Origin of the sequence: Pantoea phytostimulans (assembly GCF_046118715.1) — a bacterium.
Lineage (GTDB): Bacteria > Pseudomonadota > Gammaproteobacteria > Enterobacterales > Enterobacteriaceae > Pantoea > Pantoea phytostimulans.
Genome location: NZ_CP173700.1, coordinates 115344 through 230686, shown reverse-complemented (window position 1 = coordinate 230686; position 115343 = coordinate 115344). Strand labels below are relative to the sequence as shown.

Annotated in this window: 106 protein-coding genes and 4 pseudogenes (2 of these 110 cut by a window edge); 61 read left to right on the top strand and 49 right to left on the bottom strand. The window is 49.9% G+C overall.

The window, feature by feature from the left end; genetic code table 11:
- From ACF2G4_RS21670 to ACF2G4_RS21660, 3 genes are all read left to right on the top strand, one after another.
- A protein-coding gene (locus ACF2G4_RS21670) for an SDR family oxidoreductase (RefSeq protein WP_409076240.1) crosses the window boundary here: on the top strand, positions 1–354 show its 3' end. Its footprint begins 432 nt before the window's first position; only the last 354 of its 786 coding nucleotides appear in the window; the start codon falls outside the window, past its left edge; it ends in the stop codon at positions 352–354.
- A 615-nt stretch (positions 355–969) separates the two neighbouring features.
- Entirely contained in the window at positions 970–1185 is a 216-nt protein-coding gene (locus ACF2G4_RS21665; RefSeq protein ID WP_215844773.1) for a YdgH/BhsA/McbA-like domain containing protein, read from the top strand.
- A gap of 865 nt (positions 1186–2050) precedes the next feature.
- A complete protein-coding gene (locus ACF2G4_RS21660; protein ID WP_409076239.1) occupies positions 2051–4117 on the top strand; it encodes an FUSC family protein in 2067 nt (688 codons plus the stop codon).
- 154 nt (positions 4118–4271) lie between these two features.
- Here ACF2G4_RS21660 and ACF2G4_RS21655 read toward each other — a convergent pair whose 3' ends face one another.
- The 3 genes from ACF2G4_RS21655 to ACF2G4_RS21645 all read right to left on the bottom strand — a co-directional run bounded on the left by ACF2G4_RS21655 (position 4272) and on the right by ACF2G4_RS21645 (position 10541).
- Positions 4272–5492, bottom strand: coding sequence for a YncE family protein (locus ACF2G4_RS21655; protein WP_409076238.1), 1221 nt, complete (start codon positions 5490–5492; stop codon positions 4272–4274).
- 22 nt (positions 5493–5514) lie between these two features.
- Positions 5515–8355, bottom strand: a complete 2841-nt coding sequence (locus tag ACF2G4_RS21650) for a condensation domain-containing protein (protein WP_409076237.1) — start codon at positions 8353–8355, stop codon at positions 5515–5517.
- A 71-nt stretch (positions 8356–8426) separates the two neighbouring features.
- Complete coding sequence (locus ACF2G4_RS21645; protein ID WP_409076236.1) at positions 8427–10541, bottom strand: TonB-dependent receptor; 2115 nt, start codon at positions 10539–10541, stop codon at positions 8427–8429.
- A 449-nt stretch (positions 10542–10990) separates the two neighbouring features.
- Between ACF2G4_RS21645 and ACF2G4_RS21640 the strand changes: the two genes are divergently transcribed.
- Complete coding sequence (locus ACF2G4_RS21640) at positions 10991–12589, top strand: condensation domain-containing protein (RefSeq protein ID WP_409076235.1); 1599 nt, start codon at positions 10991–10993, stop codon at positions 12587–12589.
- Between the two features lie 36 nt (positions 12590–12625).
- Positions 12626–15721 (top strand): amino acid adenylation domain-containing protein, encoded by a 3096-nt coding sequence (locus ACF2G4_RS21635; RefSeq protein WP_409076234.1) that lies wholly within the window; start codon positions 12626–12628, stop codon positions 15719–15721.
- 39 nt (positions 15722–15760) lie between these two features.
- On the opposite strand, the gene ACF2G4_RS21630 is transcribed toward ACF2G4_RS21635, so the two are convergent.
- The 4 genes from ACF2G4_RS21630 to ACF2G4_RS21615 form a co-directional block, all read right to left on the bottom strand.
- Complete coding sequence (locus ACF2G4_RS21630) at positions 15761–17095, bottom strand: condensation domain-containing protein (protein WP_409076233.1); 1335 nt, start codon at positions 17093–17095, stop codon at positions 15761–15763.
- Positions 17096–17699: 604 nt separating this feature from the next.
- Positions 17700–18713, bottom strand: coding sequence for a DUF481 domain-containing protein (locus ACF2G4_RS21625; protein ID WP_409076456.1), 1014 nt, complete (start codon positions 18711–18713; stop codon positions 17700–17702).
- Between the two features lie 441 nt (positions 18714–19154).
- Positions 19155–20552: a YfcC family protein gene (locus ACF2G4_RS21620; protein WP_409076232.1), complete on the bottom strand. Its 1398-nt coding sequence runs from the start codon at positions 20550–20552 to the stop codon at positions 19155–19157.
- On the bottom strand, positions 20540–21697 hold the full coding sequence (locus tag ACF2G4_RS21615) for a M20 family metallopeptidase (RefSeq protein ID WP_243079494.1): 1158 nt from the start codon (positions 21695–21697) through the stop codon (positions 20540–20542). The genes ACF2G4_RS21620 and ACF2G4_RS21615 overlap by 13 nt, the downstream gene beginning before the upstream one ends.
- A gap of 114 nt (positions 21698–21811) precedes the next feature.
- Here ACF2G4_RS21615 and ACF2G4_RS21610 point away from each other — a divergent pair, with 114 nt between their 5' ends.
- A complete protein-coding gene (locus ACF2G4_RS21610) occupies positions 21812–22729 on the top strand; it encodes a LysR family transcriptional regulator (protein WP_409076231.1) in 918 nt (305 codons plus the stop codon).
- A 75-nt stretch (positions 22730–22804) separates the two neighbouring features.
- Here ACF2G4_RS21610 and ACF2G4_RS21605 read toward each other — a convergent pair whose 3' ends face one another.
- The 3 genes from ACF2G4_RS21605 to ACF2G4_RS21595 form a co-directional block, all read right to left on the bottom strand.
- The gene (locus tag ACF2G4_RS21605; protein ID WP_215844769.1) at positions 22805–23560 is read right to left on the bottom strand and encodes an alpha/beta hydrolase; all 756 of its coding nucleotides are present in this window, start codon (positions 23558–23560) and stop codon (positions 22805–22807) included.
- Between the two features lie 191 nt (positions 23561–23751).
- Positions 23752–24432 carry a type 1 glutamine amidotransferase domain-containing protein gene (locus ACF2G4_RS21600; protein WP_409076230.1) on the bottom strand — a complete coding sequence of 227 codons (681 nt, stop codon included), beginning with the start codon at positions 24430–24432 and terminating at the stop codon, positions 23752–23754.
- Between the two features lie 203 nt (positions 24433–24635).
- Positions 24636–24809 carry a hypothetical protein gene (locus ACF2G4_RS21595; protein WP_409076229.1) on the bottom strand — a complete coding sequence of 58 codons (174 nt, stop codon included), beginning with the start codon at positions 24807–24809 and terminating at the stop codon, positions 24636–24638.
- A 314-nt stretch (positions 24810–25123) separates the two neighbouring features.
- Here ACF2G4_RS21595 and ACF2G4_RS21590 point away from each other — a divergent pair, with 314 nt between their 5' ends.
- Genes ACF2G4_RS21590 through ACF2G4_RS21580 form a run of 3 tightly spaced genes read left to right on the top strand, consistent with a single transcriptional unit; the run spans position 25124 to position 27659 of the window.
- Complete coding sequence (locus tag ACF2G4_RS21590; RefSeq protein WP_409076455.1) at positions 25124–26095, top strand: ABC transporter substrate-binding protein; 972 nt, start codon at positions 25124–25126, stop codon at positions 26093–26095.
- Positions 26096–26106: 11 nt separating this feature from the next.
- Entirely contained in the window at positions 26107–26871 is a 765-nt protein-coding gene (locus ACF2G4_RS21585) for an ABC transporter permease (protein ID WP_243079497.1), read from the top strand.
- Positions 26868–27659: an ABC transporter ATP-binding protein gene (locus ACF2G4_RS21580; protein ID WP_409076228.1), complete on the top strand. Its 792-nt coding sequence runs from the start codon at positions 26868–26870 to the stop codon at positions 27657–27659. The genes ACF2G4_RS21585 and ACF2G4_RS21580 overlap by 4 nt, the downstream gene beginning before the upstream one ends.
- A 308-nt stretch (positions 27660–27967) precedes the next feature.
- Here the strand turns inward: ACF2G4_RS21580 and ACF2G4_RS21575 are convergent, their stop codons facing one another.
- Complete coding sequence (locus ACF2G4_RS21575; protein ID WP_215844767.1) at positions 27968–28912, bottom strand: LacI family DNA-binding transcriptional regulator; 945 nt, start codon at positions 28910–28912, stop codon at positions 27968–27970.
- 292 nt (positions 28913–29204) lie between these two features.
- Here ACF2G4_RS21575 and ACF2G4_RS21570 point away from each other — a divergent pair, with 292 nt between their 5' ends.
- From ACF2G4_RS21570 to ACF2G4_RS21545, 6 genes and pseudogenes are all read left to right on the top strand, one after another.
- A complete protein-coding gene (locus ACF2G4_RS21570; protein WP_332626079.1) occupies positions 29205–29519 on the top strand; it encodes a PTS sugar transporter subunit IIB in 315 nt (104 codons plus the stop codon).
- A 12-nt stretch (positions 29520–29531) separates the two neighbouring features.
- The gene (locus ACF2G4_RS21565; protein ID WP_215844765.1) at positions 29532–30860 is read left to right on the top strand and encodes a PTS sugar transporter subunit IIC; all 1329 of its coding nucleotides are present in this window, start codon (positions 29532–29534) and stop codon (positions 30858–30860) included.
- Positions 30861–30880: 20 nt separating this feature from the next.
- Positions 30881–32272, top strand: coding sequence for a glycoside hydrolase family 1 protein (locus ACF2G4_RS21560; RefSeq protein ID WP_409076227.1), 1392 nt, complete (start codon positions 30881–30883; stop codon positions 32270–32272).
- Between the two features lie 5 nt (positions 32273–32277).
- Positions 32278–32580 carry a PTS lactose/cellobiose transporter subunit IIA gene (locus tag ACF2G4_RS21555; RefSeq protein WP_215844764.1) on the top strand — a complete coding sequence of 101 codons (303 nt, stop codon included), beginning with the start codon at positions 32278–32280 and terminating at the stop codon, positions 32578–32580.
- A 162-nt stretch (positions 32581–32742) separates the two neighbouring features.
- A complete protein-coding gene (locus ACF2G4_RS21550; protein WP_409076226.1) occupies positions 32743–34125 on the top strand; it encodes a carbohydrate porin in 1383 nt (460 codons plus the stop codon).
- 78 nt (positions 34126–34203) lie between these two features.
- Positions 34204–34314, top strand: a pseudogene (locus ACF2G4_RS21545) (arsenical resistance protein ArsH); the annotation flags it as partial.
- A gap of 179 nt (positions 34315–34493) precedes the next feature.
- On the opposite strand, the gene ACF2G4_RS21540 reads toward ACF2G4_RS21545, so the two are convergent.
- From ACF2G4_RS21540 to ACF2G4_RS21525, 4 genes are all read right to left on the bottom strand, one after another.
- Positions 34494–34793, bottom strand: coding sequence for an XRE family transcriptional regulator (locus tag ACF2G4_RS21540; protein WP_071668522.1), 300 nt, complete (start codon positions 34791–34793; stop codon positions 34494–34496).
- Entirely contained in the window at positions 34790–35149 is a 360-nt protein-coding gene (locus ACF2G4_RS21535; RefSeq protein ID WP_332626306.1) for a type II toxin-antitoxin system RelE/ParE family toxin, read from the bottom strand. The genes ACF2G4_RS21540 and ACF2G4_RS21535 overlap by 4 nt, the downstream gene beginning before the upstream one ends.
- Before the next feature lie 417 nt (positions 35150–35566).
- Entirely contained in the window at positions 35567–35953 is a 387-nt protein-coding gene (locus tag ACF2G4_RS21530) for a DUF3916 domain-containing protein (RefSeq protein WP_409076454.1), read from the bottom strand.
- Between the two features lie 678 nt (positions 35954–36631).
- The gene (locus ACF2G4_RS21525) at positions 36632–37204 is read right to left on the bottom strand and encodes a TetR/AcrR family transcriptional regulator (RefSeq protein WP_332626406.1); all 573 of its coding nucleotides are present in this window, start codon (positions 37202–37204) and stop codon (positions 36632–36634) included.
- A gap of 119 nt (positions 37205–37323) precedes the next feature.
- Here ACF2G4_RS21525 and ACF2G4_RS21520 point away from each other — a divergent pair, with 119 nt between their 5' ends.
- Positions 37324–38733 (top strand): amidase, encoded by a 1410-nt coding sequence (locus ACF2G4_RS21520; RefSeq protein WP_409076435.1) that lies wholly within the window; start codon positions 37324–37326, stop codon positions 38731–38733.
- Between the two features lie 88 nt (positions 38734–38821).
- On the opposite strand, the pseudogene ACF2G4_RS21515 reads toward ACF2G4_RS21520, so the two are convergent.
- Positions 38822–38944 (bottom strand): annotated as a pseudogene (locus ACF2G4_RS21515) (MFS transporter); the annotation flags it as partial.
- 141 nt (positions 38945–39085) lie between these two features.
- On the opposite strand from ACF2G4_RS21515, the gene ACF2G4_RS21510 reads away from it, so the two are divergent.
- From ACF2G4_RS21510 to ACF2G4_RS21495, 4 genes are all read left to right on the top strand, one after another.
- Positions 39086–39670 carry a DUF308 domain-containing protein gene (locus tag ACF2G4_RS21510; RefSeq protein ID WP_243079543.1) on the top strand — a complete coding sequence of 195 codons (585 nt, stop codon included), beginning with the start codon at positions 39086–39088 and terminating at the stop codon, positions 39668–39670.
- 78 nt (positions 39671–39748) lie between these two features.
- The gene (locus ACF2G4_RS21505; RefSeq protein WP_409076434.1) at positions 39749–40804 is read left to right on the top strand and encodes a catalase family peroxidase; all 1056 of its coding nucleotides are present in this window, start codon (positions 39749–39751) and stop codon (positions 40802–40804) included.
- Positions 40801–41340, top strand: coding sequence for a cytochrome b (locus ACF2G4_RS21500; protein WP_409076433.1), 540 nt, complete (start codon positions 40801–40803; stop codon positions 41338–41340). The genes ACF2G4_RS21505 and ACF2G4_RS21500 overlap by 4 nt, the downstream gene beginning before the upstream one ends.
- Before the next feature lie 74 nt (positions 41341–41414).
- Entirely contained in the window at positions 41415–41690 is a 276-nt protein-coding gene (locus tag ACF2G4_RS21495) for a hypothetical protein (protein WP_409076432.1), read from the top strand.
- A 158-nt stretch (positions 41691–41848) separates the two neighbouring features.
- Here the strand turns inward: ACF2G4_RS21495 and ACF2G4_RS21490 are convergent, their stop codons facing one another.
- Both ACF2G4_RS21490 and ACF2G4_RS21485 read right to left on the bottom strand, forming a co-directional pair.
- Positions 41849–42541, bottom strand: coding sequence for an aspartate/glutamate racemase family protein (locus ACF2G4_RS21490; protein ID WP_409076453.1), 693 nt, complete (start codon positions 42539–42541; stop codon positions 41849–41851).
- 74 nt (positions 42542–42615) lie between these two features.
- Positions 42616–43224: a TetR/AcrR family transcriptional regulator gene (locus tag ACF2G4_RS21485; protein WP_409076431.1), complete on the bottom strand. Its 609-nt coding sequence runs from the start codon at positions 43222–43224 to the stop codon at positions 42616–42618.
- Positions 43225–43433: 209 nt separating this feature from the next.
- On the opposite strand from ACF2G4_RS21485, the gene ACF2G4_RS21480 reads away from it, so the two are divergent.
- The 4 genes from ACF2G4_RS21480 (at position 43434) to ACF2G4_RS21465 (ending at position 46221) form a co-directional block, all read left to right on the top strand.
- Positions 43434–43724: a chorismate mutase gene (locus ACF2G4_RS21480; RefSeq protein ID WP_409076430.1), complete on the top strand. Its 291-nt coding sequence runs from the start codon at positions 43434–43436 to the stop codon at positions 43722–43724.
- 375 nt (positions 43725–44099) lie between these two features.
- Positions 44100–44666, top strand: a complete 567-nt coding sequence (locus ACF2G4_RS21475; protein ID WP_409076429.1) for a nuclear transport factor 2 family protein — start codon at positions 44100–44102, stop codon at positions 44664–44666.
- 238 nt (positions 44667–44904) lie between these two features.
- A complete protein-coding gene (locus tag ACF2G4_RS21470) occupies positions 44905–45123 on the top strand; it encodes a hypothetical protein (RefSeq protein WP_409076452.1) in 219 nt (72 codons plus the stop codon).
- Between the two features lie 489 nt (positions 45124–45612).
- Positions 45613–46221, top strand: a complete 609-nt coding sequence (locus ACF2G4_RS21465) for a GNAT family N-acetyltransferase (protein ID WP_409076428.1) — start codon at positions 45613–45615, stop codon at positions 46219–46221.
- Positions 46222–46577: 356 nt separating this feature from the next.
- On the opposite strand, the gene ACF2G4_RS21460 is transcribed toward ACF2G4_RS21465, so the two are convergent.
- The 6 genes from ACF2G4_RS21460 to ACF2G4_RS21435 form a co-directional block, all read right to left on the bottom strand.
- Positions 46578–47180 (bottom strand): LysE family translocator, encoded by a 603-nt coding sequence (locus ACF2G4_RS21460; RefSeq protein WP_409076427.1) that lies wholly within the window; start codon positions 47178–47180, stop codon positions 46578–46580.
- A gap of 390 nt (positions 47181–47570) precedes the next feature.
- Positions 47571–47852, bottom strand: coding sequence for a hypothetical protein (locus ACF2G4_RS21455; RefSeq protein WP_409076426.1), 282 nt, complete (start codon positions 47850–47852; stop codon positions 47571–47573).
- 98 nt (positions 47853–47950) lie between these two features.
- On the bottom strand, positions 47951–48454 hold the full coding sequence (locus ACF2G4_RS21450) for a DUF1543 domain-containing protein (RefSeq protein WP_215844743.1): 504 nt from the start codon (positions 48452–48454) through the stop codon (positions 47951–47953).
- Between the two features lie 761 nt (positions 48455–49215).
- A complete protein-coding gene (locus ACF2G4_RS21445; protein WP_409076451.1) occupies positions 49216–49653 on the bottom strand; it encodes a hypothetical protein in 438 nt (145 codons plus the stop codon).
- Between the two features lie 144 nt (positions 49654–49797).
- Positions 49798–51678 (bottom strand): hypothetical protein, encoded by a 1881-nt coding sequence (locus tag ACF2G4_RS21440; RefSeq protein WP_409076425.1) that lies wholly within the window; start codon positions 51676–51678, stop codon positions 49798–49800.
- 707 nt (positions 51679–52385) lie between these two features.
- Positions 52386–53288, bottom strand: coding sequence for a pyridoxal-phosphate dependent enzyme (locus ACF2G4_RS21435; protein WP_332626095.1), 903 nt, complete (start codon positions 53286–53288; stop codon positions 52386–52388).
- 425 nt (positions 53289–53713) lie between these two features.
- Between ACF2G4_RS21435 and ACF2G4_RS21430 the strand changes: the two genes are divergently transcribed.
- The 8 genes and pseudogenes from ACF2G4_RS21430 (at position 53714) to ACF2G4_RS21395 (ending at position 58738) form a co-directional block, all read left to right on the top strand.
- Positions 53714–54445, top strand: a complete 732-nt coding sequence (locus ACF2G4_RS21430; protein WP_409076450.1) for an aspartate/glutamate racemase family protein — start codon at positions 53714–53716, stop codon at positions 54443–54445.
- A gap of 284 nt (positions 54446–54729) precedes the next feature.
- The gene (locus ACF2G4_RS21425) at positions 54730–55053 is read left to right on the top strand and encodes an antibiotic biosynthesis monooxygenase (RefSeq protein WP_243079525.1); all 324 of its coding nucleotides are present in this window, start codon (positions 54730–54732) and stop codon (positions 55051–55053) included.
- Entirely contained in the window at positions 55046–55438 is a 393-nt protein-coding gene (locus ACF2G4_RS21420) for an amino acid-binding protein (protein ID WP_215844758.1), read from the top strand. Before ACF2G4_RS21425 ends, ACF2G4_RS21420 begins: the two co-directional genes overlap by 8 nt.
- Positions 55435–56139 (top strand): ArsR/SmtB family transcription factor, encoded by a 705-nt coding sequence (locus tag ACF2G4_RS21415; RefSeq protein WP_409076424.1) that lies wholly within the window; start codon positions 55435–55437, stop codon positions 56137–56139. Before ACF2G4_RS21420 ends, ACF2G4_RS21415 begins: the two co-directional genes overlap by 4 nt.
- 220 nt (positions 56140–56359) lie before the next feature.
- A complete protein-coding gene (locus ACF2G4_RS21410; protein ID WP_409076423.1) occupies positions 56360–56779 on the top strand; it encodes a bleomycin resistance protein in 420 nt (139 codons plus the stop codon).
- Positions 56780–57386: 607 nt separating this feature from the next.
- On the top strand, positions 57387–57764 hold the full coding sequence (locus ACF2G4_RS21405) for a hypothetical protein (protein WP_409076422.1): 378 nt from the start codon (positions 57387–57389) through the stop codon (positions 57762–57764).
- 349 nt (positions 57765–58113) lie between these two features.
- Positions 58114–58248, top strand: a pseudogene (locus ACF2G4_RS21400) (molecular chaperone DnaJ); the annotation flags it as partial.
- 199 nt (positions 58249–58447) lie between these two features.
- Positions 58448–58738, top strand: a complete 291-nt coding sequence (locus tag ACF2G4_RS21395; RefSeq protein ID WP_009089453.1) for a Bor family protein — start codon at positions 58448–58450, stop codon at positions 58736–58738.
- 269 nt (positions 58739–59007) lie between these two features.
- On the opposite strand, the gene fos is transcribed toward ACF2G4_RS21395, so the two are convergent.
- Entirely contained in the window at positions 59008–59433 is a 426-nt protein-coding gene (gene fos / locus ACF2G4_RS21390; RefSeq protein ID WP_215844754.1) for a fosfomycin resistance glutathione transferase, read from the bottom strand.
- Positions 59434–59538: 105 nt separating this feature from the next.
- A complete protein-coding gene (locus tag ACF2G4_RS21385) occupies positions 59539–60699 on the bottom strand; it encodes an IS30 family transposase (RefSeq protein WP_409076269.1) in 1161 nt (386 codons plus the stop codon).
- Positions 60700–60967: 268 nt separating this feature from the next.
- Between ACF2G4_RS21385 and ACF2G4_RS21380 the strand changes: the two genes are divergently transcribed.
- Positions 60968–61264, top strand: a complete 297-nt coding sequence (locus ACF2G4_RS21380; protein ID WP_409076449.1) for a chorismate mutase — start codon at positions 60968–60970, stop codon at positions 61262–61264.
- 57 nt (positions 61265–61321) lie between these two features.
- On the opposite strand, the gene ACF2G4_RS21375 is transcribed toward ACF2G4_RS21380, so the two are convergent.
- Together ACF2G4_RS21375 and ACF2G4_RS21370 are read right to left on the bottom strand one after the other, a co-directional pair.
- The gene (locus tag ACF2G4_RS21375) at positions 61322–62482 is read right to left on the bottom strand and encodes an IS30 family transposase (protein WP_409076269.1); all 1161 of its coding nucleotides are present in this window, start codon (positions 62480–62482) and stop codon (positions 61322–61324) included.
- Positions 62483–62707: 225 nt separating this feature from the next.
- The gene (locus tag ACF2G4_RS21370; RefSeq protein ID WP_332626109.1) at positions 62708–63475 is read right to left on the bottom strand and encodes a helix-turn-helix transcriptional regulator; all 768 of its coding nucleotides are present in this window, start codon (positions 63473–63475) and stop codon (positions 62708–62710) included.
- A gap of 108 nt (positions 63476–63583) precedes the next feature.
- Here ACF2G4_RS21370 and ACF2G4_RS21365 point away from each other — a divergent pair, with 108 nt between their 5' ends.
- Positions 63584–64372 carry a sulfite exporter TauE/SafE family protein gene (locus ACF2G4_RS21365; RefSeq protein WP_332626111.1) on the top strand — a complete coding sequence of 263 codons (789 nt, stop codon included), beginning with the start codon at positions 63584–63586 and terminating at the stop codon, positions 64370–64372.
- A 136-nt stretch (positions 64373–64508) separates the two neighbouring features.
- Here the strand turns inward: ACF2G4_RS21365 and ACF2G4_RS21360 are convergent, their stop codons facing one another.
- Positions 64509–65573 carry a mechanosensitive ion channel family protein gene (locus tag ACF2G4_RS21360; protein WP_215844751.1) on the bottom strand — a complete coding sequence of 355 codons (1065 nt, stop codon included), beginning with the start codon at positions 65571–65573 and terminating at the stop codon, positions 64509–64511.
- Between the two features lie 386 nt (positions 65574–65959).
- Between ACF2G4_RS21360 and ACF2G4_RS21355 the strand changes: the two genes are divergently transcribed.
- Together ACF2G4_RS21355 and ACF2G4_RS21350 are read left to right on the top strand one after the other, a co-directional pair.
- Positions 65960–66124, top strand: coding sequence for a hypothetical protein (locus ACF2G4_RS21355; RefSeq protein ID WP_215844750.1), 165 nt, complete (start codon positions 65960–65962; stop codon positions 66122–66124).
- A 26-nt stretch (positions 66125–66150) separates the two neighbouring features.
- A complete protein-coding gene (locus tag ACF2G4_RS21350; protein ID WP_215844749.1) occupies positions 66151–66633 on the top strand; it encodes a glutathione peroxidase in 483 nt (160 codons plus the stop codon).
- 92 nt (positions 66634–66725) lie between these two features.
- Here the strand turns inward: ACF2G4_RS21350 and ACF2G4_RS21345 are convergent, their stop codons facing one another.
- From ACF2G4_RS21345 to ACF2G4_RS21325, 5 genes are all read right to left on the bottom strand, one after another.
- Positions 66726–67886 carry an IS30 family transposase gene (locus tag ACF2G4_RS21345; protein WP_409076269.1) on the bottom strand — a complete coding sequence of 387 codons (1161 nt, stop codon included), beginning with the start codon at positions 67884–67886 and terminating at the stop codon, positions 66726–66728.
- Between the two features lie 114 nt (positions 67887–68000).
- Positions 68001–68456, bottom strand: coding sequence for a GNAT family N-acetyltransferase (locus ACF2G4_RS21340; protein ID WP_409076448.1), 456 nt, complete (start codon positions 68454–68456; stop codon positions 68001–68003).
- Positions 68457–68638: 182 nt separating this feature from the next.
- Complete coding sequence (locus ACF2G4_RS21335; RefSeq protein ID WP_409076447.1) at positions 68639–69376, bottom strand: metallophosphoesterase family protein; 738 nt, start codon at positions 69374–69376, stop codon at positions 68639–68641.
- Between the two features lie 235 nt (positions 69377–69611).
- Positions 69612–70262 (bottom strand): LysE family translocator, encoded by a 651-nt coding sequence (locus tag ACF2G4_RS21330; protein WP_409076446.1) that lies wholly within the window; start codon positions 70260–70262, stop codon positions 69612–69614.
- 80 nt (positions 70263–70342) lie between these two features.
- Positions 70343–71221 carry an AraC family transcriptional regulator gene (locus ACF2G4_RS21325; RefSeq protein ID WP_409076421.1) on the bottom strand — a complete coding sequence of 293 codons (879 nt, stop codon included), beginning with the start codon at positions 71219–71221 and terminating at the stop codon, positions 70343–70345.
- A gap of 211 nt (positions 71222–71432) precedes the next feature.
- Here ACF2G4_RS21325 and ACF2G4_RS21320 point away from each other — a divergent pair, with 211 nt between their 5' ends.
- Positions 71433–71726, top strand: a complete 294-nt coding sequence (locus ACF2G4_RS21320) for a YciI family protein (protein WP_409076420.1) — start codon at positions 71433–71435, stop codon at positions 71724–71726.
- A 302-nt stretch (positions 71727–72028) separates the two neighbouring features.
- Here the strand turns inward: ACF2G4_RS21320 and ACF2G4_RS21315 are convergent, their stop codons facing one another.
- The 3 genes from ACF2G4_RS21315 to ACF2G4_RS21305 form a co-directional block, all read right to left on the bottom strand.
- Positions 72029–72907 (bottom strand): permease, encoded by an 879-nt coding sequence (locus tag ACF2G4_RS21315; RefSeq protein WP_409076419.1) that lies wholly within the window; start codon positions 72905–72907, stop codon positions 72029–72031.
- Positions 72904–74352: an FAD/NAD(P)-binding protein gene (locus ACF2G4_RS21310; protein WP_409076418.1), complete on the bottom strand. Its 1449-nt coding sequence runs from the start codon at positions 74350–74352 to the stop codon at positions 72904–72906. The genes ACF2G4_RS21315 and ACF2G4_RS21310 overlap by 4 nt, the downstream gene beginning before the upstream one ends.
- A gap of 1030 nt (positions 74353–75382) precedes the next feature.
- Entirely contained in the window at positions 75383–76129 is a 747-nt protein-coding gene (locus ACF2G4_RS21305) for an SDR family NAD(P)-dependent oxidoreductase (protein WP_409076417.1), read from the bottom strand.
- A gap of 138 nt (positions 76130–76267) precedes the next feature.
- Between ACF2G4_RS21305 and ACF2G4_RS21300 the strand changes: the two genes are divergently transcribed.
- Positions 76268–76867 (top strand): TetR/AcrR family transcriptional regulator, encoded by a 600-nt coding sequence (locus tag ACF2G4_RS21300; protein WP_409076416.1) that lies wholly within the window; start codon positions 76268–76270, stop codon positions 76865–76867.
- 16 nt (positions 76868–76883) lie between these two features.
- On the top strand, positions 76884–77276 hold the full coding sequence (locus ACF2G4_RS21295) for a VOC family protein (protein ID WP_409076415.1): 393 nt from the start codon (positions 76884–76886) through the stop codon (positions 77274–77276).
- Positions 77277–77398: 122 nt separating this feature from the next.
- On the opposite strand, the gene ACF2G4_RS21290 is transcribed toward ACF2G4_RS21295, so the two are convergent.
- Positions 77399–78286 (bottom strand): AraC family transcriptional regulator N-terminal domain-containing protein, encoded by an 888-nt coding sequence (locus tag ACF2G4_RS21290; RefSeq protein WP_409076445.1) that lies wholly within the window; start codon positions 78284–78286, stop codon positions 77399–77401.
- A gap of 136 nt (positions 78287–78422) precedes the next feature.
- On the opposite strand from ACF2G4_RS21290, the gene ACF2G4_RS21285 reads away from it, so the two are divergent.
- From ACF2G4_RS21285 to rarD, 4 genes are all read left to right on the top strand, one after another.
- Positions 78423–78587 (top strand): SDR family NAD(P)-dependent oxidoreductase, encoded by a 165-nt coding sequence (locus ACF2G4_RS21285; protein WP_409076414.1) that lies wholly within the window; start codon positions 78423–78425, stop codon positions 78585–78587.
- 17 nt (positions 78588–78604) lie between these two features.
- Entirely contained in the window at positions 78605–79006 is a 402-nt protein-coding gene (locus ACF2G4_RS21280; RefSeq protein WP_409076413.1) for a VOC family protein, read from the top strand.
- The gene (locus tag ACF2G4_RS21275) at positions 79006–79989 is read left to right on the top strand and encodes a saccharopine dehydrogenase family protein (protein ID WP_409076444.1); all 984 of its coding nucleotides are present in this window, start codon (positions 79006–79008) and stop codon (positions 79987–79989) included. Before ACF2G4_RS21280 ends, ACF2G4_RS21275 begins: the two co-directional genes overlap by 1 nt.
- 103 nt (positions 79990–80092) lie before the next feature.
- Positions 80093–80998, top strand: a complete 906-nt coding sequence (gene rarD, locus ACF2G4_RS21270; RefSeq protein WP_409076412.1) for an EamA family transporter RarD — start codon at positions 80093–80095, stop codon at positions 80996–80998.
- A gap of 334 nt (positions 80999–81332) precedes the next feature.
- On the opposite strand, the gene ACF2G4_RS21265 is transcribed toward rarD, so the two are convergent.
- The 4 genes from ACF2G4_RS21265 to ACF2G4_RS21250 all read right to left on the bottom strand — a co-directional run bounded on the left by ACF2G4_RS21265 (position 81333) and on the right by ACF2G4_RS21250 (position 84095).
- Positions 81333–81965 carry a nuclear transport factor 2 family protein gene (locus tag ACF2G4_RS21265; RefSeq protein ID WP_409076411.1) on the bottom strand — a complete coding sequence of 211 codons (633 nt, stop codon included), beginning with the start codon at positions 81963–81965 and terminating at the stop codon, positions 81333–81335.
- Positions 81966–82061: 96 nt separating this feature from the next.
- Complete coding sequence (locus ACF2G4_RS21260; RefSeq protein ID WP_409076410.1) at positions 82062–82808, bottom strand: SDR family NAD(P)-dependent oxidoreductase; 747 nt, start codon at positions 82806–82808, stop codon at positions 82062–82064.
- A gap of 763 nt (positions 82809–83571) precedes the next feature.
- Positions 83572–83790: a hypothetical protein gene (locus ACF2G4_RS21255; protein ID WP_409076409.1), complete on the bottom strand. Its 219-nt coding sequence runs from the start codon at positions 83788–83790 to the stop codon at positions 83572–83574.
- A gap of 140 nt (positions 83791–83930) precedes the next feature.
- The gene (locus ACF2G4_RS21250) at positions 83931–84095 is read right to left on the bottom strand and encodes a hypothetical protein (RefSeq protein ID WP_409076408.1); all 165 of its coding nucleotides are present in this window, start codon (positions 84093–84095) and stop codon (positions 83931–83933) included.
- A gap of 411 nt (positions 84096–84506) precedes the next feature.
- Between ACF2G4_RS21250 and ACF2G4_RS21245 the strand changes: the two are divergent.
- Positions 84507–85505, top strand: a pseudogene (locus ACF2G4_RS21245) (YsnF/AvaK domain-containing protein); the annotation flags it as partial.
- 299 nt (positions 85506–85804) lie between these two features.
- On the opposite strand, the gene ACF2G4_RS21240 reads toward ACF2G4_RS21245, so the two are convergent.
- Positions 85805–86770, bottom strand: coding sequence for a magnesium and cobalt transport protein CorA (locus ACF2G4_RS21240; RefSeq protein WP_409076407.1), 966 nt, complete (start codon positions 86768–86770; stop codon positions 85805–85807).
- A 387-nt stretch (positions 86771–87157) separates the two neighbouring features.
- Positions 87158–88078, bottom strand: a complete 921-nt coding sequence (locus tag ACF2G4_RS21235; protein ID WP_215844969.1) for an AraC family transcriptional regulator — start codon at positions 88076–88078, stop codon at positions 87158–87160.
- 104 nt (positions 88079–88182) lie between these two features.
- Between ACF2G4_RS21235 and ACF2G4_RS21230 the strand changes: the two genes are divergently transcribed.
- Positions 88183–89016, top strand: a complete 834-nt coding sequence (locus tag ACF2G4_RS21230; protein WP_409076406.1) for an oxidoreductase — start codon at positions 88183–88185, stop codon at positions 89014–89016.
- 93 nt (positions 89017–89109) lie between these two features.
- Here ACF2G4_RS21230 and ACF2G4_RS21225 read toward each other — a convergent pair whose 3' ends face one another.
- Together ACF2G4_RS21225 and ACF2G4_RS21220 are read right to left on the bottom strand one after the other, a co-directional pair.
- A complete protein-coding gene (locus ACF2G4_RS21225; protein WP_409076405.1) occupies positions 89110–90567 on the bottom strand; it encodes an MFS transporter in 1458 nt (485 codons plus the stop codon).
- Positions 90568–90666: 99 nt separating this feature from the next.
- The gene (locus ACF2G4_RS21220; RefSeq protein WP_332626137.1) at positions 90667–91413 is read right to left on the bottom strand and encodes a glucose 1-dehydrogenase; all 747 of its coding nucleotides are present in this window, start codon (positions 91411–91413) and stop codon (positions 90667–90669) included.
- A 129-nt stretch (positions 91414–91542) separates the two neighbouring features.
- Here ACF2G4_RS21220 and ACF2G4_RS21215 point away from each other — a divergent pair, with 129 nt between their 5' ends.
- Positions 91543–92412 carry a LysR family transcriptional regulator gene (locus tag ACF2G4_RS21215; RefSeq protein ID WP_409076404.1) on the top strand — a complete coding sequence of 290 codons (870 nt, stop codon included), beginning with the start codon at positions 91543–91545 and terminating at the stop codon, positions 92410–92412.
- 897 nt (positions 92413–93309) lie between these two features.
- Positions 93310–93873 carry a hypothetical protein gene (locus ACF2G4_RS21210; RefSeq protein ID WP_409076403.1) on the top strand — a complete coding sequence of 188 codons (564 nt, stop codon included), beginning with the start codon at positions 93310–93312 and terminating at the stop codon, positions 93871–93873.
- Positions 93874–94317: 444 nt separating this feature from the next.
- On the opposite strand, the gene ACF2G4_RS21205 is transcribed toward ACF2G4_RS21210, so the two are convergent.
- Together ACF2G4_RS21205 and ACF2G4_RS21200 are read right to left on the bottom strand one after the other, a co-directional pair.
- Positions 94318–94767: a bleomycin resistance protein gene (locus ACF2G4_RS21205; protein ID WP_409076402.1), complete on the bottom strand. Its 450-nt coding sequence runs from the start codon at positions 94765–94767 to the stop codon at positions 94318–94320.
- Between the two features lie 334 nt (positions 94768–95101).
- Positions 95102–96007, bottom strand: coding sequence for a LysR family transcriptional regulator (locus ACF2G4_RS21200; protein WP_332626165.1), 906 nt, complete (start codon positions 96005–96007; stop codon positions 95102–95104).
- Positions 96008–96105: 98 nt separating this feature from the next.
- Here ACF2G4_RS21200 and ACF2G4_RS21195 point away from each other — a divergent pair, with 98 nt between their 5' ends.
- Entirely contained in the window at positions 96106–96633 is a 528-nt protein-coding gene (locus tag ACF2G4_RS21195) for a GNAT family N-acetyltransferase (RefSeq protein ID WP_409076401.1), read from the top strand.
- Complete coding sequence (locus tag ACF2G4_RS21190; protein WP_409076400.1) at positions 96630–97862, top strand: MFS transporter; 1233 nt, start codon at positions 96630–96632, stop codon at positions 97860–97862. Before ACF2G4_RS21195 ends, ACF2G4_RS21190 begins: the two co-directional genes overlap by 4 nt.
- A gap of 149 nt (positions 97863–98011) precedes the next feature.
- On the opposite strand, the gene ACF2G4_RS21185 is transcribed toward ACF2G4_RS21190, so the two are convergent.
- Positions 98012–98254, bottom strand: a complete 243-nt coding sequence (locus tag ACF2G4_RS21185; protein WP_243079559.1) for a hypothetical protein — start codon at positions 98252–98254, stop codon at positions 98012–98014.
- 156 nt (positions 98255–98410) lie between these two features.
- On the opposite strand from ACF2G4_RS21185, the gene ACF2G4_RS21180 reads away from it, so the two are divergent.
- The 12 genes from ACF2G4_RS21180 to ACF2G4_RS21125 all read left to right on the top strand — a co-directional run.
- On the top strand, positions 98411–98917 hold the full coding sequence (locus tag ACF2G4_RS21180; protein ID WP_409076399.1) for a GNAT family N-acetyltransferase: 507 nt from the start codon (positions 98411–98413) through the stop codon (positions 98915–98917).
- Positions 98918–99955: 1038 nt separating this feature from the next.
- Complete coding sequence (locus ACF2G4_RS21175; RefSeq protein WP_409076398.1) at positions 99956–100696, top strand: hypothetical protein; 741 nt, start codon at positions 99956–99958, stop codon at positions 100694–100696.
- Between the two features lie 87 nt (positions 100697–100783).
- The gene (locus ACF2G4_RS21170) at positions 100784–101266 is read left to right on the top strand and encodes a hypothetical protein (RefSeq protein ID WP_409076397.1); all 483 of its coding nucleotides are present in this window, start codon (positions 100784–100786) and stop codon (positions 101264–101266) included.
- Positions 101267–101351: 85 nt separating this feature from the next.
- The gene (locus tag ACF2G4_RS21165; protein ID WP_409076396.1) at positions 101352–102482 is read left to right on the top strand and encodes a tellurite resistance domain protein; all 1131 of its coding nucleotides are present in this window, start codon (positions 101352–101354) and stop codon (positions 102480–102482) included.
- 49 nt (positions 102483–102531) lie between these two features.
- Positions 102532–104022 carry an SrfA family protein gene (locus tag ACF2G4_RS21160; protein WP_243079564.1) on the top strand — a complete coding sequence of 497 codons (1491 nt, stop codon included), beginning with the start codon at positions 102532–102534 and terminating at the stop codon, positions 104020–104022.
- Positions 104023–104039: 17 nt separating this feature from the next.
- The gene (locus ACF2G4_RS21155) at positions 104040–107114 is read left to right on the top strand and encodes a virulence factor SrfB (protein ID WP_409076395.1); all 3075 of its coding nucleotides are present in this window, start codon (positions 104040–104042) and stop codon (positions 107112–107114) included.
- Complete coding sequence (locus ACF2G4_RS21150; protein WP_409076394.1) at positions 107114–109807, top strand: putative virulence factor; 2694 nt, start codon at positions 107114–107116, stop codon at positions 109805–109807. The genes ACF2G4_RS21155 and ACF2G4_RS21150 overlap by 1 nt, the downstream gene beginning before the upstream one ends.
- Positions 109801–110793 carry a hypothetical protein gene (locus ACF2G4_RS21145; RefSeq protein WP_409076393.1) on the top strand — a complete coding sequence of 331 codons (993 nt, stop codon included), beginning with the start codon at positions 109801–109803 and terminating at the stop codon, positions 110791–110793. The genes ACF2G4_RS21150 and ACF2G4_RS21145 overlap by 7 nt, the downstream gene beginning before the upstream one ends.
- Positions 110793–112751, top strand: a complete 1959-nt coding sequence (locus ACF2G4_RS21140; protein ID WP_409076392.1) for a vWA domain-containing protein — start codon at positions 110793–110795, stop codon at positions 112749–112751. Before ACF2G4_RS21145 ends, ACF2G4_RS21140 begins: the two co-directional genes overlap by 1 nt.
- Entirely contained in the window at positions 112751–113479 is a 729-nt protein-coding gene (locus ACF2G4_RS21135) for an ABC transporter ATP-binding protein (protein WP_332626177.1), read from the top strand. Before ACF2G4_RS21140 ends, ACF2G4_RS21135 begins: the two co-directional genes overlap by 1 nt.
- Positions 113469–114683, top strand: coding sequence for an ABC transporter permease (locus tag ACF2G4_RS21130; RefSeq protein WP_409076391.1), 1215 nt, complete (start codon positions 113469–113471; stop codon positions 114681–114683). Before ACF2G4_RS21135 ends, ACF2G4_RS21130 begins: the two co-directional genes overlap by 11 nt.
- 48 nt (positions 114684–114731) lie before the next feature.
- On the top strand, positions 114732–115343 hold the start of the coding sequence (locus ACF2G4_RS21125) for an SUMF1/EgtB/PvdO family nonheme iron enzyme (protein ID WP_409076390.1). 972 nt of this gene lie beyond the right edge of the window; the window shows 612 of its 1584 coding nt (coding positions 1–612); the start codon lies at positions 114732–114734; its stop codon lies off the right edge, out of view.

The following is a 115343-nucleotide window of genomic DNA, read 5'->3' as shown; positions in this document are numbered from 1 at the left end:
GTCAGACCAGGCTGGTTTGATTACAACCATGACGATGAACGTAGGATAATTATGCTCCAGGGCGATCGACGCCATACAGGAACACCAGAAGATGGCGTGGTATCCCGAACTCAAATCGCTCACGTGTTGGTCAGTGCCCTGACCAACGATGCAGCAAAAAATAAAACGTTCGAACTGGTTGCTGAGCGAGGGAAAGTACAAGAGGACCTCACGCCACTGTTTGCAGATTTGCTGGCTGATAATCCTCAAAAAAATGATGGTGTATTAGATATGGACAATATGTCTCTCGGTGAGGAACCAGACTGCCTTATTCGTGAGTTAAAACAATTTTCAGAACATGTTAAATCGATATAAGTAACTGATAATTATTACATAAACCCCTCATGATTATGAAGGTCAGTGCAAGGAAGCTTACCTTTGATACTGTCGTGTTGGCATGTTTTACTTAATGGCTATAGGGAGCCTTTATTCCACCTTATTCAGGATAATTCTTTCTTGCAGCATTAATCATGCCTAAGGTCTTTTTGAAAGCGATCCAACCGTAGCCCTGTCATTTCTCTATTAATGCCCAACGCTGATTGGCACATCGTGAAGTCTTCTGTTTCTGCTTCTTACACATAGCAGACTCGGCAGAGAGGTTTTCTTAATGCACAGGTGATTGTGCGCTGGGGCAAATTAGATCAGCGTTGAGCGGGCAAAACGGCCAAGCAGTTATAGTCCCCAAACAACCTATTCACTCAAAATGCTCCTGATATCCGGCATCGGAGCATTAATACCGGAAAGCTTGACTCAAGGTATGTCCATGGTGAAACCCCTTTCCTTTAAATCGATGCTGCCTCCTATCAGTGCAATAGTTAGCACGATCACAATACCAGCTCTTATTGTTAAGACACTAATAATAACTTTGGTTATTATTATTCCCATCGGAGGCAAACAACCTCCACACCATACAAATGAAGGAATATGACCATGAAAACCATTAAAGCAATGTCTATCGCCGCTGTAGCCGCTCTTTCCCTGATGTCAGCAGCAAGCTTCGCGCAGAGTGTTTCCGTCACTTCAAGCACGCTGGACGGAGCCGAAGCTAAAATCGCCGCACAAGCTCAGCAGCAGGGTGCGCAATACAAAATTACCGAAGCCAACACCAATAACCGCGTGCACATGACCGCAGAACTGTACAAATAACGTATGGTCACAAAAGAAAGTGCCGGAAGAGGCCGCCCACCGGGCGGCCTTTTTTGTATCCGCCCCCTTCCGGCGGCGCTCTGCACAGCGAGTAGATAAGCCGTAAAGCAACCTTTTAAGCCCCTTAAAAAAAGCGTTATTCAACGCGGCTCAGGAAATTTTTTTGTGAGATGCGTGATGATCATTAAAAAACCTGGGCCACAATCGCGTAATCATTTGTGATAGTGCCGGTTAAGAGATTCGCTCAGCATGGCAACGAGAGAGATTAAAAACCGAGGTTGTTGCCACAAGCCATTTTTATCTTTTTTGGGTTTAGTCGCTGAATTGAGCATCAATGCTGGCGGATGCCACCTGAAGCTGTACGAAAATTTTTATGGTATCGCCATGCTCAGCAAAGCAATGATAGCTTTACCACAATCCGTCATGTTTACAGAGTTTATGCAATTCCTTATCCAGCTTTTGTCTCATAGTACTCAGGGAAATGCGTTAACGTAGTGAACGCGTGTTTTGTAGAGAGGTTTATTGAGTGCGAATAGACCTTTTCCAGTAGATTACTGTTTAGATAATGCAGTGCGCATATCCGAAAATAATAAAAATCTCATTTATTACTTAGACATAGCTCAACGATTTGTGAACCTAACTGGTCACGATGATGTAGATATTCATCTTGCAGACGCGTAAACCTGTTTGCAGTTACCGCTATAAAAAGTATTCAGAAAGCGTGGATAATTACCGATGGGTTCAATCACTGTGCGGGAATAACTATTTTAATTATGAAACATTCTGAATTATTAATCCTCAGGCGCATTGCAACCGTTCTGGCACCATAGGTGTAACTCAGTTTGTTACCGGTATCATTTTTAAAATGCAGTGGTTTTCTAAAAACGCAGTGCTTTTTTCCGTTAAAACTTGCCTGGCCGCTTTCATCGCACTTTACATTGCCCTTGAACTTAATTTAGACAAACCAGCCTGGGCACTGACTACTGTCTATGTATCCTCACAACTCTATGCTGCTTCAACCCTATCTAAATCAGTATTTCGCCTGCTGGGGACATTGCTTGGCGGTATATTTATCTTTTTGATCTACCCGCTTACGGTGCAAACGCCACTGCTTTTCAGCCTGTGTGTCTCACTTTGGGTGAGCTTTTGCCTCTATTTATCTTTACATGATCGTACACCAAAAAGTTATGTGTTCATGTTGGCAGGCTACAGCGCAGCTATTATGGGATTTCCAGGCGTTACTCATCCCTTAACAATCAGCGAAACGGTCATTTCTCGTATTGAAGAAATTACTTTAGGGATCGTGTGCAGTAGTTTGGTCCACCGTCTGATCTTTCCGGTTTCAATGAAGAGCCTACTGACACAAAGTGTCAGTGGCTGGTATCAGAGTGGTTGTCAGCTGTGCAGAGATCTCCTGACAGAGATGCATGGCAACCGATCAACCGAGCGGGAAGAGATACTTATCCGCATGGCAGCGCTTCCCCAGCAGGTAGAAACGCTAATCACTCACTGCGTTTATGAGGGCGAGGCAGCACGCAAAGTCATACGCTTGATCAATGCGCAGTATCAGCATCTCTCTTACCTCATTCCAACGCTAACGGCCATTGAAGTGCGACTGCAGCGGTTATCGCTTCTGAATGCCGCTGTTCCTGAACCCGCTGCGCGGGCATTAGAACAATTTTTACTCTGGCTAAATGACAGTAATAATGCCCATTCTGTTGCCGTCGTCGAAGACACATTTGCTATCGCCCAAACACAACTTAAAGACAACTGGCGAAGGGGTGCATTCTCTACCGAGGAGTGCCTACTCTTGACGGGGCTTCTGGAACGTCTGGCCGATTTTGTGCGTATTGCCGGGGCTTACCACAGCGTCAGCGCGCGAGTAAGTAATCTTTCCGAAAGCGTTCCCGCAGGCCGCACTGCACAGACTCACCGCCATATTGATCAAGGCATGTTAATGCTGTCGGCAACCACCGCTTTTCTTGCCACATTTGGAGCCTGTCTGTTTTGGATGGCTACCGGCTGGGCCAGCGGTTCAACAGCCCCGATGATGGCGGCGATCCTTTCATCTTTTTTTGCAACTGCAGATACGCCCGTTAATTCCATGAAACAGTTTGTTCGGGGTGTGCTTATCGCCTTAGCGATCAGCATTTTATATATTGCGCTTCTTATTCCCCAGACCGTGACCTTAGAGGCGCTGTATCTTTGCCTGACGCCTGGCCTTTTCGCGCTTGGACTGGCGATCGCCCGGCCCTCGTCAAATATGATGGGGCTCAGTGCAGCCACTCAAATTCCAGGTTTCATTGGAATGAGTCATCATTTTGCCCCGGATGTCGTTGCTGTTATTAACACAGCGATCTCTTCCATGGTCGGCCTGTTGTTTGCAGTTGTCATCACGGCACTTATCCGTAACAAACGCCCCTCATGGAGTGCGCTACGTGCATTGCACACAGGCCTGCGTGAGCTGCTGAGATTTGTTAAAGAAACAGAACGAAATGGATCTTCACTTCTCGCACGTCACCATTTTATTGCCGGCACCTTGGACAAAGTGAATTTCATTCTTCCGCGTTTACGCCTCGATCCCCATCCTAAATTGGTATCGTCAGGTAATCTGATTAAGGAAGTGTGGTTAGGCGTTAGCTGCTACGACTATTACGCCCGACATCGAGAGATATTGCTTCAGTATCAGTTAGACAGTGCTCAAATGTTTCATGAGATGAGTTTGTACCTGACCCGGAAAATGAAGGTATTGCAGACCACGCCACATCAGGATCTACTGGATGAGTTGGACTATCTCCTCATCCATCTGGAATTCCACGCTGAGAACGACGAAGCCGTCTTTATGCCGCTGTTTTATCTGTTCAGTATTCGGCTTCAGTTATTTCCCGGGAAATTATGGCCCGATAATTCGCGATTACTGGAATCCATCTGAGGCAAGAAATGGGGTGTTTAATCAGAACAACAATGCAACTTTAGACTGTCACTCCGGGTCGGCAATTCTAAGGAGATATTCAGTCGCTGGAGCCCTTCTCCAACAAAGAGCTTCAGCGACAGCCTGTGTTCAAAGACGCTGTTGAAAAAACACGCTATTGTGAAATACGCACTACGCTTTCTGGCTTATTCGCCTTTGTCGATTCACCATCATTTTTAACCGTCACATACAAGGTGTTCGTTTTACTGTCCAGCGCAAAACTATTGGGATGCGGCGGCAGGCTCAGGGTTTGCAGCCGTTTCAGGGTTTTCGCATCAAACACCGTGATAGTGCCTTCGCCTTTATCTACACGTACGCCGTTGCGATTGGCAACGACTATGCGTTGCTGCTGTTGGTTGAGCAACAGACCAATCGGCACCTGATCCGTAGCCTCACTCGCCAGCACTTTGCCGCTTTCCGCATCCAGCGCAAACAGGCGATGACCTTCGCTGCGACGGGCGTAGCTGGCTTGCAGATAATTATTTCGTGGCTTATCCCGATCAATGCCCTGATCGACACCGATGACGCGATCGGTACGCGGGTCATACACCAGATTCAACAGTTGGTCGGCCTGAATCTCTTGGGTACGGATCAGCTCAAGCGTATCGGGGTTCAGCGTCATCAGCTGTCCCTGCATGTTGGAGACAAACACGCGGCGTCCTTTTTCATCCAGCGCGATGCCCACCGCGTAGAAGCCGAAACCCGGCACGACTTTTTCCAGCTTTTGCGTACGCGTGTTGACCACAAACAGCACGCTCTCTACGCCATATCCCAAACCGGGCAGGAACAATCGGCCCGTTTGTGCATCAAATTTGGCCTCACGCAGCTTATAAAGATAGTCGTCGCTGATTTTAAAACGCTTGAGTTCGGCCAGCAGATAATCCAGACGCGCGCCTTCAATGCCTACTTTGCGATACGCCGCTTCCAGATTGACCTTCTCCTGCACTTTTATTGCTGGCAATGAACGATTGCTGGCGATATCCACTACGCCAACGCCGCCATCCATGCCTTGGGTTAAATAAAGGCGATGGTTTGGGTCATCCAGCGCCACGCCAAAGCCTTTCACCCGCTGCGGAATTCTGGCCTCAACCTGCAAAGTCGTAGGATTAAGACGAAGTACGCTGGATTTCGTCGGATCTTTCCAGTCGGGAGCGCTAACAAAAAGCGCCTGTTGCGTCGGGCTGAAAGCCAGCTCAACCAGCGTGGATGCCAGCGCCTGACGTTGCATAGTTTCCATGTTGAGCACGCTCTCTTCCGCTTTTACTGCATTGCCGGTCATCAGTGTGGCCGCCACCAGCCACGAGGCCAGTGAGCGCAAAGGGATTAACATTTCCATATTGAATTTTCCATATAAGGGATTAGGCAGTGAGATCGTTAAGCATTTTTTTACCCGCGCTGTCGGCAGCAAAGTGGGTAAACACCTGCTGAATGTGATCGGCAATCTGCTGCGCTTGATCGGCGCGGTAGTGATCGGTACGCCAGGTCATCATGACGCGCAGCTGCTCCACCCCCTCTATGCACTCTTCCATCACCTCAAACTGCAACCCCAGTAGCGAACCGGTTTTCTCCGGCTCAACCTGACGGTAAGCCAGCTGACGTCCATCATGTAAGGCGATTTCACCGTTGAGTTTGACGCGGCTGTGGATCTGAATGAAGGTTTCAAACATGTGATTTTTACGATCGGCATCAGCACCGAACAGGCCCTCTTCCACCAGATCGATGGGAATATCGGTGTAAGGCAGTGAACCGTTGATGGTATTGCGCACCTGCATAAGAAGAGCCGAAACCGTGAGTTGCGCATCAAAACGAACCCGATGAACCACCACCGTAGTGAAGTAGCCGAGGGTATCGAAATAAGAAGCGTCATTGCGACCCGAGGTTGAAGTGCCGATCAACATATCTGCCGGGCCACCGGTTAAATGCAGCGCAGCCGCAATGCCGGCATACACCGCATTAAACAATGAGGCGTTATTACGGCGCGCCAGCGTAAACAAACCGGCGGCAACCTGGGGTTCGACGGCAAACTCCAGCCAGCCCGCGTCAACATCAGCATGTGCTGCAACGGAAAGGTCATTAACGCTCTGCTGGTTGAATATTTGCTGGTTAAGCGGCGCGCCTCGCAAGTTCTCCAGCCAGTATTCGAGGTGAGTCTGTTGAATGCCAGACGCCTGTTGCTGGCGAGCGAACTGGTAAAACTGCGGTGGCTGACCAGGCCATTCAGGTACCCGCCCCTCTACACGCCAGGCATAAGCCTGCCCTAACTCATCCATCATCAGGTTCAGCGACCATTCATCCAGCACCACATGATGAAACAGCAGCGACATCACCTGCTGATTATTCGCCGCATCACGCAGCATGGTTGCGCGGAAAGGCAGTTCACACGCCAAATCAAACTGATGATCGCCCACTTCAGCCAGCATGGCGTCGATATCCCCTGCGGCACGCCCATCGGAGAAGAAGAACCAGCGGTAATCACTCAATCCAGCTTGCGGCACAACCCGCTGTCTGACCTCACCCGCGCTGGAGATAAACAGGGAACGCAGCACGCTATGACGCACCATGACGTCGATAAAAGCCTGACGCAGCGCCTGCTCATCAACCTCATCCAAAAAGCGCACGGCAAACGGTAAATTGAAAATATCGTTATGATCGAAAGCCTCATACACTTTCCATAAAGAGGCCTGTGCTAACGACAGCGGTGCCTGCTCATTGTCGTCTGAACGCACCAACACAGCTTCATCGGCGGGCTTTTCTGCAACCTGATGCCGCGCAAAAGCCGATAGCGCACGGGCGCTGGGATGGTTAAACAGATCGTTGATATTGATCTCAATTTGATGCTGGCTGAGTAAACGCCCAATGACCCGCGTAGCGACCAGCGAGTGACCGCCGCGATCAAAGAAATCTTCATCGGCAGTCATCTCTGCTGCTGCCAGCGCGTCGCGGAACTCTTTCAAAATCAGCGCGGTTATCGCCCTGTTTTCGCCCTGTGGAGCCGGTTTCCTTTCCGCTGCCGCAGGCTGAGTCGGCAGTAATACCGCGATGTTGTCACCCAGCAGCGTAGCCGCAAACTGCTCCAGCAAGAAAGGCACGGCATGTGCTGAAAGCCGTGCGTCGGCGCTGAGATCCAGCGTCAGCCGGTTGTGCACGTCACGGTTGATCGTTAGGTTCAATTCGTGTCGGCTATGCAATGGAGGCAACAACAGCGCTTCCACCTCAATATCGCTGAAATGCAAATTGGCATTGAAATCGGGCTGCCAGCGCACCTCAACCTGCGCCAGCTCAGAATTAGCCGGTTCGGCAACTGCCTGATTAAGTATTGTCGCCGTGTTCAGTCCAGATTCAGCTGTCACCGTCAGACGTGCGATGGACGCGCTGCCAAAGCCGGGAAATGCGTCGTCACCTTGCAGCGGCACGCTGAGTTGTATGGGTTGGCCGCCGCTTTGCACCACAATGAAGTGACCAAAACGTAGGGCAATATCTGCCAGCAGCGTGTGCGAATTCTTGATTCCTGCCAGTTGTTCAGCGGTAAAAGTGGCGATAGCCCGTGCGCCCGCCGAAGGCGCTGCGCCAGACAACATAAAATCACGCTGCGGCCAGGGAAGATGGCGTGTAGCGGCCAGCACTTCATGCTGCGCATTTGCAGTCGGCGCGACTGGCAGCGGTGCATCGTTATGCAAAGCGCTTAATCCTGCCAGCAGGTACGACCAACTGTGCGTGACGGCCAAAATATCATGACGGATCAGCCCTAAAATCAGGTTGTCGCCAACGCCGTTAATCAGCACTACACGCAGCGGCGCATCACGATCCAGCGCGATTGGCTGCGCTTGTGCTGCCAGTAACAGACGCTCAGCTTCAGCATGAGTGGTTGCCGTCAGCAGCGTAACCGCCTGCAAACCGGTTTCTGCGCCCAGCTTTATCAATCCTTCTTGATCGTCAAATGCATAGCGCACGTTGATACCGGGCAAGGTGGTTAATAGCGCGTGACAGGCGCTGATGATCCGCCCCGCATCTTTAACCTTCCTGAATTGCCAGGCCATTACCTGTTGCAGCGCGGCGTCGCCCTGCTGTTGATGGGTGAACCAGATAAGCTCTTCAGCGTCGCTCAGCGGCATAAAGCCGGCATGTGTTGGTGGACTAAAAGCGTAATCGAGGCGCTGTATTTCGGCCTCACTGAGTAACAGATCTAAGGAATTGGACACTGTTGCTGCTCCTTTCTCGGCGTTGTCGCAGTGATAAGAAATGGGCAGGGAAATTCCCGCCCATCTTGCGATTAGAAATCCAGTTCTACCGACGCCCCAATCATGCGCGAGCGTTGCAATGTTGCAGTGTAGACATCGTTGCTGCCGATCATGACGCGACGGTCAGAATCAAACAGGTTTTGCGCGTAGAGCGTAGCTTTGCCGTACATGAAGGTGTAAACCATCTGCGCATTGGCAGACCAGTAAGAGCCGACACGGCCACGCGAGTCATTGTCGTAACCCGAGAAGTAGGAATCCGAGAAGGCAACGTTACCACTGATCTCCAGCCCTTTCGCCAGCTGATAGGTTGCCCCAGCGTTGGCGGTATAGGCAGGCGCACGCGCCAGTTCGTGACCTTCCACGCCGCTGTTAGCGAAGTCTTTGATTTTGGTCTTCAGCAAACCGACGTTGCCAAATAACGCCAGATCCCAGCGTGCCGTCCAGCTGGCCCCCAGCTCTGCACCGTAAGTTTCAACCTTGTCAGCATTACGGATCACCGTAGACGTACTGGAAAGGTAGTATGGCAACTGCATGTTTTTGTAGTCGTTGTAAAAGATGTTGCTGGTCAGCACCATGTTTGGTGTTACCTGATGACGTGAATAAAGTTCGTAGTTCCAGACATACTCAGAGTCATAGGTGTAGTTGACGTAAGGCACGCCCAGCGTGATGCCCGAGCCGCCCGCATTGTAGCCGCGCGCGACGCGCACACCGTAGGTTTGCCCTTTTTTCGGCTTCCAGGCGACATCCACTTTTGGCAGAAAGACGTTGTAAGTTTCATCAAAGTCGACGCGAACCGTATTACTGCCACCCACGCGACGTCGATGTTCACGCTCCAGACGGCTGGCGGCGGTCAACTCCACTTGCGGCGTGACAGCGTAACTCAGTTCCGCATACGCAGAGCTGGTGTGCGTTTCATCTCTGAAGGTAGTGCCACCAAACAGGTAAACTGACTCATCCTGAGAGGCATCAAAATAACGTAGCCCTGCCAGGCCACGCAGTCGGCTGTCAACGCCGCCGAAGTGTACGGTTGGCTCAAATGCGACTTCGTGCCCCTCTATTTTCGCGCGCGGCTGAGCGGGCGCGGTATAACGATTGATGTGAAAACCGGTGTAATTGATTTTGTTGCTCAGCGTCAGGCTGTCGCTTGCTTCCCAGGAAACGTCCCATAACCCGCTGTTAACGTTGCTTTTGAATACCGGGCGACGGCTTTCATAACGCGCATTGGTGGGATGTGGAATCGGATTCTGGCTCTCATTTTGCGGCGCGCCGCTGTCTGAGTGGTTAAATGTCAACTTGGTACTGAAATCGCGGAAATTCTCTGGCGTAAACAGCAGCTTAGCGCGTGCGCTAGTGGTCTGTACTTCTCGCGGATCGCCAACCGGTGAATAAGCGGGCAGATCAACATCGCTGCGGCGTCGCTGGCGGTCCACGCTAACGCGGAAGGCCAGCTGATCCTCTACCAACGGGCCGCTGGCCATTGCCGCCAGCTGAGAAGAATGCTGATTGCCGAAGCCGCCTTTTAGCGCACTTTCCCATTCAAAGCTGGGATCTTTGGTGGTCATGACGATTGCACCGGCAATTGCGTTGCGGCCCTGAATGTAACTCTGCGGACCTCGGAACACTTCAACCCGATCGATATCCCATAAGGTTTGCGGACCATACGCCTGTTCGTTATAGGTTAATGAGCGTCCATCCAACGACAAACCGAGGCGCGGGCGTGTACCGCTAAGAAAAGCGCCTGCACCGGTGCTCGGCCCAGAGCCATCAACGCCGCGCACGGTGGGCAGATCGTTGCCGATACCCACATCCACGGTATTCGCCGTTACGCGCAGCAGATCCGAAACATTTTCCGCAGCGGGCAGCGCATCAATACGGCGGCTGTCGAACACTTCCACACTCGAACCGGTATCAAAGATTGATCGCTCGGTTTTCTCGCCGGTCACCACCAGCGTTTGCGTATCTTCATAACTTTCTTCACTGCTGGTGCGCTGTTCCGTGCTGCTCTCAGCCGGTGCGGCCGTTACGCTGACAGGAAAAACAGTACAAAGACCAAACAGAATAGAGGGGAAAGTTACGGTGTTTTTCAGACCGGTTATTGGCCTGTTGCCCGCTAAAAAACGTCGGTGAGCTGCAAAGTGCTTGCCCATTTATGGTGTCTCCTTGATCCCATAGGTAGTAAACATTCATGTTCAACAGCGCAATCACGCAGTTCAGCTCTGCGCTCTGCCCGCTTCAAACATCCGCTTCCCGGCGTGCAATCTCACCTTCTCGCTGACGTTGACGAATTTGTGGTGCTATTTCGTAAAAATATGTTAATAACGATAATGATTTGCAAATTTGAATGCAAATCATTATCGTTAAAAAATCAAAAAAAAGGATTCACTGGATCTGTTGCCCCCCGCTACCGGAAAGAAAAATCACATTAACCTAATGAAATAACGGGTTTTAAACCACAGGATTAATCGGCCTTTATTTGCACCCGCAAAAAAGGCGCCTGTTTAATGGCAAAGTTACGGGCGGGTAATCAGTAACAATTTTTATCTTTTACACGCGTCGTCCGATGCATTTATTGATTAAAAATGGAGGTTTTTTAGCCATGAAAGCATTAACCACGATGCAGGCTGCTTACTGGGTTGGGCGACAATCTGACACCCCGTTAGGTGGCGTTTCGGCCCACCTTTATGCAGAGTTTGACGGTTCGCATCTCGATGTAGGGCGCTTTCAACAGGCCGTTTCCCTGCTGTTTCAGCGCCATGCAGCTTTACGACTGCGTATTCATGCAGAAGGCCAACAGAGTATTGATGAATTTGCCACGCATCATTGCCTGCATATTGATGACTGGCGACAGCGTGATCGGCATGACTTAAAAGAGATGCTGCAACGCAAGCGCCTGAAAAAAAGCACTCAGTTGTTAGCGCTGGAGCAAGGCATAACGTCCGATTTCAGTCTCAGTTTACTGCCGGATCATCACCATCGCTTTCATCTTGATGTCGATATGATTGCTTGCGATGCCATGGGTTTTCGCCGCCTGATCGAAGATCTTACTGTGCTTTACGCGGGCGAAACGCGAATCCCGCTTCCCGAATGGTTTGATTACCTCGCTGCACGCGACGCCGACAGCTCGCGCGTAATACGTCGGCAGTTGGCACAGCGTTGGTGGCGCCACCGTATACCGCACATACCGCCCGCGCCGCGCCCGCTGCGGGCGCCGGATCGTTGCCAAAGCGATCGCATCGCCCTGCAGCTCTCAGCCCAGGAAAGCGCATCGTTATCAAGCCTGGCGGCATCACAGCATTTGACGTTATCGGCCCTGTTCCTGGCGCTGTTCGCCATCAGCGTGGGCTACGGCTGGAACATGGCGCAATTTCGCCTTAACGTACCGTTGTTTCACCGCGATCCGCTATTACCCGATAGCGATAAAGTAGTGGGCGATTTTTCCAATCTGGTGTTGCTGACGGTTGAGCTCGATCCGCAAGCCAGTATTGCCCATTTCGCGCAACGTCTTATGGTGCAGCTGGCCGAATTGATCAGCCATGCTGATTACGAAGGGGTCAGCGTAACGCGCGATCTCTCTCGTCTACATGGCGATGTGCAATCGACGCCGGTGGTGTTTACCGCAGGTTTTGGCATTGAAGGAAAAGCGCTGTTTTCTCAGGCCGCTCGTCAGACGCTGGGCGAACTCAGCTGGGTGATTTCACAAGGCCCGGAAGTGATGTTGGATGCGCAAGTGGCGCACGTTGCTGATGGCATTCTGGTGAACTGGGATGTGCGGCGTGATGCGTTTCCCCCCGAGCTTCCTGACCGGCTGTTTGCCACTTATCGTGCCCTGCTGCGCAATGTGGCCTGGCACCCTGAAAACCTGACGCTAACGCTGCCGCAGATGCTGGCAATCAGCACACCAGAAGCGCAAGCGCAGCAGCAGCCGGTGGTTGAGGTGCTGTGTCAATTGCTGGCGCGTACTCAATCTTGCGCCACGCCCACGCCAGACGGTGAAATCAGCGCACTCAACCTTTCCGAAAATGCACTTAGCGCACTCTTTGACATCATCGCCAAATATCTTGGCGTGCGGCTTGAACCTCAAATCTGTCTGACACATCCCACGCCACATGCGCTGGCTACGCAGATTTGCCAGCACACGCCCGATGCCGCTCGCCGCGCCGCCACTTTACTTAAGGTGTTAGCGGAACAGGCTTAATACCTGAGATCTAAGCAAACAAAAAAGGGATATTTCATGGAGACACCATTAACGCCGCTGCAGCAAGCCTACTTACTGGGGCGCAGCGAACAGTGGCCGCTCGGCGGCGTAGCGATGCATGATTTTCGCGAATACAGGGGAAACATGCCCGATCTTAATCGCCTAAAACAGCGTCTTACGCAGTTGGTGCAGCATTACGCCGCTTTGCGCACTGTCATTGACGTTCGAAGTATGACGCAGCAAGTGCGCGACGCGGTGGTTGTGAATCTGGATGTTCACGATTTGCGTCTGCCAGACGCCACTGAACGAGAACATAAGTTGGCTCATCTACGCCAGCTGTTTGCGCAGATGTGTCACGATCCGGCTAAGCCCCTGTGGCAACTGGCGGTGATTCAGTTGCCAACGCAGCAGGATGAGAAGGACAACGCCTTTGATGCGTTGCTGCTGACCAGCTTTGATGCCTTGATCCTTGACGGGCCGGGTATAGCCACCCTCATTGCCCGCTTGTTTGATGATGCGCCACTCCAGCCGGTACATCCGGCTCCCACGCGTAAAGCGATGAGCGCGACGCAGCGCGAAGCCGATCAGGCGTGGTGGCAACCTACCTTGCAGGCGATGACCACGCCGCCCGCGCTGCCGTGGAAAATGGCGCTGAAGAACGTGAAACGGGCGCGATTTCGTAGCACCAGCCTGTTGATCTCACGCACTCAGTTGAAAAAATTGTCACGGCTCGGATCGGCGCAAAGCCTGCTGCGCAACAGTACGCTGTCCGCGCTGATTCTCGATACGCTGGCCTACTGGACATCCGATGGCGAAATTTGCGTTGGCGTGCCGGTAGCCTTTCCGGCTGAAAGCGGTGAGCTGAAAAATGATGCCAGCTTCGTGGCGGTGCGCTATTCGCGGCATGGCGGAGAACTGGCGCAGCGTGCGATGGCATTTCAGGACGCGCTGCTCGGCTCGCTGGATCATCTGGCTTTTTCCGGTGTAGATATTGCCCGTGCGCTGGGTCAGCAGAGTCAGGGCAATCCCACCTTACCGGTGATTTTAACCAACTGCCTGAGCTGGGAAACGCTGAAAGCGGATGCGCCGATGCGTTACGTGAATGGCCTGACGACGACGCCACAGATCGCCATCGATCTCCGGTTGATGCTGGATGAAGAGAAAAACCTGCTGCTGCGCGTTGATTACGTAGAAGAGGTGTTGGCCTCGGATCAGATTGAAGCGATGCTGGCAGCCCTGAAAAAGCGTATCGATATTCTCTGCGCTGGCGAGACGCTGGACTGCGCGCCAGAACAGTTTATTGATACCACGCACTATCGGTTTAACAGCAGCGAAGCCGCAATGGATGCAGAACCCTGGCTGGCTGAACTGGCGAATAACCTGCTCTTTGCGCCGCCCGCGCGCACGGCGCTGAAATGTGGCGACGAGAGTTGGAGCTACGCGGAGCTAGGTGATCAGGTGCGTACGCTGCTGGCCGCGTTGCAGCAGCGTGGGCTTAAAGCTGGCAATGTGCTGGCGATCTGCTTACCGCGCACACCGCACCACATCATGCTCACCATGGCGTGTGCGCTTTCCGGCATTATCTGGGTTCCGATTGACGTCAATTCCCCGCCTGACCGCCTGCGCTATCTGCTGGATAATTGCCAGCCTGACGGCATCGTGCATCAGGGCGATCTCGCCTGCGAACAAAGTATGACCATCACAGAACTGTTGCAGGCTGAGCGCAATGCGGCGCAGTTACCTGACATCAGCAGCCTGCAGGCACGAAGCCTCAGTCAGGAAGCCAGTTACTATCTTTATACGTCTGGTACCACTGGCAAACCTAAATGCGTGGTGCTCAACTGTCGCGCCACCGCCAATGTGCTGACACAAACCCGCCGACGCTGGGAAGTAACCGCTGATGATGTGTTTATCTCTGTCACGCCGCTTCATCACGATATGTCGATGTTCGACCTGTTTGGCGCACTTTGCAGCGCGGCTACGCTGGTATTACCCGCCCAGCATCAGGAGAAAGATGCCATTAGCTGGAATCAGCTGGTTGAGCGTCATCGTGTATCGCTTTGGTGTTCCGTACCGGCCATTCTGGAAATGCTGCTGAGTTGCAAGACAGCGAACAGCCTGCAATCGCTCAGGTTGGTGGCGCAAGGCGGTGATTACATCAAACCCGACACCGTTCAAACGCTGTGGCGGCTGAGACCCGATATCACGCTGTTTTCGCTGGGCGGCCCGACCGAAACCACTATCTGGAGCATTTGGCATGCGATTGTGCCTGAAGATAAACCTGCCGTGCCTTATGGGCAGCCGCTGGCGGGTAATCGCTATTTTATCTGCCACAGCGATGGCGCACATTGTCCCGCTGGCGTCACGGGCCGCATTCATACATCGGGTGTAAACCTGGCATCCGGCTATTTACAGGATGGCACATTGATCCAGCACGATTTTGTTGCCGTCACGACGCCGCAAGGCGAAACACTGCGCGCCTTTCGAACGGGTGATGAAGGCTATTTTCGAGCGGATGGCAATATCCTGTTTGCCAGTCGCATTAATGGCTATGTAAAAATTCGTGGTGTGCGGGTGTCGCTGCCGGAAGTGGAGGAGGTATTAAAGGCGCATCCGGCAATCAGTGATGCAGTGGTAGTGGATTATCCTGCCCACGACGGAAACGAAGCGAATTTAGGCGCGGTGTATCTGACGCAGCACGGCGCGCCTTTATCGCTGGTTGAACTCCGTGCACACGCGCTGACAGCGCTGATTTGTACTCATATTCCTACGCGTTTCATTCATCTTACTGCGCTACCACTTTCGGCAAATGGCAAAGTGGATCGCCACTCTATTCGTGCGCAGCTCAGTGAAAAAGCACAGGCGCCAGCGCTCAATGCCTGTGCGGCACCGACTGCGGGCGCGCCACCAGCGGAATATGGCCAGATCCTTGCCATTTATTCACAAGCGATCGGCACCGCTACACAACCAGAATGGAGTGAAGACACCCCGTTTATCACACTCGGCCTGAAGCTGCCGCATCTGCGCGAGGTTGTTGTCCAGCTGAACAGCGCCTATGGCAGTAAATTGACGGTAACAACCTTGATCGGCTGTAAAAATGCGCGACAGGTTGCTGCGCTGTTGGCGAGCTGATGCACAACCGGGCAGCACAAGACTGCCCGGTTTGACCCTTTACGCCAGCAGATCGATCACTGCCTGCTCACCCACCAAGGGCTGTAGGGCATGGTGTAAAAAGTGATGAAAGCGGGCAACCAGCGTTTCTGCGTTTTGAATCGGCGCGCACTGCTGCTGATAAATCTCCATATCCAGCTGTAACGCGCTGGCGTCACTGCGACTGCGCAACGTGAGATTTATTCCATCGCCACAACCGCCCGCCAGCACGCAACGCGATGAGCAGCAACCGTGGAAAGTGGGATCTTCAAACGGCTGAATGTTGATATAAGGCGAGATAAAAAGACGCTGCTGATCGTTCAGTCCAACATCACTGCCCAGCTGGCGCAACCGGTAGCTGGCATGTCGCCGTAACTTTCTCAGCTGGTGCGCCATCTCATTAAGGAAGTTATCGAGCGTTGTCTCTGCACTCAGCGTCACCACAAAAGGAACCGTGTTCACTGCCAGCGCTGGAACATCCGTGGCAGCGGGCGTACGACGATTCAACGCTGGCATCCACATAACGAAAGGCTCACCAATAGTAACGTGCGGTAGCGTGAAATAGAGCCAGGCCGCACTCAGTGACAGCAATACATCGGGCCAGCTCAACGCCAGCGTCTGCGAACGATGCCATAACGCTGACGACAACGCATCGGGGAAACAGTGATGGGTGGTAAAAGCGCGCTTGCCATAATTGTCGCCGCCTTTCCACACGCAAGGCAGCGGAAACGCTGCGGCAAGATAATGCAGCCAGAAGCTGCGGTCTTTTATCAAGCGGCCGCTGATCAGATACGCCTGTTCGGCCTGCTGAAAAGCCCGATAACATCCCAGCGGCTGGCCCGCATCACGCTGTGTCAGCAAATGACGATAGAGCGTGGCGCAGCGATGCTCTATCAATGCCATGCCGAAGCCGTCAATAAGGATGTGATGAGTGCGCAAATACCAGATGTAATCGTCAGAGCCGATAGCTATGAGCCAACAGGCTGAATGGGTGGGATGGCGCAGATCTCGCGGCTCGGCGACATCTTTCTGCATTAAGGTCATTGCTGACTGCACAGGCTGCTGGTGGCTTTTGAGATCGATAAACTGCAAGCGCGGTTTTGCCTGCGGACAGAGCTGCAGAGCGGGTTGATGTTGAGGAAAAGCCTCGGCAAAACGCACGGTAAATGCTGTGGTTTCATCCAGCGTACAGTTAATCGCGTCACGTAAGGCTGTGACGTTCACTTCGCCTTGCAGGCGGGTAAAATGGGCGACAATGGAGAAAGGTTGATGAGGATGCAGCGTGAACTCTTCCCAAAAATCCTGTTGTACGGGCGTAAGCGGCAGCCATTCAGTGGCCAAAAGGGTTACAGACATATTCGCGTCCTTTGATCAGTCTGGATGTAAACAGCGGGCAAAAGACTTCTGTGACTGTTTATCCACTCCGCCCTAAGCCGGAGAGGTTGATAGTGCGAATCAGACTGGAAAGGCATCGCCTTGATGCGCCGCTAACAGAATGTTTCTGCCCACAATAAAATGATAACGATAATCACAACTATTATCATTTAGATTTGTTCAGCAACACTTTAGTGATTGCACGCCTTACTTGCAAGCAGATTGCGGCGTTATGCGTGATTTCAGCTTATCCCGTCACTTAGCTGAATAAAGCTATGACGACACTGATAAGCCCGGCTGTTTGATGAGGTAATTTATGGACCTTAATTAGTAGGCAGAAGCCAACAACTTTGTATCGGATCGCTGAAACTTACAGGCCAAAAAAAACTGCATAATGCAGCCTCGTTAGGTGTTTTAAGTCAGTGGGAAAGTGCGGACTCGTACGCAACGATCGACTCGTTAGCCACTCGCTTGATTCAAGAGAACGCTTTCTCTGCGGATGGCGAGCGGAAAGCGCCGTTTTCCCACCAAAAGGCGGCCAGTGTCTGCTAGCACTTGCATTTCAGTAAAGCAGCACGCGCGCGGCCTACCATTTAATCCCCAAGCCGGTTGAAAAGATCCTTTCATTCAACGTATCTCGCGTTCCACTGACAAGATTGTGGTGATAGCCAATATGCAGAGAAGACCATGACGTTAAGGTGTAACGTAGGCCGACTTCAGCATCAAGCGTAAATATCTCGTCTTCATCAAGTGAATGGCCGACGTCGCCGTTGCTGTAGAGCGTCAGTGATTTACCCAAAAGAGAGCGCTCATAATCCCACCGAACCGACGCTCCCAAATGTTCATCATTACTGCCATCGCTGTAGCCATAACCAAACCCCCCCGCCAGGAATGACAATGAAAATCGGCTTAACTCGGTATCCCACAACTGATAACCTGGCCCGGTACCAATCAATGACTGTCGCGCCAAATCTTCAACCCAATCCCGCTTATAAGTCATTCGACTTTGCCAGAAATATTGCTCGCGCATGATGTAATCAAAGGCATAGCGCAGGCTGTAATTATGGGTGTTAACCGTTGTATTTTCTTTTTCACGATTGTAGGTCGCGCCCATATTGTGTCGCCACTTGCCCTGTGAAATCTTAGAGTTAACAGAAAAGTTATAGTCATCATTATGGGTAGACGCTTTTTTCAAGTTAACGCCGGCGTCAATGTTTCCGGTCCAGGAGAGCGCATCGGTTCTTACCTTGGCTTTCATGAATTCATCGATGCGCTTCACCGACACTTTTTCTTCTCGCTCACTTCTTTCGACCCACACATAGCCGGGATCGGAGGAAGATAACCTGACCTGATAATTTTCGCCCGTTCGCTTATTTTCGACTAAAAAAGGATTGCCGCTAGCCAGCGTGCTGACATCATTCCAGTTAACCGTAATCGTACCTGCGTAGGTCGTTTCAAGTCCGAGTTTGCCGTCGCTCAGATAGCGCACCGTGCCCGTTAAACGATCCCCATTGTTCAGCCAGACGGTATCGGCCTGCGCCGTGCTGATGTAGCCAGCCAGCAGCATTGAAACACTGGACAGAACGGGTTTGCTCTTCATCACAACGCAAGGCATATCCTTCCTTAATCGTTAAATCATGCCAACGCGCTGGCAATGTCTTATGAGAAAGTGTGCAGACTGTAAAAACGTTTCAACTACACCCGCTTGATGTCATTTTAACTGATTGATTTTGAATACTAATCGTAACATTGCGCCTGCGCAAACTTTCCTCTGTGCAACCTATATTCTCTGCGCATGAATTGCGTAGAGAAGGCAGCACCACGGCGCGTTTCGAGAGGAATACGAATAGCAAGCAAGGCGAACAGCTTGAAATGAGTCAGAGAGTGATGAACTGAACGATCAACAGAGAAACAGGTGCGGAAAGATGATTTTTGGTGCGGATAAGGAAAGCTATATGTTATCCATTTTAGCCGTATCAATATGAAATTAAGCCCGCAGGCTAATGCCTGGCGGGCCTGTTTGCTGATTACCTTAACGCTATCAGAACGGTCCCCACTTAATCGCTACGCCAATCAGCAGCATCACGACGCAGATGACGAACCACACAGCGATCACTGGCGCGACAAAGCGCAGCCATTTACCAAAGGGAACATTGGCGGTCGCCAGCACGGCCATTAATACCCCGGAGGTGGGGCTCATGCAGTTCACAATGCCTTCGCCCAGTAACACCGTTTGCACCATGACCTGACGCGTCAGTCCAAGGTTATCGCCCAGTGGAGAGAAAATCGGTATCAAAAGCGCCGATTCACCGGAACCGGATGAGATACCGAAGTGCATGACAGCGGCGCTGACAAACATACCCACCGCCGCGATAGAGGGCGGGATCGGTGCCAGTAAATCTGACAAGAAGCCAACAATCGGGTCAAGCACGTTGCCCTGCTGCAACACCAGCGAGATTGAGGAAGCCATACCGACAATAAATGCCCCTTTCACTAGCTTTGAACAGCCGCTCAAAAAGGTGTTAGCAATTTCAGAGCCGGACATGTGCCCAATCAGCCCAACCACAATCGAGAGCAGGATAAACATGGCAGACATCTCATCAGTTCCCCAATGAAACTGGATGGTGCCCGCGATAAACAGGATCAACGCCAGCGCGGTCGTTCCGAGAATCAGTTTATGACGTCCTGTAACCGCTTCAACAGGTTCATTGGTTGCCGTCAGATCGGGACGCAAATGGCCTTGCTTACGTGCTCGACGCACTGACCAAATCAGATAAACCACTGCCGTGATGATAAACATCAGGAAAGTCAGGCTGCGCAGCAACATGCCTGAAAACAGCGGAAGCTGAGCCAGGTGCTGCGTTAAACCGGTGGTGCCCGGATTCAAAATCGCCACGTTGAAGCCCGCCGCGCAGGTCAGATAAACCAGTGATGCGCCTAAAATTGGGGGTAAGCCCATGGATCGGGCGACAAGCAGGCCGATGGGTACAAAGGCAACCACGGCATTGACCACCACGCCAGTGGTGCCCAACAGAGCAAAGATGACGGCAAAGATCAGTACGATGCGCGTATCGCTTAACCGCGTGCTGCGCGACAGTGAGTTGAGCGCGGTGGCAATGGATCCCGTCGCTTCCACAACAGCAAGCACACCGCCGGTGAACAGGATCAGAAAGATGATCGAAGAGGACTTGACCATACCTTTGGCAATCGCCATAAAGATTTCAAGCGGAAAAACACCCGTTTGCGGTACCGCATGCAGGCTGTCTCTGACCGCAAATTTAATGCCATCACGCGTAACAAAATCGAATTTTCCCGCGGGGATCAACCAAGTTGCCACTGCCGCGATGACAAGGATGATAAACAGCAGAAGATAAGGGCTTTGCCCGCTGGATGGCACCGGCGCCTGAGCGGTTTCCTTATGAACGTTTACTTGTGACATGGCGTTTCTCCCTCAGGCAGCGCGTCACCGAGGATCATACCCGCCACCAGCGCTGCACGACTCGCAACGTTAGCAATCAGAATATGTTCATGACGCGCATGAATACCTGCGCCGGTTGCGCCTAATCCATCCAGCGTCGGTAAACCCATCGCCGCCGTGAAATTACCGTCGCTGCCGCCGCCAACCGCCTTGCCCTCAACGCTAAAACCAAGTGCTTGCGCCACGCGCTGTGCACGCTCCAGCATTTTCAGCGACGCAGGCGTCTGTTGCATAGGCGGGCGCGACTGCTCTCCGCTGACCTGTAACGTAATACCTGGGGTAAACGGCGTGATCTGCATGATTGCCTGATGGATACGTTGTGCTTCTTCTGCATGGGTGACGCGCGTGTCGATGCCCAGCACCGCTTTATCCGCCACGACATTGATACGGTTGCCACCGCTGGCAATACCCACATTTACCGTGGTGCCGCGTTCCGGGGCGTTGAGTCCATGCAAGAATAGAATTTGCTGCGCCATCTCCTGAACAGCACTGATACCCTCTTCCGGGTTGTTACCTGCGTGCGCCGCTAAGCCATTTATCGTGACGTCGTAACGTCCGGTACCCTTACGCGCAATTTTCAGCGCGCCACTGCCCGCTACCGCCGGTTCCACCACCAGCACCTGTGCTGAACCCTGCGCATGGCGTGCAATCCAGTCGCTGGAACTTACGCTGCCGATCTCCTCATCGCTGTTACAGAGGAAAACAATGCGCTGATCTTTAATAAGATCCCGTTGCGCTAATGCACGTACTGCCCAGATCGCCTGAATCAGGCCCGATTTCATATCCAGGATGCCAGGGCCGTAAAGTTTGCCATCCTCTTCACGCAGCGGCAGCTCACCGATATCCCACACGGTATCGAAATGGCCAAGAACGGTGGTTTGTGGTCCTTCGCTGCCCAACGTGAATTTGAGGTGATTACCCAGCTGATCCTGATGCTCAACGTCTGCGGTTATCCCCAGACGTTGCTGAAAAATGCTCTGCAGCACTTCACCACAACTGTCCACTGCGGTTTTATCCAACGAAGGCGACTCGGCCAAAACCAGTTTTTTAATATCTCCCAGAATCTCGTCGGCGTGTTGCTGCAAATACTCTTTTATATTTTTCATTTTTTACCCATCTGTCTTAAACGTCACTGGCAGTATGCGCAGAAATGAACACGTTAAAAAATGAGGAGTGAATGCTAATATTGTTGCCCTGAGAGCAACAGATAAGCTAAAAATATGACCTTATCGACATATCCAGAAAAATCCATAAGCTATTTATATGAAGTGGGTGTGCATGGCGGGATACGTCGGGCAGCGGATGCGTTGGGCATTAATCCGTCGGTGGTCAGCCGCCAACTTTCATTACTTGAGCGCAACTTGCAGCTGCCGCTGCTTGAAAGGCGCGGACGTAACGTAGTGTTGACCGAAGCTGGCAAATTGCTGGCAGAGGATTTTGCAAAAACGAACCAGCGTCGAAAGCAGCTTGAACGTCAGTTGCAGGATTTACGGCACATGCGCGGCGGTTCGATTACCGTGCGCATAGGGCAAGGCATGGTAGACGATGTCGTTAACCATGTGTTGAAAGCGTTCTCTGCCGCCTATCCTGGCGTGTTCGTGAATATGCTTTCCGGTGATATGCAGAGCACAGTGATGCTGATCGCCAAAGGTGAAGTGGATATGGCTGTGGGTTTTGGCCCAACCGGCCCGCCGGGCTTGAAGTGCCTGAGCATAAATCGTGGCCCCATCTGCGCCATTGTGCAGCGGGAACATCCGATTGCCCGCTTGTCTCAGGTGAGTGTTACCGAACTCGCTCAACATCGCTTAATCGCTATGAATGAGAGCTTTGGCCTGCAACGCTACATCAACGCCATCTTCAAAAGTGAAAGCGTCATTTTCACGCCCTCCTACAGTTGTAATCTCTTTTCCAGCGCGATTGCTTTGAGCAAGGCGGGATTAGGCATTGCGTTTATGACTGCGCAAGCTGTGCAAACGCCGTTACTGCAAGGTGAGCTGATTGCAATCCCCATTGATCATCGCATTGCACGTGAAAGCCAGTGTCATCTGCTGCGTAGCGCGGATCATCGTCTGACGCCCGCGGCACAATATTTTTGGCAGCTTTTGTGTAATTTCTTTAACGAGGCGGCAGACTCATAATTACCCTATCGAAATAAGCCAGCACGCAAAATAGAGCGCGGCTGGCGTATCAGACTACAGCCTGTGAAGTTGCATTTATTGCGTCAAACTTTGCGCTGCACGCTCAATCACTGCCGCAACTTTATCCGGCTGTGAGGCAAAAATTGCATGGCTGCCTTTAATTTCTACAGTATCGCTGTGGGCACGCTTAGCCATGTATCGTTCCAGTTCAGGATTAATAGTACGGTCTTGGGTAGCCACAATCGCCCAGCTCGGTTTAGTTTGCCAGGCTGGCTTGCCAGCAGGTGTCCCGAAGGCCGCTGCCGCAGGCATCACCTGAGATCGTGCCATCATATCCGTCTCTTTTTTGGGTAAGTCAGCGGCAAAATCAGCCTGGAATCTTTCCGGCTTAAGGTAGAGATAGTGATCGGGCGTTTCAACAATGGATTTATTCGCTGAAGGGATCTTGCTGGCAAGGCTCAGTAAGCTCTCTCCCGCGTCTGGCTGGAAAGCGGCGATATAAACCAACCCGGCAACCGAGGGATCATTGCCCGCATCGCTGATAATCATACCGCCATAACTGTGCCCAACCAGCAGCGATCTCCCTTTCTGTTGAGCCAAAATGCGTCGTGTCGCGGCCACATCATCAGCCAAAGACGTTTGCGGCTCTTGTACAATCGAAACCTTATAGCCTGCTTTATCAAGCGCACTTGCGACAGGTCCCCAACCTGAGCCGTCAGCAAAGGCACCGTGCACCAAAACAATGTTTTTTACCGGTTCAGCCATTGCACTTTGTGCTGATACAGACATAGCAAGGCTCAGCGCCAGTGCGCTTAATGTTTTCTTCATCATGGTTTTATTTTCTCATCAGAGTATAAAAATGGCCGCGACTGTTAGGCCGGTTTCCGATGCTGACATCGGCATCATCGCTTATGAATCAGAATGCTTGTTGGATTAAACGGCTAACCCACTTTTTGGTCTCTACGTCCGGGCTTCGAGGTACTGACAGGCCCACCGGCCTGCCACCACCAAAGTGATGCGAATTACTGCGTAAACTGTTTGATAAGCAGTTCTGCTGTCGCTTGTGAGGAGGTTGGATTCTGTCCAGTAATCAGCAGACCATCGCGGACAACATAAGAACTCCAGTCTTCACCCTTGGAATAAATGCCGCCTTTAGCAATAAGCTCATCTTCAACCAGGAACGGCACCACATTTGTCAGGCCTACCGCTTCTTCCTCGGTATTGGTAAATCCAGTGACTTTTTTACCTTCTACCAGCGGCTTGCCGGCTGGCGTTTTCACATGGCGAAGTACGCCTGGTGCATGACATACGAACGCAACAGGTTTGTTTGCCGCCACGAAGGACTCAATCAGCGCGACAGAGTCTTTATCTTCAGCAAGGTCCCATAATGGGCCGTGGCCACCAGGATAAAAAACGGTGTCGAAATCAGATTGCGAAACGCTGTCTAAACGGACGGTTGATGCGAGTTGGGCCATCGCTTCTGCGTCTGCTTCAAAGCGATGCGTTTGCTCAGTCTGGAAATCGGATTCATTGCTTTTTGGATCTAATGGCGGATTACCCCCTTTTGGGGAAGCCAAAGTAATTTCAGCACCGGCACTTTTGAATGCGTAGTAAGGAGCGGCCAGTTCTTCCAGCCAGAAACCGGTTTTACGGCCAGTGTTGCCGAGTACGTCGTGCGAGGTTAATACGATTAATACTTTCATGGTGTATCTCCTGATAGATTTTTGGGGTTGATTTAATTTTCAAGGTCACTTTTAAAGTAGACCGGTCGTCTTGAAATCTCTTTTAAAAAAACGCCGATAAGGCGTTTTCTTACGTTGCGTCTGCTCAGGCAGTCTGATTAAGCAGGCGCTGTGTTACCGTCATAGCCGATAATCAGCAAAGTAGTCGTCCGGCAGCACTTCACCTAAAGCATCTTTAGAACGGAGGTAGTTATAAAAGAACCTTTGGGCACAGATGCAGCTGTCAGGATCTCATTCAGTCCAACTGCGGAAACCCCTTTTGCGGCCATGATGCGGTATCCTGCATCAAGAATGCCCTGCCGCGTACCGCTATTATTCAGTGACAGTGTTTTGTTCATGGACTAACCTTAGCCTCAATTAGACCAGTCGTCTACCAATCTTTTCATTTATTTTTTAACGGTCTCTCTTGGTGGCCTCAAATCGGCAAAACCTCTCTTGGCTATGTCCGTCAATGGTGCGTGTTATGCACCAATAACGCGCTTTAAACCCCGAAAAAAATTTCCTGTCACGGCTTCCGCGTAATGTCCAAGCTGGCATAACTCCTGCATCAGCTTTCCAGGCTTGTATACAAGATCGCATAACGATCGATGACTTAGGAGAATGAATCTTGCGCAGGAATGATAAAGAGAATATCGATGCTAAGCGTCGCCAGATGATGAAATATTCAATGCTGGCTTTGGGGGGTGTTGCGCTCAGCGGCATGTTGGGAAGCCAACCTGCAATGGCGACCGATGATGAAATATTAATCGGGTACTGGCCTATTGTCGGCGGCTTGCCTTTATACACCGGTATTGAAAAAGGCTTTTTCAAGCAGGCTGGATTAAATGTCCGCGCTGTAAAATTTGCCAGTCCGCAGCAGGTCGTTGAAGCCATGATTACAGGACGCATCCATGGCTGCGCGAATGGAACCGCAACGGGTGCACTCGGCTTAGGCGCCATCACCAGCCCGGATCTGTTCAAAATTATCTGCTCAAATCCCTCCAATGAAAAAATGGTGTTAGATGAGTTTCTGGTGCCTGTCACTAGCACGGCTAAGTCGATTGCCGATTTAAAGGGGAAGCGCATAGCCAGTGGCCCCGGCATCCAAAATGTCACGATGGCGAAGATCATTCTGGAGAAAAATGGGTTTACCGATACCAAAATTATCGAGCTTCCCGTAGGTCAACATGCCCCTTCGTTAGCGGCGGGTCAGATCGACGGCGTCTATACGCTCGAACCCACCGGCACGGTTGCCCGCATGAAGGGAATCGGCAAGGTTCTTGAAACCGGCGTCATTTCTAAATATGTGTTGGGGGATGCCAGCGCACCGTGGTTTGGCGGCGCAGCGGCTTTGACCAGCAGCTTTATCAATGCCGATAAAGCGCGGGCAAAACAGGTTATTGACGCTTATGGCGAGGCGGTAACGTTTATTCAGCAACATCCTGACGAGGCTCGCCACTTTGTCGCCGGTTATACCGGCATTGAAGCCGCACTCGTGAAGGAAGTTCCGCTGCCCGGCTTTGTCATGTATGACCAACTTACTGGCGAAAACTTACAGTGGTTTCAGAAATTTTATGACGTCTTTACCGAGCGAAAAATTTTCAGCAAGCCGCTGCAAGTGGAATCATTGATTTATCGGGCTTAAGGAGAGGTAAGATGATTCAGACCTGGCGTCATAAGTTACTCCCGCTGGTTGGTCCGCTACTGCTATTCCTGTTGTGGCAGACGGCGGTCAGCGCTAAATGGCTCAACCCGGTTTTACTGCCTTCACCCGGTGATACGCTGCGCTATCTTTTTAGCGCACTGGCCGATGGCAGTATGAATCAAGATATTGGCGATACGTTATACCGCACGCTGATGGCGTTTGTGGTGGCTGCCGTTATTGGCGTGCCGTTAGGCGTGATGCTCGGTAGCAGCGAACGCCTCTATCGCAGCGTTGAGTTTCTGGTGGATTTTTTTCGATCCACGCCCTCTTCGGCTTTAATCCCCTTGTTTATGCTGATTTTTGGTATTACCGATACCAATAAAATTGCTATCGCAGCCTTTGCTGCGGTGCTGGTCATCCTGTTTAACAGCGCGTATGGCGTGATGAATGCTAAGAAGACGCGCATCATGGCGGCGCAGGTCATGGGTGTTTCACGCTGGCATGTGTTCAAAGACATTATGCTGATGGAAAGTCTGCCGCAGACTTTTGTCGGCTTGCGCACCGGCGTCTCAATGGCATTAGTGATTGTCATCGTTGCTGAGATGTTTATCGGCTCCGAAACGGGTCTCGGACATCGCATCATTGATGCTCAGCAGTTATTCAACATCCTGGATATGTACGCTTCGATCCTGATCACCGGTGCGTTTGGTTATCTACTGAATCTGGCTTTCCTGCTTATTGAGAAGCGTTGCGTACACTGGAGTGGCAAAGCATGAAAAATCCTCTTTATCCTCAGCCAAATACCCATGTCACGATTCGTGGGCTGGACAAAAACTTCGCCGGACAACCGCTGTACCACGATCTCAACCTCGATTTTCCTAAAGGAAAGATTGTGTCAATTTTTGGCCCAAACGGCTGCGGAAAATCGACCCTGATGAACATGATTGCCGGGTTGATACCGGTAGATCGCGGACAGATTCTGTTCGACGGGAAAACACTGGCGGAAACAGCCATCGGTTACGTTTTTCAAAACTATCGTGATGCGCTATTTCCCTGGTTAACAGCCTGGATCAACATCGCTTATCCGTTGAAACGCAGTGGCATGAAAGCGGATGCGGTGAAAAAGCGGGTGGCAGAACTGTCAGAAATGTTTGATATCCGCTTCGATCTACAGCGCTATCCTTATGAGCTGTCGGGCGGACAACAACAAACGGTCTGCATCATGCGTGCACTGGCGACGAAACCTGAAGTGATGTTTTTAGATGAGCCTTTCTCAGCGCTGGATTTTGAAATGACCCTGTTTATCCGCGACAAACTGCAGCAGATACAACTGGCTACTGGCGTTACCATGCTGATTGTCTCGCATGATTTGGAAGATGCGGTGTTTCTGGCAGATGAAATATTGCTATTAACCCGACGGCCTACGCGCGTAGCAGAGATCGTTCCGTTTGCATTGCCGCGTCCCCGCACAGCAGAGATGATGAGCCATCCCGAATTTATTCGGGTAAAAGCACATACGCTGGCAATATTTAAACGCGAAATGGCGGCTGTCTCAGCGGATTGAAGCTGGGAAAGAAAACAGGGTTGAAATCCAGCACCGCCATAAGGTTATAGACCGTGAAGTCATACCACTCGAGCGCAGTTCCTATTGAACGGGTCGCCGTAAGGGACCCGTTTAGCTAAATGAACAAGCCTTTCAGGTGTTCAAGCATGAACGTATTACGCTGCGCTACAAGCCGGACGAGTATCCTAATACTGCTGAGGTAATGGAAGCATTCGTGCACTGGAAGCGGGTGACGCCGAGGGTGCAGAGGAAGCGTCACGGATTCATATTTTGTCATTCAAATAAGCATTGCTTGTCAGTTGATTTTCTTAACGCTTACGCATATCCGGGAGGATTAAATCTCCACGCAGTACAGCGGATCCCAACATATCGTGCGTTTTGGTCGTCAGCCAGTTAACGATGCGTGATGCCATCGCATCCATTGAATATTCAATGGCGGGAATACCCGGCAGATTTACCGAGCCGGCCAAACTGAACACCATGATATCGGCAGGCACGGATTTATTGAACGCCTGCAACTGTGAAATCACGTTCTGCGCTTCTTGTTCGTTGGCCACCAGCAGCGCGTTGAAATTCAGGGTACTGGCATTGTTCAGCAGCATTTGAATAGCTACGGAGGAGGAGACCGGATCCATAATGACCAGATTGCGATTAAACGGCAGGAAATTCTTTTCCAGCGCCAGTTTGTAGCCCAATAATACCTGCTCGGCAGAGCCGCCCGCTTCAGGATGGATCAGCGCAATTTGGCGCTTACCTTGGTTGATCAGATAATTACAGGCCGTTTCCGCCGCAAAAGCGTGATCAAACTGAATGCTGTTTGGCCCTTCTGACTCAACACAGTCCACCAGAACCACGTTTTCATCATCAATATTCAGCGGAAAGCGTGCGCCTATAATCAGCACGTCATCGCACAGCCCGCAGCTGAGTTCATCCAACGCATTCATGATTTCTGTTTTGCTATTGGCGAAGCGCAATAAAAGATGTTTTTGATGCTGGCTTAACTGCTTTTCCAGCGCGTAAAGATAGGCGGTTGTCTGGTTGATATTTTCCTGCGCGCAAATAACGCCGATGCAGTGAGTGGTCTGACTGAACAGGGATTGTGCAATCACGTTGGGACGATATTTCAATTCATCGGCAGCTTTCAACACGGCAAGACGACTGGCTTCTTTCACGCCGCGTGAACCACTCAACACCCGTGAGACTGTGGCTTTTGACACCCCAGCCAAACGCGATACATCGTTGATAGTAGACATCTTTCTCCCCTGAAACCTGCGTATACCTTAAAATATGAATGCAAACGTTAGCGCATTTATTCACCGCAGAAAGTATAGCCATTTCCATTTATCATGGAAACCGATTTTCCATTTGGATACTTCTTCTATCCAATACAGCAGAAAATTTGTGACGCAAATCGTATAAAGAAACCCCTTAAAACTCAGATATTGATAAGTATCACAGTTCTCACTTCAATCTATGGAAACCGGTTTCCATATGATATCCAATCATCGCCACACTAACGCGTAAAACGTTGAGGATGGGATGGTGATGTACAAAATAATGTTGTGTTGCTCGGCAGGCATGTCCACCAGCATGCTGGTGCGAAAAATGACAGAAGTGGCTGCAGAAAGAGGCTTATCAGTTGAAATTAATGCATTTGGCATCGCGGAATTTGATGAACAGTTCCCGCGTTATCAGGTTGTGCTACTCGGGCCGCAAGTGAAATACATGCTGAAAACCCTGTCAGAAAAAGCGGCCACCCAAGGCATTCCCGTTCAGCCTATCGACATGATGGACTACGGTATGCAACGCGGTGACAAGGTCCTTGATTATGCTCTGTCGCTCATTGAAGCGGCTAACTAAATAGGTGCGCTTATGAGTTCGTTATATCAATCTATGATTGCGGTCATTGAGCAATCAATCACACCGTTAGCGGGTCGTCTTGGGCAACAGAAGTATGTCATTGCGATCCGCGATGGCTTTACTGCTGCGCTGCCGTTTATGATTATCGGCTCCTTCATGCTGGTTTTTATCTTCCCACCTTTCTCCGAAACCACCACCAACGGCTTTGCCCGTGCCTGGCTCGATTTTTCCACCACCTATCGCGAACAATTGATGCTGCCGTTTAATTTAAGCATGGGCGTAATGACGTTTTTTATCTCGGTTGGGATCGGCGCGAGTCTGGGTCGGCAATTTTCGCTCGATCCGGTGATGTCGGGCTTACTGGCATTTATGGCATTCTTGCTGGTGGCCGCGCCCTATTCTGACGGCACGATTTCCACACAATATCTTTCCGGGCAAGGGATTTTTACCGCGCTGATCACCTCCATTTACTCGACACGCATCTACGCCTGGCTCAAGCAAAACAACATCACCATTCGTTTACCCAAAGAGGTGCCGACCGGTGTTGCCCGTTCGTTTGAGATCCTGATCCCTGTCGTGGTGATTATTGGTACGCTGCATCCGCTTAACTTATTCATTGAAGCAAAAACCGGCATGATTATTCCGCAAGCCATCATGCACCTACTGGAGCCGCTGGTTTCTGCCTCAGATTCCCTGCCCGCTATTCTGCTCTCTGTGCTGCTGTGTCAGATATTCTGGTTCGCCGGTATTCACGGTGCGTTGATCGTCACTGGCATCATGAATCCCTTCTGGATGGCTAACTTATCCGCTAACCAGGCGGCTTTGGCCGCGGGAAGCGTACTGCCGCACATCTATCTGCAAGGCTTTTGGGATCACTTTCTGCTGATTGGCGGTGTGGGATCCACTCTGCCACTGGCTTTCCTGTTACTGCGCAGCCGCGCCACCCATCTCCGAACCATCGGCAAAATGGGCATCGTGCCAAGCTTCTTCAACATCAATGAACCGATCCTGTTCGGCGCGCCGATCATCATGAATCCGATGCTGTTTATCCCGTTCGTCTGTGTCCCGATGATCAACGCCGTGCTGGCCTACACCGCGACCAAGCTGGGCTGGCTGGCGCAAGTCGTTTCGCTCACGCCATGGACAACGCCAGCACCAATAGGCGCTTCGTGGGCGGCAAACTGGGCGATCAGCCCGGTAGTGATGTGCCTGATTTGCATGGTGATGTCAGCCCTGATGTACCTGCCTTTCCTGCGTGCTTACGAACGTTCACTGATGAAAACCGAAGAGCAGAAAGCGCAAAACAGTGGCCCGATTGCTGAAACCGTCGGCACGAATTGATGAGTCTGGAGAAGATCGTTATGAAATACGCATTTCCTGAAAATTTTTGGTGGGGCAGCGCCAGCTCTGCGTTACAGACTGAAGGCGACAGCCTGGCGGGTGGCAAAAGTGCCACCATCTGGGATGCCTGGTATGAACAGCAGCCCTGGCGCTTTCATCAAAACATCGGTCCGGCAGAGACCTCAACTTTTCATCAAAATTGGCAGCAAGACATTGCGTTGTTGAAGCAGCTTAATCACAACAGCTTTCGTACCTCGCTGAGCTGGTCTCGCCTAATCCCGGACGGCAGCGGTGAAGTGAACCCAGAAGCGGTCACATTTTACAATAACGTTATTGATGCGTTGCTGGCAAAAGGCATAAAACCTTTCATTACCCTTTTTCACTTCGATATGCCGATGGTGATGCAGGAAAAAGGGGGATGGGAAAACCGAGAAGTTGTCGCTGCATTCAGCCGTTATGCACAAATCTGTTTTGACCTTTTTGGTGATCGGGTGATGCATTGGTTCACCTTTAATGAGCCAATTGTCCCGGTTGAAGGGGGTTATCTTTACGACTTCCACTATCCCAATGTGGTCGACTTTAAACGTGCGGCAACGGTGGCCTATCACACGGTATTGGCTCATGCGTTGGCCGTGCGGGCCTATCGAGCTGGGCATTACAACGGCGAAATTGGCATCGTTCTGAACCTGACACCCTCTTATCCCCGTTCTCAGCATCCGGCCGATATCACCGCGGCCCATCACGCTGCTCTGTTATTCAACCGCAGCTTTCTCGATCCGGTCTTGCGCGGTGAATATCCTGCCGACCTGGTCGCACTGCTCCGTCAGTACGATCAACTTCCTGTCACGCTTCCGGGCGATCATGCGTTAATTGCAGAAGGTAAAATTGACCTGCTGGGCGTGAATTACTACCAACCCCGTCGGGTAAAATGCCGTGACAGTGCGGTAAATCCCGCCGCCCCGTTTATGCCTGAATGGTTTTTTGAAAATTACGAAATGCCGGGCCGGAAAATGAACCCCTATCGTGGCTGGGAAATTTATGAACCTGGCATATATGACATTCTGACTAATTTACGGATTAACTACGGTAATCCCCGCTGTTTTATTTCTGAAAATGGTATGGGCGTTGAAAATGAGCAGCGGTTTGTGCAAGAAGGAATAATAAACGACCAATACCGTATTGAATTTATTGCCGAGCATCTTAAATGGTTGCACAAAGGAATAAGCGAAGGCGCCAACTGTCTTGGTTATCACATGTGGACTTTTATTGATAACTGGTCATGGTGCAACGGTTATAAAAATCGCTACGGCTTTGTGCAGCTCGATTTAAGTACTCAGCAGCGCACGGTGAAAAAGAGCGGTGAATGGTTTGCCGCGACGTCAGCAAATAATGGCTTCAATGAGCAGGAGTAAAGAGAATGGTTGATTTAGAAGAGGCGGTGATGGAAATCATCGTGAACTCAGGACAGTCACGCAGTTTGTGCTTCGAGGCCTTGCAGGCTGCGCGTCAGGGCAGTATTGATGAAGCGCACAAGCTGCTTAAAGAGTCGGATACTTTCGCGCGTCAGGCACACAAAATGCAAACCAAATTAATCGAGCAGGATGCCGGCGAAGCGAAGCAGCCGATGACGTTAATTATGGTGCATGCTCAGGATCACTTAATGACGTCGATGTTAGCGCGTGAACTTTCTGCTGAGATTATTCATCTTTATCAGCGTTAAATTATTATTAACGAGTCGGAGTAATAAACAGAATTCAATCTTAAATAAGACCTACCTCTGTAAATAAAAAATAAAACCGCTCTCCTGGTCGACGGCACACTATTGTGCCGCGTTCAGCGAGAACGTTATTGTCTGAAAATAACTGACTATATTGAGACAACAATGAAAACAAATAAAAAGCTTCCAGCCTCGCTGCTGGTTATGGCTTCGCTTTGCTCTGGATCTGTGTTTGCACAAGAATTTACTCAGGAACAAATTGACGCCATCGTGGCAAAAGCGGTCGATAAAGCGCTTACGGAACGGCAGGCAAAAATTGATGCGGCCGTGAACAAACAAGCTGACGTTATCAACGAGCCACAAAGCACAGCACAATCCCCCGATATGGCGATCCCTTTTGGGGTGAAATTTACCGGCTACGCCCGTTACGGCGCGCACTTCCAGAGTGGCGATCAGAAATACGTGGGTGTAGATGGCTCATACAATGGTGCTTCTGCTATTGGTCGTTTGGGCAATGAAGGTAACGGCGGTGAATTTCAACTTTCCAAAGCGTTTAAAGGCGATAACGGCGCGATTTGGGACATTAACGTCATGATCGATCACTGGGGCGATGAGGTGAACCTTAAAAAAGCCTATGCTGGTGTGACCAATATTCTCGCCTCCAATCCTAATGCTTATCTTTGGGCGGGCCGCGACTTTCATCAACGACCACAGCAAGGTATCAACGACTATTTTTGGATGAACCATGATGGCCAAGGTGCTGGCGTCAAAGACTTTGATATTGGTGGCGTAAAGTTTGACGTCGCCGCTGTCGCTGCCGTTGAATCTTGTAGCCCGGAAGTGATGGATGATGAAGCGAATCCCTCACGCATTACTTGTACCGGCGGCTCGGGAACGGGCGACAAAGGTAATTATGCGTTGACCTCAAAAATTCACGGTATGAAGGTTGGCCCGCTGGATTTGGAGATTTACGCAAACTACGGATTTGACTCAAAAGCCGTTGAGAGCGAAGAGCGCAGTAAAGCCTGGCAAGGCGCTTTTGTATTGAGCCACACCGGCGATAAAGGCGTTAACAAAGTGATCGCCCGCTACTCTGACAACTCTGATAACAGCGTTTACAGCAAAACCGATGAATTAAAAACGATTTATGCCAGCTTCGAAGGTAATTATAAGTTCACTCAACAGGCACAAGTTGAATATCTCCTCGCCTTCCATGATTACGACAATGATGCTGATAACACCGATAATCGCAAAAACTACGGTGCCATTGTTCGTCCGATGTACTGGTGGAATGATGTTCACTCCACCTGGCTGGAAGCGGGTTATCAGCGCGTTGATTACGATATGGGTGGTGATAACCATGGCTGGAAGCTGACGCTATCGCAAAACATTTCGATTGCGATGGGACCAGAATTCCGCCCAATGCTGCGGTTCTACGTCACCGGCGGCGAAGTGGATAACAAACGCACGGCGCGCGTGAATGGCAGCGATGACGATACACAACTCGACTCGTTGAACGTCGGTGCGATGTGGGAAGCCTGGTTCTAATCAAGGTATAAGAGACGGGCAGCATCTGAGATGTTGCTGCCTGCACTTTCTGGAGAGTATTTCAACCCGATACCGGAGAAACGGTTCGATGAGGATGGTCGCATGAAGCCTTCACCGTATTACTACCGCATCGTGGACGTGATGGAGGAACTGATGAAGTTCGTTCTGCTGACGCGTGGGCGCATTGACTAACTGACCGACCGCTACAGCGAGAGGAAGGAGAGTGCCGCGCAGCAGTAGTAAGTGAAGAAAGCAGACCGTGAGACAGCGCTTTGGAGAGAGGAAGCGCTGGCGAAATAACCGGTACGTCAGCCCCTGCTTTTCCGGGGAAAAGCCGTATCGCCGGGCGACCCTACTTACCGGTGCAGTTAGAGTGTGAAATCGACGTGCTCGCCACCGGGCATATTGACACCGATAGTTAGCTGGCCGCCGAGCGCTTCAACGTATCGTTTGAGCGTCGCGATTTTCAGATCCTCGCCGCGTCCCTCAATAGCCGCAACGGAAGGTTGTGCTATCCCCATAGCTTCTGCCTGCTGCTTCTGCGTTTTAGCCAGCGCCTCGCGAAGTTTATACAGCTGAGAATCAAGCCGCATTTCTGCGACTTTATCATTTACCTGAGTCAGTTCTTCGGGCGTCAAATCAGCCATCAGATCATCCAGCGTTTTCATTTTCCACTCCGTTTGAGTTGGTCCAGGTGTCGGTGATACTCGCTTTCAGCCGTTTTAATCATAGTTTTGTAGAAACGCTTTTCGTCAGCGCCTTCTTTGTTACCCGCGCATAGGATGATGGCTTTGCGCAGCGGGTCGAAAACAAAGAATCCTCTTACAGGTCGGCCATTGCTTTGAACTCTGAGTTCTTTCATGTTTGGGGTCTTTGAGCCGTACAGCGTATCGACATGCGGCCGTCCGAGATGAGGGCCTTCCTGCTTCAGAAGATTCAGTGCGGCAATCACATCCAGCTGCATTGCTTTGTCCTGCTCTTTCAGCCATTCAGCGAACAAATCCGTGGTTTCAATAATCCACACAGGCTCACCTTTATAAATTACAATCTATATAGCATATATATTACAGTCTATATTTTCAATGCTATTTGCTATCAGTTTGGCAGGTAATGCCTGACTTTATCGCTGTAGGGATCTGTTACTGATCTGAACAGCTCAGAGCCGCCTTACTACCCAATCCAGCTGGCGTGGAAACCTCATGCGTCATTGCCGCCCCTGCACCTCAGCAGCCGAATCTTTTTGTGGCCACTGAACGCGCTGCTGCTGGCCACTGCAGGAGATGATCTGAAAGTGCGCCACCTGATCCGGCAACGCCGGGGAATTGGAGGAGCTATAAAATTAAGGTATTAATGTCCGCTTTGTGCCAGACGCGGACGTTCGGCAAAATGATCATCACCTTTTGAAAATGCTTTATTCTTAATATAATGAAAAGTAGCTTCCTTAAGTCACTTGACCATAATACCAGCGTTCTCCCGTGAACCATTCATCCCGGTCCTCGCTTCCATAATATTCGAGTGTGATACCTATTTCCTGTACATTCGCTGGCAGTATGAGCCCCCATTCAACAGCAAGGCTGCGCTTTTTGATTAAAGTAGAAGCACCATTTTCAGAACGATTTTCAGTTATGAAGCCTTGATAATAGTCTTCCGAGCGATAAAGACAGACCTCGCTCGTAAACATATCCGGAAGGCATACAACAGCAGTAATCCGAGGGCTGTAATTCATACCAACAGTTGCCGTTATGAGATTTGAACATGCGTTAATTAAAGCTTGCGCACAAGCTGCTTTGGTTTTAAGCGTGCTGTACTTCCCCGCAACAAGATTGATCTCTACTGGGATTTTGAAATTCTAGTAATGTTCATCTTCTGCAAACACGCTACGTTCAGGGCTATGAAAAGTACCAGCCCAACGGTTGAGAGCTTTTATGCGTCGGGGAATATTTCTGACTTTAGTTCGATGATCTCTGTTAAGTCGTCTGCTCATAAATAATTTATTTGTTTTCTGCTCAAACGGTTCACGCTGTGCCCCTGCAAAGGAACATTCTATCCTAAGTTATTCAGCTTATCGTTACGTCTGCAATTTAACGCACCGTTATTGACTTAAGAGAATGTAAGTCCGCTTTTCGCTCATGGCGGACTTTTCCCAGACTTAACAGTTACATAACCCCTCTTCCGCTACTTTCAGCAGATCGCTCGCTTTCCATTTTTTCGCCCTTATTTGAGGCTATAAGACTAACTGGCGCGGCCAGATTCAGGGCTGGTACTTGCCGTTGCCATCAGCCCCCAGCCGTTAGGCCCGAAACTCCGCTTCTGGCGGTCTGCCGGTTAGCGCAATTGAGCTGACAACCCGACTCTGCCGGGGAGTCGAGGGGGCTAGCGGGAGTTTGATGCTAATGGCCGCTATGTGCCCGAAGTAGAAATTGTTGGAAACAACGAGTATTGACCATAAGGAACTGCCCATCGGCCAGATGCCTGGTTTAAACTCCTCATCCCCGCATTATCATATTCATTTCGTAACGGAAGGCAGCAAGCCCGATTGTGCATATCCTTCAATAATTTCGTCAAAGAGGTGAATATCGTTCCGGCTTCTGGCCATTAGCTGTGCGCCGGCAATAGCGGAAAAAATAGCACGCGCGCGTTTTTCCCCGTCTTCAGCACTGGCGATACCTGCTTCCTGAAGCTGCGTATTCAACCACACCACATTCACGTCAGCGAATTTCTGTATCTCTTTTTTCACCGGCTCCGGCAGATCATCATACTCAGCAGCCATAAAGCTGCCCATACATAGCCGGTTCTGGCTTTCAAGCGAGCGGCGAAATATATGCGGATAACGAATCAGACTTTTAAGTGCATTGCCCTCTGCTTCACGTATTGCTTCGAGGTCGTGCGCCGTGTCCTCCCAGTAGCGCTGTGCAACCGCTGCACCTAACTCCGCTTTGCCGGGAAAATGATAATAAATGCTTGCGGCTTTGATACCGACCTCATCAGCCAGGCCGCGAATATTCAGCCCGGTGTAACCATGAGCCTGTGCCGCCAGGCGGGCTGCTTTTAATATTTCGTCTTTAGATGTCTTGCTCATCATGTCTCTCCTGAAGAATACGCCTTAATTCTAACATGTGTTAGGTAGGTGTTGACAGGGTAAATTTATGCGCCTACTGTTTACCTACCAAACGTTAGTTAGATAAGGCGATGATCATCATGAGCAAAGATATTTTTTATTCAGACGCAACCCAACTGGCCGCAATGATTCGCAGTCGTGAAATCTCACCTGTTGAAGTTATGCAGGCGCACATTGACCGTATCGAAGCGATAAACCCAGAGGTTAATGCCATTGTGACAATGGCAAATGATGCAATGAAACATGCTGTTGCAGCGGAAGCCGCAGTGATGAGAGGAGACGATCTCGGTCCCCTGCATGGCGTTCCCTTCACGGTGAAAGATTCGATAGATACGGCCGACGTACTGACACAGCGTGGCTCCCCTATTTTTAAAAATCGTCTTCCTGATAAGGATGCTACCAGCGTGGCGCGTCTCAAAAATGCAGGTGGCATCCTGCTTGCGAAAACCAACCTGCCGGAATTTTCATACTGGATTGAGAGCGATAATCTGCTTTCCGGTCGATCCAATAACCCATGGGACCTGACACGCACGCCCGGTGGCTCCAGCGGGGGCGAATCAGCCGCTATTGCTGCAGGAATGTCTCCGCTTGGGCTGGGTACAGACCTGGCCATTTCAGTGCGCGGACCGGCTGCGCAGACTGGGATCACGTCCATGAAAGCAACGCACGGTAGCGTGCCCATGACGGGCATTTGGCCGCGTGCCCCCCGCCGGTTCTGGCATGTGGGTCCTATGGCCCGTTCTGTGCGCGATATTGCCCTGGCCTTCTCACAACTGTCTGGGCCGGACGGGCACGATGCTTTTTCCAGCAATGCGCCGGTTTACCCAGATGGACTGTCGTTTGCATCATTACGTCCGCTTCGTATTGGCTGGATGACCGGTCCGGGCTTTGGTCCTGTTGACCCTGAAGTGGCAGCAATAGTCAGGTCAGCAGCTGAAGCGTTACAGAGACCCGGCGTGGTTGTGGAGCACGTGAGTATCCCGGCGCTGGAGCAGGATTTTGCGCTGGATGTCTTCAACCGGATACACGTCATGGAAATGAAGCCTGCATTTGCGGCAGCAACAGCAGGTCATAGCCCTGATGAGCTTTATAAGATGGCCAAAACTATGCTGTCACTGCCAGACACTTCCATGTCTGATTTTATTGATGCGGAGCAGGCAGCAGAAAGGCTGCGAGATGGTTTTGCAAAGTATTTTTCTCAGTATGATGCGCTTATAACGCATGTTCTTCCTATCCCGGCACACAAACATGGTGTTGATCGATTTGTTATTGACGGCAAAGAAGTTGATGCAACTTATCTTCAGGGTGCCACGGTCCCACTTAACGTAACGGGATTACCTGGTATAGCGCTTCCGTTCGGAAAAAGCCGTGAGGGAATGCCAGTTAACGTTCAGATTGTTGGCAAATGGCATGCAGAGAGAACCCTTCTACATATCGCATCCCTGCTTGAAGAAGTCAGCCCGGTAAAAGGGGCACATCCGTCGTTATAAAATGGCTAAAGGTCTCACGAAGTATCGTGGGGCCTAATCAGCTCATGCTCACAGAGACGCTATCAATCAAGGCCCGCTTTTCGCTCATAGCTAACCCAACGGTTTCACATCTCATCCCAACTGAATTCAGGTAATTTCCTACAAAGCACCTCAGATAATGCGCCAGCAACGGACCAATCAGATAGCCGGCACCAAACGGCAGAAATAGCATGCTTTTTATCCTTTTGTGGCAAAGCCTCTGGAAAAAAGATAACCGCGTTGACAGAAATGCCATCCTACTAGTAGGATGGCATTTCTAGTTAATTCTGTGTTAATAATGTGTTTAAAGCATACGTACATGCTGGAGAATAAAATGTCGCTGAATATTAAGCCGATGCAAAATATGCCCTCTCATTACTGGCTAAAAAAATATTATTATTTACGTACCGGATTTTCATTAATGTGGGTTGCAGCCGCTTTTACTGTTGGTCAGCACTCATTTGGTTTGGCCGCTATTTTACTGGTTATCTATCCTGCCTGGGATGCGTTAGCCAATTATATTGATTCAACTAAGAGCGGTGGCTTCGGAAAAAATCGCATGCAGACCATCAATATTATTGTCAGCATAATCACTACGCTGGCAGTGATATTAACAATCACAAAAAGCATGAATGCAGTCATTGCTGTCTTTGGCGGATGGGCAATTTTATCAGGACTATTGCAGCTTGGGGCGGCGATTCAACGCTGGAAAAATAATAACGCTCAGTGGAGTATGGCTCTTAGTGGTGCGCAGTCCGCCCTGGCTGGGACATTTTTTATTTTTCAGGCTCAAATGCCTGTTCCACCTTCCATTATTAACATTGCTGGTTATGCGGCCTTTGGCGCTTTCTATTTTCTTGTTTCAGCCGTATCACTCACGGCGATCATCAGAAAAAATAAACCGGTTAGCTTTTCTTAATCAAAGAGTGGTTTTATCGATTCAGATTTTAATTTCGATAAATTACATTGAATCCATTCTGTAAACGCTAAGTTAAATATGAAAATGCAATCAATTTTCACCGGAAGAATATTGCTGCGTATTGCGCTAGCTGGTGTTATTCCGGTAACAGTAACGTTATTATTTCTCTGGACTGGCGGCTGGCTGGCACCTGAACGTCTTACTTCAGACAAGCTTGTAAATGTATTAGAAGAGTCATCTGGCGTGCATCCGACCTATCGTCGGAATCATGCTAAAGGCATTTGCGTGCTTGGCCGTTTTATCTCTAATGGTAATGCCAGCGTTTTATCGCGTGCGTCACTGTTTTCCCGAGGAGAAACAGCCGTAACGGGACGTTTCGCCATTGCGGGAGGTAATCCCCTCGCACCCGATTACGCTGTGCCGGTACGCAGCATGGCTCTGCTTTTTCAACAAGCCAATGGTGAACAATGGCGCACGGGTATGAATGCCATGCCCTTCTTTCCTGTCTCTTCGGTTGAAGCGTTTTATCAGCTTCAGACGGCTACACTGCCTGATACCAGTACCGGAAAAGTAAACCCGAATAAACTCAACGCTTTTATAACGAATCATCCGGAAGTAAAACCTTTTTTTGCATGGGCTAAGCAGTATACGCCGTCCTCCAGCTGGGCCAGCGATCGCTTTAACAGTCTCAATGCCTTCCGCTTGATTGATAAATCGGGCAACTCACATCTGGTCCGCTGGAGTGTGGTTCCGACCATCAAGGCAGACCCTGTCAGCGATGCCAATAAACATGACAGCGATTTTTTGCAGAAAGATCTTATACAGCGCCTTGGTCAGGGCGCGCTCAGGTGGGATTTAGTCATCACACTGGCTCAGGCTGGCGATAAAAGTAATGATGCCACTAAAGCATGGCCAGCCGATCGTAAAACGATTAATGCCGGCACGCTGGTGATAAACCAAGCCACTCCTCAGCAGCAAGGCCCCTGCAATGACATCAATTTTGATCCTTTGATTTTGCCCGATGGTATAGCCGCCTCTGACGATCCGATATTGAATGCGCGTTCGTCGGCCTATGCCAGGTCGTACAATTTGCGCACTCGGGAACAAGCTCAACAAGCAGGAGCGAAATTATGAAGCATGTCGAATATTTTCATCCAGCTATGCGCTTCCTGCACTGGCTTATGGTCGCAGCGATTTTAACAATGCTGTTTATCGGCATAGCCATGGTTGCCAGCGTATCATCCCTGCATAGTTTACTGGTGGCGATACATAAGCCGCTCGGCGTGATGATATTGGTTTTAGTCGTGGTTCGCTTGTGGCTGCGTTTTGCAACCGTAACGCCCGCTTTGCCAGCGTCATTACCCGCATGGCAGCGTGGCGTGGCGCATCTTTCACACTGGATACTTTATTTGATGATGCTGGCCCAGCCTCTTATTGGCTGGGCCATGCTTTCAGCGGCGGGTTATCCTGTTACTCTCGGTGCCGGAATTGTCCTGCCGCCTGTTGTGCCCGTGAATAATGACTGGTATGCGCTACTGCGCCCCCTGCATACCTGGTTTGCGCTCGCGCTATTCGCTACGGTAATGCTGCATCTGGCAGCTGCGCTGCTCCATGCTTTTGTACTGCGAGATGGCGTGTTCCGCAGTATGACCGGCATGCGTAAACCCTGACTGTCCGGTTTATGGCGCAACCTTGCTGAAAAAGGTTGCCACCGCGAACGCAATCCAATTGATGGAGAAAGGCAATGACGGTCATCCGTTTTCCTGACAGGAAATTGTTAGAAATCTATGCATGTTCGGCCTGTATGCCGAATGAATCCGGTGCTCCAGAATCACAGGCGGTTGAAGAGCCTTCTCAGTCTGTAATCGCTGGTGAAAAGGAAGCGGTTCGCCATTTCGCGCTGACATTTGCTGAAACGCTCTTAACAGACAGAGAACTTAACCATGCTGCACCATTCCTGGTGGATAAAATTGTCAGGATGCTGGTTGAGGAATCTCGCTGTATTCAGGATAAACCTTAATGAGGACAAAGCTCGCAAGAACAGAGTTTCTGCGAGCTTTGCGAATGCATTATTTATAAGCTTTGCCGGTATGATGGCCAAAACTTCATACTCCCCTGACTCAAGTATGAAGCTGGCAAGACCGGGATAACGCATTAATAGAATCATGATGGGTGCAATCAGGGACGTAACGCCATCTCAACCGCTGCTTCGCAATGAATCAGTGTGGTATCAAAAACGGGCACGGAGACGTTATCCTGGTTAAGTAACATACCCACTTCCGTACATCCAAGAATCACGCAATCTGCACCCTTTTTAGCTAAACGCTGCGCTATGTCTTCATAAACAGAGCGACTGGCTGGGACTATTATATCCTTGCACAGCTCCTCATAGATGATGCGATGCACTTCTGCCCGATCGGCAGTATCGGGAACAACAGGCTGAAGTGAAGCCGCCCTGAGACGATCAAGATAAAAGGACTGCTCCATCGTAAAGGCGGTCGCCATCAGACCTGGCGCTTGCAGACCTTCTTTGACAACCCGGGCGGCCGTTGCATCCGCAATGTGCAGCAGCGGGATGCTGACACCGTTCATCATCTGCTCAGCCAGTTTATGCATTGTATTTGTTGCCAGAACGATAAAATCAGCGCCTCCGCGTTCCAGCGCCTTTGCCTCGGTGTTCAAAAGTGAACCGGCTTCGTCCCATTGGCCTTTAATCTGTAAATCTTCGATGATTGCAAAATTTAGCGAACGAATCAGCAGCTCAGGAGAATGCAGGCCACCCAGGCGCTGACGAACCAACTCACACATTTTTCGGTAATAAATTTGCGTTGAGGCAGCAGACATGCCCCCCAGGATTCCAATCGTTTGCATCGTATTTTTGCTCTGGTTTTGTTGCATATAAAGGGAAAATGAAGAGGAAAACATGGATAAGACAACATCAAACGTTATCTCTTCTCAGGTTTAAAGGGTGAACCTGCGGCGATTAAACGATTTAAAACAGGCTGTGTAATCTGCTCAAACAAATCGACATTACCAAAAGCCCGGGCAGCCAGCATCGCACCGTGTACCGTAGCCATCAGCGCCTTTGCCTCCAAGGCTGGCGTATCTTGCAACTGAAATGTTCCTTCACTTTGTCCCTTCTGAAGCAGTGAGGTCAGCCAGTTGGAAAGATCTTGAAAATGGCCGGTAACTTCTGCTGCTATTTCCACAGGTAAGGTGGGTAACTCAACAGCAAGCATCACGCATATGCAAAATGAAGATGAGCCATCTTTAATACACTGTGACCAGTAACCGATATACACCTTGAGCTCAGCCAGGGGATCATTGAGCTGATAGTCCAGAGCCGACATACCCGAACGCGCTTCTTCACAATATTGCGCGACCACCGTGCGCACGAGATCCGCTTTGCTGGGAAAGTGATGATGAATGCTGGCCTTACGAATGTTCACGATCTCGGCAATGTCAGCGTAACTAAAGCTTTTATAGCCGCCGGTGGTAAGCAGTTGTCGGGTGTGGGCAGTAATTTCTTTAGCTTTATGAGAAAGTTCAGTCATAAATATTCTCGGTCAGTTTAGACAAAAAACAGCAAATTTATATTGAGGAAAGGTTTCGCGATTTAGTCAACCTACCTGCAGGTAGACTTATTGTCAAGGAAGCGCAATATAGCCAGACAGTCCGGTATTGACACCAAACCAACTAGAAGGTAGGCTGCTTTTTATCATTTCATGGCTGTTTAATTGAAGCATTTATCAGAGGTTAACCAATGAAAAATCATGATTGTGCTGTTCAACTGACATTCTTTCGGCAGACGATTGATAATCTCGACGCAGCGTTAATGTACATCCTTTCTGAACGGTTTCGGTGTACTTCTGAAATTGGCAAGCTTAAAGCCAAGTATAATCTGCCAAAAAGAGATGAACATAGGGAGAAAAATCAGTTGGCTCGCTTGAAAAAAATCGCGCAGGAGGCCAACCTTGATCCAGAATTTGCTGAGAAATTAATGCTACTGGTTATTAATGAAGTCGTTTGCAGGCATGAAAAAACAACCGCGTGAAATTTCTTACTTCTTTATTCAACCTAATTTAATAGCTTCAATTTTACCTTAGAAATATGATTTCTTAAACTGAAAATTAAAACAGCCTTAATATTGAGGTGGCTAGGGAATAAATTTTTACGAAACCAATCGGTGATGTTAACGATTGATACTATCTATCAAGTCGAAGTTTTACATAATCGATAATCTAAAATTTCAACCGCATTTTATATAACTTATCGATAATGTTATAGCCGCATGGGGCCCACTGGAAGCAAACCCTTTTGTGGCAACATTTTAATATGAACGGGCACGTAGCGAGTAACGACTGAACTGCCAGAATATGAGTTTTTTGAAAAAGCTTTTACCGTTGTTATAAATTGATAAGGAGTCTGTATGTCTTCATCTAAACAAAATGACTATGAAAAACGTCTTCAGGCTATCGAAGATAAATTGGAAATTTTTGAACTCATTGCTGCTCATCCCCTTAGCGCGGATACCGGGCATTCTGAGTACACACTGTCGGTTTATAATCATGATGGTATCTTTGATCGTGGTCCTGAACTGGATGGTGCAAACGGAGCCAAAGATATTGCGGCGTTTATTGAACGTCCGGAGCATGAGGAAGCAATTGCAGGTGGGCTCGCACATTTTACCGGGCTCCCACTCATTGATTTGCGTGACGATGTTGCAGTAGTAACCTCTTACCTCCAAATAGTTCACCTTAATCAAGAAGGCCCGAATCAAATGCTTCCAAATCATGGAATATCAAAGGGTTATCGAATTCACCGCGTAGTGGTAAATCGCTGGGAAATGGAACGGCGAGAGGGCTGCTGGAAGGTTGCGAAGCGAACGCTTCTGCCGGTAGATGGTTCAATCAATCATCGGCAACTATTACGTAAGGGATTAGATGAGCTTTATTTTTCAAGTTCAGATAAAAATTCTTCCACTGAGGGCTCATGATATTTGTCATGCATAAAGCATGAGATCTTTTGCCCTACCTGTCAGATGGCAATTAGCAGCAGCCCTGCCCAACTATGACCAGGAAACAGACTTACCTGTTCAGAGAGAACGCTGTTATGCCACGGTGAGACAGGACAAACTGCTTGGTATCATTGTCTACCCATAGCAGAATAGGAGTTTAAGTGATAATCCCTACTATCCGGCATCGGATCTTATCGCTACGTACACGGAAAAAATGATGTTAATTTACAATGTTTTTGGTCGGCACATTGGCGTTAAACGGGAGCATGGGCGCTGGCTGGTGTTCCGTATAGACTTGTCAGAACGTAAATATTCCTTACTCAAAGATATTACCATTCCTGACGAGCTTACCGAAACCGAACTGCCCGGCTGGCTGGATGACATTTATCATGAGGAGGCAACGGAGAATAATCCCAGTGTAAAACGCATTGAATGATATAGCCGAAATACAATTGCCCGACCGGTCGTTGATATTTACCCTGGCATTTATACAGGCTATGCCATTTCTCGTGCATAGTGCTAATCAAATGCCTGCGCCACATAAAATAAAGCATAACGTAACATTGTTTAAAACTGCCCATAGCGGTCATTAATATGTAAAACGCGGATAAATTGCGTTGTGGCATTGTTAATACAAACAGAAGAAATAATCTATTTAAAACATTCCAACCAGTATTTGACGTAAGCGTGAAGCTTTCAGCGATTATTCGTCTGTTGGAGAAACTTTTTTTTGTGTGAGGTTCATCGGCCATGACATAAAAATAACCGCAGCGGAACAGTGTGTCCAGGGTTAGGCGATAACACGATGTGCGGGATATAAAATTATGAAGCAATCTGACAGCCTGACTCACTACAGATAGGCTAATTAAATGGTTGATTTAATCATTCACTTTCATTTATCTAATTTTCTGACGGATACAAAAATATGACTATTCAAGTTAATCAGTTTGAAAAGTGCCAGCCGGAAGAGGTTTTCGCGGAGCAATCAAGCCAGTTGACAGTTATAGATATTGAACCGATCTGCGAAGATGATATTGCAGCTGTCACTGCGCTGCTTAATCAAGCTTATCGTTGTATCGGTGGTGACGGTGGGTGGACAAACGAAGGTGGAATCATTGCCGGCGATCGCATAAGTGAAGAAACGCTGAGACAGGAGATTGCGTCTAAGCCGGATGCAAGTCTGTTGCTATGGAAAATGCAGAGCAAAATTCGGGGATGTGTCTGGGTGGAGCCAATGGCTGAAAGTACATGGTATCTCGGTTCGCTTGCCATTGATCCACTGCTACAAAACCGCCGCTATGGCCGTAAGTTAATTGCTGCAGCAGAACAGTGGTGCAGCCGCCGCAGAGGAAAGACAATTCGGTTGACGGTACTGGACGTCCGTCACACGCTTATTAAATGGTATGAGAGACGAGGTTATACGCTGACTGGAGAAACAGAGCCTTTCCTTGTGGAGGATACGCGATTTGGAGTACCTCTAAATCCCGGTTTGCGCTTTGTCTATATGGAGAAAACATTGATCCACACCAAATAGAATCGCCCTGAAAGCCTCATGCACTGCTCGCAATGCGTCATATTATAAATGTCTGCTGTTAATCCTCAGTGAATTCGATATGAGCCAGGATGAAATAATTAATGGTGAATTGCTAAAGCCAGAGAAAAAGGAGATGGCCTCCGGCTTCCTGCCTTGTTGTTGCGCTAAATTCTTACTACCATCGACATGCATGTAGAGATCAATTAGCCACAGAATTAAGCGAAAATGGATTTAGTTGATTTGTTAATCAATCACTATAAGTCATAGGCCGTTAAAGTCCGCTTTCCGCTCAAAACGGACCTAAATGATATCGTTTAGAGCAGAGTAAGAAGAAGGCGGAAGTCGATTGTCAGAAATTAGTGAATAAGGCTGTGCAGTGAAAAAATAATGAGTAGCGCTCCTCCAGCTATGTTCACATATTTTTTAAGCATCAGTGGATGGGTTTTTTGGGCTGAAAAAACCAAGATACGGCTTATGGTAATAAGCCAGAGGCACATAATCACCACATGGACGGTAGCCAATATCAGGTAGTTGTCTACGCCTCCCTGGTTTCCAGCAAACTGAGAAACAACGGTGAGATAAAAAATAATGGCTTTAGGGTTGAGGACATTAGCCAGCCACGCTCCTTTTAATGTAATTGGAGGCACGCTGTTTTTGTGTTGATTGCGCTTTGCATTCAGTCCACTTCGGATAAGCATAACGCCCAGCCAAAGAAGATAAATTGTTCCTGCAATTTTCAGGAAACCATAAACTGCTGGCGATGAAATAATAATTGCAGTTATGCCGAGTCCGATGAAAAGCGCATGGGTATAAATTCCCAATGCTGTTCCGGCGAGGGTTCTGAAAAGGCCGTTGCGTCCATCTGCTAGCGCGCTGCTCATAACAAGCGTGAAACTTGCTCCAGGAGACAAAGCAACAGGTAACAATGCTGGCATAAAGCCAAGAAGATTGATGTCCATAGGCATTAAATAGTAAGCGACCAGCCCCTACGTTGCGAATCTATTAAGCATAATCCGTCTTATACAACAGGCTCGTAAATCGTTTCAGTTTCTAATCCTCGTCGTAATCCAAATCACCCTACCTGACTTACTAATGACGTTGGGATATTTCAGCGTTCATTCTGGGCGAAAATGCCTGCTTTTAGCTCATAACAGACTCTGACTGACAGCTGACCGCTTTGTGCCACAAGCGGACGTTGCTAACACTGAAATGTATTAACCTGCGGGCAGGTCACTGCCTGTCAACTTTGCCTGGATTGTTGGTTGCCGATGGACAAGTAAAATACGACCGGATAGCCAAACCGCATGCAATTGCGAAGTCACATAGCGGGAAAGCTGTATCTCCAAAAATCAGCCAGCTTCGCCGCGCAGCCGGTGGCGGTAATATTTAAGAACAACGTATGTCACTATTTGGCCGTACAGGAAACCGCCCAGTGCGGCCATCAGTACGCCGCCCACCATACCGAAGAAATAGACGCCCGCGCCCGCACAGCTACCGCATAGCGCCATCCCGCACCAGGTTTCCCGGTGCCGGAAAGCGGACTTATATGCGCTCCTCCAGCGCCTTCCGCGTTCCCGCAGGGATAAATCGGCGAGTTCAGGAATGCTTTTCAGGGTCCAGTAGATTTTCACGGTAGTGTCCTTATTCCATTGATTCCGCAGGAATAAATATAACCTGCCGGATTAACAAATGTTTAGCCATTACTGCCGCACCTGCAGTCTGGCCAATGTCAGATACCTATGGGTTGATAGCCCTGCCATTCTGGTTGATCACGACGTCCGGAATCACAGGGAACCAAATGAATAAAGAACTCACCTACCTTTTCAAGTAACAGGCAATCATCCACGTCCTTCAAATTATCCTTATGCTGATGGTCGGTGCCACAGAGCAGCGTCTGTAACGCTTTTTTCTTAGCCTGCTGCGCATTTTCGGCCACAAATAAATCGAATTCATGTAACTCAGCGAGCGTATCAGGTCGGTAGCCGCCTGCATTGACGAAAAATAACCTGTTTGCTGAAGGGGAAGGTTTAGCGGAGAGGGTAACAGAATATCCGTCAGCCCAGGTGACACGGCTGTAGCCGTCAATATGAATTTTATCCTTATCCCCGAACCATACATCACGAAGAGCGGGCCAGGCATCTTCTGGTCTGTTTGCCGCAACAAATTGAATGTCGTGCACTTCTATGTTGGATTTCCCAGCATTGCCACCGATATAGAACATATACAGATTCATTTAACATCCTTTTCAAGCATGAGTATCGTTATGCATTTGAATATATAACGATTTGTATTGCAATCTCATAAAGGATATTGCCGCGTTTATGAACACTGAAATTGACAAGTGGATGAAAACTGCCTTTCGTTACTACTGCTTTAGCACTGCCAACCACCGGCATCGTAATAAATTTTGCAGGCAGAACTTCCGCTTTTCGCACATAGCAGACCTATAAACCTTTTTGCTGGTAGCCCTGTGCCACAAGCGGTCATTGCGAGCCCAGTAACGGGTATATATATAATAGATGCCTCATATCATTCAGATTAATATTAAAGATCGGGTGTGATCAATGCTCCACTGACGCGATCATCATTCACTTGCAATATTTGCTGTTGAGTTGATCAAATGATTTTATCTGGGAGCGATATTCATCAGCCAAGAAACTATCATTTGATGCATAAGTAATGGGGCGACGTTTAAAAATCAGTTCACATGGCTCTACTGAAATAAGTCTAACACCTATTATCCGATTTCATTTCATGTATATTGATTAAATATCAAAACCAGCCCACCTAAACTTAGCATCCTGTAACCCTGATAATTTTATCCACCACATCTGATAATTGAGCAACGCTATTCCTGCTATTTTCAATCATTTCGCCTATATTAGCGGTTAACGGTGATGCCATTAAATGCAACGTCATATATTGGAGAGTCAATATATGACGTTGCATTTACTCCTTCCCTATTGTGCCTGATACATTAAGAGCAACTGCCTGTTACTTCGCATATGTCAGGAAGACACCTTCTTTAGTGACAGCAACTTTACCTGTTGCGTAGGCGATAACAATATATAACCCTTGCTGATAACTGATGTTCCCGCTTTCGCGCTCAATTTCAGCCGCTGGTTTACCATCAACCGTCACGATCCCCAACTTATCCCGCTTAATTTCGATATTGTTTCCGTTATCACTAAAATGCTTAATAAATGGCTTAACTTTATGGGCCGCTTGAGCAACCTGCTTTGCATTTTCTAATGCCTGTTTCTCAGCAGCGGCACTGATTGTCGCCTGCCGATTTTGTTCAGCAACATAACAAGCGTCCCGGCTTACGCCTTGCGCCTGACAATCGGCCATACGTGAAGCCTGAGAGGTACAACCCGCCATTACACTCATAACCACCAAAGCTGATACAGCAGTTATACAATCTTTTTTCATATTGTTTTTCACTCTTAAAATCTTTTCTGGTTAATAGAAATAAAATAGATCAGCACGTTTTCGACATGGCTATAAATAGAGCATGACAACGATAATTAGTGTGAGTAAGCATTATCTGACTACGAGTCCACTTCTATCCCAGCCTCAAAAATTACCCGCGGCACTATGTCCGCTGCGCTGGCCGCCCTGTCCACGGCCACCCATCGCTGATCCGTGGGCATTGCTGTTACCGTTGTTGCGGGTTGACGCTGCATTTTGATGTGGGCCTTTGTGATGGCCGCCGTTATTGTGCGAACCTTCCGTCAAAAAAACTTTTGCAATGACAGGTGTAGGAATATTGGTCACAACGGCCGGCACAATACTCACTGGCGTTGGCTGACCAACTACGGGTGTTTTCAGGGCATTTTGCGCTGCCAGCGCGGCGGCTTTAGCTTCAGCCTGCGCTTTTGCTGCCGCTGCAGATTTGGCCGATGTTAATGCGGCTTGAGCCTGCTGAGCTTCGCGCTGGGCTTTGTCTGCTGCCTGTGACTTTTGTGCAGCCAGGTTAGCTGTCTCTGCTGCAGCAGCTTCGTGTTGCGCAAGAGAGGCAGTACGGGCGGCATTCAGTGCAGTGTTTTCTGCATCGACACGATCGCGATTTGACTGTGCAAGTGCTGCGCCTTTGATCTTTGCTTCACGCTGCATCTCTGCGTTGACCTCTGCCACGCCGCCTGCAAGCACCTGCTGACGGGTACGCTGCTGGTTGGCTTTTGTCAGCGCCTCGCCGCGGATCTGAGCCTCGCGCTGCATCTCTGCGTTGACCTCTGCCACGCCGCCCGCAAGCACCTGCTGGCGGGTGCGCTGCTGGTTGGCTTTTGTCAGCGCCTCGCCGCGGATCTGAGCCTCGCGTTGTATCTCTGCGTTGACCTCTGCCACGCCGCCTGCAAGCACCTGCTGGCGGGTGCGCTGCTGGTTGGCTTTTGTCAGCGCCTCCCCGCGGATCTGAGCTTCACGCTGCATCTCTGCGTTGACCTCTGCCACGCCGCCCGCAAGCACCTGCTGGCGGGTGCGCTGCTGGTTGGCTTTTGTCAGCGCCTCGCCGCGGGCCTGAGCCTCGCGCTGCATCTCTGCGTTGACCTCCGCTACGCCGCCTGCAAGCACCTGCTGGCGGGTGCGCTGCTGGTTGGCTTTTGTCAGCGCCTCGCCGCGGATCTGAGCTTCACGCTGCATCTCTGCGTTGACCTCTGCCACGCCGCCCGCAAGCACCTGCTGGCGGGTACGCTGCTGGTTGGCTTTTGTCAGCGCCTCCCCTTTCATCGCCGCTTCATGCTCACTGTTTTCCCGGTCAGCCTGCTGAATTTGCCCTTCCAGTTTTGAAGCAGTTAAGTTGTTGAATCGCAGATTATGAGTGATCTGCTCTTTTGCCTGGGCACTTAATCGGTGGCTTACTGCGTCGCGCTGATCAAGTTGTGCGACAGTATTTTGTTTATTCTCGCTGATTGTATTTTGCTGCGCGGTAGAAGCATCCATTTTCATTTGTGAAGCGCTGACTGCGGGGCGCGTACTCTGTACGTCACCAGACCAACGGTCATAGCCCTGCCGATAGTTATTCTGAGTCCAGCCTTGATTACTGACCGTAACCTGCGCAATAGCATTGGGATTTAAGGCATGACGATTTGATGAATTATCGATAACTGCCTGACTGATAGGTGTGCTTGCGTCGGATGTAATAACTGCTGTTGTTTTGGTGTTGGGTGCCTGGAGACTACCATTGTTTTCAGGTACGCCCTCAAGCAACTGATCCATAACATTACGCACCTGTGGATCCTTGATTGATAGCTTGGCCTGTTCAAGTGAGTCAGGGCTCATCTTATTTAGGGCCGCACGGGCAGCATCTCTAGAGGTATGACTATTCACCACGTTATTCAGGGCGCTTCGTAACGATTCAATATCCTGATAATTAACGTTACTGTAATTAATTGCCAGAGTGCTAAAAGATGAGAATGTAGCGATGAAAAGAGCGAGCGTTTTGATTGTCGTGTTCATTTCTGTTTCCTGAGACTGGGCCGGAGAACGGAGATTTCCGATGATATTTTTTAGATTAAATTAACTTACTTAAAAACATCTCTTTAAGGCTTAATCGCTAGCTTTTGTAATGCCAGCCCATGCCAAAAATGAAAGCGATTACACAAATTGAAAACACAGAGGTTAACCGCTTAAGTTGCGAAATCTACGCTTAAAATTATGCGGTTAAATTGATCTAAATCAGCATTTATCACCCTTAAAATGAATGCGATTACAATCAAATTTCAACAGCTTGTTTCGTAAAGAAAATTATTGAGCAAAAAGTGCTATGTTAGCGAGGTGGCTTGTAACAGAGCATCGCGAACATCTGCCCCGTTTTTTGTTAAAAATGATTTAAATGAATTGATAAACTCAACGCAGCCATAGAAATGATTATGTTAATCAGTGGGTTGGTTGTGTTTTGGTTTTAACAGGAGATAGGGATACTGCTAATAGGAAATAGGCTGCTGCGAAGTCTAAGGCGTGAATAGGTGCCTTCCTGCAGGTAATGATAAAAGTTCAGGATGCACCTACGAAGCAGTTTAATTTTTTACTTATCGCGTACCGTGGCTTGCATGTCTGCTTTGGGCCAAAAGCGGCCTCACCTCGCATCATGATATGTTAATCAATTGCGGCAGATCAGCCGCCCCTTTTGGAGTGAACGCCGGTATGTTCATTCCGTTCTTCTGTCATCCCGCGATCCCTTCCAGAGTGACCGACGCCCCACCGCAAACAATAACCAGTACATTATCGGCAGGTTTAAAACGGATTTTGTTTTCGTACAAGAGTGACAGTGACACACCGCATGCCGGCTCAGTAAGCACGCGATGGTCATCAAGAAAATGCCGACAGGCATGCAGTGCTTCTGCGTCAGAAACCAGCATACTTTTGACATCCAGGCGACTGGCCACGTTAAACGCGTTTTCGCACACCTGGCTTGCGGCCAGCGTCGTGGCTATGCCGCTGACTTTATCAAGACGCACCAGCTTACCGGCATTAAGCGAGGCGTTAAGGGAGGCAGTGCCGTGGGTTTCAACGGCATAAATCGGGATGTGACCAAGCTGATTTTTTTCCAGTCCCTGCGCTATGCCGGACAGCATGCTTCCGCCGCCGACGGACAGAATAACGGCATCAGGTTTTACTCCCTCACTGATGACCTCATCCACAATTGTGCTGATACCTTCCCACAAAAGCGGGTTATCAAACGGATGGATATAGATGATTTCATCCGTTGCCAGTGACAGGGCATAATCGTTAGCCTCACTCCATACTTTTCCATGCACAATGAGCCTGGCCCCTTCCTGTTCAATAAGCTGTCTTGCTCTGGCTGACGTGGTTTCCGGTACAACGACAGTTACCGGTAGCCCCAGTTTGCGACCGCTGTGAGCCACCGCAATTCCGGCATTTCCGCCCGATGAACTGACAAATGCTGTAGCGCCCTTACTGGCGTAATGGCAACAGGCATGCCCCGCGCTCCGGAGTTTAAAAGAGCCGGTGGGCTGGGAAGACTCCATCTTCAGCCAGACATTGCATCCACTGTGTTGACTTAAAGAAAGGGAATGTATCAAAGGGGTCCGAATGCTTATTTCCATTTATTTAATTCCTTATGAATTCATCTCTCAGCGTAACTGCTGTTCTGCCCGAAGCCTTTTCAGAAGGACATCATAAAATTTATTAGCAAAACGCGGTTGATACACCTCTTACTGATTGGGCTGGTTACAGATATATAGTCGTGTTCCACCGATGTGTTCTCACCTGTGGCTGATCAGAATCAGTTCTTCACGATAACTGGCACTCTGTTCCAGCTCACTGCTCATGGACAACGCGTCTTACTGAGCAAGTCCTTATACTGCTGATGAAGACATTATTCGCATGACGATTTTTTCTCTGACGAGAAGCAGATCAAAAATTATAATCAGCCCTTTAAAATAAGCATAAAAATCAAAAATCTGTAATTTTTAAGCAACTCAGCGATCATTTGTTAACTGAAAGAAAATGTTGAAAGGAGGCACTGTTGATGACTGTTTCTATAGGTGTGCTTGCAGGTATGGGACCCCGTTCCACAGCCCCCTTTGTTGATATGCTGGTGGCAGACTGCCAGATCGGGTACGGAGCGAAATATGATATGGATTTTCCCAAAATGCATATCATCTCGTTGCCTACACCTTTCTGGCCGGGCAAGAAAATTGATGATGATGCGATGATCGCAGCCCTGCAGCAGGGTATTGCCGAACTCGTCAGAGCAAAAGTGAGTTTGATAGCTGTTCCCTGTAACCTTGCGCACTGCTACTTTGCCGAAATGAAGGCGGCGAGCTCTGGTATTCCACTTCTGCATATCGCAGACAGTGCACTTGAGTCGTTGCCTGTAGAAGCAACCAGGCTAGCTGTACTGGCTACAGAACCCACGCTGGAAGCGGGTTTCTATCAGGCGCGGATTGAAGCTACTGGCAAAAAGATTATTGATTCACCTCTACTTCGTGAAATGACCACATCGCTGATTGGTCGGGTTAAAACAAAAGGCTTTCACGAGCCTGATGTAAAGGCAGAGTGGCAGAATTTAATGTCTGTAGTGGCAAGTTATAAGGTGGAGGCTCTTCTTATCGCATGTACAGATCTTAGTCCCCTGATAAATGACAATTCTTTCAGCTTTGTCATTGTGGATACGGCAGCAAGCCTTTCCAATGCGACCATCAAAAACTACAGGCGACTTTCCGGGAAGACTACAGGCGACACCAATAATACCGGCTAAACTGATGTCCGATTTTAACTCATAGCCAACCTGAAAACCTTGCAGTCTGGCAGCCACATGCCAGAAGCGGAGATTTCGAATATCACTACGTATGGACTAATCGCAAGTAAATCAGCCCAGTCTATAAATCGTTGCAGACCTTGAATCTTTTGTCCGTTTTTCTGTGAGACTTCATCCGTCTAAACAATTCTGATTTCCACGAAACAGACATACTTCGGTGAAGGCCGAAGCATCAGACTTTTGTTGGCAATAAGCTGACCGGAAATCAACGACGGAGCAGACAAATGATTGCAGTACTTTTTGAGGCGGATGCCTTACCAGAGTCCCGGGAACGGTATCTTCAGCTCGCTGCCGAGCTGAAACCAGTATTGTCAGACACGCCGGGCTTTATTTCCATTGAACGATTCCAGAGTCTGACTACGCCCGGAAAAATCCTTTCTTTGTCATGGTGGGAGGATGAAGATTCTGTGGCTGAGTGGAAGCGGAACGTTATGCACCTGGCAGCACAAAAAGAAGGTAAACAGTCAATTTTCTCGTTTTACAGAATACGCGTTGCCAGTGTATTCCGTGATTACTCATCTGATAAGGGAACGCATCAGCATGTATGATATTCACGTCATTCTCAGTAATACTCCAGGTTCGCTTGGCTCACTGGGAAGTGTGCTGGGCACAAATGGTGTCGGCCTTGAGGGAGGAGGCGTGTTTTCGACGCCAGAAGCCGGACACGCGCATTTCCTTGTTGAAGACGGTGAGAAAGCCCGTAAGGTTCTGACTGATGCCGGTTTTGATGTCAGCAATGTGTGCCGCCCTCTGATAAGAAAATTACCTCAGAAACGCCCGGGTGAGCTTGGAGACATAGCTGAAGTAATTGCCAGGAACGGCATTAACATTCTGGTACAGTACAGCGATCACAGTAACAGGCTTATTCTGATTACGGATGACAATACTCGGGCAGCTGAAGTAACCCAACAATGGGCAATACTCCCTGAATGAAACGTCTAAAAACTGAACGCGACAGTGAGCCGGATGATTCTCTGGAAAAATCTATGGCACAGGTTGCTTCTGCCCTATCTGACCCGTCGAGGGTCAGTATTCTGTGTGCCCTGATGGATGGGCGCGCATGGACAGCCACTGAACTCAGCGCTGTGGCTGACATTGCCGCATCGACAACCAGCGGTCATCTCAGCCGGCTTCTCAGCAACGGGCTGATTATTTGCCTGACTCAGGGCCGTCACCGCTATTACAGCCTTGCGGGCCACCATATCGCCGGACTGCTGGAAAACCTGATGGGGATTTCCATGCACACGTTCAAATCTCCGGTGCCTCGCACGCCCGCCTATTTACGTTATGCACGCACCTGTTATGACCATCTGGCGGGAGAGCTTGCTGTAAATATTTATGAGTTTATGCTGCAGGATAAATGGCTTGAGGCTGACGGCACTGCGCTGACGCCAGACGGAAAATCTCATTTCCAGAATCTTGGCGCAGTGCTTAACTCACGCCCGCGTCGCAAATCCTGCTGTCCCTGTCTCGACTGGAGCGAAAGACGCTTTCATCTGGGAGGGGATGCCGGTTCGGCACTGATGACGCTTTTTCTGCAGAAAGAATGGGTAGCCCGCACGCCGGGATATCGCGAAGTGAACGTGACCGACAGAGGCAGAACTGCCCTGCGTCGCCTGTTCAGTTTGGATTGAACCTGATTCTTAATCGCGTGCTGGCTGCTTTTTCGCCAGTTATTCCGCTTTATTCTGATTCACCTATTCTGACTTCAGTCGGGCTTTAATGCAGCCTGACAGGCACAGCATAAACTCTCGCACTGTAAGTCAGACAATATGGCCACCGGACTTACCCCATAACATCGTCTTACACAAAGCCGCCTGATGTATGCTATGCCAGTCAAAAAGGATGATATCAATGGCTGACCTGAAAGACCCCTACTGGAACCGTATGGTTCCTGAACTGACCGTAACGGATTTTCCTGCTTCCCTGTACTTCTATGTTGATGTGCTTGGCTTCAACATTGTGATAAAACGTAGCGATCCTGATTTTGCTTATGTCAGCCTCGGTGAGGCGCAAATCATGCTTGAGCAGTATCATGCTGAAGGATGGAACACATCAGAACTCGTCAAACCGTTAGGTCGTGGCGTTAATTTCCAGATAGAAGTGGACGATATTGAGCAAATACTTGCGCGTTTACTCGCACATGGCATATCGCTATATCGGGCTTTACGCGATAACCACTACAGTACCGGAGAAACGATAGCCTGCCAGAGAGAGTTTCTGGTGCAGGATCCGGATGGATATCTTCTGCGTTTCAGCCAATATATTGAGTGATTTTCCTGCTTTTCCTCCGGCCTGTTTAAGCAACTGCGACTGAACGGAATATGCAATGCTATAACATTGCTGATTTAGACGTTTGCCCGTACAAAAAGCTGAAGAGAAAGTTAAGCTGAGAATGCAATTCACTGATACTGAAACCCTGCCTGACTGTTGACAGTACCAGAAGCAAGTATTCTGTCTTCGGTTCAGCAGTATTAATGAAGATATTTCCGGATGAATATAATTTTTTAAAAATGTGTCTTCCGGATAACAAATGCACAATTTGTTTGTTACAGGTCAAATTATACATAACATAACTTTCAAACTTAATTTGATCTGAATCAAGAAAGTTATCGACTTTTCCTTTTATTGATTAATCAAGATTAAAGAAAAGACATGCGTAATGTTTTACGTTAAGTGTATGAGGTACTGTATATTTACCCATGCATTAAGTTTAAAATAAATGACTCCATTTGCTTACAGTGGGAACCATCAAGTAACAAAATTTTTTCAAGACTGTTAAATAAAATAATGCTGGTCTCTTAGTAATTTTTTACTTTTCAAATCTTACAGCCTGTTCATATTGATATAAATTCCACCTCCCACTGACCGAGGAGGCAATATGGAATGGTTTTTACTGGAGACGCTCATCAGTCCCGAAACAGCCACATCTTTTTCATTGATTATGAATCATAACAAAGTGTGCCGTATTATCTGGCATGAGTACGATGAGGACCTGACGCCGGGGAAATACATTCTTTTAAGCAAGGGTAAGTTTATGTTTGAAGGCAGAGAAACAATCAAGCTTAACAGGGCGTTAAAGACAGATTTTCATACGAAAACCGCCTGGAACTCTCTGAAGGCCTATACGGGCTGCGAGAAATTTTTGAAAAAAGACCAATGTAGTTATGCGCACCGTTGTGCAATTAAGACTTGCCCAAGACAACTTAATCAAAATGGTATGCCTGAGCGCAACGACAATAATCCGCATCTACATTAACGTTTGATAATTAAGTTGTAATTTTGCTCATGATTATCAGGTGCAATATAACCCCTGCCAGTTTAGTTTTAATTTCCTGAGAATAATCAGGGTTTTTATTTAAATGATACAGTCATTTGAATTATTTCTTTAGTATATCCTTCCGGGATATACCGGGTCTTGGCTTAACCGGACTGTTTGCCCTTCTACTTTACCGGATACTGCAGGTACGGAACTTGGGCTGGTTCTGCTTTTAATCGTAATGTGCCATTCCGGATCATTGATCCTGCTACCCGTAAAACAACATAGCACAATGTTCGCAACGTCCGCTTCTGGCACAAAGCGGACTGACGGCAGGCCAGGGTCCGCTATGAGCGAGAAGCATAAGTCGCTGCTGCGTGAGCTGGAATAGAGCTTTGGTGGTGCGGCGGGCGAGAAGAACAGTCCGCATTCAAAAAGCTTTCTCGATGGCGTCAAAAAGTTCTTCTACGATTTGACTCGCTAAGCGGAAACGCTGCGGTAAACATAAAAAGCCCCTGCTGTGCAGGGGCTTTTTATTGCTGTACTATTCAGCAAAACGTATCCGTTAGGCGTACTCAAAAATCTTTCTCATGTTTCCGCTTTCGTTGTCGATAACCTGATTGCTGGCTGAGTGATGATTTCACTCAGCATTTATTTTTTCATTTCAGGCGATAAGGATATTTATGAACAAGCTTTGTGTTGCGGCGTTGTTGGCTCTGAGTTTAACCGGCTGTGCGCAGCAGACTTTCGTAATGAAACAGAATCAAGTTGGCGCGGCGACGAAAACCACTAGCCAGCCGTTCTTTGTTTCAGGTATCGGTCAGCGTAAGAGCATTGATGCGGCGCAGGTGTGCGGCGGCCAGGAAAAAGTTAGTCGGGTTGAAGTGCAGCAGACGTTTGTTAATGGCTTACTGAGCGTGGTGACGTTTGGTATCTACACGCCACGTGAAGCGCGCGTTTATTGCGCCATCTGATAATGCCTCAGGCCGGTTCGCCGGCCTAATCCTGCGCCTGTTATTAAATATTGTAACTATTAAATTCTGCTGTCGTACCGCTGCGCGGCTTGCCTGCTGACGACGTTACTCGAAACGAGTTCAGGCAACGTCGTCCAGCCTGGTAAAAGGAGTGGTAAGCTGTTGAGGCATGTCAGTCCGCTTTGAGCGAGAAGCGGACATAAAACCTTAGAATGCACTGAAGCAGGAAAGCATCTGGATTAACCTTGCCGATTTTCTGGGTTACCAAATCACTTTTGTTCAGCTCCATTCATGCCGTTGAAAAACACCATATCCTTGTAGGGATGCTTCAAACATGCATTAAGGCGACTGTTTAAATCCCCATCATGAATTTCTAGCTTGTGCCCATCCGGATCCAGAAGGTAGATGGACTTTCCTTCACTCTTGTTCGATTTCCATTCCTTAACGCCAAATGATTTCAAGTGATTAGCAAACATATCAAAATCTTTACTTCGAATGCTGAAGGCGTAGTGAGTGTAATCCTGCCGAGGGCTAACCTCGTCAGCGGAAAGACACAGCCACAAATCACCCAGACAAAGGTAAGCGCCAGAGGCCCATCTGGCCTTAGGTGTAAAACCTAGTGTCTCCACATAAAAATCAAAACTTCTGGAAATATCGTTTACAGCGATTGTTATATGGTTCAGCCCAGTAAGCATTTACTGTCTCTTAAGCAAGTCCTAGGAAGTTACAGGCTACCATAAATCTTTACTCCCCTCAGTTGGATGAAAGTCGCTTCGCAATGTCCGCTTCTGGCTGTGAATTCAACCGATGGATGCAACACATTGGTTAAAACGCTCTGCGGGTGATTCATAGCCTAGCGTTTTTCTTGGCCTCTCGTTGAGCTGCCTGGCAACACTGTTTAGTCTTTGCTGGCTGTGAACCGATAAGTCAGTTCCTTTTGGAAAATACTGCCTAAGCAATCTGTTCGTATTTTCATTGGAGCCGCGTTGCCAGGGAGATTGAGGATCACAAAAATAGACCTCAATTTCTGTCGCTACAGTAAAAAGGGTGTGATTAGTCATTTCCGCCCCTCGATCCCAGGTTAATGTTTTATACAGTTCAACAGGCAGCTGCCGGGCTTGTTTGATTAGTGCGGATATGACTGTGGCTGTCTTGTTATCACTGATTTTGGCAAGCATAACAAAGCGGGAATGGCGTTCTACCATCGTGACAATATATGAGTTTTTAGAGCCCTGTATCAGGTCTCCCTCCCAGTGACCTGGTATGGCTCTGTCTGCAACATCAGATGGCCTTTCGCTGATGGGTATTGCATCCGGAATTGAGCCTAATCCCTTTCCTTTAAGTGATGTCGTTCTGGATTTACGTACTACTCTTCCGCTTCTTAGGCACTGCTGCAGCTCTTTTTTTAAAGCTCCCCGGGTTTGTATAAAAAGCGTTTTATAAATCGTTTCGTGTGACACCTGCATTTCCTGATTATCCGGATAACAGCGTTTAAGCCAACCGGCGATTTGTTCCGGCGACCAGTCCTGATACATCTTCTCTGCAATGATTTTACACAATGCGGGGCATCCAATTAGCTTGCAAGGTTTTGGCCTCAGGGCACTGTCCCACGCGCCCTTATCAGCTTTTGCAGCTCGGTAATGTTTTGCACCTCCATGCCTTTTGATCTCGCGGCTAACAGTCGAAGGGGCTCTTGATAATTTGTCAGCGATGTCCCTGATGCTACTTTTTGCTACCAGCCCTCTGGATATTTCCTCTCTTTCATCAAGTGAAAGAGCCAGCCGGTGTCGCTTTCTGACAGGAGGGCGATAACCACCAGTTTGGTGAATAGTGGGCATAACAGAAGAGTGATATCTGTCGAACATTCTGGCGATATCATGCAGGGAATCACCTTGCTTATACCTGTCCCAGATAATCGCTTTCTGTTCTGGCGTGTAGTAAATGCGCGTTCTTCGTTTCATGGCAACGTCCCCCCCTTGTTTAAGGATAGCGTTGCGTCGACCCGTTGAACTCACAGCACAAAGCGGACATACGGCAGAACAAGGTCTGCTAAGAGCAAAAAGCGGGCATTAACACTTTCTCGTTTAACGCTTTGCCAATAATCGCATGCTATGCAGGAACTTTGATTTATATGCCGACCTATCTGTCATTCTTCGAAAACTTAACTCTGTAATAATAGAAAAAATTGTGTAACCTATCGCACTCATGTACTAGTCAGGTGGGTTAATGATGGATTTTTCTACTATTGAGGATGTTAGAAATCGTATCGACCAAATTGATAATGAACTGGTTAAAATGATCGCGCAACGTAGCCAATGTGTTAAAGCTGCAGCAGCTTTCAAAAGTGACCATTCAGCTGTGCGCGCCCCAGACCGTGTTCAACAGGTAATCGACAAGGTATGTAAACAGGCAACTGAAATAGGGCTTCCCGCAGTGATTATCGAGAAGGTGTATCGGACTATGATCGGTGCGTTCATCGATTATGAACTCGATCAACACGATCAACTGCGACAAGAAAAACGCTGAAAACGTGCGTCAAGTTACTATATAAGAGCTGTTGGATGTCCGCTGTTGGCTGTGAATTCAACCGATGGATGCAACACATTGGTTAAAACGCTCTGCGGGTGATTCATAGCCTAGCGTTTTTCTTGGCCTCTCGTTGAGCTGCCTGGCAACACTGTTTAGTCTTTGCTGGCTGTGAACCGATAAGTCAGTTCCTTTTGGAAAATACTGCCTAAGCAATCTGTTCGTATTTTCATTGGAGCCGCGTTGCCAGGGAGATTGAGGATCACAAAAATAGACCTCAATTTCTGTCGCTACAGTAAAAAGGGTGTGATTAGTCATTTCCGCCCCTCGATCCCAGGTTAATGTTTTATACAGTTCAACAGGCAGCTGCCGGGCTTGTTTGATTAGTGCGGATATGACTGTGGCTGTCTTGTTATCACTGATTTTGGCAAGCATAACAAAGCGGGAATGGCGTTCTACCATCGTGACAATATATGAGTTTTTAGAGCCCTGTATCAGGTCTCCCTCCCAGTGACCTGGTATGGCTCTGTCTGCAACATCAGATGGCCTTTCGCTGATGGGTATTGCATCCGGAATTGAGCCTAATCCCTTTCCTTTAAGTGATGTCGTTCTGGATTTACGTACTACTCTTCCGCTTCTTAGGCACTGCTGCAGCTCTTTTTTTAAAGCTCCCCGGGTTTGTATAAAAAGCGTTTTATAAATCGTTTCGTGTGACACCTGCATTTCCTGATTATCCGGATAACAGCGTTTAAGCCAACCGGCGATTTGTTCCGGCGACCAGTCCTGATACATCTTCTCTGCAATGATTTTACACAATGCGGGGCATCCAATTAGCTTGCAAGGTTTTGGCCTCAGGGCACTGTCCCACGCGCCCTTATCAGCTTTTGCAGCTCGGTAATGTTTTGCACCTCCATGCCTTTTGATCTCGCGGCTAACAGTCGAAGGGGCTCTTGATAATTTGTCAGCGATGTCCCTGATGCTACTTTTTGCTACCAGCCCTCTGGATATTTCCTCTCTTTCATCAAGTGAAAGAGCCAGCCGGTGTCGCTTTCTGACAGGAGGGCGATAACCACCAGTTTGGTGAATAGTGGGCATAACAGAAGAGTGATATCTGTCGAACATTCTGGCGATATCATGCAGGGAATCACCTTGCTTATACCTGTCCCAGATAATCGCTTTCTGTTCTGGCGTGTAGTAAATGCGCGTTCTTCGTTTCATGGCAACGTCCCCCCCTTGTTTAAGGATAGCGTTGCGTCGACCCGTTGAACTCACAGCACAAAGCGGACGGTCGCATCCCTACGCTGCTCAGCGCAAGGCGCATCTTGCCGCCAATACAAAAACGATCATGCGCATATACAGAGAATCGGCAGAGCCTGGCGCGGCTGTAGAGAGCAGGAGTAATACAGGCGCTTTGAGTGCAGGCTTTACTCAGTGCCTGCAGTCTTAAGCCGGGTGATAGAACGAAGGAGGCTGGCCCGTCACGCGGCGAAACATAGTCGCAAAGGATGAACCATTGTCGTAGCCAAGCGACAATGCCACTTCATTCACCGGCTTGCCCGTTATCAGCATTGCCAGCGCGCTGACCACGCAGGCCCGCTGGCGCCAGGCGGAAAATGACATGCCGGTCTGCTGCAGGAAATGGCGGCGAAAGGTGCTGGCACTCATAAACATCGCCCTGGCCCAGCGTTCAGCAGGATCGTGGACAGTTGGCGCGAGTAGAAATGTCTGGCACAGCGCCAGCAGCGCAGGCTGCCGCGGCAATGGAATATCGAACTCGCGCGCTGGCATGGCTGCCAGTTCCAGTAGCAGCAGGTTCATCAGCGCGCATTCGTGCTCGCTCTCATAGAGCGGAGGCAAATCGACAGCCTCAAGCAGTAACTGACGCAACAGTGGCGAGACGCTGATAACGTCGCAGCGGTTACGGTGGATCAGGCGCGCCGCGCATTCGGGCGCGATATACAGGCTCCGCGTCGTCACGCCGACAAACTTTACCGCATGCAGAGTTTCAGGCGGGATCCACACCGCATGCTGTGGCGGCACTACCCACTCCCCGTCACGGGTGGATACATGCATCTGACCGGTTGCGCCATACAACAGCTGCGCGCGGCGATGCCGATGGAGAGGCAGTAAAAAACCCTGCGCATAATCATTGCCGATCGCGACCACGTCACGCGCCAGACTATCAACATTGTCAATGCTCACGTTGCGCACTTTTGCCTCCTTCTGACCGGTTTGCAAGGGTAGTTGAGCGCTGCGCAAATGGGAAGTAGCGCGTAAGGGGGATAAGCTGCGGGTTCAATTTCATAGCGGAACATTCCTTTGAACGACATCCTTATTATTGCTCTGGCAGGGTTCACCACTGGTATCACAACGGTGCTGTTTGGCTTCGGCGGCGGCTTCGTTGTGGTGCCTTTTGTCTATCAGCTGCTACGCCATCAGCCTGATATGACAGGGAATGCATTACATATCGCCGTCGCCACCTCGACGGCGGTCATGATATTCAACGCAGGCTGGGTCAGCTATCGAAACTGGCGTGCGGGCAGTATCTCAGCGCAGGCATGTCTGCCGCTGCTGTGGTTCATCGCCACGGGCGCAGTGGTTGGCTCGTGGCTGGCAGGGTTGTTGAGCGAAGAATGGGTTCGCGTACTGTTTATCCTTTATATGCTGTTGACGATTGGCGACTGCCTGCTGCGCAAAGGTTTCTTCAGCGGCAGCGCGCCGCGCCGTTTATCGCTGGCAACAGTGACTGGCGGCGGGATAGTGATTGGTGTCATTGCCGCATTGCTGGGTGTCGGCGGCAGCGTTATGACGGTGCCGCTGCTGCGGCGACACGGCTATGCGATGCGAGACTGCACCAGCGCGGCCAATCCCCTTTCGCTGCCGGTGGCGCTGTGCGGCACCGTAACTTATACGGTGAGCGGCTGGCAAAAAATCCCGGCAGAGGGCTTCCTGGGTTTCATCAGCCTGAAAATTATGGGCTTACTGGTGCTGACGGGTTGGATGGGCATTCTGTTTACCCGCCGGGTGATCCCAGTCGTCCCCGATGTCTGGCATGCGAGAATCTATGTGCTGCTGTTGTGCGTCGTGCTGCTGGCTATGCTGTTGTAAGCATAACGTTTCAGCGCTGGCACTATGAGGGAAGAGCGGAGGTACAGCGGTCCTGATGCTTGTGCCGCATGCTTATAGACGCTGTACGTTCCACCCTATAAAAACGAGAGCGCTTAATTACTCAACTCTCGAACTGTCAAATACCGGAATCGGTCAGGGTAGCCCTCACGTGAGGAAGACTCTGGGGATAATTTTGCTGAATAAACTCAATCATTTTTTCCCGAACGTGACAGCGTAAATCCCAGGCGATGGGGGAATTCTGAGCGGTCATCAATAATCTGATAGTCATGGTTTTTTCACTCGTATCAGTAACCTGGAGCACCTGAGTTTGTTGATCCCAGAGCTTTGTTTCACTGAGAACTTTTTCAAAATGTGCTCGGAGAGGATCTAACGGCATGGAATAATCAACGTAAAGAAAAACAGAACCTAAAATTTGTGCGTTATTACGTGTCCAGTTTTGGAACGCATTTTCTGTAAAGTATGTGATGGGTAACACCAGTCGGCGCAGGTCCCAGAGACGCACCACAACATAGGTCAGGTTTATCTCTTCAATCCAGCCCCATTCTTTTTCAACGACCACAGCATCATCAATTTTTATCGGCTGCGTAAAGGCTATCTGAATTCCGGCAAACAAGTTAACAAGGGATTTCTGTAAGGCAAAACCAATGATTATTCCGGCAACCCCGGCACCCGCCAGAATTGTAGTGCCGAATTTTCGAACACCAGGAAAACTGAGTAAAATCAGAGAAACACAGAATGTCACGAGTACGACGATAGCGACTTTTTTAACATAGATTATCTGAGTGCGAATTTTACGGGCGCGAAGATTATTCGAAAGATTAATGTCATAACGTATAAAAAGCATATCCTGCGCAACATTAGTCAATCGAATCAAAACGGAGCAGAAGGATAATATAATAAATACATGAGTGGTTGTTGTAATAAAATTAAGTGAGTCAGGTTGAATGTTTACATAATTAACCCCTACGCTTATTAACAATAAGGGAATGAAAAGAAACATTGATCCACGAAGGTGCTTTTCAAGTGATTTGAATAGCTTCTTATCACGACTCTGCCAGTAGCGGATGAATCTGAGAAGGATAAATCGCGCCAGAAAACCGAGTGCGAGTGAGAGAGTGACGAGCAATACAGCAGGCACCCATGATGGAGTGCCAGATAACTCACCAAATAACGATGGCATTATTTTCCCTTATATTCAGCCAACAACTTTACGTTGTCAGACAAGTCAAAAAAACAGTAACCATTCTCTTCCTGGTTATCTGCGGATTAGCTAATTCACGCGCATGAGTATATGAAAAATATAATAAACTGGCCTCCTCAGGACATGAAAAACATCGGGTAATTCCTGGTTAACGCTTCCTGCGTACGATGAGTTCAGTATGGGTTCTGTTCACCGTTTTTGCTTTTTCAACGTGTTAGAGTCAGCTTTTGGCACAAAACGGACAGACTAGCCGAGAAGTGCCAGAAGCGGATATCAGTGTCAGGTTGGCCCTGCCCCGAAATACTGCTCCATTCAGAAACAGAATTTCGGCATGATATTCGCTTTTCTGAGCGGTGGTTGTGACGATGAAAAAGTCACGATTTACCGAAGCGCAGATTGTCTTTGCCGTGAAGCAGGCAGAGCTGGAGCAGGAGAGTTCGCTTGAAGAAGCGGATTGCCGACCTAAGCCTCGCCACAAACCACGCCGTGTGCCCTTGCAGCTCCGGGCTACGTGGCAATTTCAATGTTGAACTGATTCTGCTTTGAGGATTCCGACGTGACCACCTTTCATCAATTTACTGCCACCAGTTTGCGTGGCCAGCTCATCCCTATGGCCGACTATGCTGGCAAGCTGGTTCTCGTCGTTAATACCGCCAGCCATTGTGGATTTACGCCACAATACGCAGGCCTTGAATCGCTTTACAAGAAGTACGCCGCCCAGGGTCTGGTGGTGCTAGGTTTTCCCTGCAATCAGTTCGGTAAGCAGGAACCCGGCGGTGCTGACGAAATCGCGCAGACCTGCCACATTAACTATGGTGTGAGCTTCCCGATGTTCGAGAAAGTGGAGGTCAACGGCGCCTTAACGCACCCGGTGTTTCGTTATCTGAAAGACGAATTGCCCGGCGTGCTGGGTGGGCGGATCAAGTGGAACTTCACTAAGTTCCTGATCGGACGCGATGGCAAACCGCTCAAGCGTTTCGCACCGATCTCCACCCCTGAAAAAATGGAAGCCGCGATCCTTGCTGCACTTGAAATCTAATACTTCCTGTCAATCACACTATTTCCTTTGAGGGAGCTTCCGGAAAACTAATTACAACCGTAAGAGGTTATCGTCCGTTTCTCGCTGTGAATTCAACCGATGGATGCAACACATTGGTTAAAACGCTCTGCGGGTGATTCATAGCCTAGCGTTTTTCTTGGCCTCTCGTTGAGCTGCCTGGCAACACTGTTTAGTCTTTGCTGGCTGTGAACCGATAAGTCAGTTCCTTTTGGAAAATACTGCCTAAGCAATCTGTTCGTATTTTCATTGGAGCCGCGTTGCCAGGGAGATTGAGGATCACAAAAATAGACCTCAATTTCTGTCGCTACAGTAAAAAGGGTGTGATTAGTCATTTCCGCCCCTCGATCCCAGGTTAATGTTTTATACAGTTCAACAGGCAGCTGCCGGGCTTGTTTGATTAGTGCGGATATGACTGTGGCTGTCTTGTTATCACTGATTTTGGCAAGCATAACAAAGCGGGAATGGCGTTCTACCATCGTGACAATATATGAGTTTTTAGAGCCCTGTATCAGGTCTCCCTCCCAGTGACCTGGTATGGCTCTGTCTGCAACATCAGATGGCCTTTCGCTGATGGGTATTGCATCCGGAATTGAGCCTAATCCCTTTCCTTTAAGTGATGTCGTTCTGGATTTACGTACTACTCTTCCGCTTCTTAGGCACTGCTGCAGCTCTTTTTTTAAAGCTCCCCGGGTTTGTATAAAAAGCGTTTTATAAATCGTTTCGTGTGACACCTGCATTTCCTGATTATCCGGATAACAGCGTTTAAGCCAACCGGCGATTTGTTCCGGCGACCAGTCCTGATACATCTTCTCTGCAATGATTTTACACAATGCGGGGCATCCAATTAGCTTGCAAGGTTTTGGCCTCAGGGCACTGTCCCACGCGCCCTTATCAGCTTTTGCAGCTCGGTAATGTTTTGCACCTCCATGCCTTTTGATCTCGCGGCTAACAGTCGAAGGGGCTCTTGATAATTTGTCAGCGATGTCCCTGATGCTACTTTTTGCTACCAGCCCTCTGGATATTTCCTCTCTTTCATCAAGTGAAAGAGCCAGCCGGTGTCGCTTTCTGACAGGAGGGCGATAACCACCAGTTTGGTGAATAGTGGGCATAACAGAAGAGTGATATCTGTCGAACATTCTGGCGATATCATGCAGGGAATCACCTTGCTTATACCTGTCCCAGATAATCGCTTTCTGTTCTGGCGTGTAGTAAATGCGCGTTCTTCGTTTCATGGCAACGTCCCCCCCTTGTTTAAGGATAGCGTTGCGTCGACCCGTTGAACTCACAGCTCATAGCTGACATTCGCACGCTGCACTAACGGTGGCTCAGGTAGAGTAAGCTTTATGTCAGTCTTGTAACGGCTTAGAGAAACATACAGCCTCTTCCCGGCCTATGTATGGTCCGTAATTCTCAATGCGCACGTAGCCATTTTTCTTATAAAAATGTACTGCCCTGTGGTTAACAAGCCGGGTTTCAAGCCAGAGTTCGGTATATCCCATGCTCTTCGCGGATGTTTCGAGGAAAGTAAGTAAAGCATTACCAATACCCGGAGAGCTCCGGTCTGAAAACATCCTTTTAAGTTCCGCTATATCCCCTGTTAGCGGTCGGATAGCGCCACATCCTATCGCTTCTCCCTTTATGTTTCTTGCCAGTACCCACAGTGATCTGTCCCCATTCATTGAGTCTGATGTGAAGTTGCTTTTGCCACTATCACCGGTAATAGTGGCAAGCTCTGCTGACAGTTTTTCTGTTAAATAATGAGAATCTGGAGAACGTGGATCTGATATTTCTACTGTGATCATGCCGTTACCTTTCGTATAAGTATCCGCAGGATAGAAAATGCTGATGGTAAGTGCATCATCCTTCAATGGATGATAGTGAATCGCCAGACTGCAACATACCGCCATCACCGATGTCACTACGTCCGCTTTTCGCACAAAGCCGACCGGGATTTTTATGGAGGCAGGTTTCTTACCACTACACCCTATTCCATTCTTCCTGTTGTGAGCGCGTTAACCCAGTCAGGGCGATTGTTAGCCAATGCAACCTCGGCGGCTTTTTCCCAGTTATAGGCTACCTTATGAAACGCTACGGACCATTTATCGTTGCACTTTTCCAGAATCGCATAGCGGGCATGCGGTGAACCGCTTTCCATTTTATGATAATAGGGCTGATCATCTTCATAGGCCTGTAAACCAACACTGCCGGGATTCACGATAAGGCATCCTGAGCTCAGTTCAAGGCTTCGGGGGATATGAGTGTGACCACAGAGGATAAGAGAAGCGGTCTGATGTTCAACATACTCATTCACCCTTGCGTGAGAAGAGACTTTGACGCCTGATTCCGTCACCTCTTCAAGAAGATAAATACTGTCATCACCCGGAACCCCATGAACCATTAGGATCTCATCATGAAGGGTTAGCTCAGCAGGCATATTTCGCAGCCAGTCCCAGTGTTCCGGTCTGAGATGCCTGCACGCATGGCTGTCGGACAGCCCCATTTTTTCAGGTTGCGTTTCAAGCAACTGCCGTTCGTGATTACCTTTTATCGTGGGGAAATTCAGCGGTAAAAGCCTCTCGGCCGTTTCTGCCGGGCAAAGACCACCAGAAAAAACATCGCCAAGATTGACAACAAAATCTACTCCCCGGGTTTCGATATCCTGCAGCACGGCATTTAGCGCGAAAATATTTCCATGAATGTCCGAAATCGCTGCCATTTTCATCATCAAGCTCCTGTTTTCTTAATCAGATACCTGGTTTTCTCTAATTGCTTTTTACCCTTGCATCAAGGGGTTAAGATGGGCTACTGCTGGCCCATCTTGTTTGATTAACAGGCTCCTATATTTTGGTCAGCTTTTAGCTCATAGCCACTCAAAATTGTGCCATGGGGATGTTTTCCAGAGGGATATACGCATGCCTGCATTTAATCTAAAGCAGAAATTAACAGCATGAGGACTATCAGGAAAGTTTGATAACATTGACCGCGATAACACTCAAGGCAAGGCCAATCAGGATGACACCTGAGATACGTTCCAGCCAAGGCAACATTTGCGAAAAGTACCGCAGGAACAAGCGATTGCCAATGAATATTGCCACCAGCAAATCCCACAGCAGCACGATACTAAACATCCACACACCATAGGCGACTTTCAGACTCATCGCCGTATGGGTCCCGCCGAGCAGCGTGGCCAGGCTGACGTAAAACAGCGCGTTTTTAGGATTGAGAATGCCAGACAAAAAGCCCATGCCTGACTCACGGTAAGGACTCATTACGTCCGCAGATTTTGTCATACGAGCATCTACTTCGACATTGTGTTCAGCAATGGAATTCCTGCCAGCAAAGCGGATAAAAAGTTGACCGATGTACAGTAAATAGGCACAGCCTGCGAGCTGAATAGCAATAAAGCTGAAGCTGCCCGGTCGGAAAAGCGTTATGCCGCTGAAAGCGGCGAGAATAAATACGCCGTTCGCGATCGCTATTCCCAGACATACATTTGCTGCACGCCGCCAACCGGCTCTTATTGAGGTACGTGCAACCAAGAAAAAATCCGGACCGGGCGACAGCAGCGCCAGAAAATGTGCCGCTGCCACGAAAAAAAATTGTTGCATCACAGTATGATCCTCTTAAAAAAATTTTTAACAGGATGCAAAACTGGAACAGCATTGTATTGAATAAAATTGCATTTTGCTCAAGCCCGATAGCAGCCCGGCGTTACACCAGTATGAGCCTTAAATACACGCTGGAAATGGCTTTGATCGGCAAAACCCAGTCGGTAGGCAATATCGGTTATTTCATGGCCTGACTGAAGCCAGCTGCGCGCCTGATTAATGCGAACATTCAGTTGGTAAGAGTGCGGCGTCATTCCGGTTGCAACGCGAACCGCCCTGATCAGCTGATAACGACTCAGCCCTGAGAGGTTTGCCAGCTCTGTTAACCCCCATGGCTGCCGCTCGGTCTGTTGCAGTGCATCTATAACGCTTTTTACTGCCAGGCTGGCACAGGGCGACACGGCCGGGAATGTTTCAACCATATTTTCGCCGCAGTCACAATCGCCAATAAACTCTATCAGCGCGGCATTTTTATCTTCTTTACTGGCGGTTGAAAACAGGAGGTTATTCAGTTCACAGAAGCGACGATAGACAACGTCTTTATCAACCAGTCGAATTTCACTTTCACTGATGAACCCACCCGACAAATTGCTCATTTCTGCAACTAAAGCACTTAACCAGCCGGCATCCAGGTGCAGCATCTGATAGCTCCAGCTCTGGTCAGGCAGAGGATTACAGGCATGAACACAGCCACCCGGAATGAAAACCATCATTCCGGGCCGCAACGAGCACGGGCCAGATGTCGCGCCAGTGAAAGTACTACCGCCTGCATCAACCGCGCCTATAGAAAAAGTCGGATGACTGTGTGGCTTATAACACGCGCGGCTGTTACAGGCGCGGCGACTTTCTACATAGTTAACGGCCGGATCGCGCCAGAATTCTGTCCGGCTGTCTGTGCTGACGTTATCGTTACTGCTGTGGCTCGAATCCTTAGCGGTGTGCCTGGGTCTGATGATCATGGCTGTTTCCTTCCTGATGCCAGTGGACCGGGTCATGCCAGCATGGCGTAAAGTCATCCATGATGTCATTAATTTAAAGAGAGAGAACTCTGCAGCCTGCTCTTAGTTTGCATAGATGTGTTGCCGCGGGTTTTATCATTCTATGGAATTAGGCTCTGATGCTTATTAACTTCAAGAAATCGCCAACTAGAATGCTGGAAAAGGGGAAGAAATGCTTTTCGCAATAAGGTTCACCGATCACCAAAGTGAATACAATGTCAGAAAACACTATCTCAATTATCATTTAGACTGGTTAAAGCAAAAACGAGGTGTGGTTCTTGCTGCCGGTTCATTACGCGAAAAGCATAACGATCAACCTGTCGGAGCGCTATGGGTCGTGAAGGCTGAGCATGAAGAAGAGGCCTTATCCATATTTTCCGATGATCCTTTTTGGGTCCATGGCTTGCGAGCATCGGTTGAGGTTTTATCGTGGAGCCTGGCCTTTGAGGACATGCTTAAAGATTGATGTCCGCTTCTTGCTCGTAGCGAACATTCCTTAATTTTTTGAATGAACGAGCCAATGTCTGTCAACCGCAGGACAGACCTGGCTGTTCGCCATCAGAACACGTCACGCCCCAAACGTGGATTTTGGCGGTTCGGCAAAGCTTAGCGGTTTGCACACCCGGCTCGCTGAGAAGCCAAAGGGGCCATAAAGGTTGATCTATTTTTATTACTGACTTCAGAGAGGATAAACGCGGCATAGTTGGATAACCAGTGCGTCAGCACCGGGTGTTCCTTTGATTTCCGATTTGATAATTTCGATCAATTTCAAAAAACAATGCCCATCGTCCTGCCGATAGCTATAGCCACTGCAAACAGGCTAATCGCAACAATACTGATGCAGGTTCCGCAGGTGATGAGCTTAGCTGAACGGCCAGTGCCCAGATAATGCGTCTCCAGGACGATGATATTGGCTGCCGGTGGAAGAAGACAAAACAGATAAAGCGTCGCCGGATTTTCTGTTATCAGCCTGAAGTCGAAAATTCTGGCGAGTATTATGAGCAGTGAGATCAGAATAAACATTACAGCTGATTTAATAAGATATGGGCGGACTTCCTGCCGGAGATCCTTAAAAGTCAGCTCAATTTTGGACAACCATATTCCAAGCACTGCCATGCCAAGAAAGCTCATCAGAAATTTTGCGACATCATAAAGACCTCCAAACCACAGCGTGATTTGCTGGCTGAACGGAATGAGCGCAGCCCCGACAATCAGTGCCAGCACAGGCGGAGTCTGAACTAATTTAAACAGACTAAAAGGGTGTCCTGACAGCATCCCTGCACCAACAGAGTTGCCCACGATTGAACTGCCCACATAGGCCGCGATAATAATGGTTGCGGCTTCATTGCCAAACAGGGCAGTCGCCACAGGCAACCCCAGCCATCCAATATTAAGGTAGCTGAAGCACAGACTTTTAAGGGGATCACGAATAATATATCGGGACGCCATCAGCATAATGAGCATACTGATGGCGGTCGCAATGATTATCGTACTCATACTGCCAAAGCGCGTGGATATGTTGAAAATGATGACAACCGGAATGGCAACACGCGTTAATATCCATGAAGCAGCCGTTTTGAAATCCCAAGCCGTTTTCCCCACCAGCCAGCCGGCAAAAAGATAAATCAGCGGTACGAATATCGTCACAATGTTTCCTTAACAGCATTTTCACAAAACTCGACGGCCCACTTCTTTGCCCAGCTTTCAGCGCACCGCGCATTGAACCAGAAGGCATTCGTAGAGAAGAGGCTTCCCTTACTGAGCGGACCAAGATTATAAAGACCAGGAACGTTGCGGTTCTGAACCCTGCACTGGAATGTGAGAGGATCGATATTCATTCCTCCGCACGGGTGCACCTCAATTAGCGCCTGTTTCATCAGATTCAGCATTAAAGGTTGCTTCATTAAGTGAAGATGATTCCTTCCCCCTGTCGCATCCCATAAGTGCCCAAATGAGAGCGTTTGAGACCTCGTTTTCAAAAGGAATGTGTTCCCTTCATGCTCTGGAGAAGAGAGTGCCTGATGAAAATTAAGCTTTCCTTCTGCCGAAGCCTGAAGCAGTTCGCTGTAAACCTCCTGAGGAACAGGATGGCGCCACGCCGCCCACACGGCGCCATACATTTTCATAAACTGCTGCTTTTGCGTCAGACTAAACGCACTCCAGAGCTTATGCATGTATGGCCTCGTTGAGACCAGGACATCCTGCCAGGGAAGATTACCTTTTTCAGCGCGCGTCAGCAGGAGACGCAGATATTCCGTCTGTCGTCCTTCACGCAGCAGTTTCATTGCGGGCCGAAACTCGCCCCGCTCGCGGAGCAAGTAAAATTCTCTGCGGAGCAGGCGCGAGAAGACGTTGAGGACATCATCTGATCCAGCGCTGGCAGCCATGAGATTACGCCACGTCAGATGCACCGGTGTGTAAGTGTTCCGCTCCGTCAGGCAGGTAGGAACATAGCCACTGCGGGAATAAAGATGAATGTCGACGCAGCTTTTATCACGCGCATAGCGGAATGCGTCAATGGCTGTGAGTCCGCTTCCTGCAATCAGTAGCGGTTCTTCTGAAGAGTGATCAAACTGCGCATAATGAGTGATAAAGCCCTGCTGATTTTCAAACTCCGGAAACATGTCAGCAGCCAGCGATCCCAGGCACATCACCACCTTGCGGGCATGAATAATCTCACCATTATCATTTGTTAATGAATATCCACAGGCAGTACGGCACAAGCCTGTCACGCTGTGTCGCCACTCATCTATGTGCAGAATCCTCGCCTGCTTGATGTCCAGGTAGGTCTGATTGATAAAGTCTGAGTACTTAAGACGGGATGGCCATCGCTCATGCGTACTGAACGCCGAATGTAGCCAGTGACCAAACTGCTCAGGCTCCGTAGATGTCACCGCCATCATTCCAGGGGGTGTATTAACTTTATGCACGGCATCCGCGTCACCGAATGCTTTCCCTTTCGCAAAACTACAGGAAGGATTAAATACGGCGATTCGGGGTTTCGCCGCTCTGACTTTATAAACTTCATCCTGAATCTGGCTCAGCAAACTTACGCCTGTTGCACCCAGCCCTACAATAGCCACATCGTACATGATCAACAATTCCCTTTAATCATTTAGTGGGCTTATACAACAACAACTCAGCAATAATGTAAAGAAAACTAATTAAATGTAAACTAAACTCAATTATAAGATTATATTATTGATTTTAATAATATTAATCACAGAGTAAGAAGTGTTAAATAACTATCTTTAGAATTTAAGTGATTTCAACTCCCGCTTAAAATCATTAGAAAATGTGTACCTTCTCTGGTAATCATAAAGTGCAGCCGGTAACAAATGCTGCCCCTTACACTGGCTACAACTTTGTCAGACACACAGACTCAGCCTCCCTCCTGCAATCATCGGGCAGAGTAGCCCTTAGAACGGCGGTGATTAAACAGACAGTGGATCTGCTCTTTTTCCTCAGTAATCAGCCACTCTGCAGCAGTCCATCAGAATGGCTGCCCTCAGACCCCAGATGTCAGGCCCCAAACGCTGCTTCTGGCGGTTCGGCGTCGCTTGCCAGCTTTACCGGTTAACAGAGTCAGCTGACGACCCGGTCTGTCGGGATGCCAGTATGCCGAAGGGCCATACGTTTTGAAATGCTGGTAATGTGGATGTCAGGAAATAAGAACACGGAGAAGCAGCTGCAGTATTACAGTGCAGAACAACTGGAGCATTGATTAGATATATATGAGAGAAAATACAGAGAGATAGTGCTCCGGATAGAGAAAGCTTGGGGGATCGGAAATGGCAGGTGTGCCAGCACCGACTTTCACCGGCCCACAGTTCTAAGTGAGTGACAAGCATTTCAATGTTGTTAAAGAAGGGCAGCCGGGAAATCAGACCCGGTTGATTTCAATGAAACACCAAGGCACTGAGGTGATATTGCTGAATTATCATTAGCGTTAGTCTGCTTTGTGCCAACAGCGGAAGTTTATGCTTTGGGCTAACATAAACGGTGAGCCGAAGTGCTTATGTGTTAAAAGATCCTTTCCTTTTCAGTCAACAGACTGGCTTACACTGTAAAAAACACAATGGCAGCAAGCCATTGTGTTAAGTCACCGGGTATTTCCCTCTGTCAGGTTTGAGATGCTCCCCCATCAGCGAACAGCTCAATTCCGTTCACATAACCTGAGGCATCACTGGCCAGAAATGTTGCAACAGCAGCAATTTCTTCAGGCTCACCAATGCGCCCCAGCGGACTTTTTGAGGTAAGAAAGGCAAGCCCTTCTTTGGCATTTTCTCCAAATGCGGCTCTGAGTGACTCTGTATTGACAGGCCCGGGGCTAACGATATTTATCCGTATACCGGAGCCATGCAACTCTGCAACCCAGCTTCTCACCATGTTCCTGACTGCAGCTTTGGTCGCACCATAAATACTCATATTGGGACCCGGATCTACAGAGGCCGTCGAACCAATGATGATTACGCTTGAACCTTTACGAAGCAGAGGTAACGCCTGCTGAACAGTCAGCACCACGCCTTTAACATTTGTGGCGAACTGGTCATCAATCTGTTTTTCAGTTATTTCGCCAAGCGGGGCATGGACCCCGCCGCCAGCATTAGCGACAAGAATATCAATGCGGCCAAATTCTGCTTTAATCCTTTCATAAAGCGCATCCAGACTTACCTTGCTGCTGACGTCGGCAACGATACCTTTTGCATTTTCACCCAGAGCTATTACCGCCTTTTTAAGGGTTTCTTCCGTACGGCCTGTGATGACAATTTCTGCACCTTCATCGCTAAGGCTTTTCGCTATAGCCAGACCAATGCCGCTACTGCCACCAGTGATAACGGAAATTCTTTTGTTAAGTGACTGATTCATATAAACACCATATTAGTTAATGTAGTGGTCACTATATACAGGTGTAAATGGAATGTCATTAACTTCCTGTAGCGATCACTAAAGGAAAGTTTTAAGATAGCAACTGACACACTTCTGGCGTAACGAGGACATGGATATATGAGTGATACCGAAAAATTGTTAAAGCCACGCAGGCGGATGTTTGACAGAGAGTCCGGCGTGCAGACGGCTAAAGCGCTGTTTCACCAGCATGGTTATGATGCTGTAGGCATTACGGAACTGACGAAGGCGCTGAACATCAATCCCCCCAGCCTCTACGCCGCTTACGGCAGTAAAGCCGGGCTATTTGAGCGCTGTCTGGAGCTGTACGTTGCCGAAGGAAACCTGCCGGCTGACAAAATTCTGACACCGGGCAGACCGCTGAATGAGGCCGTTGCAGACCTTTTTGTTACTGCTGCACGGCTGTACGTCCGGTCTTCGGTACAGCGGGGCTGTCTTGTGGCTGAAGGTATGCGTGCCGATGATCCGCAGGCCCGGGAACTGGCATGTCGCTATGGTGAGGCAGGAATTGAGTTCATCAGAAGCTATATCCGGCAGTATGAGCCTGTGAGGTACCGCGAGCTTTCTGATTATGTTGTGACAACGCTGCGGGGCTTTTCTTCAGCCGCTGCAACGGGCCTGTCAAAAGCCAGATTAACTGCCGTGGCTCAGCTGGCTGGTCAGGCATTCAGTGCCCTGCTGACTCCAGCAAATGTTTAACCCGGAGGTAAAAGCGATGTCCGTTATCGACCATATTGAAATTGCCGTAAAAAATGCTCAGGTATCGCTCAGATTCTTTGAAGCAGCCCTCGCTCCGCTGGGGTTCAGCCTGATTATTTCTGTGCCACCGGAGCGAACTATTACAGGTGGTTCCCGGTATGGGCTTGGCCCGGATGGATACCCGAGGCTGTGGCTGCACGATAAAGACATGCCTGGCGCTTCGGTGCATCTGGCTTTTGCTGCCAGCGAGCGCGCCGCAGTTGATGAATTCTGGCAAGCCGCTGTACAGGCGGGCGGCAGAGACAATGGCGCGCCGGGAATTCGCAATCGCTACCATTCCCACTATTACGCGGCTTTCATCCTTGATCCGGACGGCAATAACATCGAAGTCGTGTGTCAAAACGTTTAAGTAACGCTGCCAACCGTCACTTTGCGAAATACATCACCTCTGAGGAGCGGCCTGCTGTTTGCTGAGTGAAACACCATGAGGTCAGCGTTTTCTTTGTTGTGCCAGCAAAGTACGCAACTTCACTAAACGGCATCATCAGTCTCCTTTTGAAGACTTGCAGCATCTTTTAAAGGAGAACGGCCAAAGAAACGGGCGTACTCGCGATTAAACTGGGGCACGCTGCGGTAACCCACCTCCATAGCAACAGATGTGACGCTCTGCTGCCGCGCAAGCAGTTTCGTCCGGGCATGGAGAAGGCGGACGCGTTTCTGATACTGGACAGGACTCATATTTGTTACGGACTTAAAATGGCGATGAAAGGCCGATACGCTCATGGCTTCCTGTCCGGCCAGTGATTCAACCACGAACTCTGACGCAAAATTGTGCCTTATCCAGCGAATGGCATTGCCAATACGCGCCAGCATCGTGCCCGGTAAAGCGATATCCCTCAGCATCCAGCCATGTGGACCTTTCAGAACGTGATAAAGGATTTCCCGCTCATACACCGGTGCGAGCGCGGGGATATCTTCAGGCGTTTTCATCAGACGAAGCATTCTTGCCCACGCATCCAGCAGTTCGGGCGTAACGGCGGCGACAGAAAAAGCACCCGACTGTGAATCAGCCCTCAGGGGGGGTAAATCTGCCAGCAGCGTCGCAATCCGTTCCGGCGTCAGAGTCAGGCTGACAGCAAGATAAGGTGCGCCACTGGCATCAGGATGTACGTCGCCAACCGCAGGCAAATCGACTGACATGACAAAGTAAGAAGCAGGATCGTAACTGAATATCCGGTCACCCACCGTCATGGATTTTCTTCCCCGCAGTATGAGATTCAACATCGGCTCATAGACCGCAGCCAATGCATGTGCGGGGACATCGCCCTGAACCATTGCCACCCGCGGAATACCGGTTTCGGTTCGCCAGTTCCGGGCATGGGCTGTCAGCTGACGTAACTCATCAAGCAGGGGATCCAGTGTCACTGCCAGTCTCCTCAGGATTTAGTTAAACGAGCATAAAGCAGAAAAAGGCAAGAATCGAGCAGGAACACAGAAGCCCTGTGATGACGAGTGTTTTAACCTTTTCATATCGCAATGAAAAAGGGGAAACACCATGAAAACTGTGCTGATCACAGGTGGCAGCGGCGGTATTGGCGCCAGCGCTGCAAGGCAGTGCGCGGCAGACGGAATGGGCGTCATCGTGACGTATAACAATCATCCGGATTTAGCTGAGAATGTCGTAAAGGAAATTGAAGTCGCGGGCGGCTATCAAATCTGAAATCTTCGGGAGTTTTTATGCTTGATCACGTGTTTTTATCGGTCAGTGATACTGACCGTTCCGTTAATTTTTATACTGAAGCGCTTGCCCCTCTCGGCATCACGGTGCGTCATGATTATGATGGAAAAGACGGGCCTCCCGGACACCCGGATTTGAAAGGTTTTGGTGCTCAGGGCCGGATTTTTTTCTGGCTCCGCGAAGGCGTCGTGGCTCCGTCTGCCGTGCACGTCGGGTTCGTTGCCCGGAATCAGACAATGGTGAATGAAGCCTATGCTGCAGCCATGCGTGCTGGCGCAACCGACAACGGTGCGCCCGGTGCCAGGCTTCACTACGATCCACGCTATTATGCTGCAGGCGTATTCGATCCTGATGGCTACAGTCTGGAATTTGTCTACAAAGACTGGCAGCACCCTCAATGATGAAGACATTACTGATATATGGCGCAGCCGGTTATACGGGGCGCATGATTGCCGCACAGGCAACAATTGCCGGCCTCAGTATCATTGTTGCTGGCAGAAAAGAGCCGCCTCTGGCCGCGCTAGCAGAATCACTTGATGCCGGAATGCGGGTTTTCAGCCTTGAAGATAAAGGTGAAGTCATTCGCCACCTGGAGGGAGTAAGCGTCGTGCTGAACTGTGCCGGGCCGTTCGCCGGCACGGCAGAGTCGCTGATGAAAGCCTGTATCTCGCAGGGCATTCACTATCTCGATATCACGGCGGAAATTAACGTTTACCGGCTGGCTGAATCGCTGGGGGATGTGGCTGCGCGGGCGGGTAGTATGTTGATGCCAGGCGTGGGCTGGGATGTGGTGCCGACTGACTGTCTGGCGGTTCGCCTGGCACGACAGGTACATGAACCCCGGCGACTACGCATAGCCTTACAGGTGGCAGGATCTATGTCCCGGGGTTCTGCTGTCAGCGCAGGTGAAATTATCGGAGCCGGCCTGCTGGAACGCGTTAACGGTACTCTGATGACGAAAGAGAATACGCAGCCTGGCTGGTTTGATTTTGGTGAGGGTCCTGTCGCCTGTGCGCCGCTTTCCTTTGGCGATCTGGTTACGGCATGGCATTCAACCGGTATTCCGGATATTGAAATGTTTGTTCATGTGACCGGCGATGCCTTCCCGGAGGGGGATTTATCCCTGCTTCCTGACGGGCCCGGACAGGAGGAACGTGATGCCAGCCGCGCTCGCGCTGTAGCCGAAGTCACCGGCTCTGACGGAAATATGCAACGGGCATTAATCGAAACGGTTAACGGGTATTCCTATACGCCGCTTGCGGCCGTTGAGGCTACCAGGCGCGTTCTCAGCGGTGACAGCTTACCCGGCTTTCAGACGCCGGCAATCGTGTTTGGTGCTGAGTTTGCACTGACAATTCCGGGTACGTCGATTCAGCTGTCCTGATTCTGCTTATAAGTCGCATCGGTCAGCGGAAGATCTGCTGGCTGGTGCTTCACATTTTTATCACCGCATTGTTTTTTCCCGTAAACGTTTCTATGAGGGAGATATGACTGCACACAAGGGCATCGCGTTGTCATTAGTGTCATCAGTGCTGTTTGCCGTACTCTGCTATTACAGCGTTTTTCTGCACCCGCTGAACGGATGGCAGATAGCAGGATGGCGCGCAGTAACAACCGTGCTGTTGCTGATGCTGGCCTTGGCCTTTCGAAAAAAGCGGGGTCCTTTCTGGCACTACTTAATGTCAGTGATAAAAAGTACACGGCTGCTCATTGCAACATTTGCCTGCGCCGCGCTTCTTGGACTGCAGATACTTATTTTCTGCTGGGCGCCCGTCAACGGGCAAAGCCGGTCACTTGCACTCGGGTACTTTCTGTTGCCTCTGGTCATGGTACTAACCGGCAGAGCGCTGTACGGTGAAACGATGTCAGGGTGGCAGAAAATTGCCGTACTGCTGGCGGCCTGTGGCGTTGCAGCTGAAATTATGATGGTGCGTTCACTTCCGCTCGTGGCGCTTGTCGTTATGCTGGGATATCCGCCGTATTTCATTATCAAACGTCAGCTACGAAATAATGCTTTCTTTAGTGTAATTGCAGAAAATTTATGCCTCTTGGTGCCAGCAATTGCCCTGCTGATTTATCAGGGAAGCGGAAAGGAATGGTTACCCGTCGGGCCTGTCGGCGGAGGGGGCACCCTGGCAGGGCTGGGATTACTGAGCGGCTCTGCATTACTTTGTTTCCTGCTTGCCAGCAGCAGCCTCTCGTTTACGGTGTTTGGCATGCTGTCTTATGCCGAACCCCTACTGTTATTTCTGGTGTCACTTTTCCTGCCCGGAGAAAAACTGACTCTGGCATCGCTTCTGACGTATGTCCCGATATGGCTCGCCGTTCTGACGCTGATGGTTGGCGGGTATAGAAAAGTGAAAGCCAGTGCGCGCCATAGCAGAGAACGGTGAATCGTCGGGCATACGGCTGTCAGCGCAAGCTATCGTATTGAACTTCCCCGGAAGTCCCGGACGCTGTTCAGGCTTCCGAAAACGGGTGTCCTGCCAGGGCTGGCGCATGTGACTGCAAAAATGCCGGCAGGACAGTCTGGTTCCGTTGACGCCTTTTTACCGCCTTGGCTGCGCCTTCTTCTGGCGTTAGAAACGCCTGTACTGTCATTTGAATATGTGCCATGCCCGGCTTTAACAGCGTTGACCTTAATACCAGAGGGTCAGGTTCAATGGCAAAGCCGATGCATTTATTGCCCCAGGAACGAGCCCGGTCTTTTTCCTGTCAACCGTACGTTCATTCCATCTGCGCACGGTTAACAGGTGCGCCAACGTGAAACTGAAGATCACCCATCAGACGAGGAACAACATTACGCGACGTAAACCGCCAGTAACCGTCGTGTTTTTCGAAAGTGTCGTAATAACGTCCTGTACATATTGGCTGTAACGGGAATCCCTCCAACTCCTGATGCACAGTGAAATAACTGACGCAGGTGGCCGAATCGCCGGAAGGAGAAATATCTATCAGTGCACTGGATACGCTATGCCAGGTACGGGGAGTTCCGTCTTCATGACGCTGGACGCCACGGATAAAAAACTGCTCAACCTCTTCGCGACCGTGAGCAGTATCCCTCAGGACAGTAAATTCGGCGTGTTTAAGCAGTTCAGAGTTCTCAGTAAATTTTCCGTCATCCAGGTTGTGAATATAAATGGCAAGCAACCGCTGAATCTTCAGCTCATCGACATAACGTTGTTCATTTTCAACATTAATAGCATCAGTCATAATCTGAGCTCTCTGGGTTATGGTTGAAATAATCCCGCCATTCAGGAAACAGGCGAGCTGAATTAATCTGATTCTTTTTAATAACAGACTCAGCCAGCTGTCCAGCGCTGCTAATAAGCCAGGCAATGACGGAAGCGCAAAGTCCATATAAGTCTGGGAATGAAATAACTGGAACTGAGCCGGCCCTCCCTGCACAGAGGGCTGTCATATTGTTTACAGATATTATTTCTTCAGCGACTTCGGTCAGGTCTGAGATGCACCACCGTCGGCGAATATCTCCGCACCGTTGATATAACCGGCATCATCACTGGCAAGAAATATTACAGCTTTCGCAATTTCTTCAGTTCGCCCAATGCGGCCAATCGGGCTGCGGTCGCGTAAAGACTGCAGGATTGCGTCAACCGGTTTTGGGAGAAAATCGCGCAGGGACTGCGTATCAACCGGACCGGGGCTGAGGATATTGATGCGAATGCCGGCGCCTTTGATATCCAGTATCCAGCTACGTACCATAGCGCGTAAGGCGGCCTTGGTGCCGCCGTAAACACTCAGTCCCTCTCCGGGGTTAATAGAAGCAGTTGAGCCTGTGATAACAATGCTGCTACCGGGTTTCATAAGCGGCAGGGCCTTCTGAACGGTAAAAGTGATACCCCTTACATTCGTGGTGAACTGGAGATCAAACTTTTCCGGAGTAATTTGACCGAGAGGCTCAATTTCTCCCATGCCTGCATTTGCTATCAGAATATCAATGCGACCAAAGCGGGAACGGATTTGCTCATAAAACGCATTCAGCTCGGTCAGGCTGCTCACATCCACCTGAAACTGATACGCAGCCGGGCCAAGCGTACTGACTGCCAGTTCCAGTTTATTTTTGTCTCGTCCGGTAATGATTACGGTTGCACCGAGTGCTGAAAGCTCCTGTGCTATTCCCAGACCAATGCCGGATGATGCGCCAGTAATAACTGCGATTTTTTTCTGAAAAGACTGAGTCATTGTGTATTCTCCTGATTGTTGTGAGCTAAGTGTGTAGTGATCACTACACGCAAGCAGCGAGACATACAACAGGGAATTACGCTGAGCATAATAAATTCAATACAATCAATAATATAGATTTAACCTTTAATGCTAAAGATTTTAGCGGTCATGATGTGGGGGGATTTATTAACCGAAATGAAATAAAAAAACAGGCTGGGATGTCCTGCATTTGTTCGCGATGCAAAAGTGATTATTACACAGGCTATAGTGCTGTATGCTGAAATTCTCTGGTTGGTCAACGAGCTTGCAAAGTTATAGTCTGAGAAAATGCGCCCATTGGTATGTTGTGGGGTCAGAACAGGTTACACCGATTATGACAACGTCCGCTTTTCGCTCATAGCGGACCTTCCCTGTATTAATTAGCTTGTAAAAACTTCAGACATCCGCTCATTTTCGCTTATCTTTCCCTCATTTGAGGCTACAGCATTGCCCACCGGACCAGATTCAGGCTGACAACTGCCGTTGCCATCAGACCCCAGCCGGTAAGCGCAACAGCGCTCACGACCCGGCGCTGCCGGGGAGACGGCGGGAGCGATGCGTTGGCTTTTTATTCTTTTATTGCGGATTGCGGGCAAAAAAAATACCCGCACAGGGCGGGTAAAAATTCGTTACAGAGGAGACCTCCGCATTAACTGTAGACCGTAATGTCTGCGTTAGGTTCATTAATTAATTGTTTAATAAAGATTTAACCTGACTATGGTTTTATTCCGGGCCAGCCAGATTACTTCTCACTGTTAACTTCTGCCAGCTGCCAGATTTTTTCACGAATGGCTTCCTGTTCTTTTTTATCCGCCGCGGCTTCAGGTTCACCAAACAGCGACCAGATTTTTTCTTCCAGCTCCGGTTTCTCCTGCTCATGGCCTGAGACACTGAACTGCGTGTCATCATTCGCATAATGCTTAACGCCGTTATTTACATAGTCTCCTGATTTCACTGTCATTAATGCTCCGTTATCTGTCCGGCCGCTCTTTGTCCTTGTGGGTGAAGACGAAAAAAGCCCGCAAATAAGCAGCGGGCAAAAGTAACAAGGATTTCTCGTAGGTGCACATTTCATACTTTCTGTGCAGCTGTAGATTCTGGCTAAAGAGTTCTTATTTGCAAGCGAGGCGTATTCCGGCTGCGCAGTTTCAGCGCTTCGCCATCAGTTTCCGGCCAGTAAGCGCTGCAGGGCTGGTTCCCTGCCTTGCCGGCGAGCCAGAAGAAGTCTGCGAGGTGCTGATGAAACTCCTTTTTAAAAAAGGCCATTATTCCTTTTCCTGCAGCAGTATTCAGTAGGACTACGCGAAACCAGGCGCGGGCAGATTCATCTTGTGTTGTTACCCCGTCTGTTTAAAACGCTGTCATTTCTCAGAAACCGCCAGCTTTTGCTTACGAATTTATGACGAGCCGCATGGGTTTGCGTCATTTTTCTCATTACGGCCTCTTCACCGGGCACTTTCTGTCAGTTTCTTCAGGTTATGCCAGGCTTGTTTGTGTACGTGCCAGTGATTTCGCCGGAAAATTTGCAGGGGAATATATTTTCTGTCGACCGGGTCGGGCATAACCCTTTAAGCACGCCGGCCCGCAGCCCGCTTAAAGGGTTATGCCCGCGGGACCCGGTAAAAGGTACGTATGTACAACCGTTGCAGGATATAACATATCTGAACTGTCACCCAGGAGAGACCCATGGCTCATGAAACAATCGTAACGATGTTCAGTACCTTAACTCTGGCGGAAGGTGCGAAGCGTAACCTGATTAAGGCCGGCTTCAGCGATGATGATATTGATATTATCTCAGGCGAACGCCTCCGTTCTGAGGGGCATGAAGCGCGTCATCCCGGTTTCTGGCAACGCCTGTTTGGCAACACCCTTGAGGAAGACCAGGAAGAAGTTTACGAAGATGCGCTGCGAACCGGCGGGGTGGTTCTGTCGCTTCGTGCCGATGAGGATGAGGCCCCGCGCGCGCTGGGTATTCTGGATGCGCATGAGGAGCTTACAGGGCGCAGCGCAGCGGCCCCGGCTGATTACACGACTGATGAAGAGCTTACTTCGCCTCCGGTTGGCAAAAGTAACCAGACCGGCACGGATGCAGTGCGGACATCACTGACCGGTGATGAAAGCGAGGAAGACGTGCTTCGCCTGGCTGAAGAACGACTGGAAGTCGGTAAGCGACTGGTCAGTGAGGGCTCTACCCGTGTCCGCCGCTATACCGTTACCGATCGCGTTTCGGAAAATATCTCCTTGCGCGAACAGCACGCCGAAATTTTCCGTCGCCCGCTCAGTGAAACCGGCTCGCCGGACAGCGTTGACTGGTCAGAAAAAACGGTAGAAGTTGCTGAAACCCATGAACAACCCGTCATTAACAAAACGGCGCACATCAAAGAAGAAGTGGTGGTACGCAAAGATGAAAGCGATCGGGTGGAGACGGTCAGTGACTCAGTGCGCCGTCAGGAAGTGGATATCGATCATGCAGATACCGTGCAGGCCTCAGACATAGCTCATAATGCCGGGACATTGCCGGAGGCATCCGGTTCAGATAATGCCAGAGAGTATGACGTCACGTCAGGTCAGGCACGAACGGATCACCCGGAGCACAAAGAAAGCTTAGCCGACAAGGCTGGCGACAAAATTGCGGAAGCCAAAGAGAAAGTCGAAGACAAGTTCAAAAAGCCGTAATTTATTTCCCTGGCGATAGCCACCGCTCAGGCCCGCATCAAGATGTGCGGGCTTTTTTCATCTGTTAACTACCTGCTACTGTGCGTACCTTTCGTTCACAGTGCCCCCTGAAAACCTGCTCAATGGCGGCTTTATACCAAAAGCAGACATCATCGATGTCTAAATAACAGGGATGACCTGACAAACCTTGTGGAATGCGTGCAGTAATGACATTTTTGCCAGGAACGCCAGGCGGTATGTGACCTCAAAGCACAGAAGTGGGCTCAAAAAACCAGACGGCCTTTCAGCCCACGTTTGCATCATAGCCAGCGAGCACGCCTGAATCGCTGCCACAATAATGCGCAGGCTATCAGTGTGACAGTGACTGTCGCCGGATAGCCATAGAGTGTCTTAAGTTCAGGCATGTTGTCGAAGTTCATGCCATACATACTGAATATTACCGTCGGGATCACCAGTATTGCACCCCAGCCGGCAAGTTTCTTGACGACTTCGTTCTGCTGCACTGAAACCAGCGCAAGGTTGACGTGCATCGCACTGCCAAGCAGTTCGCGCATGTCATTGACATCCGTTACAACATGGCGGGCGTGATCCTGAATATCTCTGAAATACGCCCTGAGTGGTTTCGGGATTAACTCTTCATGAATACGGATAAGCTCCGTACAGATTTCTTCAACTGGCTGGGCTGCATTGCGGAGCGCGAGAAGATTACGGCGAAGAGAATACACGTTCTGGATGGCTTCACGGTCAAATTCATTGTGAAAGAGTATGGCTTCCATCTCACCGATTTTTGTACTGAGTCGTGCGGTCAGCTCTGCATAGCCGTCCACAATGAAATCCAGAATACAGTAAAGTGGATAGGCCGGACCGAATGACAGCATGCCTGCATTCTCGCCAGCACGGGTACGTACGGGGGCATAGCTTTCTGAAGCACCGTGGCGAACCGTGATAAGATAGTTCCGTCCTACAAACAAATGCGTTTCGCCAAATTCAATATTATCACCCCGGCCGCTGGCAGTCTTCGCCACAATAAATACCGAGTTGCCGTAACGCTCTATTTTAGGCCGCTGATGTGCGTTAAGTGCATCCTCTACAGCCAGGTCGTGCAGGCCGAATTCTTCCTGTACTTTGTACATAAAGGCAGGCTCAGGCTGCCAGAGTCCCAGCCATATAAACGCATCAGTTTCCTGGATGACTTCGCTAATATCCTCAATATCGACGGCCTCGGCGGCGCGGCCTGAGCGGTAGACCATACTGTTTACAATCATTTATGATTATCCCTTAAGCGAGTGTATAAACAGCTTAACCATTTCCGTTAAATTACCAAATTATCCCTTAGCAGGGTGTTAACGTCCCGACCGAAATTGTCCGCTAGTTGATCAAGGCAGAAATCATGTCTTTCTGGCGCGTCCGTTATGTGCCGCGAGCGGGCGTTGCCTACCCTGTGCTGTGCTATTTTCTGGCAATTTAAGGTTGTGACCTGCTCCCCATCGATTAACACACCGCAATGTTAGTAATGCGACCGTTGATTTGCGACCTTAACTGCGAGCTTCCGTTTCTCGCTCATTGCGGACTATTCTTCTCATGCCTGTCTGCTCTTTGCCAGAAGCGGACATTACATACCTCACGACCTATTCAGCTATGCCGAATAAACCTTAATGCGATGAAACAAATACCGACGCTTGCTGCACAGGCGGAACGGCGAAGTTACGCTGCATGCGTTTTATTTCCTCAGCCGGCGGCAGACCAAACAGGCGTTTGAACTCGCGATTAAATTGCGATGGGCTTTCATAGCCAACGGCATAACTCGCGGCGGCGGCAGTGATCTGCTGGCGCACCATCAACATCCTCGCCTGGTGCAAGCGTACCGATTTCACATACTGCATCGGCGGCATCCGGGTTATCGCTTTGAAATGGCTGTGAAACGTCGGCACACTCATTCCTGCTTCCATAGCCAGTTGCGTCAGCGTTAACGGCTCAGCATAGGTGGCATGGATGCGCTGAAGCACTTTGCCTATCTTGCCGAACTGCCCCTGCAAGGCCAGCGCGGCACGCATTGCGTTGCCCTGTGCGCCCGTCAATACGCGGAAATAGAGCTCACGTACCCGCGCAGGGCCGAGGATAGCGACTTCAAGCGGATTGATCAGAACTTCAAGCAAGCGCAGCACGGCCGTTTTTACTGCGTCGTCCATCGGGCTCGACATCATGCTTTGTGGAGCAGCGGGAGGATGCGGGGCGTCATGCTGTTCAATTTGCAACATCAGTTCAGCGGCCAGCTGAAGATCCAGATGCATATAAATCGCCAGCAACGGATGTTCTGCCGACGCGTCGGTTTCCATCACAAACGGCACCGGTACCGAAACCGCCAGGTAGTGCTGCTCATCATATAAATAAGTTTGCTGACCAAAATAGCCGCGCTTGCTGCCCTGGCAGACAATCACGATCCCCGGATCGTAAAGCACAGGCGTTCTGGCAAGCGGGCGATCGGAACGCAAAATTCGCACATCAGGCAAGGCAGTAAGGTTGTACCCCTCCTGCACCGCAAGTGCCTTCATCAGGGCAATCATTACGGTCATAACAACACCTCATAAAATTAGGCAAGGAAAAGAGAAGATAAGGCCTAAAAATGCGGCAGAACAGAGAATAACATGCAACCTTCACTGTTCATGGGAGTTCTTTTATGACATCTGCAAAAACGATTTTAATCACTGGCGTCAGCAGCGGCATGGGTCGTGCGCTTGCACAGGAAGCCCTCGCCGTAGGTCATCGGGTCGTCGGAACCGTACGCAACCGCGAAGCACAGCAGGCTTTCGAGGCGCTCAATGCGCAGCGGGCTTTTGGCCGACTGCTTGATGTCACGGACTTTGAGCATATTGATGAGGTAGTTGAGGAGATTGAGTCAACCGTCGGTCCGGTTGATGTGCTGGTGAACAACGCTGGTTATGGCCATGAAGGCATTCTTGAAGAATCGTCCCTCGAAGAAATGCGCCGCCAGTTTGACGTGAACGTGTTTGGCGCGGTGGCGATGATTAAAGCCGTGCTACCGGGCATGCGCCAGCACCGTCGCGGACACATTATCAATATCACCTCGATGGGCAGTTTCATTACCTTGCCAGGCATCAGCTATTACTGTGGCAGCAAATTTGCACTGGAAGGGATATCAGAGACGTTAAGCAAAGAGCTTGCCCCGTTCAACATACACGTGACCGCAGTAGCACCCGGCTCGTTTCGCACGGACTGGGCCGGGCGCTCAATGGTACGCAGTGCTCGCAGTATCCCGGACTATGACGTTTTATTCGACCCCATTCGCCGGGCTCGTGAGGAAAAAAGCGGTAAGCAACTCGGTAATCCCGTTAAAGCCGCCCATGCCATGCTGGCATTGATTGAAAGCCAGAGTCCACCCGTGCATTTGTTGTTAGGCAGTGATGCACTGAGCTTAGTGCGGCAAAAGCTGACTGCATTAAATAATGAAATAGAACAGTGGGAACAACTCACTCGTTCAACGGATGACTGAACGGCCTGTAAGGAGAGCTGAAGTGAAAAATAACGGGTTCTCAGCTGGCTGCCGAATCACGCGGAAGTTCGCAGCCAACTGAGATTTGTTGTGTTACTTGAGGGAAAAGCTGGCTGGGGCTGTAGAGCGATCGAAGGAGCGCCGGATTAACCGGATACTTAGCCCTGCCCCAGTAGCCAAGCAGACTGCCATCACCAGAAGCGCGACGATAAAGGCATGTGTAATGACTGCTCCGCTGTCACCGTTGCCCAACATGCTGTAAAAAATACCGCCGATGACGGCGACGCTCAGCGCAGTGCTAATTTGTAATACCGAGCTGGTTACGCCAGCAATCATACCTGAAAACTGTGGCGCAACCCGGCCTGTCACCATCCGCACCAGGGTTGGCATCGCCAGCCCCTGTCCAAGACCAGTAACAAAAAGGAGAACTGCGAGCGGCAGCATGGCGGGAGGTCTGCCCGTCAGCGTCGTGGCGATCAACCATGCCAGGCCCGCCAGCCCTACGGTTTCGCATCCCATCCCGATTGCGCTAAGGTAATTTCCGACAAAGCGCCTCAGGTATGGTGTCAGTAACGGACCAATCAGAAAGCCGATGCCAAAGGGCAGAAAAAGCGTGCCCGCGCTCAGAGCGTTAAAATGCAACGCGCCTTGCAGATAAACAGAAAACAGAAGAAAGAACGCGCCGATCGAATAAAACAGTAAAATAATCACAAGTCCCTGGCCCAGCCCTGGCGCGCGTAACACGGTCGGATTAAGCAGTGGCGAACCTCCCTTCTGACTCAGGCGACGCTCATAACGCCATAACAACGAGACCAGCAGCGGGACAGTAAGAAACAATAGCCACGTCCACCAGGGCCATCCCGCCTCACGGCCTTCAATCAACGGCACTATCAGCGTGCACAGCGTGGCTGTTGCTAACAGCATGCCGACGGGGTCCAGTCGCTGTGCAGATTGCACCCGCGTTTCTTTCAGCAATGGCAGGCCAAAAAGAATGACCAGCAGCGCCACAGGCAGGTTAACGAGAAAAATAGCCCGCCATCCCAAGTGAAACAGGTCCGCTGAAATCAGGATGCCGCCCAGTACCTGTCCGATAACGGAGGCCAGACCAAACACTGCACCATAGATACTCAACGCTAACGGTCTCTCCGCTTCGGGAAAAATGGCCTGCACGGAAGCCAGCGCCTGAGGGGCCATAATGGCGGCGGTGGCACCCTGTAACATGCGTCCGGTAATCAGTACCCAGGGTGACCAGGCTAACCCGCACAGTAAGGATGCAGCGGCAAACCCGATAAGCCCAAGAAAAAACATCTTTCCACGACCATAAATATCGCCCAGGCGGCCGCCGGTAATTAATGTTACCGCATACACGGCAGCATAGGATGAAATGACCAGCTGGTCAGCGGAAGATGAGGCCCCCAGCTCGTTCTGAATGGCAGGCAGCGCCACGTTAACGATAAAAAAATCGAGCGGCGGCAAAAATGCCCCAACCAGTAAAATGACAAACATTGCCCAGCGACGTGGCTCGGCTTGCGGGATGCTATGTGCCGACATAAAGCACTCCTTATGAAACGGTACAATCCCCGGTAAGGGACGTTTTGTGAGGGCAAAATGTGCAGTTAACCTGTCAGGACGGGGCGTGTGCGCTGGGGGTTAGCGCATGCCGCCGGAGGCCAGAATTACCTCACCTGTGACCCACCCCGCCTCGTCTGATGCGAGAAATGAGACGATCGGGGCAACATCTTTCACCTGGCCGATGCGGCCGAGCGGCGTCTGCTCTTCATTCCATGTCTGGAAGTCCGAGTTCATCGCGCCAGCGCTGTGGCTTCCTTCCGTTTCGATCAGACCGGGGTTGACGGCGTTGACACGAATTCCCCGGGGGCCGAGTTCTCGTGACAGTACGCCAGTGATGGCGTCAATCGCGCCTTTGGCGCCGCTGTAGATGGCGCTCTCGGCAATAAAGACGCGGGTGACGAACGAACTGATATTAATAATACTGCTGCCTTTACCCAGGTGCGGCGTGGCGGCAGCGCTCACTAACAGCGGTCCCAGAACATTGATGTCGAATTGCCTGCGGTAGAGCGCTTCGGTGCTTTCTTCAATTTTGGCGAACTGGTAAACACCGGCGTTGTTCACCACAATGTCCAGCCGCCCGAAATTGCCGATGGCCGCGTTGATCAACGCCTCAACCTCTGCCTGGTTGGTGACATCCGCCGCTACCGCTAAGGCCTGCCCACCGGCGGCTTCAATATCGGCAACGACCTTATCGGCACCGCTTCTGCCTGTGGCATAATTAACGATGACCTTCGCACCATCAGCCGCCAGCTGGCGGGCAATGCCTGCTCCGATACCTTTGGAGCCGCCCGTTACGATGGCAACTTTACCTTTCAATTTGTTCATATTTTCAGCTTCCTGATAGGACCGCCTGGCGCGGTATGGTGGTGGAAGCTATGGTGATACCAACATCATTGTTTGGGAACTGCCACTTTTGTATATTCAATGTTCATTTTTGAACGGTGAGGCGATGACATGGAGTGGGGTGACGTCCGGGTATTTCTTGCAGTCATTCGTAACGGTTCTTTCGGGGAGGCGGCTCGAAGGCTTGGCGTGAGCCATCCGACGGTCGGGAGGCGTATAAAGGCGCTTGAGGATGAGGCGCAGCAAGCGCTGTTTCGCCGGACACGGGAGGGGCTGGTGCTGACGGACGCCGGCGACGGGGTTATGAAGCTGGCCGAAGCGATGGAAAACTCCGCGCTGGCGATGGAACGCCGCTTGGCAGGTAATCACGAACGTCTTGAAGGGATATTGCGGATATCTTCAGCAGAGTGGTTTGCTAACTATGTTCTGGCCCCTATTCTGGGCGAACTGACGCGCCGCCATCCGGCAATTGTGCCGGAAGTCATCGCAAGCTATCGCTTGATCAATCTGGCGCGCCGTGATGCCGACATAGCGTTTCGCATTGTGCCCTTTACCGAGCCGGACATTGTCCAGCGACGTCTGATGAGCATGCCCTACGCCCTCTATGGCACGCCTGATAATGCACAGACAATGCTCACCGATCCCTCTTCGGTGGGGCTAATTTTGATGAATACCGAGCAATCACACTTTCCTGACGTCTCATGGCTGCTCGAGCGGTTTCCGCACTCCAGATGTGCCTTCAAAAGCACGAGTCGGGCGATTCAGGCGCAAATGTGTCTGCGCGGAATGGGGATCGCCGTGCTGCCACAACCGTTGGGCGATGCCACCACTGGGCTGCAGCGCATTGCAACGCCTGATTTGCCCCCTTCAAGAGATATCTGGGTAGGCTACCATCAAGATCTTCGGCACATGGATCGCTTACGCGCCATGCTGGATATCGCCGATGCGTTGCTTACGGATCCCGCACTGGTGGCTCCGTGAGCCTGTTCCCCCACCCGTTCACTTAAACTGATGTTCTGAAGGAGTTCATGTGGCAGCAGAAGGAGGGGCCATTACGCCTAAAAACCTTCCGGTATCGCGTGATCACTGCTTAAAACGACTTTAAGGTTACTCGCGTCGTAACCTTCTGGCTTGTTTGCGCCCCTTACCGACAAACTTTGCCAGTTTCGTTTCCCCTTACTTTTGGATGTCCTGTGCCCCACTCCTACCATTAATAAAAAACTGCCTGTACTCAAACAGGCCAGTAGGCGTGAACTTCCGCTTTGTGCCAGAAGCGGACATTGCTAGCACTGGAATGCTCAAATCTGTGGCGAGCAGATGACAGTGCATAATCATGCAGCCGCATCGAAATCATCAGAGGCGTTTTTCAGGATTCTGGCCGGGGAAAAGTGCCTGAAACGGCCCGCACGCGCCAGAGTTGCGCTGAGGAGCCATACGGCGGGGCAATAGCACTGTTATGTTAAATCCGCCAGGGTGGCAGGGTGCGGTGCGAAAAGGGCGGCAGCTGGCTTCGCTTGTGCGGCGGAACGTTCCTTACCAGCCTTAAAGGGTGACGGTTCCTGCTGGTTCCGGTCACAGTGAGCCGTTCTGAATCTCACCCCTGATTCACCCCGCTTTAGATGGCAGTTTTTTTTGCCTTCGGGGAATAATGAATTTTACTGAATGTTCACTGCGCGAAGCCGATAAATATGTAGCCCTCACCAGGGTGACCTTTGATCACTGCAAAGCAGATTTTTGTTTCTGACGGCGCTTAATGCGCCGTTTTTTTGCGCTTTGCAGACGCAGGTAAAAACGTGTATCCCGCTACTGGCGGGCTTTTTTGCTGGCATGCGCAATAGGGATGTTATGAGAAATAGACTATCTACTTGGATTATTAATATGAAAAAAATATTTTTATTGCTTTGCCTCTTTCCGTCACTAGCTCTCGCAGAAAGCTATGATGCTGCTGTTATGGATATCTGCGGTAAACCCCCGAAGGGGGATGAGGTAATGAGAGAGTTAAATATAAAGCCTCTGGATCTAGCAATCAAAATCCCTGAAAAATTCACCCAAATGCCAGATCTTTTAGCTAATATTAAATATCCATCTTTAAAAAATAAACCTAAATTCATTTATTCTAACGATGATGGCGCAGTGTCGTTGGGGGTAACTGAAAAAGCCTCGTCGGGTCTAGTCGATATCGATGTGGTAAAAGATGGGATGTTGGATCTTGTGAAAGCTCTAAAGCCAAAGGCGTTATCATTGACTGTCGATGGGAATAAGGCTTGGCTGGTTGTTTTTAATTCACAAGCCAGGGATGGCAACATATTGAATATCCAATTATTTACCATGACAGATACTAAGTTTGTAGTAGCCACATTCAACATGACAGATAAGTACATCAATCAGTATTGCGATGTTGGAGTCATATCTTTGATGTCTTTGAAAGAGACATCGCGTTAATTTCAGACAAAAAGTACCTAATGCCCTCGTGGTGGGTATATAAAAATCACGGGGAGCATAGCGACCTTCGTCTAGCTCGCCTTTTTGTCCCTCGTACTGCAAAAGGTTTGATTGTGTGGGCGAAGTGTCCGACTTCCAGCAATCACACTTAGTCTCTTACTGCTGCATCTTATCAGGTGTTAGTATCGTACTGCGAGACGGGGTAGAGCTTAACTCTTTCGCGCTTAAGTTACGTACCCACCGTTTGCCTGTTTATCCTTTCGGGGCTCGCGGCGGTGCAATAGGGAAGTTATGTTTAAAATTATGAAAATATTCAGTAGTCATTAGTGTATGTCCGCTTCTCGCTCATAGCGGACCTTGCCCCGCGTAAATGTCTGCTCTGTGCCGGAAGTGGACAAAAGGGGGAGTTAGAAAGGCGGTTAATTGACTAATGTGATGGCCGAACTATCGATGGGGAGTATCCGGCTCGGAATTTTTGACTTTACGTGTTCCAAGATGTTGATAAAACCGTAGTAAGTATCCATCAGGATCGGCAACAATAAACTGACGGTTTCCGCTTTCCACTGCCTCAACACGATACCAGCGCTCCTCAACAGGAAGAAAAAGACCAACGCCATGCTGGGACAATGAGTTTATCAGGGGAGTAATTGAGGGAACCAAAATCTGAACATTCACCCCTTTTCCGAACGGGTAACCAGTCGGCTGATGCCCTCCTTCAAATGTCCGGCCTTCTCCTATCTGATCGATCATGAGTTCAGCTTCTCCCAGCTTCAGGTAACAGAAGCCTTCTTCAGAGCGCTCATATACACATTCGAAGCCCAGAATTTGGCAGTAGAATCTTTTCGAATTGCGCCAATCTGATACAGAAAACTCAGGTACAAGTGCATTACTCATGGCTATAACTCCGTTTTCAATCTCAACGTCAATCATCTGGAACCAAAGTGAATGCCTGAGCAGCACCATAAATACGCATGTTTGGACCCGGATCTACAGATGCCGTCGAACCGATGATGATTACGCATGAACCTTTACGAAGCAGAGGTAACGCCTGCTGAACAGTAAGCAGAACAGACTACACCGATCATGACAACGCCCTCCTCATTTAAGAATAGTTTTGCATCGACCCGTTGAACTCACAGACTGAAGCGGACATAGGTGGCTTGAGCAGCAAGGACATTTTTGGGGTCTGAACAGACCGGATCCGTCAGATAAATGTATTGAATGATATTTATCTGCTTTCCTCTTTTGCAAAACTGCCGTTTAGTCTTTTCAGCACTTCACTTATGCCCCTGCTGACAATCCGATCCTCCCGCATGACTGTCCCCAGAGTTCGGTGAAGCGAGGGCGTCACAGAGTAAAGACTGAGACCCTGCCTTTCTTCAATACTCGCAACGGACATGCGGGGAACGATGCTGTAGCCCAGACCGGAACGTACCATCCTTTTAATCGCTTCAATGCTGCCAAGCTCCATCATGGGGCTAGCAGTATGCCCGGCATACCGGAACCATTCGTCGATCAAGGCGCGTGTCCCGCTTCCGGGTTCAAAGATAATCAGCGGCAGTGACAAAAGGGCGTCGGGAGACAGCGGGTTCGCGCTCTGCTCTGATGCATCCTTTTCCATGATGACAACAAACTCATCAGTACCCAGCGGGCTTACGCTCAGGCATTTGCCGGCTGCTGGAAGTGTTACAAGTCCAATGTCTATACGATTCTCCTCCACGCTCCGGACAATATCGGAAGTATTGCCTGTGCGTACATCCACTTTCAGCAGAGGATGTGCCTGTCGCAGCTGTTGCAGTAAGGGAGGCAGAAGATGAATACAGGCCGTTGCACCCGTGCCGACAGTAACGGTGCCGGTTATCTCGTCTGAATGCAGAGACACCGATTCAATGGCTGTATTTACCACGGAATCAATTTTCATACAGTGCTCAGAAAAAGTCAGCCCGGCAGGAGTAGGCCTTATCCCCCGGCTGGTTCGCTCAATAAGCCGGACATGAAGCGCCTGCTCCAGCTGTCTTATCTGCAGGCTGACAGCCGGCTGTGATAGCCCGAGCGCTTCTGCCGCTCCGGAGAAACTGCCCCGGCTGATGACCATCCTGAAAGTAGCAAGGTGATCAAGGTTCAGGTTTGCCATGCCAAAGTTTTCCTTATACCGCTGATAAGTCACGCGGCCTGTCTGAAATTATTCATCCGGGTTAGTCTTTGTTTCTGACCAGAAAAAGAGCCGTACTGATGGAAATAACTGAAGCAGATGAAAGACATATTCCTGCTATCCAGCAGATTTATGCTTATCACGTATTACATGGCACCGCCACTTTTGAAACCGAACCGCCGGATGCGGCTGAAATGGCAGCCCGCCTGAAAAAGGTACGTTCAGCAGGACTGCCTTGGTTTGTGGCGATTGATGAAGGGCAAGTGCGGGGATACTGCTACCTGTCTTTTTACCGGGAACGCCGCGCCTACCGGTTTACCCTGGAAGACTCCGTCTATATTGACGCCACGTGTCAGGGGCGGGGCACCGGCAAAATGCTGTTATCCCGAGCGATAGCCTGGGCAGAAGCCCGTGGCTTCCGCCAGCTCGTGGCCGTGGTGGGTAACAGCGAAAATACTGCCTCCCTTGCCCTGCACCGCGCCGCAGGCTTCAGCATCACCGGCACACTCAGATCGGTAGGATTCAAGCACGGGCGCTGGCTCGATACGGTCATCCTGCAGCGCACGCTCGGGCTGGGCGACGCCACGCTTGCGGAGAGCACAGATTGACAGACGGACATCTGTCAGGGCGCAGCATTTTCTGCATCGGCATGACGCAGCTTATCAACTGGGGTATTACGTTCTACATGCCGGGCGTTTTCGGAACCGCCATCATGGCGGAGACGGGCTGGTCTCCCGTGGTGACATTCTCTGGCCTGACCGTTGCCATGCTGGTTATGGGGCTGGTTTCGCCGCTGACCGGTTTCGTTATGGCTCGAACCGGCGGACGCATGATGATGATGGCGGGAACCTTCGCCATAACCATCGGGTGTTTTCTGATGGCGATTACTCATTCCACAACGGCATGGGTTGCGGTCTGGGTCCTGACGGGAGTCGGCATGCGGCTTGCCCTGTATGACGCTGCGTTTGCCCTGCTTGTGGAAACCGCAGGCGCAGGGGCCCGCAGAGCCGTCTCTCTGGTTACTCTACTGGGCGGTCTTGCGTCAGCCGTGTTCTGGACTGCTGGCGCTGCCCTGCTGCACATTACCGACTGGCGGCATGCCTTACTCGTTTACGGCTGTGCGGGTCTGGTGGGCCTGCTTTTTCTGACCGCCGTTCCGGCAGGCCGTCGGGTAAACCCTCCCATGGTTGGTCGGTCCGGTTTTCCGGCGGCCGGGACGGCAGAAGATCGAAAAGGTTTCATCAGTGGCCTGTGGTATGCCGCCCTGATTGCGCTGCTCAGCTTTGTCTCCACGGGCGTGTCCACGCATTTTCCCCGGATACTAATACTGGCCGCTTATGGCTTGCCCACCTTGGCTGGCATGCTTTGGGGCGTGGGACAGGTGAGTGCCCGCCTGCTGGATGTGGCCTCCGGCGCTCGCCTCTCCGCGCTACGCCTAAACCTTATTATCGGTGTCCTGCTGCCACTCTGCTTTCTGGCCGGCCTTGCGGGGTGCGTTACGCCTGTGGCTACAGCCCTCTTCGTCCTGGGCTATGGGGCCGTGAACGGACTGTGCACGGTTGTGAAGGCCGTACTTCCTCTTGTGCTGTTTGATCCACAGCAGTACGCCCGCAAAACAGGCGTACTGCTGTCACCAGGATTTTTTCTCGCGGCGCTTGCCCCGTCTGCGTATGCCATGCTGCTGGAGCGGTACGGTATACCCGGCACGCTGCTTGTTTCCGCTATCCTGACCCTGTTCATTACGGCGATTTCCGTGGTGATCTGGCGACGCCATTCCGGCTCAGCCGTACAGAGCCGTGATGAAGAAACGCCTCCCCTTCCCGGGAAAAACGTTTGATACAGTCCGCGATACCATCAAAATTTTATCTAGATTAATCCACATTTTGTGCGTCTGCTTTTCGCTCACAGCCGACTTGACCGTGTGCCTGTCTGCTTTGTGCCAAAAGCGGACATTATCAGATGAGTAAAAACCGCCCTTCAGCCGGCTTATCTTAGGATTGCTGTCACAATTGTGCTGAATACTGTGCCCGTTATAAAAGCATGTTCAGTTGTGCGTTCTTCTTTGCGTATGTCAGCATAGCGTGCAAGAGCATGCTCAGCATTTGGGGCATCGATCTCTTCATACTGCTTTTCATAACCCTGATCGGTCAGCAGAGGGGCTTTCTCGGCTTCTGATCTTTCCAGCACAGCAATTTGTTCACCCTTTCTAAAAAAAATGTAATCCGGCATCTGTCGCTCCCGAGAAAAGATAGTTTTTCATGAGATAACATATCTCATCTGGCTTGATTCTGTTTACATCTGTGTTTCTTCAGTTCGTGAGTCAGAAGTTAAGGTAATTCAATATACTTAAAGCTTTGAAAAATTTGCGACAGTAAGGAGCTCAGGATGAAAGCATTTACAGTGCGCCGCATTAACGACAGTGACCTTGACGATTTCATAAGAATAAGACTTGAGGCTTTGCGACTTCATCCAGCTGCCTTTGGTGCCTCCTATGAAGACTGGAAACAGAAATCTGCAGAGTTTTTTGCTGAAAGGTTACGTGTGGAAAGTGTATTTGGAGGATTCGATCTTCAAAATACATTACAAGGGATGATAGGCGTTAGTAGCAATACCGCCCCAAAGCTTCGTCATGTTGCCACTATCTGGGGAATGTATGTGCGCGCTGAGATGAGAGGCACGGGACTTTCGAAATCGCTTATGGCAGCGGCAATAAAAGCTGCCAGCGGAGCTAAAACAATAAAACTTTCAGTGATGACAACAAATCATGCAGCCCAGATTCTCTATCGATCTTTTGGATTCAGAGAATGGGCAACCGATACCGCTGCATTATGCGTTGATGGCGTTTTTTATGACGAACTTCTTATGAGGCTGGATGCTGAATCCAGTTCGTGACCCGGATATCTGGAAAAACCGGCTGGCCGTAAAGGGCGTTAGGGAATCCAAATGAATCATCACGGTCTATACAGACACATCCGAATAGCTATTAGTCACATATCTGATGCCTGCTCTTCGCTCATAGCGGACCATGCGCTCGTGTAATACTGCTTTGTGCCAAGAGCGGGCGTTGCTAACTCTTCCCTGCATTAAGTTTTGGGTAGTAAGACAGCCTTATCATCATTTCCTCAGTCTCACGAGGACAATCAGAGATTTGACACCCAAATATCCATCCATAAAACCATAACATTAAGGCGTTTGATGCTGCATTGAACTCCATATTAAGTAAAACATGCGGAAAATAGTCTATTTTAGTTGTACTGAAATATATTATTTCATCCATGCCGTGCAGCCTATAGAATATAAATCATATTAGGTTAATTTCATTAAACTCGCGAAGAAATTCCAAGCATGAATAGACCTTGAAATATTTGTCTTTTTAAATTACGTATTAAAATCATATCGACAACCGTAAAATAAAAGAAGCCTCTGCAAATGATTTAATAAAGATCTCCGATCTCCTTAAGGTTTCATGGTTTACGAATGCCCCGTTTCTTTAGGCATATTAGCCTGAGATTGCACCATTTCTGTCGTTCACAAGATTAACCTGTTTCTTCGTTAATGAAATAAGAATTCAAAGGTGGACATGGCAACCATGTATAAACCTCTGAAACCTCATCAGGTGAATAAGATAGAGCCTTATGTATTGGTGGAAAAAACAACATTATTATTTATTGTCAGGCACTAAAGTTCTTAACACAAACGCCGATAATCTTCCCAAACTTATCCATCATTAGATGCAATGTATGCTTTGTACATTCAGAGATAAGTGAAAACTCAAGTATATGAGTTTATCTGGACTTGCAGGATTTATAGCCCTGGATTTGCGCTTGATAGATCACAGCCAAACCCTGATTTTTAAATTTTACAGTAATAGTGTCTATGGACAGCACACTCTTTCAGCGCTGATCCATTCGATCATTTAAGGATAAAAAGATGTTGAATAAGTTTAAACGTAGCACAACCTGTCTCCTTGTTTCTTTTTCCCTTCTGCTTGGTGGTTGTGCTAACACTGGGAGCTCTCTCTTATCAAGCACCAAACCAGATCCACGACTGACCAGTGGTGAACAATCCCAATTATTTAGCAGTTCAGCTGCCCAGGGCTGCGGCATGGGAGCTCTAGCGGGTGCAGGCCTTGGTGCTTTGACGGGGGCTCTGGCTGGAAATAGCAAGAAAGCATTGGTAGGGGCTGCAGTAGGTGGCGCTGCCGGATGTGCTGCAGGGGTTGCGACAAACTACTACATAGACAATCTGAAAAAAGAATACGCCACCACCGCCGATCGTCTGCAAGCGATGGATAAAGACATTAATAAAGACACTGCTGATATAGCGACAACAACCGCGGCCATGAAGGCGGTTATCAGTGATAACCATGCCACATTAACCAAAATTAGCATACAGAAAGACAAAGCAGGCTTTGATAAAGCCAGCGCAAAAAAAGAATTGTCGCAAGTTGATGCCAATATCAGCGTCATGAAAGAAAAAATTAAAAATATGAATGAAAAAAGCGCTGCGTATAAGGTCGCGCTGCAGGGACAAGCCACCAGCACACCGGCGGATAAAGACAAACTGAAAAAACTGAACGCAGAGTATAGCGAGCTCAGTGGCCAAATTACCGCATTGGAATCTGAAGCGAATGGTTTATACAGCCAACGCCAAGCTATTTCATTAGGCTGATAATGACGGGCCGACATTATTGTCGGCCCTGTTTAATTTTATTGCTGAACAATTTTATATCAGCCCTATCAACTCATGGACGCCTTTATGAGAATTTATGTCTTAGTCGCTTCGCTATTACTTGCCGGATGTGCCACATCCCCTCAGGACTGCGATTTACACGCTCAGGAACCTGGTTTTATTACCAAGTTGAGTTGTACTACTTCCGGCGGCTATCGTCAGAAAGTCGACGAGCAAGAGCGCCATGTACTGCAAAGTCAACGCGACAATAAAATCGCCCAACAAAATTTTGCGGATACCCAATCTAGGGAGCAAGCCTCTAGTCAGAAACTGGCTAATGAACAAACCAGGTTGAAAGCGGCGCGATCTGATTTGGCCCAGACGCTGAAAAAGCTCAAGTCGGGCAAGGCAAACAACCAGCTGCGCCAGCAAGAAATTAAGCAGTTGGAAGCGTTGCAAAGTCAGTCTCAGCAGGCTAATAGCGCCAGTGAAGTTGCCCAGATTGAGAAGGGAATTGCTGCTGCCAAAGCCAGAATTGCAGCGCTTGAGCAAGCTAACGCACTTCAATAATGCGTCGCCAGGGTGGCGGCGCTTTATGCTCGCCACATGACCAATCAGCATCTGATGCTAATAACAACAAACATGAATCTGGGCTATGCAACGATTAACAAGATCAGCGCTAATTGATGATTCCACCCTCGCCATCTATGAAGAAACGGTTGCGATTATTCACCGTTATCTTCCGACTTCCCTTGCGCTGCTTTATGCCACCACACGTCGAAGTGCAGAAGGGAATCTGGAGTGGTGGACAGCGCGACAAGGTCTTGCCACTCCGCTGTCAGCACTCAGCGACGCTGAACAAATCGAGATTCAGCGTAAGCGTCAGCAGTATCAGGACACAATTGCAGGTCTAATTGGTCAACTTACCGCCCGGGAGGAAAGCAAAGCGGCCCAGGCATTGCAAACGCTGCTTACCCATTCACAGGCTCTGGACTGTTATGGCGTCAGTGGTGAGCCGGTATTAATTAACTGGGCTCCCCTTACTGAGGTGGTATCAACACCGAGGCAGCGACGATTTCTGCCTTGGTTGCTATTGGGATTGTTGCTGCTGTTGCTTACTTTCGTAGGGTGGTGGTTCCGTGCCTCCTCCCTTCCAAATGCAGCCCTGCCCGCACAGAGCAAAACGCCAGCTGCGGTTAAGGACGCCTCGCCGAAAAAGACCCTGTTAACGCAGGATTATCCAAGCGTAAATCTCGCCAAAAGAAACGACTTCGGCCGCATCAAAGTCAATCTGGCCTGGCAACAAGGCCAGAATGAGCAACCGGTAGATCTGGATATTGCCGCGTTTGTTAAGTTGAAAAACGGCAGGAACAGTGGCGTTGAGGCACTCAGTAAATACTCAGGTGATTATGAAAAAGCTCCCTTCATGCTATTGCAAAAAGATCTTCGCGACGCAGGCAACAAAGATGGCGAATGGCTATTCATTAACGGCGGCCAATGGCAGGAGATTGATGAAGTACTGATATACAGCTTCATTTACGGCGGCGCGAATAACTGGAAGGGGCTTGATGCCACGATCACGCTCTCTGTTCCGAACCAGCCGCCGATCAGTTCCACTTTGATTAATAGCGGTGAACGCAATGATGTTGCGGCAATCGCACGATTAAAGAACGTTGATGGTGACATCAAGGTTGAGCGGCTTAACAGCTTCTTCCCAAACCGGGAGTCACTGGCTAAGCACTATGGCTGGAACTTTGAATGGACGCCTGGTGCCAGCAAGAATTAGCCACCTTCATCTGACTTGCGTTAAATAACAGCCTTACAAGGTTTAGACAATGCGAAATTCGATTCAGGGACCACTGTTACGTACCGGGAAAAACTCTTTGTTTAAGGCGCTGGGTGAGACCGGCTATCCGGTGTTTAAGATGGCCTTTCAACTCCGTGAAGCTATTTACCGTCTTGATGCCGGGCGCGATTTGGCACGACACCTTGCCATCCCGCAAAATGAACAGGATGGCGATCGTACTGATTGGTACAGCAGCTTTGCAGGCGATGTCATCCCCTGGAGTGTTGCAACGGAAAGCGAGCGAGCTTCTGCGCGACAGCAATTCAGCGAATTCCAGATGGCGGTACAGGCCTTAAGTGAGCAGATGCTGAACGCTGAGAATAGTGGTGCAGGCGGCGATCGGCGGGTATTCGCCCAGTTGTTAAAAGCGGTCGTTAATTTTCCCGATGATGAGTTTCTTTATCTGGTTAATGGGGTGCTGGTGATCACTTTCTGGGGCTTTGTTCATCCAACTGGCGAGCAGAGTAACCCGATGCACTGGCTGCAACCCAGCTCAGTACCCGCGCCAAAAACCGGTGCTCCCGTCACTCAGCCACTGGCGCAAGCAGCATCGACACCTATCCACTCCATCGAGACCGTGCCGCATACCGGACGCAGGAAATGGAACTGGCGATGGTTACTCTGGCTTCTGGTCGCCCTGCTATCTCTTGCGCTGATCCTGGGATTACTGCGTGGCTGCGTTCCTTCGCTTTCCCTGCCGGGACTGCCGAAATTATCCGGTGAGAATCATCATAGCCAGCCGATCAGCAATGTGGGCAATAGCCAAGACGTGGAGGTCAATCCTTCAGCCAGTACCGGCACCCAAATCCCTGTCAATACCGGTGGGCTGAACACAGCAAACAATGCGACAGTAGCGGATCCAGCCGAGGCTAATCAGTCTCTGAATCGTACAGGTACAGAGACTGCCAATGAGCCGACGATGGCTGACACCCCAACCTCAACGGAAAATGCAAGTGAGCCACAGGCGCAGCCAGGCGCAAGCGGAGTTCCAGTAGCTGATTCAGCAGCGGTGACTGCACCCGTTATGCCAGAGACACAAAACAGTGCGCCGCAAAACCCTGCGGTCACGCCTAACACCGTGCCACCAGTCCAACCCGTGCAGGGTGAACCGCTGACGCTTCCTGCTGCTTTACCCGATGGCCCTGCACAGTTTCTTAATGGGCAGTGGCGAGTTAACGGCGGTATTCAGGACAAACTTACTGGTCGCCCGTTGCAGCTGCAATACAACTTCAAACAGGGCGACGGCACCGTCAGCGTCCGTCAGTCCAATGGTGTCATCTGTACCGGCGCGGCTAAAGGGAGTGTGCAACAAGGTGCACTCAACATTAAGAATCCTGAGCAAATGGCCTGCAGCGATGGCTCAAACTTTATTGGCCCAACCATAGAGTGCAAATCGCCTACTGCTGGCCACACTGATTGTGTCGGTAACAATGATGGGGATAAAACCTTCCCCATTCGTATGCTGCAACCCCATTCTTAAACAGGGACGAAGAGATTATGTTGCCTGAAATTGTTTCTTTTGATCGCCAGGTCACTCTGGTCGGAGACTCCGGAATTCAGTTTATGGATTTCGGTTTAACCCTTAAACGCCAGACTGCGGGTACGGGTGAATTTGTCAAACTCGCCAACGGCGTGCTAACACGTCTGATTTACAACGAACAGCGCGATTACTATTTCTATCAGCCGACGCCAGACAAAATTGAGAAAGCGAAAAGCCAATACGACATTCCTGTTGAGCAGAGCCTGAAGCTGCTGGACAGCGTCTGGTTGCCGCTTCCCTTGTTCCGTTTTAGCTTGCCCAATATTTACCAGGAAGGGCCGCTGAACTGGGCACGTTTTCGCATTGTGAAACTGCCGGAACCTGATATGGATGGCCACAGCCACCGCATGACGCTGGCGATTGATACCCGCATCATGGCCAAACAACAATCGGCCGCGGACCTCAGCCCTAATCATGAAGATGTGAATGCAGGTGCCACCTTTGCAGTAGCCACTGCCACTTATGCACTCAACTGGTATTTGACCCAGGACTGGGTCAAAGATTGGCTGATCGATGTATTTGGCGAAGCCAGCAAAGGCCGGGATATTGACGAGCGCGAGGATGAAATCGCCCAACAGTATCCGCTGGCGCACTATCTTAACCTGCTGTCACTGATGGCTGAGCCACTTGAGGGCCTACAAACCCAAACCACAGCCTTTATCGAGATACCCCAGTTTAAAGTGATCGCCAATCGGGAAGTGAACGCCATTAAACCGATTCCGGTCGACCTGATCCTCGATGTAGGTAACTCTCGTACCTGCGGCATTTTGATTGAAGATCACGGGCAATCAGGATCCGGCTTGATGCACAACTATGTGCTGAAGCTGCGCGATCTGAGCGCACCTGAACATATCTATATCGACCCGTTTGAAAGTAAGGTGGAGTTCGCCCAAGCCTTTTTTGGCAAAGATCTTTATTCCGTACGCAGCGGTCGCCACGATGCTTTCCAGTGGCCAACCATCGCCCGCATTGGGGGTGAGGCCAGTCGCTTAGCTTCACGCCGGCGAGGGAGCGAAGGTTCTACAGGGCTTTCCAGCCCTAAACGCTATCTGTGGGATGAGAAATTTTATGGCCAGGGCTGGCGCTTTAACGGCAGCTCAATGCAGGAGACCAATCCTCTCGCCACTGCCGCCCCCTTTGCCAATTTAATTAATGAAAAAGGCGAAGCCCTGCATACCATTGAAGATGAGATGGATCGCATCCCGGTATTCACTCCACGCTATTCCCGCAGTTCGCTGATGACCTTTATGCTGGCAGAGGTGTTGACTCAAGCCATTAGCCAGATCAACAGCCCTGAGCAGCGTATTCGCGAAGGCCATGCCGGTCTTCCTCGTCAACTTCGCCATATTATTCTGACGGTTCCACCGGGTATGCCGATGGCGGAGCGCTGTATTCTTGATGAAAGAATGCGTCAGGCCGTAGGTTTAGTATGGAAATCTCTGCGCTGGCATACGGGTGAGAATGATCCTTATCTTGATGAGGGTGAAGACCACAGCAAGGGCAACATCAAAATTCCACTGCCTAAAATCCGCGTAGAGTGGGATGAGGCTTCCTGTGCCCAGCTGGTGTATCTGTATACAGAGATTAATCAGAACTTTGCCGGTCATCCGGAAGTATTTTTCAATACGCTTGGCCGCCCAGATCGCCAAGATCGGGAAACCCTCACCATTGCATCGATTGATATTGGCGGGGGCACAACAGATCTGGTCATCACCGATTACCGTCTGGATCGTAACGGCGTGTCCAGCAGTGGCGCAAACGTGCATATCATCCCCCACCAGCGATTCCGGGATAGCTTCAAAATTGCCGGGGATGACATTTTGCTCGACGTTATTCAGTCCTACGTGTTGCCTGCTTTCGAGTTGTCGCTGCGTGAAGCAAATGTGCGTTCGGTTGAGACGCTGATGTCGCAGCTGTGCGGTTCACAAAATATCAGTGCCGCCGAAGCGGTGCTGCGCCAGCAACTGAGCTTGCAATTGTTTGTGCCCCTGGCGCTGCACATCCTTGCCCGCTATGAGCAATATGATCCGCAGAATGAGCAGACCCATCTGCTGATCAATCAGCGCGTCCGTGAATTATTGCCGGCGGGCAGTATCAGTGATGAGGTTGAAAGCTTTGTGCGCCGTGAAGTGAAAAAGGCGGGAGGCCAGGATGACTTTAAAATTGCAGATATTACCCTCAATATCGCACTGACGAAGATGCACAGTGATGTGTGCTCAGGCAAGTTCAACATTGACAAAGTGCTCACTGCGCTGTGCGAAGTGCTGTCCTGTTACCACTGTGACCTCTTGCTGTTAACGGGCCGACCGTCGCAACTGTCAGGGATTCAGGCAATTGTCCGCCGCAACCTGCCCTTACCTCCAGGACGTATTCTGGCGTTACATGGTTACAAGACCGGCACTTGGTATCCTTTCCATAAAAACGGCCATATTCACGATCCAAAAAGCACCGCTTCGGTTGGCGCGATGCTGTCGCAGTTGTGTGCAAACCACAGCATTCCCAACTTCCATTTCCATATCTCAGCGCTGAAACCGTATTCCACCATTCGCCATATTGGCACCATTGATATGGACAGCCTGATCCACGATGCCGACGTTATCTACCGTCATATCAAATCTGAAGATGGGCAGATTTCCTTGCCGGTGTTGATGAATGATGAGGGCGAGGCAACCACAGCAAGCATTGTGATGCGTGGCGACCTGCGATTAGGTTATCGCCAGCTGGATGCGGAGCGCTGGTCTGCATCTCCCTTATACACGTTGCGATTCAGCGAATCTGGACGTGAAAACTTCTCTAAAGCGAAATCCCTCGACAGCGGATCTCCGTATCTGCAAGTCAGGCTCACGATAGATAAAGGCAAAGCTGCACGCAAATTAGGTCTGATCAGCGATCGTCTAACCATCGCTGATGTCAGCAGCAACACCGACCGGTCTTTCGGCAAGAAAGATGTCGAGCTGGAACTCAATACCATGCCCGATACAGGACTCATTGACAGCCGACACTGGCTCGATAGCGGGAGTGTGAAAAAATAATGAACAATGATCAAAAGACTCTTCAACAAGGATGGGCGGCTATCGCCCAAGGTTGTCAGGATGCTCTGGAATGGGTGGGCAATGTGCGCACCGGGTCTCGCCGCCTGGATACGGAAGCTGACCCACTGAATCTTAATTTGCTGCGTACCCGTAATCTGGCGAACAGCCTCTCTCAGGTCTCTGGTACGCCGATGACTGTAGGCTTCTTTGGCATTTCTCAAGCGGGTAAGTCTTATCTTATCTCGGCGTTAGCCGCAGGTAGCAATGGCGAATTGGAAGCTCGCTATGGCACCAGGGTGGTGGACTTTATTAAAGAGGTCAATCCGGTTGGCGGAGGTAAAGAGGCGACGGGGCTGGTCACCCGCTTTACTCGGCACGCGCCCGAAGCGCCGCAGGGCTTCCCAATTCCTTTGCGCCTGTTCAGTGAAATCGAATTGGCAAAGATTCTCGCCAATACCTGGTTCAATGACTTCAACCATGAACATCTGAATTATCAGCTTGATGAAAACCACATCGAAGAACGTCTGCGTCCTTTCCTGCAGCGTGCAGGTCAGGCTGATGTTAATAATGGCGTCAGCAGTGAGGACGTTGTTGCACTGTGGGATTACCTTAATGCTTCATTCAAAAAATCAGTAGAAAAGCTTGAACATGCCTGGTGGCCTCAGGTACTTAAAATCGCCCCCATCCTTAATCCACATGAGCGTGCAGACCTTTTTTCTCTTTTATGGGGAGAGCAACCGGAACTCACTGAAACATACCGTTCATTGGCCCATGTGCTGGCAAAACTCAACCACGCAAAAATGGTGTTTGCCCCGCTAGAAACGCTTATCGACCACAATAATGGCAGCATAATGAACGTCGACAGCCTGAATCGTCTTGATTCAGGCCAGGATCGCCCTGTCGAAATACGTTTTTGGAAAGAGAATCAACAAACCGGCAGCGCCCACTTGTCACAAGCGGAACTCGCGGCGTTGACCTCAGAGCTTATTTTCCCGCTGGCAGAGGTTACGCCAGACAGCGTGATGGAGCAGGTCGATTTACTCGACTTCCCCGGCTATCGCGGTCGCCTCAAACTGCTCGCCCTAAAAGATGCTGCTCAGACTGGGCAGAATCCAGTATCTCAGCTCCTGCTGCGCGGCAAAGTCGCCTATCTATTTGAGCGCTATACCGATAATCAGGAAATGAATGCGCTAGTGGTATGCGCCAGCTCGTTTAAACAAAGTGACGTATCCGATGTGGGCCCGGTGCTCACCCGCTGGGTCGAGAAGACGCAAGGCAAAACTGCAGAAGAGCGTGGCAGGAGCAAAGCAGGCCTGTTCTGGGCCATCACCATGTGTGATATGCGCATCAGTGACAGTCTTAAGAAAACGGAAAGTCAGTTGAATGAGGCCTGGGAAGGCATGATGCACATGACGCTGCTGGAACGTTTTGCCCAATATGACTGGTTAAAAGAGTGGTCGCCCGGCAAGCCATTTGATAACTGTTTCCTGGTGCGTAAACCAGGAATGGATACCCCGTTTCTGACACTCGAAAGTGTCCCTGGGCAGGAAAGTCTAAAAGAGGTCGCGATTACCGAACGGTATCGTGATGTCATCGACACCATGGGTCGCGCCTTTATCACCCGTCATAACGTGCATCGTCATGTTGCTACACCCAACGAGGCATGGCAGGAGATGCTTAAGCTCAATGATGGCGGCGTTTCTCGCCTGACCGGGGCTTTGCGTGGCGTTGCTCACCTGGCGTTCAAATTGGATCGCCTGCATGAGCAGTTGAAGCAATGCCGCATCGAAACCGCAGAAAAACGCCTCGGCCGTTGGTACCAGCATGACGGCGACGGCCAACTTGGCAAAAAACAAGCCATTGCCAAAGAACTATGGCAAGGCTTATCCGCTTGCCCGCAAAGTTTGGGAGAGATGATTGGTCGTTTAGATCTGCCCTCTTATGAGCTGAATAATATCTATCTGAGCATCCGCGATCAGGATCAAGAGCTTCAAGTTAGTGATGTCAAGCCTCCGCAAAATACCTTTGCCGCTAATCCGTTTGGTAGTAACCCTTTTGCAAGCAATCCTTTCGGTGAGGATTCCATCGGGGAACAGCCCACAACGGTCGCCCCCCTGCCAGAACGCGTCGGTCAGGATGACGAATTCGCCCATCAGGCATTCAAAGCCTGGGTCGCGCATCTAAGGGAGCTGCCGCAGCAAACCGCGTATTGGCAACAGCTTGGGCTCAACAGTGAAACTATTAATCTGTTGTGTGAAGAGTTGGTCACCGCAGCCACGCGCCTGGATCTGGAAGGCATGCTCAAACGCGCACTGGCTGGCCAGGAGCAGGCGGGAACGCGTCGTGAGCAGTTACTGGCACGCCAGACTCAGCGTACCCAGCTGGCGATGCGAGATTTTATTGCCTGGTTTGGCTACCTCACTTTGCCAGAAGCGCAAATCCCTAACAGCTATGTTGGAGAGAAAAAGAAAGTGTTTGCCCGCCAGGCTCCGCTTGCCAGTGATGAATTGCCACAACTGGCCGCTGTCGCCCCACAGCCAGGCGTAGCCTATATGGGCGACTGGCTATCGGCATTAATGGCACTCACCCTGGACAATGCAGGCCACAGCGCCACTCGCGATATCTCCATTGAACAAAACCGGCAACTTGGCCAGATCATCGGCCAAATGAAACAAGAGAACCTGTCATGCTAGCTAAAATTTTACCCTGCCAACCCGCAGAGCCGGGCTTTGCACAATTGATGATTCGCCTTCGTGGTGAAGACACATTACTGTCAAATCTGAACTTTACGTTGTGCAACAATGAGCAGAATTACCTGCAGCATGACGGCCGCTGGAGCCCAGCGCCGCACCTGTTTACCCTCAATGGTGGTTATTTATTCAACAATGGCAGCGGTTTCCGTATTGGCCCGGCCTTACTTGACCCTCTGCTAGCAAGCGCTAGTCAGGTTCAAATTCAGGCTCAGTTAGCCTCTGGTGAAACCCGGAGTACCACACTCCAGTTGGTACGTGATGAGCTGTTCTCTTCTGGTGCCCGTGGACAAACCGCTAACTACGGTAGTAGTAGCGTGGCGGACTCACCTCTCCCAGCGACTGAATCCGAACCTTTCCCGGTAACAGCAGCTGAGCCTGCGCCACCTGAACCGATTCGCGCGCCAACCACAGCACGTCCCAAACGCAACTCGTCTCTGTTCCCGATTATCGCTGCCGTGCTGCTGGTGGTGTTAATTGCCGCAGGTGCGCTCTGGTGGTTTATGGGGCGAGACAGCGCCACCCCATCAGCGGCAGAGAAACCGGAAGCCCCAGCCGCTTCAGCGGCAGCCAAACCTGATGCCAACGTATGTTCACCTGCTAACCTGGCGAGCCAGAGTGAGCTCGATTTTGTGCAAAACTGCGTGCAACAGAAACTCGACAGTGACAAGTTACTGCTCATCATTCAAGCAGCCAAAGACGCGAAGCAGTGCGGTGTGGCTCAACGCCTTTACGCGCATAGCGCTCAGGGTGGCGATACCAGGGTCGCTCTCGCCTATGCCGCTGAATATGATCCGCAGGATCACAAGCCAAGCGAATGTTTCAAAACCCCTGACCCGGATACTGCCGCTTATTGGTATGACACTGTGCTGCAAACCGATCCAGAAAATCAGAAAGCAAAGCAACGTCTTGAGGAGCTGAGAAAATAATGACTACGCATTTTCTTCGGCTTGCCCTGCCGCTATGTGGCCTGCTTCTCGCCAGTCAGCCGTTGGCAGCGGAGGGTGACAAACCCCTGTTGCAGGAAGGAAAGAAAACCTTATTCCAAAGGGTTCTGACGACACCAGGCTGTAAAATAGGAACAGCAGCAGGCGATGATAAGGGCCAACTGCAACCCGCGTTTAGCAGCTTTTATGTTTATCAAAAAGCGGAGGTGAACGGCCAGAGCTGGGTCAAGGTCGGGCCCGATAGCTATGGCAAAACCATTGGCTGGTTACCACAGTCCTGCACCGTTGACTGGAAAATGCAGCTGACCCTGGCCTTTACTAACCCAGCGAACCGCGATCGGTTGGTGTTCTTTAAAGATAAGAAAAGCCTGGATGATATTCTCTCTGCGCCGGATCCCGTCTCGGTGGTTGCCCCCTTGCGCGCTCATCTGAAACGCGACGGTCATGCAGACGGGGTTTTAGCACAAGAACCAGAATACTTTGTTGATCTGCAAAAACAGTTCTACCTGTTGCCGATCCTCAGTGGCGAAGAGGTGATGACAGAGAGCGGTTTTTATACTCGCTTACTTAACGTCGCCTCTGTGAGCAAGGCAGACCTTACGACAAAACCGGCCGATGATGTTAATCAGCTTAAAGGCTTTAATGCCTCGGTGGTATTCGTAATCGATTCCACCATTTCGATGGGTCCGTATATTGATCGCACCAAAGAAGCGGTCAACAAAATTTATGACAAGATTAAACAGGAACACCTGCAGGATCAGGTTAAGTTTGGCCTGGTATCATTCCGCTCAAACACCAAAGCAGTACCCGGTTTGGAATTCACCTCGAAGGTTTTCGCCGACCCCAATCAGGTGAAGGATGGCAATGATTTCCTGCAGAAAGTCGCGGGTCTTAAAGAGGCTAAAGTGTCCAGCTCGTTAGTTGATGAAGATGCATATTCCGGCGTTCTTTCTGCTATCGATAACATCGACTGGAGTCCATTCGGCGCGCGTTACATCGTCTTAATCACCGATGCTGGCGCCATTGATGGTAGCAACAAACTCTCTTCTACCGGACTTGATGCTAAACAGCTGCGCCTTGAAGCGGGCAACAAAGGGATTGCGATTTATACTCTGCATCTGAAAACCCCTTCAGGCAAAGATGATCATACGAAAGCAGAAGGCCAGTACCGCGACCTCTCTAATTTTGACAGCACGCAGTCCAATCTCTACCAATCCGTTGATGCAGGTGACCTGAAAACCTTCGGGCAGCAGGTTGATACGTTGGCGGGTGCAATTACAGAACAGGTTAAAGCGGCTTATATGGGCGATCCGGCCATCGGCAGCGCACTCTACTCTAAAGATGAGGGCAAAAAACCGACGCCAGAAGAGAAATTGCTGGGGGATACTGCCCTGATTGGTCACGCCATGCAATTGGCATGGCTGGGTAAAAAGAATGACACTCAGGCTCCGCTGGTGTTTAAGGCTTGGATCAGCGATCGCGATCTAATCAAGCAAAACATCCCAACTACTGACGTTCGCGTACTGCTGACCAAAGGGCAGTTAAGCGATTTAAGTGATGTTGTGAGCCAGATCCTGCAAGCGGCTAACGAAGGCATGATCTCGCCAAATAAAATGTTTGAGCGCCTGCGCTCCGTTGCTGCCACCATGGGTGCCGACCCTAATCAGCTAAAGCAGCAGGAGAACGCCAAAATCAATGATCTCGGCGTGTTAGGTGAATACTTAGCTGACCTGCCCTACCGTAGTGATGTGCTGAATCTTGATGAAGAAACCTGGAAAAGCTGGGATGGCTTGTCGCAGGAGAAATTCATCCGCACGCTCTCCACTAAGCTACGTTACTACCAGAAATACAATGCCGATGTTGACCGCTGGGTGGAACTCGCCAAAGGCAGCGACCCGCGCGATCGCGTCTATCCGGTGCCACTGGAAATGATGCCCTAATGCTACATATAGACAACTTGTGTGTGGTGCGTGGTGAAGGGGATCAGGCGCATCCTGTCTACCTGCCGCAGCTAAGTCTGCGGCCAGGAGAGGTGATGGCGGTGACCGGCGAAAGCGGCTGTGGCAAAAGCACCCTCCTGGAAGCAATCGGTCTATTGTTACGCCCGGCCAGTATCGGGCGTTTCACCCTCCAGGGGGAAACGCCGCTGGATGTGGCCACGCTGCTAACCCACAATCAGCAAACTGAACTGGCTGAGATACGCGCCCGCCATTTGGGCTTTGTGCTACAAAATGGCGGCTTGCTTCCCTTTTTAAGCGTGCAGGACAACATCACACTACCGTGCCAGCTGCTTGGCAAGTCGCCGGATAAAGCGATGTTATCCAGGGTCATTGATACGCTAAAACTGGGCACTCTGTTAAACAAGTATCCGGCACAATTGTCATTTGGTGAACGGCAGCGCACCGCCTTTGCTCGCGCCATTCTGCACCGTCCCGGATTGGTCCTGGCCGATGAGCCCACCGCCGCACTCGATCCCCACAATGCGCAGCAACTTTTTAGCCTGTTTATCGATCTGGTTGCTCAGGAAGGCATGATGGCACTCGTTGTCTGCCATGACTGGCCACTGGTGCAACGTTTCAATTTGCCCTGCTTAGTTGCCCGCCCTGGCTCAGGTGCATCTGACTTATCAGGGGAACAAGACCAAAGGGGAAGCCACTTTGTCCTGTAATCGCACCCTTCTGCTGGGCCGCCTGGCACTGAAAGATCTGTGGCACGATCGCATCATCTCATTTTGCATTACGTCATCTCTGGTCGCGGTGATTGCCCCACTCCTGCTGCTGTTCGGTTTGCGGTTTGGCATTGTCAGCCAATTGCAGGATGAACTTGCTCATGATCCGCGCAATCTCGAAATCAGAATGTTGAGTAGCGGCAGTTATGATCCGGAATGGTTAGAACAACTGCGCCAACGTGCCGACGTGGGATTTGCCATTGGGCAAACACGTTCGCTCAATACCCTCACCGACCTGCAAGTAGACAGTACCCATTTCATTGAAAATGCCGAAGTGATTCCGTCCGATATGGGTGATCCGCTATTAGGCAATCTCAAGATCCAGCACGAAAATGAGGCGGTGTTAACGCAGGAGGCGGCACGAAAACTGGCGGTTAAAGTCGGTGATAGCGTGACGCTGCGTGTCAGTCGTCAACTCGATAATCGCCAGGAATGGGGGCGGAAAAGCCTGATAGTGGTTGGCATTTTACCCGCTACCTATTTCAATCGAGCAGCGATTTTTACCCAATCTTCCCTGCTATTGATGCTTGAGCATTTCAGAGACGGTTATGCTATCCCTGCCCTTGGCGTGAGCAGTGGACAACCATTAAGTGACAAATCCCCACGCTATGCGCGTGCCAGATTATATGCGCGGAGCATTGACGACGTTGCCAGCCTGGAGCGCGATCTGCGCGCGCAACGCATCGAAACGTCAAGCCGAATAGCTGATATTGAAAATGTGAAAAGCATCAACCGAGTGCTGGGGCTGATCTTCAATACCATTGCCGCCACCGCATTGATTGGCTGCATCACCTCTCTCATCGGATCATTTATCGCTAACGTCGATCGCAAACGCAAACATATTGCCGTGTTGCGGCTATTGGGCTTTACCGGCCCGGCCGTGGGAGGCTATGTCATTGTGCAAGGTTGCCTGCTGAGTCTGTTCGCTTATGTGGGTGGTTACGGTATCTATCTTATTGCCAGTCAGATTTTTAACCGGGCCCTGGCTGGTAGCCAAACCACCGACCAGATGCTGTGCAAAATAACCATAGCGCATAGTCTGCTGGCCATGATGATAACCGTTGTCGTGGCGCTGGTGGTTGCCAGCATCGGAGCTTACCGGGCCATTAATATTGAACCTGCGCAGAGTCTGCGTGAGGTGTAAGTCCACCCATCCTATTTTTAGTTAACTGATGATAAGCGGAGATTGTTCGTGACCTTAACGCCTTCCTCACTGCCATACTTGTTAGTACTGGGCCTTCTCGCCAATGTCTCTTCTGTATTGGCGGAGCCCTGGACCGAGAATAACTGGAATCCGAAACCGGATGGCGAAGATATTGTTCTGCCTATGCCCTGCGAAGGCTCAATGGTTTTCCGTCGGGTCGAGATCCCGATGGCAGGGCCACTTGATGACCTGCCAATTACGCTGGGCCAAGACAGTGGGGACTGGGGGGTTATCGAACATAGCTACCCCGCTTTTATTGCCGGGAGCTTCTCGGATAAAAAAGCAAAGGGACGCTATTACCTGATGGCGAAGTATGAACTGACCACCTTGCAGTATCAGGCGTTGACGGAGGGCACTTGCCCCACTCCTTCTCGCAAGCTCAGTTTACCGATGACGGGAGTCAGTTGGTTCGATGCAGTGAGTGCCGCCGATAAATACAATCAGTGGTTGCGCAGTCATGCCATGGATAAGTTGCCGCAGGAAGACGGTGATGCAGGCTTTTTACGCCTGCCTACAGAAGTAGAGTGGGAATTTGCCGCACGTGGTGGGCTTAAAGTGAATAGCGCCGAATTTCGCGATCAGCACTACCCGATGGACGAC

What these genes read in the sequence shown, in the direction of transcription:
- ACF2G4_RS21260 (WP_409076410.1), bottom strand. Translation starts at nt 82,808, where the DNA reads ATGACTCAGTCTTTTCAGAAAAAAATCGCAGTTATTACTGGCGCATCA.
- ACF2G4_RS21155 (WP_409076395.1), top strand. Translation starts at nt 104,040, where the DNA reads ATGTTGCCTGAAATTGTTTCTTTTGATCGCCAGGTCACTCTGGTCGGA.
- ACF2G4_RS21150 (WP_409076394.1), top strand. Translation starts at nt 107,114, where the DNA reads ATGAACAATGATCAAAAGACTCTTCAACAAGGATGGGCGGCTATCGCC.
- ACF2G4_RS21335 (WP_409076447.1), bottom strand. Translation starts at nt 69,376, where the DNA reads ATGAAAATGGCAGCGATTTCGGACATTCATGGAAATATTTTCGCGCTA.
- ACF2G4_RS21565 (WP_215844765.1), top strand. Translation starts at nt 29,532, where the DNA reads ATGAGTTCGTTATATCAATCTATGATTGCGGTCATTGAGCAATCAATC.
- ACF2G4_RS21280 (WP_409076413.1), top strand. Translation starts at nt 78,605, where the DNA reads ATGCTTGATCACGTGTTTTTATCGGTCAGTGATACTGACCGTTCCGTT.
- ACF2G4_RS21575 (WP_215844767.1), bottom strand. Translation starts at nt 28,912, where the DNA reads ATGTCTACTATCAACGATGTATCGCGTTTGGCTGGGGTGTCAAAAGCC.
- ACF2G4_RS21485 (WP_409076431.1), bottom strand. Translation starts at nt 43,224, where the DNA reads ATGACTGAACTTTCTCATAAAGCTAAAGAAATTACTGCCCACACCCGA.
- ACF2G4_RS21385 (WP_409076269.1), bottom strand. Translation starts at nt 60,699, where the DNA reads ATGAAACGAAGAACGCGCATTTACTACACGCCAGAACAGAAAGCGATT.
- ACF2G4_RS21195 (WP_409076401.1), top strand. Translation starts at nt 96,106, where the DNA reads ATGGAAATAACTGAAGCAGATGAAAGACATATTCCTGCTATCCAGCAG.
- ACF2G4_RS21395 (WP_009089453.1), top strand. Translation starts at nt 58,448, where the DNA reads ATGAACAAGCTTTGTGTTGCGGCGTTGTTGGCTCTGAGTTTAACCGGC.
- ACF2G4_RS21560 (WP_409076227.1), top strand. Translation starts at nt 30,881, where the DNA reads ATGAAATACGCATTTCCTGAAAATTTTTGGTGGGGCAGCGCCAGCTCT.
- ACF2G4_RS21265 (WP_409076411.1), bottom strand. Translation starts at nt 81,965, where the DNA reads ATGGACTTTGCGCTTCCGTCATTGCCTGGCTTATTAGCAGCGCTGGAC.
- ACF2G4_RS21550 (WP_409076226.1), top strand. Translation starts at nt 32,743, where the DNA reads ATGAAAACAAATAAAAAGCTTCCAGCCTCGCTGCTGGTTATGGCTTCG.
- ACF2G4_RS21200 (WP_332626165.1), bottom strand. Translation starts at nt 96,007, where the DNA reads ATGGCAAACCTGAACCTTGATCACCTTGCTACTTTCAGGATGGTCATC.
- ACF2G4_RS21325 (WP_409076421.1), bottom strand. Translation starts at nt 71,221, where the DNA reads ATGATCATCAGACCCAGGCACACCGCTAAGGATTCGAGCCACAGCAGT.
- ACF2G4_RS21540 (WP_071668522.1), bottom strand. Translation starts at nt 34,793, where the DNA reads ATGAAAACGCTGGATGATCTGATGGCTGATTTGACGCCCGAAGAACTG.
- ACF2G4_RS21320 (WP_409076420.1), top strand. Translation starts at nt 71,433, where the DNA reads ATGCTTTTCGCAATAAGGTTCACCGATCACCAAAGTGAATACAATGTC.
- ACF2G4_RS21180 (WP_409076399.1), top strand. Translation starts at nt 98,411, where the DNA reads ATGAAAGCATTTACAGTGCGCCGCATTAACGACAGTGACCTTGACGAT.
- ACF2G4_RS21160 (WP_243079564.1), top strand. Translation starts at nt 102,532, where the DNA reads ATGCGAAATTCGATTCAGGGACCACTGTTACGTACCGGGAAAAACTCT.
- ACF2G4_RS21410 (WP_409076423.1), top strand. Translation starts at nt 56,360, where the DNA reads ATGGCTGACCTGAAAGACCCCTACTGGAACCGTATGGTTCCTGAACTG.
- ACF2G4_RS21250 (WP_409076408.1), bottom strand. Translation starts at nt 84,095, where the DNA reads ATGGCCTTTTTTAAAAAGGAGTTTCATCAGCACCTCGCAGACTTCTTC.
- ACF2G4_RS21470 (WP_409076452.1), top strand. Translation starts at nt 44,905, where the DNA reads ATGTTAATTTACAATGTTTTTGGTCGGCACATTGGCGTTAAACGGGAG.
- ACF2G4_RS21600 (WP_409076230.1), bottom strand. Translation starts at nt 24,432, where the DNA reads ATGAAAGTATTAATCGTATTAACCTCGCACGACGTACTCGGCAACACT.
- rarD (WP_409076412.1), top strand. Translation starts at nt 80,093, where the DNA reads ATGACTGCACACAAGGGCATCGCGTTGTCATTAGTGTCATCAGTGCTG.
- ACF2G4_RS21145 (WP_409076393.1), top strand. Translation starts at nt 109,801, where the DNA reads ATGCTAGCTAAAATTTTACCCTGCCAACCCGCAGAGCCGGGCTTTGCA.
- ACF2G4_RS21420 (WP_215844758.1), top strand. Translation starts at nt 55,046, where the DNA reads ATGTATGATATTCACGTCATTCTCAGTAATACTCCAGGTTCGCTTGGC.
- ACF2G4_RS21310 (WP_409076418.1), bottom strand. Translation starts at nt 74,352, where the DNA reads ATGTACGATGTGGCTATTGTAGGGCTGGGTGCAACAGGCGTAAGTTTG.
- ACF2G4_RS21275 (WP_409076444.1), top strand. Translation starts at nt 79,006, where the DNA reads ATGAAGACATTACTGATATATGGCGCAGCCGGTTATACGGGGCGCATG.
- ACF2G4_RS21285 (WP_409076414.1), top strand. Translation starts at nt 78,423, where the DNA reads ATGAAAACTGTGCTGATCACAGGTGGCAGCGGCGGTATTGGCGCCAGC.
- ACF2G4_RS21360 (WP_215844751.1), bottom strand. Translation starts at nt 65,573, where the DNA reads ATGCCATCGTTATTTGGTGAGTTATCTGGCACTCCATCATGGGTGCCT.
- ACF2G4_RS21620 (WP_409076232.1), bottom strand. Translation starts at nt 20,552, where the DNA reads ATGTCACAAGTAAACGTTCATAAGGAAACCGCTCAGGCGCCGGTGCCA.
- ACF2G4_RS21480 (WP_409076430.1), top strand. Translation starts at nt 43,434, where the DNA reads ATGAAAAATCATGATTGTGCTGTTCAACTGACATTCTTTCGGCAGACG.
- ACF2G4_RS21665 (WP_215844773.1), top strand. Translation starts at nt 970, where the DNA reads ATGAAAACCATTAAAGCAATGTCTATCGCCGCTGTAGCCGCTCTTTCC.
- ACF2G4_RS21225 (WP_409076405.1), bottom strand. Translation starts at nt 90,567, where the DNA reads ATGTCGGCACATAGCATCCCGCAAGCCGAGCCACGTCGCTGGGCAATG.
- ACF2G4_RS21375 (WP_409076269.1), bottom strand. Translation starts at nt 62,482, where the DNA reads ATGAAACGAAGAACGCGCATTTACTACACGCCAGAACAGAAAGCGATT.
- ACF2G4_RS21185 (WP_243079559.1), bottom strand. Translation starts at nt 98,254, where the DNA reads ATGCCGGATTACATTTTTTTTAGAAAGGGTGAACAAATTGCTGTGCTG.
- ACF2G4_RS21440 (WP_409076425.1), bottom strand. Translation starts at nt 51,678, where the DNA reads ATGAACACGACAATCAAAACGCTCGCTCTTTTCATCGCTACATTCTCA.
- ACF2G4_RS21295 (WP_409076415.1), top strand. Translation starts at nt 76,884, where the DNA reads ATGTCCGTTATCGACCATATTGAAATTGCCGTAAAAAATGCTCAGGTA.
- ACF2G4_RS21430 (WP_409076450.1), top strand. Translation starts at nt 53,714, where the DNA reads ATGACTGTTTCTATAGGTGTGCTTGCAGGTATGGGACCCCGTTCCACA.
- ACF2G4_RS21305 (WP_409076417.1), bottom strand. Translation starts at nt 76,129, where the DNA reads ATGAATCAGTCACTTAACAAAAGAATTTCCGTTATCACTGGTGGCAGT.
- ACF2G4_RS21135 (WP_332626177.1), top strand. Translation starts at nt 112,751, where the DNA reads ATGCTACATATAGACAACTTGTGTGTGGTGCGTGGTGAAGGGGATCAG.
- ACF2G4_RS21595 (WP_409076229.1), bottom strand. Translation starts at nt 24,809, where the DNA reads ATGAACAAAACACTGTCACTGAATAATAGCGGTACGCGGCAGGGCATT.
- ACF2G4_RS21240 (WP_409076407.1), bottom strand. Translation starts at nt 86,770, where the DNA reads ATGATTGTAAACAGTATGGTCTACCGCTCAGGCCGCGCCGCCGAGGCC.
- ACF2G4_RS21615 (WP_243079494.1), bottom strand. Translation starts at nt 21,697, where the DNA reads ATGAAAAATATAAAAGAGTATTTGCAGCAACACGCCGACGAGATTCTG.
- ACF2G4_RS21655 (WP_409076238.1), bottom strand. Translation starts at nt 5,492, where the DNA reads ATGGAAATGTTAATCCCTTTGCGCTCACTGGCCTCGTGGCTGGTGGCG.
- ACF2G4_RS21380 (WP_409076449.1), top strand. Translation starts at nt 60,968, where the DNA reads ATGGATTTTTCTACTATTGAGGATGTTAGAAATCGTATCGACCAAATT.
- ACF2G4_RS21425 (WP_243079525.1), top strand. Translation starts at nt 54,730, where the DNA reads ATGATTGCAGTACTTTTTGAGGCGGATGCCTTACCAGAGTCCCGGGAA.
- ACF2G4_RS21570 (WP_332626079.1), top strand. Translation starts at nt 29,205, where the DNA reads ATGTACAAAATAATGTTGTGTTGCTCGGCAGGCATGTCCACCAGCATG.
- ACF2G4_RS21445 (WP_409076451.1), bottom strand. Translation starts at nt 49,653, where the DNA reads ATGAAAAAAGATTGTATAACTGCTGTATCAGCTTTGGTGGTTATGAGT.
- ACF2G4_RS21660 (WP_409076239.1), top strand. Translation starts at nt 2,051, where the DNA reads ATGCAGTGGTTTTCTAAAAACGCAGTGCTTTTTTCCGTTAAAACTTGC.
- ACF2G4_RS21635 (WP_409076234.1), top strand. Translation starts at nt 12,626, where the DNA reads ATGGAGACACCATTAACGCCGCTGCAGCAAGCCTACTTACTGGGGCGC.
- ACF2G4_RS21585 (WP_243079497.1), top strand. Translation starts at nt 26,107, where the DNA reads ATGATTCAGACCTGGCGTCATAAGTTACTCCCGCTGGTTGGTCCGCTA.
- ACF2G4_RS21590 (WP_409076455.1), top strand. Translation starts at nt 25,124, where the DNA reads ATGATGAAATATTCAATGCTGGCTTTGGGGGGTGTTGCGCTCAGCGGC.
- ACF2G4_RS21495 (WP_409076432.1), top strand. Translation starts at nt 41,415, where the DNA reads ATGACGGTCATCCGTTTTCCTGACAGGAAATTGTTAGAAATCTATGCA.
- ACF2G4_RS21210 (WP_409076403.1), top strand. Translation starts at nt 93,310, where the DNA reads ATGAAAAAAATATTTTTATTGCTTTGCCTCTTTCCGTCACTAGCTCTC.
- ACF2G4_RS21255 (WP_409076409.1), bottom strand. Translation starts at nt 83,790, where the DNA reads ATGACAGTGAAATCAGGAGACTATGTAAATAACGGCGTTAAGCATTAT.
- ACF2G4_RS21340 (WP_409076448.1), bottom strand. Translation starts at nt 68,456, where the DNA reads ATGATCACAGTAGAAATATCAGATCCACGTTCTCCAGATTCTCATTAT.
- ACF2G4_RS21500 (WP_409076433.1), top strand. Translation starts at nt 40,801, where the DNA reads ATGAAGCATGTCGAATATTTTCATCCAGCTATGCGCTTCCTGCACTGG.
- ACF2G4_RS21230 (WP_409076406.1), top strand. Translation starts at nt 88,183, where the DNA reads ATGACATCTGCAAAAACGATTTTAATCACTGGCGTCAGCAGCGGCATG.
- ACF2G4_RS21460 (WP_409076427.1), bottom strand. Translation starts at nt 47,180, where the DNA reads ATGGACATCAATCTTCTTGGCTTTATGCCAGCATTGTTACCTGTTGCT.
- ACF2G4_RS21525 (WP_332626406.1), bottom strand. Translation starts at nt 37,204, where the DNA reads ATGAGCAAGACATCTAAAGACGAAATATTAAAAGCAGCCCGCCTGGCG.
- ACF2G4_RS21475 (WP_409076429.1), top strand. Translation starts at nt 44,100, where the DNA reads ATGTCTTCATCTAAACAAAATGACTATGAAAAACGTCTTCAGGCTATC.
- ACF2G4_RS21605 (WP_215844769.1), bottom strand. Translation starts at nt 23,560, where the DNA reads ATGATGAAGAAAACATTAAGCGCACTGGCGCTGAGCCTTGCTATGTCT.
- ACF2G4_RS21165 (WP_409076396.1), top strand. Translation starts at nt 101,352, where the DNA reads ATGCAACGATTAACAAGATCAGCGCTAATTGATGATTCCACCCTCGCC.
- ACF2G4_RS21300 (WP_409076416.1), top strand. Translation starts at nt 76,268, where the DNA reads ATGAGTGATACCGAAAAATTGTTAAAGCCACGCAGGCGGATGTTTGAC.
- ACF2G4_RS21175 (WP_409076398.1), top strand. Translation starts at nt 99,956, where the DNA reads ATGTTGAATAAGTTTAAACGTAGCACAACCTGTCTCCTTGTTTCTTTT.
- ACF2G4_RS21630 (WP_409076233.1), bottom strand. Translation starts at nt 17,095, where the DNA reads ATGTCTGTAACCCTTTTGGCCACTGAATGGCTGCCGCTTACGCCCGTA.
- ACF2G4_RS21330 (WP_409076446.1), bottom strand. Translation starts at nt 70,262, where the DNA reads ATGCAACAATTTTTTTTCGTGGCAGCGGCACATTTTCTGGCGCTGCTG.
- ACF2G4_RS21140 (WP_409076392.1), top strand. Translation starts at nt 110,793, where the DNA reads ATGACTACGCATTTTCTTCGGCTTGCCCTGCCGCTATGTGGCCTGCTT.
- ACF2G4_RS21405 (WP_409076422.1), top strand. Translation starts at nt 57,387, where the DNA reads ATGGAATGGTTTTTACTGGAGACGCTCATCAGTCCCGAAACAGCCACA.
- ACF2G4_RS21450 (WP_215844743.1), bottom strand. Translation starts at nt 48,454, where the DNA reads ATGAATCTGTATATGTTCTATATCGGTGGCAATGCTGGGAAATCCAAC.
- ACF2G4_RS21640 (WP_409076235.1), top strand. Translation starts at nt 10,991, where the DNA reads ATGAAAGCATTAACCACGATGCAGGCTGCTTACTGGGTTGGGCGACAA.
- ACF2G4_RS21490 (WP_409076453.1), bottom strand. Translation starts at nt 42,541, where the DNA reads ATGCAAACGATTGGAATCCTGGGGGGCATGTCTGCTGCCTCAACGCAA.
- fos (WP_215844754.1), bottom strand. Translation starts at nt 59,433, where the DNA reads ATGCTTACTGGGCTGAACCATATAACAATCGCTGTAAACGATATTTCC.
- ACF2G4_RS21645 (WP_409076236.1), bottom strand. Translation starts at nt 10,541, where the DNA reads ATGGGCAAGCACTTTGCAGCTCACCGACGTTTTTTAGCGGGCAACAGG.
- ACF2G4_RS21465 (WP_409076428.1), top strand. Translation starts at nt 45,613, where the DNA reads ATGACTATTCAAGTTAATCAGTTTGAAAAGTGCCAGCCGGAAGAGGTT.
- ACF2G4_RS21510 (WP_243079543.1), top strand. Translation starts at nt 39,086, where the DNA reads ATGTCGCTGAATATTAAGCCGATGCAAAATATGCCCTCTCATTACTGG.
- ACF2G4_RS21235 (WP_215844969.1), bottom strand. Translation starts at nt 88,078, where the DNA reads ATGACCGTAATGATTGCCCTGATGAAGGCACTTGCGGTGCAGGAGGGG.
- ACF2G4_RS21610 (WP_409076231.1), top strand. Translation starts at nt 21,812, where the DNA reads ATGACCTTATCGACATATCCAGAAAAATCCATAAGCTATTTATATGAA.
- ACF2G4_RS21345 (WP_409076269.1), bottom strand. Translation starts at nt 67,886, where the DNA reads ATGAAACGAAGAACGCGCATTTACTACACGCCAGAACAGAAAGCGATT.
- ACF2G4_RS21625 (WP_409076456.1), bottom strand. Translation starts at nt 18,713, where the DNA reads ATGAAGAGCAAACCCGTTCTGTCCAGTGTTTCAATGCTGCTGGCTGGC.
- ACF2G4_RS21505 (WP_409076434.1), top strand. Translation starts at nt 39,749, where the DNA reads ATGAAAATGCAATCAATTTTCACCGGAAGAATATTGCTGCGTATTGCG.
- ACF2G4_RS21580 (WP_409076228.1), top strand. Translation starts at nt 26,868, where the DNA reads ATGAAAAATCCTCTTTATCCTCAGCCAAATACCCATGTCACGATTCGT.
- ACF2G4_RS21170 (WP_409076397.1), top strand. Translation starts at nt 100,784, where the DNA reads ATGAGAATTTATGTCTTAGTCGCTTCGCTATTACTTGCCGGATGTGCC.
- ACF2G4_RS21435 (WP_332626095.1), bottom strand. Translation starts at nt 53,288, where the DNA reads ATGGAAATAAGCATTCGGACCCCTTTGATACATTCCCTTTCTTTAAGT.
- ACF2G4_RS21415 (WP_409076424.1), top strand. Translation starts at nt 55,435, where the DNA reads ATGAAACGTCTAAAAACTGAACGCGACAGTGAGCCGGATGATTCTCTG.
- ACF2G4_RS21520 (WP_409076435.1), top strand. Translation starts at nt 37,324, where the DNA reads ATGAGCAAAGATATTTTTTATTCAGACGCAACCCAACTGGCCGCAATG.
- ACF2G4_RS21555 (WP_215844764.1), top strand. Translation starts at nt 32,278, where the DNA reads ATGGTTGATTTAGAAGAGGCGGTGATGGAAATCATCGTGAACTCAGGA.
- ACF2G4_RS21205 (WP_409076402.1), bottom strand. Translation starts at nt 94,767, where the DNA reads ATGAGTAATGCACTTGTACCTGAGTTTTCTGTATCAGATTGGCGCAAT.
- ACF2G4_RS21220 (WP_332626137.1), bottom strand. Translation starts at nt 91,413, where the DNA reads ATGAACAAATTGAAAGGTAAAGTTGCCATCGTAACGGGCGGCTCCAAA.
- ACF2G4_RS21215 (WP_409076404.1), top strand. Translation starts at nt 91,543, where the DNA reads ATGGAGTGGGGTGACGTCCGGGTATTTCTTGCAGTCATTCGTAACGGT.
- ACF2G4_RS21355 (WP_215844750.1), top strand. Translation starts at nt 65,960, where the DNA reads ATGAAAAAGTCACGATTTACCGAAGCGCAGATTGTCTTTGCCGTGAAG.